The sequence below is a fragment of the Streptomyces sp. NPDC091281 genome (assembly GCF_044757425.1).
Taxonomy (GTDB): Bacteria; Actinomycetota; Actinomycetes; order Streptomycetales; family Streptomycetaceae; genus Streptomyces.
Genome location: NZ_JBIVUY010000022.1, coordinates 1 through 86478, shown reverse-complemented (window position 1 = coordinate 86478; position 86478 = coordinate 1). Strand labels below are relative to the sequence as shown.

67 protein-coding genes and 10 pseudogenes are annotated in these 86478 nt (G+C 72.0%); 35 read left to right on the top strand and 42 right to left on the bottom strand.

The window, feature by feature from the left end:
* Positions 1 to 427: 427 nt before the first annotated feature.
* The 12 genes and pseudogenes from ACIQPQ_RS37240 to ACIQPQ_RS37185 all read right to left on the bottom strand — a co-directional run bounded on the left by ACIQPQ_RS37240 (position 428) and on the right by ACIQPQ_RS37185 (position 18140).
* The gene (locus ACIQPQ_RS37240) at positions 428 to 667 is read right to left on the bottom strand and encodes a hypothetical protein (RefSeq protein ID WP_401313291.1); all 240 of its coding nucleotides are present in this window, start codon (positions 665 to 667) and stop codon (positions 428 to 430) included.
* Positions 668 to 696: 29 nt separating this feature from the next.
* A complete protein-coding gene (locus ACIQPQ_RS37235; protein WP_401313289.1) occupies positions 697 to 1869 on the bottom strand; it encodes an IS3 family transposase in 1173 nt (390 codons plus the stop codon).
* 193 nt (positions 1870 to 2062) lie between these two features.
* Positions 2063 to 2245, bottom strand: a pseudogene (locus tag ACIQPQ_RS37230) (ATP-binding protein); the annotation flags it as partial.
* Between the two features lie 139 nt (positions 2246 to 2384).
* Positions 2385 to 3212 (bottom strand): hypothetical protein, encoded by an 828-nt coding sequence (locus tag ACIQPQ_RS37225; protein WP_401313286.1) that lies wholly within the window; start codon positions 3210 to 3212, stop codon positions 2385 to 2387.
* A 191-nt stretch (positions 3213 to 3403) separates the two neighbouring features.
* Positions 3404 to 4678: a DUF2399 domain-containing protein gene (locus tag ACIQPQ_RS37220; protein WP_401313283.1), complete on the bottom strand. Its 1275-nt coding sequence runs from the start codon at positions 4676 to 4678 to the stop codon at positions 3404 to 3406.
* On the bottom strand, positions 4675 to 8901 hold the full coding sequence (locus ACIQPQ_RS37215; protein WP_401313280.1) for an SbcC/MukB-like Walker B domain-containing protein: 4227 nt from the start codon (positions 8899 to 8901) through the stop codon (positions 4675 to 4677). The genes ACIQPQ_RS37220 and ACIQPQ_RS37215 overlap by 4 nt, the downstream gene beginning before the upstream one ends.
* Positions 8898 to 10253 (bottom strand): DUF2398 family protein, encoded by a 1356-nt coding sequence (locus tag ACIQPQ_RS37210; protein WP_401313277.1) that lies wholly within the window; start codon positions 10251 to 10253, stop codon positions 8898 to 8900. Before ACIQPQ_RS37210 ends, ACIQPQ_RS37215 begins: the two co-directional genes overlap by 4 nt.
* Positions 10250 to 11884 carry a DUF2397 family protein gene (locus ACIQPQ_RS37205; protein ID WP_401313274.1) on the bottom strand — a complete coding sequence of 545 codons (1635 nt, stop codon included), beginning with the start codon at positions 11882 to 11884 and terminating at the stop codon, positions 10250 to 10252. Before ACIQPQ_RS37205 ends, ACIQPQ_RS37210 begins: the two co-directional genes overlap by 4 nt.
* 890 nt (positions 11885 to 12774) lie before the next feature.
* Positions 12775 to 15153 carry a Helicase associated domain protein gene (locus ACIQPQ_RS37200; protein ID WP_401313308.1) on the bottom strand — a complete coding sequence of 793 codons (2379 nt, stop codon included), beginning with the start codon at positions 15151 to 15153 and terminating at the stop codon, positions 12775 to 12777.
* 233 nt (positions 15154 to 15386) lie between these two features.
* Entirely contained in the window at positions 15387 to 15971 is a 585-nt protein-coding gene (locus ACIQPQ_RS37195; protein WP_401313271.1) for a hypothetical protein, read from the bottom strand.
* 47 nt (positions 15972 to 16018) lie between these two features.
* On the bottom strand, positions 16019 to 17020 hold the full coding sequence (locus tag ACIQPQ_RS37190; protein ID WP_401313269.1) for a hypothetical protein: 1002 nt from the start codon (positions 17018 to 17020) through the stop codon (positions 16019 to 16021).
* The gene (locus tag ACIQPQ_RS37185; RefSeq protein ID WP_401313266.1) at positions 17004 to 18140 is read right to left on the bottom strand and encodes a nucleoid-associated protein; all 1137 of its coding nucleotides are present in this window, start codon (positions 18138 to 18140) and stop codon (positions 17004 to 17006) included. Before ACIQPQ_RS37185 ends, ACIQPQ_RS37190 begins: the two co-directional genes overlap by 17 nt.
* Before the next feature lie 779 nt (positions 18141 to 18919).
* Between ACIQPQ_RS37185 and ACIQPQ_RS37180 the strand changes: the two genes are divergently transcribed.
* Positions 18920 to 19486, top strand: a complete 567-nt coding sequence (locus ACIQPQ_RS37180) for a hypothetical protein (RefSeq protein WP_401313263.1) — start codon at positions 18920 to 18922, stop codon at positions 19484 to 19486.
* Here ACIQPQ_RS37180 and ACIQPQ_RS37175 read toward each other — a convergent pair.
* Entirely contained in the window at positions 19404 to 20234 is an 831-nt protein-coding gene (locus ACIQPQ_RS37175) for an IS5 family transposase (protein ID WP_401313260.1), read from the bottom strand. The two genes, ACIQPQ_RS37180 and ACIQPQ_RS37175, sit on opposite strands and share 83 nt — an antisense overlap.
* A 363-nt stretch (positions 20235 to 20597) precedes the next feature.
* On the opposite strand from ACIQPQ_RS37175, the gene ACIQPQ_RS37170 reads away from it, so the two are divergent.
* Positions 20598 to 20816, top strand: coding sequence for a hypothetical protein (locus ACIQPQ_RS37170; RefSeq protein WP_401313257.1), 219 nt, complete (start codon positions 20598 to 20600; stop codon positions 20814 to 20816).
* Positions 20817 to 20966: 150 nt separating this feature from the next.
* Here ACIQPQ_RS37170 and ACIQPQ_RS37165 read toward each other — a convergent pair.
* A pseudogene (locus tag ACIQPQ_RS37165) lies at positions 20967 to 21167 on the bottom strand (transposase); the annotation flags it as partial.
* A gap of 171 nt (positions 21168 to 21338) precedes the next feature.
* On the opposite strand from ACIQPQ_RS37165, the gene ACIQPQ_RS37160 reads away from it, so the two are divergent.
* The 4 genes and pseudogenes from ACIQPQ_RS37160 (at position 21339) to ACIQPQ_RS37145 (ending at position 22969) form a co-directional block, all read left to right on the top strand.
* Positions 21339 to 21629: a transposase gene (locus ACIQPQ_RS37160; RefSeq protein ID WP_401313254.1), complete on the top strand. Its 291-nt coding sequence runs from the start codon at positions 21339 to 21341 to the stop codon at positions 21627 to 21629.
* 20 nt (positions 21630 to 21649) lie between these two features.
* Positions 21650 to 22051: an IS3 family transposase gene (locus ACIQPQ_RS37155; RefSeq protein ID WP_401313251.1), complete on the top strand. Its 402-nt coding sequence runs from the start codon at positions 21650 to 21652 to the stop codon at positions 22049 to 22051.
* A pseudogene (locus ACIQPQ_RS37150) lies at positions 22048 to 22257 on the top strand (DDE-type integrase/transposase/recombinase); the annotation flags it as partial. The gene ACIQPQ_RS37155 and the pseudogene ACIQPQ_RS37150, both read left to right, overlap by 4 nt.
* A 76-nt stretch (positions 22258 to 22333) precedes the next feature.
* Positions 22334 to 22969 carry a hypothetical protein gene (locus ACIQPQ_RS37145; protein ID WP_401313248.1) on the top strand — a complete coding sequence of 212 codons (636 nt, stop codon included), beginning with the start codon at positions 22334 to 22336 and terminating at the stop codon, positions 22967 to 22969.
* 142 nt (positions 22970 to 23111) lie between these two features.
* Here ACIQPQ_RS37145 and tpg read toward each other — a convergent pair whose 3' ends face one another.
* The 6 genes and pseudogenes from tpg to ACIQPQ_RS37115 all read right to left on the bottom strand — a co-directional run.
* Complete coding sequence (gene tpg, locus ACIQPQ_RS37140; RefSeq protein ID WP_401313245.1) at positions 23112 to 23666, bottom strand: telomere-protecting terminal protein Tpg; 555 nt, start codon at positions 23664 to 23666, stop codon at positions 23112 to 23114.
* Between the two features lie 9 nt (positions 23667 to 23675).
* Positions 23676 to 25781 (bottom strand): telomere-associated protein Tap, encoded by a 2106-nt coding sequence (gene tap, locus ACIQPQ_RS37135; RefSeq protein WP_401313242.1) that lies wholly within the window; start codon positions 25779 to 25781, stop codon positions 23676 to 23678.
* Between the two features lie 17 nt (positions 25782 to 25798).
* Positions 25799 to 26185 carry a hypothetical protein gene (locus ACIQPQ_RS37130; RefSeq protein WP_401313239.1) on the bottom strand — a complete coding sequence of 129 codons (387 nt, stop codon included), beginning with the start codon at positions 26183 to 26185 and terminating at the stop codon, positions 25799 to 25801.
* Between the two features lie 234 nt (positions 26186 to 26419).
* A pseudogene (locus ACIQPQ_RS37125) lies at positions 26420 to 26704 on the bottom strand (transposase); the annotation flags it as partial.
* Between the two features lie 24 nt (positions 26705 to 26728).
* Positions 26729 to 26947: pseudogene (locus ACIQPQ_RS37120) on the bottom strand (transposase); the annotation flags it as partial.
* Between the two features lie 828 nt (positions 26948 to 27775).
* Positions 27776 to 28432 (bottom strand): annotated as a pseudogene (locus ACIQPQ_RS37115) (CRISPR-associated endonuclease Cas3''); the annotation flags it as partial.
* 1699 nt (positions 28433 to 30131) lie between these two features.
* On the opposite strand from ACIQPQ_RS37115, the gene ACIQPQ_RS37110 reads away from it, so the two are divergent.
* The 7 genes and pseudogenes from ACIQPQ_RS37110 (at position 30132) to ACIQPQ_RS37080 (ending at position 37911) form a co-directional block, all read left to right on the top strand.
* Entirely contained in the window at positions 30132 to 30506 is a 375-nt protein-coding gene (locus ACIQPQ_RS37110) for a hypothetical protein (protein ID WP_401313236.1), read from the top strand.
* Between the two features lie 12 nt (positions 30507 to 30518).
* A pseudogene (locus ACIQPQ_RS37105) lies at positions 30519 to 30862 on the top strand (DUF6193 family natural product biosynthesis protein); the annotation flags it as partial.
* Positions 30863 to 30962: 100 nt separating this feature from the next.
* Positions 30963 to 31529 (top strand): annotated as a pseudogene (locus ACIQPQ_RS37100) (MFS transporter); the annotation flags it as partial.
* 112 nt (positions 31530 to 31641) lie between these two features.
* Positions 31642 to 32034 (top strand): annotated as a pseudogene (locus tag ACIQPQ_RS37095) (transposase); the annotation flags it as partial.
* A gap of 461 nt (positions 32035 to 32495) precedes the next feature.
* Complete coding sequence (locus tag ACIQPQ_RS37090; protein ID WP_401313233.1) at positions 32496 to 33368, top strand: hypothetical protein; 873 nt, start codon at positions 32496 to 32498, stop codon at positions 33366 to 33368.
* The gene (locus ACIQPQ_RS37085) at positions 33365 to 35674 is read left to right on the top strand and encodes a bifunctional serine/threonine-protein kinase/ABC transporter substrate-binding protein (protein ID WP_401313230.1); all 2310 of its coding nucleotides are present in this window, start codon (positions 33365 to 33367) and stop codon (positions 35672 to 35674) included. Before ACIQPQ_RS37090 ends, ACIQPQ_RS37085 begins: the two co-directional genes overlap by 4 nt.
* Complete coding sequence (locus tag ACIQPQ_RS37080) at positions 35674 to 37911, top strand: bifunctional serine/threonine-protein kinase/ABC transporter substrate-binding protein (RefSeq protein ID WP_401313227.1); 2238 nt, start codon at positions 35674 to 35676, stop codon at positions 37909 to 37911. Before ACIQPQ_RS37085 ends, ACIQPQ_RS37080 begins: the two co-directional genes overlap by 1 nt.
* Before the next feature lie 45 nt (positions 37912 to 37956).
* Here ACIQPQ_RS37080 and ACIQPQ_RS37075 read toward each other — a convergent pair whose 3' ends face one another.
* Positions 37957 to 38919 carry an SDR family NAD(P)-dependent oxidoreductase gene (locus ACIQPQ_RS37075; protein ID WP_401313224.1) on the bottom strand — a complete coding sequence of 321 codons (963 nt, stop codon included), beginning with the start codon at positions 38917 to 38919 and terminating at the stop codon, positions 37957 to 37959.
* Between the two features lie 109 nt (positions 38920 to 39028).
* Here ACIQPQ_RS37075 and ACIQPQ_RS37070 point away from each other — a divergent pair, with 109 nt between their 5' ends.
* From ACIQPQ_RS37070 to ACIQPQ_RS37060, 3 genes and pseudogenes are all read left to right on the top strand, one after another.
* Positions 39029 to 39694: a TetR/AcrR family transcriptional regulator gene (locus tag ACIQPQ_RS37070; protein WP_401313221.1), complete on the top strand. Its 666-nt coding sequence runs from the start codon at positions 39029 to 39031 to the stop codon at positions 39692 to 39694.
* Between the two features lie 72 nt (positions 39695 to 39766).
* Positions 39767 to 40177, top strand: coding sequence for a hypothetical protein (locus ACIQPQ_RS37065; RefSeq protein WP_401313305.1), 411 nt, complete (start codon positions 39767 to 39769; stop codon positions 40175 to 40177).
* A 31-nt stretch (positions 40178 to 40208) separates the two neighbouring features.
* Positions 40209 to 40313 (top strand): annotated as a pseudogene (locus ACIQPQ_RS37060) (aminoglycoside phosphotransferase family protein); the annotation flags it as partial.
* Between the two features lie 128 nt (positions 40314 to 40441).
* Here ACIQPQ_RS37060 and ACIQPQ_RS37055 read toward each other — a convergent pair.
* From ACIQPQ_RS37055 to ACIQPQ_RS37035, 5 genes are all read right to left on the bottom strand, one after another.
* The gene (locus ACIQPQ_RS37055; RefSeq protein ID WP_401313218.1) at positions 40442 to 41053 is read right to left on the bottom strand and encodes a dihydrofolate reductase family protein; all 612 of its coding nucleotides are present in this window, start codon (positions 41051 to 41053) and stop codon (positions 40442 to 40444) included.
* Between the two features lie 213 nt (positions 41054 to 41266).
* Positions 41267 to 41470, bottom strand: a complete 204-nt coding sequence (locus tag ACIQPQ_RS37050) for a hypothetical protein (protein WP_401313215.1) — start codon at positions 41468 to 41470, stop codon at positions 41267 to 41269.
* A 95-nt stretch (positions 41471 to 41565) separates the two neighbouring features.
* Positions 41566 to 42828 carry a DUF6357 family protein gene (locus tag ACIQPQ_RS37045; RefSeq protein WP_401313213.1) on the bottom strand — a complete coding sequence of 421 codons (1263 nt, stop codon included), beginning with the start codon at positions 42826 to 42828 and terminating at the stop codon, positions 41566 to 41568.
* Positions 42829 to 43064: 236 nt separating this feature from the next.
* Positions 43065 to 43301, bottom strand: a complete 237-nt coding sequence (locus ACIQPQ_RS37040; protein WP_401313210.1) for a hypothetical protein — start codon at positions 43299 to 43301, stop codon at positions 43065 to 43067.
* Between the two features lie 302 nt (positions 43302 to 43603).
* Positions 43604 to 44923: a sensor histidine kinase gene (locus ACIQPQ_RS37035; protein WP_401313208.1), complete on the bottom strand. Its 1320-nt coding sequence runs from the start codon at positions 44921 to 44923 to the stop codon at positions 43604 to 43606.
* Between the two features lie 155 nt (positions 44924 to 45078).
* Here ACIQPQ_RS37035 and ACIQPQ_RS37030 point away from each other — a divergent pair, with 155 nt between their 5' ends.
* From ACIQPQ_RS37030 to ACIQPQ_RS37020, 3 genes are all read left to right on the top strand, one after another.
* Positions 45079 to 45768 carry a response regulator gene (locus ACIQPQ_RS37030; protein WP_401313205.1) on the top strand — a complete coding sequence of 230 codons (690 nt, stop codon included), beginning with the start codon at positions 45079 to 45081 and terminating at the stop codon, positions 45766 to 45768.
* A 315-nt stretch (positions 45769 to 46083) separates the two neighbouring features.
* Positions 46084 to 46917 (top strand): ABC transporter ATP-binding protein, encoded by an 834-nt coding sequence (locus ACIQPQ_RS37025; protein WP_401313302.1) that lies wholly within the window; start codon positions 46084 to 46086, stop codon positions 46915 to 46917.
* On the top strand, positions 46914 to 49475 hold the full coding sequence (locus ACIQPQ_RS37020) for an FtsX-like permease family protein (RefSeq protein WP_401313203.1): 2562 nt from the start codon (positions 46914 to 46916) through the stop codon (positions 49473 to 49475). The genes ACIQPQ_RS37025 and ACIQPQ_RS37020 overlap by 4 nt, the downstream gene beginning before the upstream one ends.
* A 209-nt stretch (positions 49476 to 49684) precedes the next feature.
* Here ACIQPQ_RS37020 and ACIQPQ_RS37015 read toward each other — a convergent pair whose 3' ends face one another.
* Positions 49685 to 50347, bottom strand: a complete 663-nt coding sequence (locus tag ACIQPQ_RS37015; protein ID WP_401313200.1) for a TetR/AcrR family transcriptional regulator — start codon at positions 50345 to 50347, stop codon at positions 49685 to 49687.
* 133 nt (positions 50348 to 50480) lie between these two features.
* On the opposite strand from ACIQPQ_RS37015, the gene ACIQPQ_RS37010 reads away from it, so the two are divergent.
* Complete coding sequence (locus ACIQPQ_RS37010) at positions 50481 to 51218, top strand: SDR family NAD(P)-dependent oxidoreductase (RefSeq protein ID WP_401313197.1); 738 nt, start codon at positions 50481 to 50483, stop codon at positions 51216 to 51218.
* Positions 51219 to 51277: 59 nt separating this feature from the next.
* Here ACIQPQ_RS37010 and ACIQPQ_RS37005 read toward each other — a convergent pair whose 3' ends face one another.
* Complete coding sequence (locus ACIQPQ_RS37005; RefSeq protein WP_401313194.1) at positions 51278 to 52246, bottom strand: pyridoxal-phosphate dependent enzyme; 969 nt, start codon at positions 52244 to 52246, stop codon at positions 51278 to 51280.
* 492 nt (positions 52247 to 52738) lie between these two features.
* Here ACIQPQ_RS37005 and ACIQPQ_RS37000 point away from each other — a divergent pair, with 492 nt between their 5' ends.
* Complete coding sequence (locus ACIQPQ_RS37000; RefSeq protein ID WP_401313191.1) at positions 52739 to 53392, top strand: class I SAM-dependent methyltransferase; 654 nt, start codon at positions 52739 to 52741, stop codon at positions 53390 to 53392.
* A gap of 82 nt (positions 53393 to 53474) precedes the next feature.
* Here the strand turns inward: ACIQPQ_RS37000 and ACIQPQ_RS36995 are convergent, their stop codons facing one another.
* Both ACIQPQ_RS36995 and ACIQPQ_RS36990 read right to left on the bottom strand, forming a co-directional pair.
* Entirely contained in the window at positions 53475 to 53792 is a 318-nt protein-coding gene (locus tag ACIQPQ_RS36995; protein ID WP_401313188.1) for a hypothetical protein, read from the bottom strand.
* A gap of 126 nt (positions 53793 to 53918) precedes the next feature.
* On the bottom strand, positions 53919 to 54830 hold the full coding sequence (locus ACIQPQ_RS36990; RefSeq protein WP_401313186.1) for a LysR family transcriptional regulator: 912 nt from the start codon (positions 54828 to 54830) through the stop codon (positions 53919 to 53921).
* Between the two features lie 226 nt (positions 54831 to 55056).
* Between ACIQPQ_RS36990 and ACIQPQ_RS36985 the strand changes: the two genes are divergently transcribed.
* The 3 genes from ACIQPQ_RS36985 (at position 55057) to ACIQPQ_RS36975 (ending at position 57201) form a co-directional block, all read left to right on the top strand.
* Positions 55057 to 55845, top strand: coding sequence for an inositol monophosphatase family protein (locus ACIQPQ_RS36985; RefSeq protein WP_401313299.1), 789 nt, complete (start codon positions 55057 to 55059; stop codon positions 55843 to 55845).
* A 154-nt stretch (positions 55846 to 55999) separates the two neighbouring features.
* On the top strand, positions 56000 to 56596 hold the full coding sequence (locus tag ACIQPQ_RS36980) for an NADPH-dependent F420 reductase (RefSeq protein ID WP_401313297.1): 597 nt from the start codon (positions 56000 to 56002) through the stop codon (positions 56594 to 56596).
* Between the two features lie 125 nt (positions 56597 to 56721).
* Positions 56722 to 57201: an AQJ64_40280 family protein gene (locus ACIQPQ_RS36975; RefSeq protein WP_401313184.1), complete on the top strand. Its 480-nt coding sequence runs from the start codon at positions 56722 to 56724 to the stop codon at positions 57199 to 57201.
* Positions 57202 to 57278: 77 nt separating this feature from the next.
* Here the strand turns inward: ACIQPQ_RS36975 and ACIQPQ_RS36970 are convergent, their stop codons facing one another.
* Entirely contained in the window at positions 57279 to 57938 is a 660-nt protein-coding gene (locus ACIQPQ_RS36970) for an MSMEG_1061 family FMN-dependent PPOX-type flavoprotein (protein ID WP_401313182.1), read from the bottom strand.
* Between the two features lie 141 nt (positions 57939 to 58079).
* Positions 58080 to 59306 (bottom strand): FAD-dependent oxidoreductase, encoded by a 1227-nt coding sequence (locus tag ACIQPQ_RS36965; RefSeq protein WP_401313179.1) that lies wholly within the window; start codon positions 59304 to 59306, stop codon positions 58080 to 58082.
* 116 nt (positions 59307 to 59422) lie between these two features.
* On the opposite strand from ACIQPQ_RS36965, the gene ACIQPQ_RS36960 reads away from it, so the two are divergent.
* Positions 59423 to 60097 carry a TetR/AcrR family transcriptional regulator gene (locus tag ACIQPQ_RS36960; RefSeq protein WP_401313176.1) on the top strand — a complete coding sequence of 225 codons (675 nt, stop codon included), beginning with the start codon at positions 59423 to 59425 and terminating at the stop codon, positions 60095 to 60097.
* Between the two features lie 85 nt (positions 60098 to 60182).
* On the opposite strand, the gene ACIQPQ_RS36955 is transcribed toward ACIQPQ_RS36960, so the two are convergent.
* A complete protein-coding gene (locus ACIQPQ_RS36955) occupies positions 60183 to 60803 on the bottom strand; it encodes a TetR/AcrR family transcriptional regulator (protein ID WP_401313174.1) in 621 nt (206 codons plus the stop codon).
* Between the two features lie 150 nt (positions 60804 to 60953).
* Between ACIQPQ_RS36955 and ACIQPQ_RS36950 the strand changes: the two genes are divergently transcribed.
* Entirely contained in the window at positions 60954 to 61766 is an 813-nt protein-coding gene (locus ACIQPQ_RS36950; protein ID WP_401313171.1) for a siderophore-interacting protein, read from the top strand.
* 13 nt (positions 61767 to 61779) lie between these two features.
* Positions 61780 to 64137 (top strand): 2Fe-2S iron-sulfur cluster-binding protein, encoded by a 2358-nt coding sequence (locus ACIQPQ_RS36945; RefSeq protein ID WP_401313169.1) that lies wholly within the window; start codon positions 61780 to 61782, stop codon positions 64135 to 64137.
* 11 nt (positions 64138 to 64148) lie between these two features.
* On the opposite strand, the gene ACIQPQ_RS36940 is transcribed toward ACIQPQ_RS36945, so the two are convergent.
* Positions 64149 to 65117 carry an amidohydrolase family protein gene (locus ACIQPQ_RS36940; RefSeq protein ID WP_401313294.1) on the bottom strand — a complete coding sequence of 323 codons (969 nt, stop codon included), beginning with the start codon at positions 65115 to 65117 and terminating at the stop codon, positions 64149 to 64151.
* Between the two features lie 279 nt (positions 65118 to 65396).
* Complete coding sequence (locus ACIQPQ_RS36935) at positions 65397 to 66197, bottom strand: hypothetical protein (protein ID WP_401313166.1); 801 nt, start codon at positions 66195 to 66197, stop codon at positions 65397 to 65399.
* A 305-nt stretch (positions 66198 to 66502) separates the two neighbouring features.
* Between ACIQPQ_RS36935 and ACIQPQ_RS36930 the strand changes: the two genes are divergently transcribed.
* The 3 genes from ACIQPQ_RS36930 (at position 66503) to ACIQPQ_RS36920 (ending at position 73157) form a co-directional block, all read left to right on the top strand.
* Positions 66503 to 68125, top strand: a complete 1623-nt coding sequence (locus ACIQPQ_RS36930; RefSeq protein ID WP_401313164.1) for a glycosyltransferase family 2 protein — start codon at positions 66503 to 66505, stop codon at positions 68123 to 68125.
* Positions 68122 to 69183, top strand: coding sequence for a glycoside hydrolase family 26 protein (locus tag ACIQPQ_RS36925; RefSeq protein ID WP_401313162.1), 1062 nt, complete (start codon positions 68122 to 68124; stop codon positions 69181 to 69183). The genes ACIQPQ_RS36930 and ACIQPQ_RS36925 overlap by 4 nt, the downstream gene beginning before the upstream one ends.
* 149 nt (positions 69184 to 69332) lie before the next feature.
* Positions 69333 to 73157 carry a family 16 glycosylhydrolase gene (locus tag ACIQPQ_RS36920; protein ID WP_401313159.1) on the top strand — a complete coding sequence of 1275 codons (3825 nt, stop codon included), beginning with the start codon at positions 69333 to 69335 and terminating at the stop codon, positions 73155 to 73157.
* A 111-nt stretch (positions 73158 to 73268) separates the two neighbouring features.
* Here the strand turns inward: ACIQPQ_RS36920 and ACIQPQ_RS36915 are convergent, their stop codons facing one another.
* A complete protein-coding gene (locus tag ACIQPQ_RS36915; protein ID WP_401313157.1) occupies positions 73269 to 75335 on the bottom strand; it encodes a glycosyltransferase family 4 protein in 2067 nt (688 codons plus the stop codon).
* 207 nt (positions 75336 to 75542) lie between these two features.
* On the opposite strand from ACIQPQ_RS36915, the gene ACIQPQ_RS36910 reads away from it, so the two are divergent.
* Positions 75543 to 76883, top strand: a complete 1341-nt coding sequence (locus ACIQPQ_RS36910) for a glycosyltransferase (protein ID WP_401313154.1) — start codon at positions 75543 to 75545, stop codon at positions 76881 to 76883.
* 74 nt (positions 76884 to 76957) lie between these two features.
* Here ACIQPQ_RS36910 and ACIQPQ_RS36905 read toward each other — a convergent pair whose 3' ends face one another.
* The 4 genes from ACIQPQ_RS36905 to ACIQPQ_RS36890 form a co-directional block, all read right to left on the bottom strand.
* Positions 76958 to 77809, bottom strand: a complete 852-nt coding sequence (locus tag ACIQPQ_RS36905; RefSeq protein WP_401313152.1) for a YqjF family protein — start codon at positions 77807 to 77809, stop codon at positions 76958 to 76960.
* A complete protein-coding gene (locus ACIQPQ_RS36900) occupies positions 77796 to 78476 on the bottom strand; it encodes an SDR family NAD(P)-dependent oxidoreductase (RefSeq protein WP_401313150.1) in 681 nt (226 codons plus the stop codon). Before ACIQPQ_RS36900 ends, ACIQPQ_RS36905 begins: the two co-directional genes overlap by 14 nt.
* Positions 78477 to 78579: 103 nt before the next feature.
* On the bottom strand, positions 78580 to 79581 hold the full coding sequence (locus tag ACIQPQ_RS36895) for an AfsA-related hotdog domain-containing protein (RefSeq protein ID WP_401313147.1): 1002 nt from the start codon (positions 79579 to 79581) through the stop codon (positions 78580 to 78582).
* An 86-nt stretch (positions 79582 to 79667) separates the two neighbouring features.
* Positions 79668 to 80783 carry an alpha/beta hydrolase gene (locus tag ACIQPQ_RS36890; RefSeq protein WP_401313145.1) on the bottom strand — a complete coding sequence of 372 codons (1116 nt, stop codon included), beginning with the start codon at positions 80781 to 80783 and terminating at the stop codon, positions 79668 to 79670.
* Positions 80784 to 80837: 54 nt separating this feature from the next.
* Between ACIQPQ_RS36890 and ACIQPQ_RS36885 the strand changes: the two genes are divergently transcribed.
* The 4 genes from ACIQPQ_RS36885 (at position 80838) to ACIQPQ_RS36870 (ending at position 85751) form a co-directional block, all read left to right on the top strand.
* Positions 80838 to 81485, top strand: coding sequence for a TetR/AcrR family transcriptional regulator (locus tag ACIQPQ_RS36885; RefSeq protein WP_401313143.1), 648 nt, complete (start codon positions 80838 to 80840; stop codon positions 81483 to 81485).
* Positions 81486 to 81570: 85 nt separating this feature from the next.
* On the top strand, positions 81571 to 82791 hold the full coding sequence (locus tag ACIQPQ_RS36880) for a PP2C family protein-serine/threonine phosphatase (RefSeq protein ID WP_401313140.1): 1221 nt from the start codon (positions 81571 to 81573) through the stop codon (positions 82789 to 82791).
* Positions 82792 to 82816: 25 nt separating this feature from the next.
* Entirely contained in the window at positions 82817 to 83830 is a 1014-nt protein-coding gene (locus tag ACIQPQ_RS36875) for a zinc-binding dehydrogenase (protein ID WP_401313137.1), read from the top strand.
* 22 nt (positions 83831 to 83852) lie between these two features.
* Positions 83853 to 85751: a glycoside hydrolase family 15 protein gene (locus ACIQPQ_RS36870; protein WP_401313134.1), complete on the top strand. Its 1899-nt coding sequence runs from the start codon at positions 83853 to 83855 to the stop codon at positions 85749 to 85751.
* Positions 85752 to 85811: 60 nt separating this feature from the next.
* Here ACIQPQ_RS36870 and ACIQPQ_RS36865 read toward each other — a convergent pair whose 3' ends face one another.
* Together ACIQPQ_RS36865 and ACIQPQ_RS36860 are read right to left on the bottom strand one after the other, a co-directional pair.
* On the bottom strand, positions 85812 to 86213 hold the full coding sequence (locus ACIQPQ_RS36865) for a hypothetical protein (RefSeq protein WP_401313132.1): 402 nt from the start codon (positions 86211 to 86213) through the stop codon (positions 85812 to 85814).
* On the bottom strand, positions 86210 to 86478 hold a 269-nt coding region (locus tag ACIQPQ_RS36860; RefSeq protein ID WP_401313129.1), incomplete at its 5' end, for a hypothetical protein. The genes ACIQPQ_RS36860 and ACIQPQ_RS36865, both read right to left, overlap by 4 nt.

The window sequence follows — 86478 nt, the reverse complement described above, 5'->3', positions numbered from 1 at the left end:
CCCGCGGAGCGGGTAAGAGGCTGCTGCGCAGCCTCCCAGCGCAACGCCCCCGCTTCGCGGGGGCGTTGAACCGATCCGCGTTGCGGATCGGGCCTGGCTTCGCCAGGCTAGCTTTCTCTCCGCTTCGCTTCGAAAAAGCCCGCCCCCTGTCATCTTCGCTGACAGGGGGCGGGCAAATCGCTTCGCTCTCTTGCCCGCCGAGCTTCCGGCTCCGCCTCCAGCTCAAAGCCCCGCTCACGCGGGGCTGGCTAGCTACTCAGGCGGTGTGCTGCTTCCTTCGTTGAAAAGTTTCTGTGTTTCCGGTTTTGGGGCGAGTGCCTCCCCCGCTGCCTCAACCAGGGCGCAGCTTTGATCTTCGCGTCACTTCGGACTTCTCGCCGATGCCGCCCGCACGAGCGCTTCGAGATGCCCGGTCTCCAGGCTGCGATCAGGTACGCGGCTGCAGCTTGACCAGACGCACGGGCTCCCCGTCGAGAAGGAGTTCGTCGATCAAGCCGTCGGTGATCTCATCGTGTTCCCCGACCTGGGTCAGGCCGAGGGTGAGGTGGAAGTCACGGAGGGCGGCCCGAATCCGGCTTGGAAGAGTTGCGTAGTCGGGGGTCTCGGCGGGGTCTGCGGCAATGGTCAAGCGCGCCTCGCGCGGTGCATCGATCCCGGTGACGCCCACATTGAACCGTTCCGGGTTCCGTAGAGAGCTCAGATGTTGGGTGTGACCTGGGGTTTCGTGGTGCTGAGGTAGTGGTTTGCTTCGCACTCGATGGGCGGGATGTGCCCTATCTCACCGTGGAGTCGACTGTGGTTGTACCAGTCGATGTACTCGGCGGTGGCGAGCTCGACCTGGGAGAGCGTTCGCCACGGCCGCTGGGGCTTGATCAACTCGGTTTTGTAGAGCCCGATCGTCGATTCCATCAGGGCGTTGTCCAGGGCGTCCCCGACCAAGCCGATGCTCGCCGCGATGCCGGCGGCATCCAGATGGTCGGCCAGCTTGAACGACGTGTACTGCGACCCGGCGTCCGAGTGATGTATCAACTCGCCTCGAACGTGGGGGTGTTCGTCGCGGTCGCGTTGCCACAAGGCCATCTCCAGCGCGTCCAGGACGAGCCGGGTCTCCTTCGTGGTGGCGGCCGACCAGCCGACGATGCGGCGCGAGAAGGTGTCCACGACGAAGGCGACGTAGACGACGCCGGTCCAGGTCGCCACGTGGGTGAAGTCTGCGACCCAGCAGCGGTTCGGTGCGTCGGCGACGAAGTCGCGGTCGACCAGGTCCGGTGCCCTGGGTGCGGTGGGGTCGGGGATCGTGGTGATCACCTTCTTGCCGCGGACGGCGCCGGTGATGCCGAGTTCGCGCATGAGGCGTTCGACGGTGCAGCGGGCCACGAAATGGCCTTGTCGGTTCAGGTGGCGCCAGATCTTTCTGGCACCGTAGACACGGTAGTTGGTGTCGTACGCCTCCTTGATCAGGGGCTTCAGTTCGGTGTCGCGGACGGTGCGGGCCGCGGGGGCGTCCTGGCGTTTGCGGTGTGCGTAGTAGGTGGAGGGCGCGATCTTGCAGTCGTGGTCGGTGAGGACCCGGCAGATCGGCTCGACGCCGCCGAAGCGGCCCTTGTGCTCGTCGATGAACGCTACGAGCGTGTGTGTGGCCGGTCGAGCTCGGCCGCGAAGAAAGACGCTGCTGCCTTCCGGCCGGGCGCCGGCGTCGATCTGGTCCTGCCGCACCCACTTACGCAGCGTCTCGGTCGTGCCGATGCCGAGTTTCGACGCGACGGCCTTCATCGCGGACCACTCGGTGTCGTATTCCGGCCGCACCTCGGCGACCATGCGGACAGCTCGTTTGCGCAGCTCTAGCGGGTACTGGGAAGGACGTGCCATGACTCGATCCTCTCAAATGATCGAGCCCCTACCGAACCCGGAACGGTTCAGATCGGCCTGGGCGAGGTAGTTGTTCCCGGCCCGGCCGACCGGGTCCTCGTGCACGATGTACTGCAACTCCGCCCCCTCCGCCTGCTCGTCTCGGCGAAGATCGTCCCATGGCATCGGCTGGCGAAGCTGATCGGGTGCGCTACTACTGCCTGCCCTTCTGTTCCGCCCTGGTTTTGGAGCGGGCCAGGCGGTAGGACTCGGTGCCGGTCTCGATGAGGGTGGCGTTGAAGGCGAGCCGGTCCACGATCGCCGCGCAGAGCCGTGGATCAGTAAAGGTCCTGCTCCAGCCGGTGAACACCTCGTTGGAGGCGATCGCGATACTGGACCCGCTTGGGAGCCAACCACATCTCCGGCCTCCGCGCACTACGGGCGGCCGGAGCCGTCCATCACCGACCAACTCGACGCTGCGGAGCGGTGACCCGCGCCGATCCGACCAAGGGCCCCGCTGGGCTGTCCCGGCCTGGTCATATCAGCAGGGCACTGCCTCTGCCACGCGTGCCGTGGACGACCCGCTGCCACCGCGGCGAGGCAATCTCTGTCACAAACAGTGTGTCCAGTGCTTCCACTCCCCCGTCTCTGACAAGGTCGGAGACTTCTTCTTCCAGAGGGAAGTCTCCTTGCAGGGCGTCACAGTACAAGCAGCCATTGCTCAGATAGAGCTGGCTGAGCGTGGAGCTCCACCGGGGCTTGATCGAAGCAGCCAGGCGGGTGAATCCCTGCTCGTGCAGCAGTTCCTTGACCCAGGCTCGAGAGGACTCGTCCACGGTTCTCGGTGAGCCCTCAGCGGGGGACGGTCGCTCTGGATGCAAGCCGACGATGCAGGTGGTGGCTTCGCCGCACTTCCAGCACGGGCGAGTCAGGGCCAGCACACGTACCGGAAGCGTCGATGCGCACCCAGCCGGGATCACGTCTGTAATCCACGGATCGGTTCCGAACTGATCCTTTTCATTCCAGCGTTCACACCGGAAGGTAACGTCCTGACAGGTAGGGCACTGGACGCGCCGCTTGCCGTCCTCGCAGGGGACCAGCACTCCGGCGCCGGCCGCGACCGGCACTGAACACTCCACACACAGTCCGGCAAACCGGTTCGTGCCGTCCTGGACCACCTGGCCTGCGGGCCGGGGCGCGTCCAGTTCCGGTTTGCTTGCGTCAGCCGAGTCCAGTTGAGGGGCGTCAGCTGGGCAGTACACCTGCCAGCGGTCGTTGAGTCGGGTGCGGACACCGGCACCCGGCTGTACGTACACGGAGCAGTGGTCGGCCGCGCAGACGGCCCCGTACTTGTTGGAAGCCATCCGGCTCACCTCCTGCTCACCGCGCACGGGCCTGTTCCGCCGGATCGGCGGTCCTCCTTTTAGCTTTTGACCTTGTCACCCTAACCTCAGCAAAACCGCAGGCCACATGGGGGATGTCCGGATGCCCCGGCGGGCTCGTTCACAACACCACTGTGGGCACCACGCTCAGCCTCAGTAGCCACTGCCGGATGTCATGGAGGGCAGGAGTCCGGTGCGCCGGCCGTTATGTCCGCGAGCAGCGCGGGAAGAAGGTCCTCCTCGTAGGCCGGTACGCGGTGTTTGCGCATCGCGGGTACCAAGTGCTCGTCCCAAGGGGCGTCGGCATCCTGCAGGTGCAGAGTGTCGGTGCCCGTGACAGCGGCTGCGAGATAGTCGGCTGTGCTCATCCGCCACGTGATCGCGGCTGGTGCCGCAGCGAGGAGGGCGCGTACGTGGGCGAGGCCGGCCTGGTCGAAGTCGGCTCGGACGGCGACGTTCCAGCCTGCGTCCGACAAGGCTGCGACGGCGTCGCATTCCTGCTGCGAGGGTGTGCCGGCGGTGCAGATCACTCGCGGTGTCGCGGGACTGTCCTGGGTTATGGGGTGGTTGCTGGCTGCGGCCAGCACGGACGGGTTCTCGGTGACGAAGGCCCACCGGTCGGGTCTGCCGGGCGGCTCCCAGTCGATGCGGGCCAGTTCTCGGGGCGGCAGGGTGTAGGTCGCGCCGGGCGGGATCCGCCAGCCGCGGGGGGTGATGCCGGTGATGATGAGTCCGCCGAGCAGGTCGTCGAAGTCCACTCCCAGGCGGGCCCAGCCCGAACGCGCGGGGATGCCGGAGGAGCCGGTCAGGGCCAGCACCAGTGCCGGCAGTGCGCCCGTGTCGAGTGCATGGGGGTTTCCGGGTACCAGGAGGCGTCGGTCGATGCGCTGGCCGGGCGGCGGTAGTTGCGTGACGACCTGCACTGCCTGGCCGAGGAGTGCGGACGGATCCGGTGCGTTGAGCAGGCGGGTGATCCAGCCCTGAGTGCGCAGACGGGTGAAGACGGTATCGGGGCCGATGAGTTCACGGACGTGGCGGGGCAAGTCGGCTGCTGTTCTTTCGAGTCGAGTGCGTATCACGTCGGCTGCGGCGGTCTGCTGGGCGCGGCGGCGGGCGTTTGCTGCCAGTCGTCGGTTCGAGGCGTGGGCTGCGACGGCGCCGGGGGTGAGGCGGGGGCCGCGGGTGGCTACGGCGGCTGTCAGTCGTTCCAGGCTGACGCGGCGGTTTTGGCCCGGTTCCAGCTGTCCGTCGATGAGTCCGGCTGCGGCGGCTCGTTGCGCCGGTTCGGCGGGGAGTGTCACGGTCACGGCGGGTCCGCTGGTGAGGGATTCGTCTCCGCGGCGGTCGGCTGCTGTTGCCAGGGCCTGCCACAGCCAGGTGAGTTCGGGGTTGAGCAGCGGAGCCAGGTCGGCTCCGTCGCATGCTCCGTCGCACAGAGGGCAGTTCATGCCGCTCCCCCGGCCTTGGGTGCGGTATCCGTGTCTCCGGGCAGGGCTTGGGCTGTGCGGATGAGCATGGGGAAGGCGACGACGGTGCCGTCGGTGCCGGCTTCGAGGTCGTGGGCGTCGATGCCGTCCCAGGCGCCGGGTGCTCCGTCCCAGAGGTAGGAGGTGCACAGGATGTCCAGGTCGAGTTCGGCGAGATAGCGGGCGAGGCCTTCGCGGCCTCGTTCGTCTACTTCGGCGGGGACTTCGTCGAGTGGGACCAGGCGCAGGCCGGTGTGGGTGAAGCGGTCGTAGCTGGCGGCGATGGCGGCGAGCATGGGGGCGAGGACGACCAGGCGTCGTTCGCCGCCGGACAGGCCGGTGCGCGAGCCCCACTGGCCGGTGACTGGGCTGCCGTCGGGGCCGGGGCGTTCGACGAGGTAGCGGACTTCGACCCAGTTGCGGATGTCGACGGCGGTGGCGAGGCGTTCTTTCATGGTGGAGCCGTCGGCGGCGGCCAGCAGGGACTGCAGTGCCTGGCCGACTTCTTCCTTCTGCGTATCGGTGCGCAGGGCGTCGCCGACTTTGCAGGACAGTTCGTGCACGGTGCGGGTGGCGGCGTCGAGGTCGCTGCGCAGCTCGATCTGGACCTGTACGCCGACGCCGGAGGATGCCTGAGCTGCCCGCATTTTGCGGTTGACGGTCTTCTTCCAGCCGGTCAGGGCTGCCCATGCGGTGCCGATGGCGGAGGGCAGGCGGCCGATGACGAAGTCGCGCAGTGCTGCCGCTTCTGCGGCGTCGAGTGCGGCTTTGGCGCGGTCGGCGAGGGTGCGGGCGCGTTGGGCTGCGGTGAGGGGGTCGTGGTGGGTTTCGGCGTGGGTGAGGACAAAGGTGTCGAGTTGGTCGATGCCGGCGGGCAGGTCGTCGCGGGCGATGGTCCAGGTCTGGGCGAGTTCGGCGCGGACGGCGTCGTAGCGTTCGCCGAGGGTCTTCTTGGAGGCGGTGGGACGGCGGGCGAGCAGGGCGTCGACGGAGGTGAGGAGGGTGGCGGTGTCCTGGGAGGGGAGGCTGGGGTCGACGCCGAGGGCCTGGGCGAGTGGCGGCCAGGAGAGCAGGGCGGTCAGGTGTGCCCGGGTGGTTTTCTGCAGGGGGAGGGATTCGTTGAGGCGTTCTTGGGCGGCGGTGAGGTTGCTTTCGCAGGTGCTGAGGTGTTTTTCGGCGGCGAGGGTCTGCTCTGTGCCGTGTTTGAGCTGCTGGTGGAGGTCCTTGGTCTGTGCGGTGGCCTGCTCGTAGCGGCGTGCCGCGTCGTCGGCGTCGCCGTGGGACTGGGCTTCGGTGAGTTCTGCCTGGGTTTCGAGCACGGTGATGTGCATGTCCTGGGCGGTGTGCTGGAGTTCGGCGAGGTGCTCGGTGAGGGCGGCTTCGGCGGGCAGGGTCTGCACGATGCGCTGGATGCGGGGCAGCAGCCGGGTGGCCAGCTGGATTGCGCAGCCGTTCAGCTGCTGGACGGATGCCTGGCTCGTGTCGATCAGCTGGGCCAGGCCGGCGGGGTCGGCAGGCAGTCCCAGGCTGCGGGCGCGGGTCTGCCAGGCGGTGCGCAGGCGGGTGTGTTCGGCGGCGGTGTCATCGGCCCGCTGGCGCAGGGTCCGTGCGGTGCGGTGGCGTTCATGGGCTGTCTTCGCGGTGCGGGAACGTTCGGCCTCGGCGGTGGTCAGCTCGTCCCGTGGGGGGAAGCTGCGTCCTTCGGCGCGGAGGGCGTCGCGTTGCTGGCGGCGTTCGTCGGCGAGCCGGCGTTCGTTGGCGGCGCTGGTCTCGAGTTCCTGGGCGGTGGCGTCGAGTTCGTCGGCCCTGGCTTGTGCCCGGGCCAGGCGGGTTCGGGCTCCGATGTGTGAGGCGGCGGGGATCTGGTGGTCGGCGTCGCGCAGGGCGGTGGCGGGGTCGGCGGTGAGGGGGCCTGCGGTGAAGGTGCCGTCGCGGCCGATGACGAGCGCTGGTGCGTCCCGGCGGTCGGCGGCGGTGTCGGCCAGGGCGATGCGCTGCAGGACGGCGTGGGCGATGCCGGCGTGCGGGTGGCCGGGGGCGGTGGTGAGGGCGGCGGTCAGGTTGTGCTCTTGGACGGCCCCTGTGGGGGTGATGTGCCAGGTGTGGGTGGTGACGCCGCCGTTGTGCAGGTGGGCGCCGAGGATTCCGGCGCTGGCGAGGGCCAGCTCCAGCAGGGCCTTGTGGTCGTCGGCGTCGTCGAGGGCGGGGTGCCATTCGAGCAGGCTGCCGAACGCGGTGTCGTCCTCGCCCGGCCCGGCCCAGTCGGGGCGCGGCAGTGGCAGAAGCTGTCCCGAGCGCAGGTGGCGGGCTTCGGTGCGGTGCTGAGCGGCGGTGGCGGCGTGGCTTGCTGCGGTGGCGAGGTGGTGTTGGGCTGCGCTCTCGTGACCGGCTGCGAGGGTTTCGCCGGTGCGGAGGGCTTGGTCGGCCCAGGTGTTGAGTCGGTTGCGGACTGCGGCGGGTTCGGCGTGGATGAGGGAGTCGACGTCGTCGGTGTCCCACACCGTCGGCTCGTCCCCGTCCAGGGTGGCTTCGTCGTGCAGGCCCCGCAGAGTGGGATGTTCGGGTGCCCACCGCATCACCTCGGCGAGGGCCTGGCGGGCTGCCGAGCGGGCCGCCGCGGTGGCGCGGTCGTGGGCCTGGCTGGCTTCGTCGTAGGCGCTCTCGGCGCCTGCTGCCGTGCGGTGTGCGGTCGCGGCTGTTTCTTCGGCCGCCGCGACGGGCTCGTGGTCGCGCAGGACCAGCGTGGCCCGGTCGGCCGTGGAACGGTGTTCGTGGCCTCGGGCCCTCCACGTGGCGGCAAGCTGGTCGAGGCCCTCATGGTCGTGGGTGAGGGTGATACCTGGGCCCGGGTCGGCAATGCGGTCGGCGACCGGACGGGTGACGCGGGCGCGGGGGTGATGGGCGAGCAGGCTCTCCAGGGCCACCGGCGGAGAACCGGCCGTCTCGGCACGGGCCATGGTTTCTGCGAGGTCACCGATGATGTCGTCGAGGGCGTCCTGGCCAGTGCTGGTCTGGGTGCGGGCCTGCTGAGCGGCGGTATGCAGGCTGTCGTAGCTGCTGGATGCGGCGCGTTGTTCGGCGTGGAGCCGTTTACGCAGGTCGACGACGCGCCCGTAGGAGCGGAAGACGTCGCTGATTTCGATGGCACGGACGGCGGCCTGGGCCTTCTGGTGGGCCTCCTCGAGCCGTTGGACGTCTCCTGCGGCCTGGGCGGCTTCGGCGCTGGCCTTTTCCAGCAGGCCGGTGCACTGCTGGACGTGGCGTTTGCGGGTGCTGGCATCGTTGTGGGCGTGGCGTGCGGCGGTGTGGGCGGTGCGGGTGACGTCGACGGCATGCCCGGTCCATACGCGGGCGAACTCCTCAAGGAGGGTGGCGGCGTGCTCGTCGCGTTGGAACGCGTCGCGGGTGGTGTCGGATTCGGCGAGGGCCTCGGCGGTGGCGGTGAGCACGTCCTCGGCCACGCCGGGCAGGGACTGGCGCAGGGCGTCGGCGGCTGCGGCCGGGGAGACGTCGCCCAGCAGGGTGGGATTGCGCACTTCCCGTAGCCGTGAGGCGAGAAGCCTCAGTTCGCCGGAGGTGGTGGACCAGATGCGGGCGGCCAGCTCTTCGATGTAGTCCTCGGGTTCGGCGAAGACCCGTCCGCCGGCGGCCTCGACGGTGTCGGAGAACTCCTCGTGTTCCAGGGCGCTGTTGCGGGGGCCGCGCAGCGCCAGGTCTTTCAGCGGCCGGCCGGGCACGGTGAAGGGGACGACCCTGACGGCGGGGGTGGAGCTGGGCGAGTACTGCAGCCGCACACCGAAACTGACGATGCCGTCGGCTGTGCCGTCCGGCGTGTTCGATGCCGGTTCGCCGGCCGGGGCGGCGAACGTCAGCCACAGATAGCCGTACCGGCGGCCCTTGGCGGGGGCGCCGTCGCTCATCAGGAGTTTCAGCGTGGTGGGGCGTGCCTTGCCGGCGGCGAGCTTGGCTGCGTTCAGATCGAGCAGATAGGGCCACAGGGCTTCCAGCGCGGTGGTCTTGCCGGTTCCGTTGGGGCCGCGCAGCAGCAGCCGGCCCGATGCGGCGGGCAGGTCCAGGTCGCCGTAGCGCCACACGTTCGACAGCCCGGCGCCCACCAGCCGCCAGCGGCCGCCGAAGCGGCCGGTGTTGCCCGACGGTACGGGCGCCGGGGGCAGCGCGAAGTCCAGGTCGAGGATGTCGCTCATGCAGGGTGTTCCTCCGGGTTCTTGCCGGTCTCGATCGTGCTGAACAGGCCCTGCTGCGGGGAGGCCGGGGGGCTCTGTGGTGCCGGTGTGCCGCGGCGTCCACGAGTGCGGGCGGTTTTGGGCTGGGCGGTGCCTTCCTCCGCCCACCGGCCGGCGGTAGGGGCGAACCACCACAAGGAAGCCGTCCTGCCGTCGGCTGAGTGGACGGCGGGGGTCAGCCGGGCCAGGTGGGTGCCGGTGAGCAGGTCGCGGACTTCGTCAGCGAGCAGGACAGGGTCTTGGACATATTCGGTGCTCCAGCCACCGCGGCCGGAGGCGTTGCCGGCGCCGAATGCCGTCAGTGCTTGCACCACCGCTTCCTCGGTCAGACCGCGCCAGCCTGGCCCGGGGGCGTTGTCGGTGCTCCCGTGCAGGGCGGCGTGGTCGAGCAGCAGGAGCGCGGCGTGGGCGATGGTCCCGGGTGCGGGGAAGGGCACCGGGCCGAGTTCGTTCAGGTGGCGGAAGGCCTCGTCGGGCACGACGAATGCGGCGCCCTCCGCGCGGCGTTCCAGCACGAGTCCGAAGGCGTCGGCCAGCGGGCCTCCGTCGTCGCCGCGTACGCGCTGGCTCAGCCACTGTGCCTCTGTGTCGTCCAGCAGCGCGGTGTGCAGGCAGGTGTCGTCCACGAGCGCGCGGCGCATCCGGCGGGCGGCGTCCGGTTCGCGCTGTGCCTGTTCCAGCCATGCGTGCGGGTCGGCGGCCGGGTCGAGGCTGCCGGGGTTGGCGATGACGTAGGCCAGCCGGGTGTGGTGGACGGCCAGGAGTACGGGTGCCTGTTCGTCGTGGAGGTAGCGATCGAGGTCACCGTCGAGGCGTTCGATCACGCCGCGGTCGTCGAGCATGTGCAGGGCGGTCAGGATGGCGCGGCGTTCCGTGATGTCGTGGTGGGCGGGCAGTCCGGCCTCGGCAGCGGCGGCATGGGCCTGGGTGACCAGGTGTCCGACGGCAGTACGCGGCGGCATCGACTCGGCGGCGGCCAGCAGCAGGAAGAACCAGGAGCAGGCGGCGGGGCTCGGTCCTTGGTCGGCCCATGCCTGGGGGCGTGGTGGCGGGCTCTTGCGCAGGCGCACCAGGTCGCGTTCGACGATCAGGACCCATCCCAGCCGGGCGACGGCGGAGCGCAGCGCATGCTCGTTGCGGCGTACTGCGGCGATGAGTTCGTCGTCGCGGCCGCCGATGAGCCAGCAGGTGGCTGCCAGGCGGCGCAGGAGGGCGGCTGTCTCGGCGTCGGCCTCGGGGCGCCATGCTCTGCGCCGCTGTGCGGAAGGAGGGGTTGCCGGGGCCGGTGCGGGGGTGTCTGTGTCTCTGCTCATGCCGCGCCCTCCTGTCGGGCGACGAGGGGAAATGTGTCGGTGTCGGGCGGGCGCGGGCCGGTGTGCGGGGTGATGCGCAGGGTTGCGTGCGGTGAGGGGTCGTCGGTCGGCGTGGTGTCCGCGAGGGCGGCCAGGGCTGCGGCGGTAGGGCGCTGGCCGGGCCGGTGGAAGAGGGGTATGCGGCCGGGCAGGAGCACCCGCCAGGTGGGGGCGTGCAGGATGCCGGTACCGGAGCTGGTGTGGAGGAGTGTGCAGGCGAGGTCGCCGCTTGTGCCGGTGCGGCGGGGTCCGGTCGGGGCGGCGCGGGCGGCGGCCATCAGGGCGGCGAGCGCGGTCCGGGCGGCAGCCTCGTCCAGTTGCTGCCCGGGAAGTGCGGCCAGGACCGCGGCGAGCGCCTTGTGGTGTTCGGCTTGGCGGCGTGCCCGGGCCTCGGCGACCTCGGTCTTGGCCGCGGTGTCGTCGCGTGGTGCGGCGCCTCTGCCGCGTGGCCCGGACCGGCCGGCGGTCCGCAGCAGTGTCGGCACCGGCACCTGAGGTCCGCCCCGCCAGGAGGGGTTGCGGCCCATGTCGTCGTCTTCGTCGGCCTGACCGTAGAGCTTGCGCCAGGCATGGTCGCCAACCGCGGCCTGGAAGATCTGTACCCCGATCTCCGGGGTCAGCACCGCCTGGGCCAGGGCCAGGGCGCGGCTGCGGGTGGAGGCGGTGCCTGCCGAGGAGTGCAGTCGGCGCAGGTTGGCGTGCATGCCCGGCAGCGCCCTCACCAGGCGCAGCGAAAAGCGTGCAGCCCGTCCGGTGCGGGCATCGAACCACGCGCACAGTCCGTTCCAGTCGTCCGCGCGGCCGCCGCGGGAGGCGCTGAGGGCGCCCGCGGCGATGAGGTCGCGGGCCTGGGAGGCATCGACAGCCGCCTGGGCCAGCAGGCCGAACCATGGCCGCAGCACCGCGAGTGCTGCGGCGGCCCGTGCGGAGCCGGAGTCGAGTTCGGCTGCGACGCGGGTGGCATAGTCAACCAGCAGGCCCTTGAGATCGTTGGTGTTTTCTTCATCCAGGTCGAAGCGGTCGGCGAGAGTGATCAGGGCGTCCTCGGCACCGACAAGGGCGGCGTCGAGGTCGTCGTGGCTGGTGAACACGGAGCCCACGGCGTCCAGCACAGTGGCGTCGAGAAGGGCGGTATCGGGCTCGCTCTCGCCCAATGCCGCGGCGAGTCGCTCAAGGTGGGACACGATGCGGCTCAGCGAGGCGATCGGGATTTCCCGCGCGGTGACCGTTCCCGCCAGGACCTGGCGGTAGAAACGCTGGACGCGCCGGCCAGCGGGGCTGGCGGTGTAGCGCCAGTTCCGGGGCAGGATCTCGGCGTATCGGCGTGCGTGGCTGGTGTCCGACCGGAACGAGACCGCGCCCATGCCTTTCAGTGCGCCCAGGCGTGTCTCCACCAGGCGTGTGTCCAGGCGCATTCCGGCAGCCGCCAGTGCCGTCGCGACTTCGGCGGCTGTCAGGTCGGTCACCGACCCCTCCAGCACGTCCATGATCGCGATGTATTCGCTGGACTCCGGCCGCACCAGATATGCCACGACCTTACGCGCGTCGGTCGCGCTGTCCGCTGCTGCGGGTTTCTCTTCTTCCGGCGACACCGTTCCCCCTTCATGACGCCAAGGGCGCTTGTCCCCAAGCTCCTTCGGAAGGTAGACGCCCCCACTGACAATGCCCGTGGAAAACGTACATTCAAGGAGCCTCTGTCACACCGTGTGTGACGTGAATGCATCACTTCTCCGAGGCAGGAGTGATCAAGATTTCCTTGCGGTCAGCTGTCCTGCCTCATCTCACGGATGACGGCTTGAGCTGCGACGACGGTCGCAGTGGCGGGCGTCAGACAGGCCGCGAAACGGAGTATGGGCGGGTGGAGTGGCCGTCCTCTTCTTCAAGGCCAGCGGAAAGAGTTCAGCCATGTTGAGGGGTGAGGCTCCAAGCGATGAGAGTGCCCTGCGTGCTCGCCTTCCGCATTCCAATAATTCGATAAAGCGTTCGACTTTCCGGTGGGTTCGTTACCCGTCCGGCACGGCAGCGCAGTCGTACGCCGGGGTGCCCACATGGAGACGTCCGGGGCTGCCTGAAGACCCTGGCGGCCGAGGGGACTCTTGAAGGGACCCCTCCTGGCGTGTTCTTCACAGCCACCTCGGCCCGTCCTGATGACGCTGGGCCGGAGTCGAAGAGGACTGCCTGAAGATGCGGCTGGTTGTACTGGAGCGCAAGGTGTACGCCGGGACCGCCAGAGAGGACGAGGTGAACGTCAAGCGTGGCACGTACCCGGTGGACGCGGACGGCGTCTGTCTCCTGGTCGACCGGGCCACCGAGGATCCCACTGAGGATAAGGCCACCGCACCGGCAGGTGCGGGCACACCAACCGTGGTGGGCGACCGGACCGTTCCCGCTCTTCAGCACTGGTGCTGCGGTACGGGATTCAAGGTGTCCGTCGGCGCCGAATGTTGCCTGCCCTGGGGGCATATCCGGGCGGCGGACAGCCCTACACAACGACGGCAGGGGCAGCGTCTTCGGCCGTCCAGTCGCCGTCGAAGAGCGCGGCGACCAGCCGGACATGCGCGTCCGGGAGGTGGCCGGCACGGTGCTTGGTGCGGGCTTTGGCGAGCCAGGCGCCGATCTTGACCGTCTCGTCGTCCACGCGGATGGCTTCGCGTGCGGTGGGAGCGCGACCTTCGCGGTGGAGGAAGAGTTCCAGGAGTTGGGCAGTCTGCTCGAAGGTGCGGCGGGTGCGGCGGGCCGGGGTCAGCGGGTTGTTCTCAGGGGTCAGTCCGAGGGATGTCATCAGCTGCTGCTGGCCGGGGCGGAGGGTGGGCCAGGTGGTGAGCTGACGGTGGAGCCAGGAACCGATGTTCACGCCGCCGAGGAGAGTGTCACGGGACAGGGCGGCCGGGTCGGTGCCCTCGGCGAGGTGTGCGCGCAGCAGGTGGTATTTGCGGTGCCAGTCGGCGCCGTGGGGCAGGCGCCAGTCGGGGTCGAGTTGGGTGAGGGCGGCGGCGCGGGTGGGGTCGAGTTGGTTTTTGCCGGCGAGGTGACGCTGTTCGGCGAGCCAGGCCCCGGTGGGTGTGGTGGCGGGGGCGGCGAGGTGGTTGTGGGTGCGCAGGTAGTCGGCGGCTGCGGCGAGGCGTGCACGCCATGCGGCGTCGTGCTTGTCCCAGATCATGTCCAGGGCGTCGAGTTCGGTGATCCAGTCGGCGTCGAGGCGGCCGGTGGTGTGGGCGTCGCGCATGGTGGTGATGAAGGTGCCGAGGACGTAGCCGTAGGAGTCGGTGTAGTCGGCGGGGACGTCAAGGTGATGGTGGATGTCGTGGTAGGCCTGGGCTGCAGCAAGTCCGGCGAGGCGGGAGCGGGAGAGGGCCGTGTCGTGGGGGTTGAAGGAGGTGAAGTCGAGGGCGCGGGCGATGCGCTCGGGGTGAACGGTGAAGTCGAAGTGCCAGCGGTGCTGGATGAGGCCGCTGATCTCTTTGGGCAGGCGGTTGGCCTTGTCGGGGAGACGCTCGAGGATGCGGTGGTCGTGGCTGGCGAGGGCGGTGCTGATGGCCCAGACCGGTTCGTAGGCGGTGCCGAGGATGTCGGTGGGGTCGGTGCCCGGCGGGATGTAGACGGGAACGACGAGGCTGGCGATCTTGCCGCTGACGGACAAACGCAGGGCGCGGCCGAGGGCCTGGACGCAGCGGATGACGCTGCGGGTGGGGTCGGCGAAGACAATCGCGTCGACGCTGGGGATGTCGACGCCTTCGGCGATGACTTTGGCGTTGGCCAGGACAGCCCGTGGTGAGGCCGCGAACCTGGCGAAGGTGTCTGCGCGTTGCGCGGAGGGCATGTCGCCGTGGACGAAGAAGACGTCGGGGCTGATGTCGGGGCACAGGTCGGGGGCCTGGGAACGCAGGCGGCGCAGGGTGTGGGGTAGTTCGCGGGCGAAGCGTTTGGCGTCTTCGACCAGGTTGAAGTAGACCAGGACGCGCCGCTGCTGGTGGGTGGTCATGGCTTTGAGGACAGCCAGGTGCAGGGCAGTGGTTCGCAGTGCCTCGTCGGTGGCGGGCTGTTGATCCGCGGTGGTGCCGGGGGCGGGCAGGTTGAGACGTCTGCGAAGGTCGTCGTCGGTGAGGGTGGGGACGATGATGCGGTAGTCGGCGACCCGGTCGTCGTCGATGGCTTGAGCGAGGGTGTATTCGAAGATCTTCTTGCCGTAGACGGCGGGGTTGTCCATGGAGTTGGCTCGGGCGTCGCTCCCCTCCCCTGCTGCGGGCAGGCGACCACGGGGGCGGGAGAGGTCCGCAGACTCGGCCAGGTCGGGTGCGGCAAAGATGCGCGGGGTGGCGGTCATGTAGAGGCGGCGGTCGGCGCGGATGCGTGTGGCGTCGTGGACCGCGGCCCATTTCTTGTCGGCCCGGCCAGCGATCCGGTGAGCTTCGTCCATGACCGCGAGGTCGAAGGCGGGAACGTGGTGGGAGGTGTGCTGGGTGTTCTCGATCTTGTCGAGGGAGTCGTAGGTGCACACCGCCGTCAGACCGGGCAGCGCGTCAGGTCCCGCGCCGACGGCGGCGAGGAGGGAGGCCAGGAGGCGGTAGTCGGTGACGGAGCCGATGCACGCCTGGACCAGGGCGTCGTGGGCGGCCGCGTCCATGGAGGAAACGATGACGAGAGGCTCTCGGTGACCGTCGCGGCGCAGGGCCAGGGCGGTCTGTGCCGCGAGGTCGAGGGTGGGGACGACGAATAGGAGACGGCGCGCCAGCTGATGAGCGGCTCGGCTGGCTACGAGGGTCTTGCCCGTGCCGGTCGCGGCGACGTACAGGCCGCGGGTGCCGGGCCTGTGGAGATGCTTGAGGATCTTACGGAGAGCCTCTTGCTGGTCCTCGTGCAGAGGTAGAGGTTTGCGCCGCCGCCCGCGCGGTAAGGGCGGATCCAGCCCCAGGCTGTGCAGGTCTTGAGCGGTGAGCGGCTGCGGAACAGCCGCCGGGGCCGGGTCCAAGGGAGTCTCCAGGCGGTGCGTGGCAGGCCGGTGGCAGGAAGCGTCATCCGATTCTGTCAGTCCTCCTCCGCCGTCACGGCTGTCCCTCCCCTACGACGCGGCCGTCCGGGGTGGCGGGCCGATGGTCAGGGTGCCTGGGGCGCGGGTGCCGGGGCTGGGGGCTGGGAGGGCACGGTCTGCGTGACAGTGGACGTGGTCTGCGCGGCCAGTTTGCGGTAGCCGGTGGCAGTGATGGTGTGCCACGACAGGTAGAAGCCGACAGTGGCCAGGACTCCGAGAATGGTGGCCGTGACAAGGAGCAGGGGCCGGTGCTCGACGGAGTATCGTCCCAGTGCGAGGTCGATGGCCAGAGTGAGCAGGATGCTGTTGAGGACCCAGCCGCGGCAGATCCTCAGGCGGGAGCGCGCGTAGTCGGCCCGGGCGGTCAGGGCCGGAATCTCAGCGAGTTTGAGGCGTGCCTGGGCGTAGGCGGTGGAGGAGGGGAAGGACTGGGCGCGCAGCCTGCGGCGTGCGGGGGTGAGGGCGGTGTCTGCAGCCCGGTCGATCAGGATCCCCACAGCGTAGGCGAACGCAAGGGCCGCACCAGCCGCGAGAGGCGTGCTGGCCACGGGAGCCAGCCGACTGCTGTTGTCGGGGCCGGCGATGGCGGCTGCCAGGATGCCCAGTGCGGTGAGAAAGCCGATGCCGACGACGAGGACTTCGACGAACATGGCGGTGGCGGCAACGACCGCGGACGGCTCAGGCTGCGGTGGTCGGGTCACAGATCTATCCCCCAGATTTCTGCCATGTCGTAGAGCATGGTGTCGGCAAACGGACCCTCGTCCCACAGGTCCCGCAGGGTGAAACTGTCGAAATCGAGGCGCTCGAAGATGATGAGGCTTTCCGGCTGCGAGGCCAGGATGAATCGTCCATCCTCGAGGAAGTGGTCGCTGGTCGGGCCGAACTGGACGTAGGCACGGGTCAGTTCTCCGCGTCGCGCTTCGGCGAACTCCGTCAGTCGGTAGTTGTAGTCGTTTATGTCATCAGGGATCGCCCGCTGGAGTACTTCGATGACCTCGTGGGAGAGTTCTCTGTCAAAGGAGTGGTGGGCGAACGTGCGATAGATGCCCTCCGTCCCCGCGAAGAGCTTGTTGCCGCGGGTGAATTCGGGGTGCCGCTCCAGCGCCTCCATCACCCGACCGATCTCTGCCTCATACAGCTCTATCAGGGCAAGTGCACGGTACAGCGGGCGACTGACATCGGAGGGGATCTGCAGGTTGCCGGGCGGCTTGTAGGCGAGGTCGTGGTAGTCGTTGGCCCAGACGTCGACGATGGGGGTGCGGATCTGTATCTCGCACTCGTACGGTTGGCCGTCCGGGTCCGTGAAGCCGCCGATGGCCGGTACCTGGACGTGGAGCCGGGGATACTCGAAGCGTTCCTCACGTCCCGGCAGCATGAGACGGTAGTCCTGGACAACGTCGTCGCTGACGTCGAAGGCTTCTTTGACCAGGGAAAGGGCCGGATCGTACAACTCCGGGTGTCGGACGGTCATCCGCACACCCACCTTGTCGGTGACGTCGTTCCAGGGATCGGTGTAGCCCTTGCGGTGGATCTTTGCGACGTATCGGCCTACGCCTTTGGTGCGCTGAGCGACGACACAGTCGAACCGGGCGCGGGCGGCGCGTCGGCGTATGTGGTCGGCAGTGCACCGGGCGGCCTCTTCGATGCGGGGTTCCTCCGCACGGTAGCGGTGGAAGGCCTCATTAACCGTCAGCGTCACGGCTGTCTTCCAGGGCGTCGGCGTCTGTCGTCTGCGGAGCCGGAGTCTTCTTCCTGCTGCGTCCTCCAGGCGGCGCCCATCCCTGGGTGTTGGTGACTTCGCCTGTCACGGTGGCCATGGTCCGTCCGTCGTCCAGGGTTTCGAAGGTGACGGTCTCTTCGATGACGTCCAGGGGGGCAACAAGGAAGGCACCGCTAGCGAAATCGACCCGGATCTTCTGCAGGCGCGGGTCGATCTGTTGGGTGTCCTTGACGAAGGTCCGGTCGGGGATGCCGTTCTCGGAGAGGTGAGTGAGGAACTCCCTCCTGTGATCCCCTTTCAGGTGCAGGTCGGTGAACGTTCGAGGGGTGATGGTGCCCGGCGCGCTGTTGAGTTCGGAGAGAATCGCCATGGTGTAGTCGATGCGGGCTTGAGCGTCCTCGGGCTCACTCAGGCGGCTGTTCACCCACTTGAGTGCCACATCGTGGAACCTCCCGGTCACCTCGGCCGGGTCTTCCGTGAATGTGCAGCCCAGGAATGTGCGCAGGAAGAACCCTGAGATGCGTTGCTGGCTGCGCTGCCGGTCGGCCGCCCATCCCTGCAGCAGGTCCGCCTCGACGCCATCGGCGGTGAAGAGGGCCAGTTTGAACACGTTGGCCTTCTGGGTGAGCAGGAGGTCGGCGTAGAACTGGACGTCAAAGGTCCGCTTTCCCTCTTCCCCGACACGTCGGGCCTGTATTCCGCTCTCCGGCTCCAGCTTGATCAGAAGCAGGCCGCGCTGCCGGGCGAGCTTGACCTGAGCGACCACCAGCAGCCCGCTGGAGGCCGAGCCCGTCTGTGCGTCCTGAAGATGCCGGGCCAGTTGACAGGAGGTCTCTACAAAGTCTTCCTCTCCCGTCATGAAGCCCCGCGCCCAGTCCGGGAGAGGGGACTTGAGCTCAGGATCCTCTGTCACTGACAGGGCATGACCTTTCAGGATCCCGATCAGGCGTTTTTCCAGCGCGCTTTGGACTTTGTCCGTCAGCTGGCTGGCCTCGTCGCTGAGTTCGACCGTGTAGTCCCCGGAGTCCTTCTTCGTCCGCGTGGGTACCGAATGCACGATGGCCTGCTCGATGACGAGTTCACCAAAATTCGTACGCATCTCTACCTCGGTGTGTGGCCCCGTGCCCCGTCGGGGGCACCGGGGAAGGCCGTAGATGCAGCCCCCGGACGGGTCGCTGCGGAGAAGAGGCGCCCGTTGAGGGCATCCCCGTACGGGAGCGCCGTGCACGGCAGGCTCCCCCCGGCCGCGTTGCTCACGCTCTGTCATGAGGGAGCGTAGTGGCTGATAACACCTCGTGTCCCCCAAGTCGCATTCACGTGGCCTGTTTTGTGTGTGGTGCTTGAGTTGTTCCGACAGGAACGTGCGTGGACAGGACGGCGTGAGAACCGGGCCGACAGTTGTACGACAAGGGGTGGAAAGGCCGCCGTGGGCTGGCCTGTTGTGGCTCGCGCACGAGGTGCACCGGGCTGTTTGTCCCTGGGGATGCGTCAGCTGCCGGCCAAGGACCCGGTGCTCTCGAAACGCGGCCGAAAGTCAGCCACATGCAACCCTACGATGCACCGTGACGGTCGGTGTTGCTCCGGGAGGAATGCATGTGTGCCGCCCATTCCGCTCTGCGGCAGCGCAGTTCGATGCTACGGCCACGGATGAATATGACGGTGTGTCGCTGCCGGCCGCATCGACTGTGCCAGCAACGTCGAGGCAGCCCTCAGTTCGTCATCGCCGCCCGCGCGGCTGCGCCTGACAGTCGGGGCATCAGTGCGTTGTGGCAAAGGGAGTCCCTGTTCGATGAGCAGGGACTTCTTCGTGTCCGGGGCATGATCGCGGAGGGGTAGGGGCAGGCAGCCGACGGCTTGTTGTGGATCGAGGAGGGTGCGATGCCGTCGGTGCTGGGGTTGATGGAACAGCGTGAGGCGCGGGCGGGGCAGGATCTGGAGTCCTGGACAGAGGTCCTGGAGCAGGCTCAGGCGGAGGTGGATGCCGCGCGGGAGCGGGTCGAGCGGGCCCGGGTGGGGAGTGAGGAGCTCGTGTCGGTGCTGGCCGGGGAGAGCCCGGTCAATACGCCGGTCTCCGTGCGGTCTGGTGGTGCGATGGCTGCCTCCGTGGGACAGAGCGGCCCCGGCGCGGGGCATGGCGAGAGGCCGCAGGTGTGGCGGTCGGGCATGGGCGAGGAGGTGCTCAGCGGCCTGTACCGGGAGGTGTTCGCCGCGGTGGTGGCCGCTTCGGGGCCGGTGAACGGGGTGGAGCTGACGCGGGCGGTGGGCCGGGAGGCGGAGATCAAGAACGAGGTGGAGAAGATCCGGCACCGTGCCTACGTGCTGGAGAGGCGGGGCTGGCTGGTGCGGGCGAAGGACGGGCGGTTCATGCCCGCGCCTTCAGCAGTCGGCCGGGGCGCTTCTCCGGCCAGCGCGGAGCGTCCCCGGCCAGGCGCCTCGACAGCCTGATCACGGCGGCCCACCACACCATCTGGGCGTGGTGGTCGGGGCGGCGTTCGTGGTCGCGGTTGAGGCGGCGTGAGCGGGAGAGCCAGCTCAGAGTGCGCTCCACCACCCACCTGCGGGCCAGTACGACAAATCCGCGTTGTCCGTCCAAGCGGCGCACGACCTCGACGCGCACCCCGTGACGGGCGAACGCCTCGGCCAGTGCGGGGCCCTGGTAGGCGCTGTCGACCCACACCAGCTTCAGCAGCCGGCCCGGCTGGGCCGGATACGTCTCCAGCAGTGCGGGGGCGGCCTTGGAGCCGTGCACATCGGCCGTGGTCACGGTCACCTCCAGGAGCAGGCCCTCGGTATCGGTCAGGATGTGGCGCTTGCGCCCGTCACGTGACTTGCCGCCGTCGTATCCGCGACTGTCCTCGCCGACGGTCTCGGAGGCGTCCACCGACTGACTGTCGATGATTCCCGCGCTGGGCTCGGTGTTGCGGCCTGCGCGTTCCCTCGCCGTGCGGCGCAGGCGTTCGTGCAGTTCACGCACGTAGTCGCAGGCCCGCCAGCGGCAGAAGAAGTCGTAGACCGCCCGCCAGTACGGGAAGTCGACCGGCATGGCCATCCACTTCACGCCGTTGTCGACCAGGTAGCGCACAGCGTCAAGTATCTCGCGGTGGCAGTACGCTTCCGGCCGTCCGCCCCGCTTGAGCAGCCAGGCCGATACCGGCATCGCGGAGCGGACCTCGGCCCACTCCGCATCCGTCATGTCACTCGGATAGCACCGAGCCCGCCATACCGGAGCGATCGAACCGAACCTGTGCACGTAGCAGTCACACCCAGGGGTGACCGTGGTGGACGCGAGCACAGCAGGGATGGTCAACTCGTCAGACAACGGGTCTCCTTGCTCGTGACCGGCCTCAACAACCACGTCACTACCAAGGGGCCCGTTTCTTCATGCCCACAACCACATGGGCATCCCTGTCCGAGCGATCACCCGCACCGCAGGCTTCGAACGAGATCCGGTTTGCCACAACGCACTCAGTCACCCGCTGCGGCAGGCTGTCGCCCGCGCCGAGCCCGTCGGCCCTGACACGACTACGGAGCCGATCCGGATACGGAGGCCCAGTCCATGGCGCGTCTCCTCGACGTGCCCGCCGAAGTCACCGACCGTCTGGAACTGGGAGTACGCGTGCCTCAGGAACGCATCGACCGACACGCTCTGAGGGACGCCGACTGGTGGGCGCTGCTTCGCGGCCCACTGCCCCTGGCCGAGCACCAGCAGGTCCGACTCGCCCGCGCCCTGCGTGAGCCCCACCTCCAAGAGGCCCTCGAACGCCTGCCGTTGTAGTGCGGAGCCATCCACCCCGGCCAAGGGCTGTCGCGCTTGCCCTCAGCTGCGGGCGGGGCGTACTGCTGGACCAGGCAGAGGTGTTCGGCCCCGTCGCTTTGACACCAACAGCCTGGCGTCTCCTCGCCGACTGGCAGTGGACCGCGAGCAGGAGGACGTCCAGGAGATGTCCACCGCCCAGCGGACCTCGTCGGCCGACTCCAGGATCTCTTCCCGCGAGGCCAGGATCGTCGATTCGTCGTTGTCGATCCTCTTCGACCAGAGGGTTGCCCCGGTCTCATCGACCACCGCCGAGTGATGGCCCTTGCCCGTACCGATGCCGCACCGTACGCAGCCAGACTGCTTGCTCACTTGACCCTCCTCGTTTCGCACAGCATGCCGTCGGTCCGAGGGCCACCCCGATGTCATCTCGGTCATCAGCGATCACACAAGGCGCGCGCACCTCAACCAGCAGCCGGGGAGCCCTCGAGGTGAGGTTCCCCTCGTAGCGTGGAGCCGTGACAGCAGGGGAAGTTGAGTGTCATGGCGGAGAAGCGTCGGAAGTTCACGGCGGAGTTTCGTGAGGGGGCGGTACGCATCGTGACGGAGACCGGGAAGCCGGTCCCCGAGGTCGCGGAGGACCTGGGGATCAACGAGACGACCCTGGCGAGCTGGGTCTCGCGGGCGAAGCGGGCGGAGAAGGCCACGCCGGAGGACCAGGACGCGCTGATCGCCCGGCTGACAGCGGAGAACGCGGCGCTGAAGAAGGAGAACAAGGAGTTGGGGATGGAGCGCGATGTCCTCAAACGCTGCATGGTCCTGTGGGTGAAGTAGCTGCGGCGGACCCGGCCGCCGTGGCCAGGGTGATCAGCGACCACAGGACCGGGCACAACATCCCGCACACCGTCTCGTGCCGCGCCCTGGGCGTGAGCGAGTCGTGGTTTTACAAGTGGCGCGGTCGGCGGCCCACCGGGCGTGAACTGCGCAGGCAACAACTTGCCGACGAGATCAGGGAGATCTTCACCGAGTCCGGCGGCACCTACGGATCACCGAAGATCTTCATCCTGCTGGTCCGCAAGGGCTGGCGCATCTCGGTGAACACCGTCGCGAAGCTGATGGCCGAACTCGGCCTCGTCGCCCGGGTGGTGAAACGCCGAAACGGGCTGACCAGGCGGGCAAGCGGCCGGCCGCACCCGACTTCGTCCAGCGGGACTTCACCGCCGAGGAGCCTGATCTTGTCTGGGCGGGCGACATGACGGAGATCGTCACCGAGGAGGGAAAGCTCTACCTCGCCACGGTCATCGACTTGTTCTCCCGGCGCCTGCTCGGCTACGCGATGGGCGACCGTCACGACGCGGACCTGGTCGTGGCCGCGCTGAATATGGCCGCGGCCACCCGCGGCGGTGACGTCCGTGGCGTGATCTTCCATTCGGACCGCGGCAGCGAGTACACGTCCCGGAAGTTCGCCCGCGCCTGCCGCAGGCTGGGAGTGACGCGGTCCATGGGCCGGCGCCGTACACCGAGGAAAGGCCAGCACCATGTCCGAGAGCACAGCTGTCGCCACGGGACTGACATCCCAGTACATCACCCAGGTGACCGGCGACCTCAAGCACAATCTCAAGGAACAGGAACGCATCGGGGCGGAAATAGCCACCCTGCAGGAGCAGCTGACCGCCCTGCAACAGGACCACACTGTGCTGGTGAACATGCAGCAGGCACTCGGTATCACGGAGTCACCGGCCGAGCCTGCAGCGACCCTCGCGAGCGCGACCGTGTCCTCCCCCCGAAAGGGTGCCGACGCCAGCCCTCGCGGCAGGCAAAGGGCAAAGAAGACCGCCGCCGCACAGGCAGACCCGACGGCCAAGAAGGTCACGCCCAAGGCGGTGGCCGCCACGAAGACGGCCCAGACCACCTTGGTGGAACTCATCCGCCGCCACCTTACCGAGCAGAGCGAACCGCGCTCCGCTACGGAAATTTCCACCGTGCTCGGCCAGGCCCATCCCGAACGCGACATCAAGACCAAGGTCGTACGGATCACCCTCGAAGGACTCGTGGCCAAGAGTCAGGCTCAACGGAGCAAGCAGGGCACCTCGGTTTACTACAGCGCCCCTGACGCGCCGGAACCGACCACTGTGCCCCAAGCCGAGGAACAGCCCGCCGACACGGACCGCTGAAGCCTTGAGGCAGCAACCGCACCGACACTCCCCTCCGCATGTTGAAGCACCCGGCAGCCACTGGTGACAAGAGACCTGCCTCGGTGACAGTTTTCACGCTTCGGCTCAACAGATGCCACCTGACTTCCGCCGGGCACGGGAATCAGAAATCGAGCTCGACGTAGTCGATGTCGGTGAAGGCCACATGCAGACCGGCGGCGCGACGCCCGCGTTCTTTGAAGTAGATCTCCTGCAGGCCTTCGGCGGCGATCTGTTGGAGTTGCTGGTCGGTGGCGCCGACGGTGTGGGCATCGAGGAGGCGGGAGGCGTAGTCGGGGGGCAGGTGCTGGGTGATCAGGCGGATGCGTGCGTCGTCGGTGGTGCCGGGGGCGGCGGTGTAGCCGAACCGGGCACGGGTCTCGATCGTGATGCCGCCGGTGGTGACCGCATGCTGTCTGGCTTTCGCGCGTACGCGGGGCTGCCAGCGTCGGCGGACTGCGTCCGTGAGGCGGGCAGCTAGTTCCGGACGGGGCTGTTTGATCTGGCCTTTCACGTAGCGCTCGACGGTGCGCTGGGAGACGCCCAGCATGTCGGCTGCGGCCCGGGTGCCCTTGGCGGTTCTGACGAGGAAACGCATCTGGGCCTGGGGGGACTTGGGCAGGGGGCGGGTGAGGGTATTGGCGGTGGCTTTGTCGAGGCTGTCGCGGAAGATGCCCATGTGCGGTTCCTACTCCCCGCCCGCGGCGGCGTCGGTGCCCTTGATGTGCCGGGCGGGGTTGTGGCCTTCGTCGAGCATCTTCACCGCCCACATCAGTGACTGGGTGCCTTCGTGCTTGACCATGCCGGGGCTCACCCCGAGGCGGAAACCGCCGGGCAGCGGCTTGCCCTCGGGGGTGCGGGGCAGGAAGTCCAGCGGGGTGGGGCCCTCGGAGAGGTAGACGGCGCAGTCGGACAGCACCGCGATCGGAAACAGGCCGGTGGCGGCGAGTCTGGACATCTTGCGGTGCATGTTGACGCGGGCGGCGGCGATGACGGCGGCACGGATGTCGGGCCGCCAGGTGGGGCGTTCCAGAGCGGGCCAGCGCTCGCCGGGCCGGTAGCCGGCGCCCTGGGGGCGTTCGCGGAGCTTGCCGATGCCGCCCTTGACGGTTGCCTTGATCGCGGAGAGGACGGCGGCCTGCGCGGGATCGGTGTCCTTGTGGTGTTCCATGGCGGCCAGGAAGTCCGCCTCGTTCATGCCTGCGCTGACGCCGAGGCGTTCCATGGTGGCCAGGTAGGCATCGCGCAGCCGGGTGTACCAGCCGTCCAGGTAGGAACCGGATTCGGGGCGCAGCCAGGCCTCGATCGGGCGAATGTCGTGGCCGAGTTCGGCGGCGTAGGCGACGGTGGGGGTCGCGTACCAGGCCGGCCCTTCGGGCCGCAGGCCGTGTGGGGTGAAGGGGTTGGGCAGGCGGGTGTCGAGGTCGATGTGGGAGAGGTCGACGAGCCAACTGCCGGGCGTTTTCTTGTCGAAGCGGGGGTGGTTGACATGGGCGGGGGCGCCGAGGCCGACGGTGAGCCGGTTGACGGCGGCGGCGAAGGCCATGTTGACGTCGATGCCCACCGCGAACGGCTTTGCGCATTCGTCGTCGGTGAGCTGTTCCGGGTCGCGGATCCACTCGAAGGCTTCTTCGTCGAGGACTTCGGCGGGGGTGCGCTGGTGACCGCGCGGGGAGCGGGCGGTGACGACGGGGTGCTCGTCGGGTGCTTCCGGCGGTGCGGGGTCGACCGCCTGGGTGAGGGCGCCGGGGTTCGGTCCGGACATCCAGGTGTCGGTGGCCGGGTCTTTGACGGGGCGGGTGGGCGGGCGCAGTACGGTCATCAGTTCCAGACCGCATACGGCCGCGGAGCCGCGCGGGGTGATCACGCGGGTGGCGTAGTCACCGAGGACCTGGGCCAGTTCGGGGGCCGGGAGTTGGCCGGCACTCCCCCAGGTGCGGGTGTCGAGAGCCTCCCAGGGCAGTACGGCGAGCTGGACGCACTGACGTCGGCCGCCCTCGGCGGGCCGGTAGACGCGGGCCCAAGGGCCGAATCCGCGGCGTGTCAGCTTCCACTTGGCGCGGGCGAGTTCACGCACCACCGGGTGGTTGTCGGCCAGGCGCAGCGCGCGGCGGTCCTCCAGAGCGGCGGGCAGGCCGAAGCGGGCGGCGGCCCGGGCGGTGAGGACGATCAGCGGATCGGAGTCCTTGCCGTGGCGGTGCAGTCGCTCGGCACCGAGTCCGGACTCCTTCAGTGCCCAGTCGGCCAGTTGCGGGATGGTGGTCGCGGGGCACTCCAGCAGCACTCCGCCTGGGCAGTACGCGGTGCCGTCTGCGTCCAGCACCGCGAGCGGCCCGTTCGGGAATCGTGAGTCGGAGGCTGGCGCGGCTTCCGTCGGCCTGGCCGGGCGCGGCGCAACCGGCGTGGGGGTGTGTGGCGTGTCGTGCGCCGCGGGTGCCGTGGGTGAAGCTGTCGCAGCGCCCACTACGGTCTGGACCGACGGCACAGGGAGGGGCTCTGCCGGGATCGCGGGCCTGCCGGGAGGCGGGACGGGGGCGGGATGGCGCTGAGCAAGACCTTCGAGCAGCCTGCGGTAGGCCTCGCGGCGTTCCTCTTTCGGCTCGGCCCGTCCGGCCTCCCACGCCTCGATGCTCGGCATGCGTACACCGAGAGCCTGAGCGAGGGCCGCCCTGGTCAGCCCGGCCGCTTCACGCAGCCTCACCCGCTCGGCCGGGAGAGGCAGCACGGTGCCGTCGTCGACGGCGGCAAGCAGCGAGTCGACGGCTGCGAACAGTTCCTCGGACTGGTCCGTCATCTGTGCTCCTCCTCCCTCTACCTGACGCCCTGGCGGATCTCTTCGAGGCGGGTCATCAGCCGCTGATAGCGCTGCGAAGCGGCCTGAGAGGAGTTGAGCCCCTGATGCTGGGCGATCTGTCGCCAGTCCATGTCTCGGCGCCTAGCCTCGATGACCACCTGGGATTCCAGCCGGTCCAGCTGATGGCGCATGTCCTCGAACAAGCCGAGTGCCGCACCCACATCATCCGGGGTCACGTCCACCGTTTGGCCGCCACTCTGCTGGTGATCGGCCGCAGCCATCATCAACCGCCCCAGCAGTGCGGCGTCCTGTTCCAGGCTGCGCGCCGGGCCCCAGCGGGCGGTGGGGTCCTCCGCGAGTGCGGACAACCGCCGGCGGGCCCCGTCGCGAGCATCACGTGTCATACGGCCAGCCTACCACAATGATTCAACGAAACAACATGTTGTTGTTCAGTTGCCCGTTTCGCGATGCCGTCAGAGTGCGAGCTTCCTGTCGCGTGGGGGACGATGGACACATGCCCGTCCAAGAGGAGGCGCCGGGTGCGCCTCTGCTGCAGATCCCTCGCCACATCCGGGCCGTCGGCCCGGGCTGGCACGCTGTACTGCTCCGCCTGCACGAGCAGTTGGGCGCCGTCTGTCCGTCTGGACGATCGTGCGAGGCCAGACGGTCTCCACGGCCTCGGGCAGGCCCTTGAGCCCGTCGCAGACGAGCATGATCACGTCATCCAGGCAGCGGTTCTTCAGCTCGGTGAACACGTACAGCCAGTACTTCGCACCCTCGCCGCCGTCGCCGGCCCAGATGCCGAGGATGTCGCGGGTGCCGTCCACGGTCACCGCCATCACCACGTAGACCGGACGGTTCGCGACCTGCCCGTCGCGGATGTTGACGTTGATGGCGTCCACGAACAGGACCGGATAGACGCGGCGGTTTCCAGTGATCGTTGCGAGTCATCCGGATTGCAGGCCTATGCCCCAGTTTTGCATGGCCTCGGCCGGGGTCCGGTCGCCGAGGACCATTCGGGGCCGGTCGTTGAGCTGACGGGTGACGTCCCTCAGCTTGCGAATGTCGTGGAGCGAGAGGTCGGAACCCTTGGGAAAGTACTGCCGCAGCAGGCCGTTGGTGTTCTCGGTGGTCCCGCGCTGCCAGGGCGAGTGCGGGTCGCAGAAGCCCAGGGCGCCGAGCCAGTGCAGCAGCCGGGACAGTGTCTGCCGCATGAACGGGGGCAGGGCGTGGACTTCGTCGACGATGACGGTCCGCCCGCACAGGGCCAGCATGCGCAGGGCGCTGAAGCGGACAGGCAGGGCGGCCATGAGGGCCTGGTCGTGGGTGGCGACGGTGAACTGGGCCAGCAGGGCCCTGTCCCAGCCGCGCAGCCAGCCGTCGGGCACCGTCACGCGTTCTTCGGGCCGCTCCCCCGCAGCCGGCCTGCCCCCGTCGTCGTCGCCGTCGTCGCTGTCGCTGTCGCTGTCGCTGTCGCTGTCGGGCCAGTAGGCGTCGCTGGTGGAGGGTTCGTGGGCGGCCAGGCGGTGGTCGGCGTAGGCGGTGTTGTCGTAGCTGTGGCTGTGGACCAGGGAGACCGGGGCGTGCTCGGGTTGGTGGGCCGCGACGTAGGCCTCGAGGAGGTCGTAGGCGGCGTCGGTGGTGGCCATGGTCGGCAGAAGCCACAGGATGCCGGCCGTGTCCCCGCAGGCGTTGAAGATCCGTGCTGCTTCCAGCGCGGTGACGCTCTTTCCGCCGCCGGTGGCGTCGGTGACCACCAGGATGCCGGGCCCCTTCTCCCCCACCGCGGCAGTGAGTTGCCCGATCACCGAGGCCTGCAGGGCGTTCGGCCGCTCCAGGCCGCCGTGGGCCTGGGTGAACGGCACCTGCGGCAGGGTGATGCGGGCCAGCCCGGACTCCTCGACCACAGCGGGGGCGTCCCGGACGGCCTGGGTGAAGTGCTCGCCGGCGCCGAAGGCGGGCGCCTGGGCCTTGGGCAGCCAGTAGTGGCGCTGGCTGGCCAGCCGGTCCGCGATGATGCCGATTCCGGTGATCAGCACGGCCGCCGGCACCGACACGTCCGCGGGCAGCGCTGTGGCGCCGGTCAGATGGCGCAGCAGGGCGAAGTAGCGGCGGCGCAGATCCTGCCAGGTCGGCCCGCCCAGGGCGAGGTTGACCCGGGAGGCTTTGGCTGCGCCGTCGATGTCGACCTGCAGGAACCGGCCGTGGTGGCCTCCCAGGATCTGGGCGACGAGCACTCCAGGGCTGTCGGAGGTGTCCGCCGGGTAGCCGGCCTCGGCCAGCACGTGCAGCACACTGTGCATGGACGCCCGTTCGTGCGGCATACGCTGCCAGTCACGGATGTCCGCGCGCAGGGTGTCGCTGACCCGGGCCCAGGGATACGCCTCCTGTTCCTGGAACGCCGACAACTTGCCCAGATCGTGCAGGCCGGCGATGAACATCACCAGACAGCGGGCCTCGGCCAGGGTGAGCCCCAGTCCGGCGGCGATCAGCCGACGCTGACCGCGGGTCAGGTACCGGTCCCAGACCACACCCGCGAGCGCCGCGACATCCAGCAGATGAAACAGCAGCGGATACACCGCCCACGCGCCACGGTCGAACTTGCCCCACGGCGTCAGATCGATCCCGCCACGCCGGGCATCCTCCCGCACCCCCACCGAATGCTCCCGCTCCGCTCTACGTCAACCCGTCCCGTAACCAAGGGAGTTGCGCCTATCCTGCCGCATGCAGAGCATCACCCCCGGCACGCGTCCCTGGGAGGGCAAGGGTGTAGCCTGCGATTCAGGTCTCACCGGTTTCCTCATCTTGTGAGGGTGCGCCCCTGCTGGTCATCACGGGCCGCTCAGGGCCCTGTTTCCCCACACGCGTGGGGATCAGCCGTACAGCAGGGCGGCCAGCTGGGCGATACGTGGCCCTCCCCACAAGGGTAGGGGTGTGCCTTTCTGGATCATGATGACGACGAGGCAGACGCCCTCCCCACACGCGTGGGGGTCGTTCCCACGACGTCGCTCTCAAGACCATCCCGGTGAGGTCTCCCCCGCACTGGTGGGGGTCTGGCGACCTTTCCCCGGTCGACAACGATCGTCTTTGGGTTGCTCCCCACACACGCGAGGGCTTCTCTCAGGCCTGGGATGCCGACCATGTGCAGCCGTCTTCCCAACACATGTGGGGGTCGTTCGTTCTCGTACATGCGTCGAGCCTTGATTCGGTCGCCCTCCCCACACACGTGGGGGTCTGTCCAGCACGCGGGGAAAGACGGGATACCAGCGGGGTGCCTCCCCACGTGCGTGGGGGTCAGCCTTCGGTGGTGAGAGTCTTTGCGGTGGCGGCAGGCTTCTCCTCCCGTACGGACGCCCAGCCGGGCTGTGGAGCGAGTCTCCCCGCATGCGTGCGACCAGGGACGTGAACGCGCGTCTTCCCCACACTCGTGGGGGTTCATCGTTCCGGGGCTGGGCGCGCCTGACCGCCCAAAGGAATCCTCCCCACGCCCATGGGGGCCTGTCCTGGCATGGCGTCGGGGCCCGGGAGTTCGTTGAGTCTTCTTCCCCACGCGCGTGGGAGTCCGTCGAGCGGGCAGTGGACATCCGCTGGGTAGCTGTCGTGCTCCCCAGACATGCGGGGTCGTTCCGTCTCAGCCAGTACACCGAGGGTGGCGTGCGCTTCTTCCCCACACAGCTGGGGGTCTGTCCACGGTGCTGGCGGTGACATCGATACCCGCGTGGCCCTCCCCACACGCGTGGGGGTCTGCCTCCCGTCGTCGAACAGATTTTCCTGGGCCAGCGGTCTCTTCCCTACGTACCTGGGGGTCTGTCTGACCAGCTGAACAAGAGCGCGTTAAGTCTCGGTTCTTCCCCACGCACGTGGGGGTCTGTCTCCCGCAACCTACGGTGTGCGGACCGGCGGATGGTCTTCCCCACGCACGTGGGGGTTTCTCCCAGGTCTGGGATGCCGACCACATGCAGACCCCGCCTTCCCTACACATGTAGGGGTCCGTCCACGGTGACGCCTCCCCGGTCGTCCAGCCGCGCCACCTTCGCCACGCGCGTGGCGGTCAAGCAATGATGCAGGTGTTCCGGCCCCTCACCCGTGTCGAGTCGATCCTCAGGCATCGCCTACAGCTCTCACCCCACAAGACCTAATAAAACAGCAGGTCAGACGACTGGCCCCTACGGCCTTCTCAATTCAGCGCGCCGGGGATTCTCACACCATGTCACCAAGACTTCTCACTCGACGTCACCACCTCTCCGTCCAGAACAGCAAAGACACGTGACACCCAAACGAGAACTGTCAGTGACACCGAAGTGAGAAGTCGCAGGGAGAATCGTGACACATGGTACCGACACGGATGACTTGGCCAGCATCTACCCCGAACTCGGCCGGAACGAAACGCTCCAGAGCATCCTGCAGACGGCCGTTCACCAGGCTGGACACGGGCTGGACGTACTCCCCGAACGCGCGCCAGGCTGGTGGCGGTCCGGAGCCCGCGTAGACGGTGACAGCCGGACGACCAACGTTCTCCTCGGCATCGCAGAGCGCGCCTTCATCGTGAACTTCTGGGAACGCGGCGTCATGTTGGCCAAGGGCACAACGACCAGCTTGGACGCTGTCGTATCGGCCATCGGTGCTTGGCAGTCCGGCGCCGCCTTGGCACGTCTGAAGTCCGCCTGCCCGTTCGTCGACTACAGTCCGCTCGCCGAAGCCCACGAGCGCGGTGACGAAGTCTAAGCCCAATGGACGAACTATCGGCACACCACAGCACGGCACGTGGACCATGGACTCATCGAGGCTGCATACCCCCAGCCACAGCTGCGAGCCCTGTTCCCCTTCCACAGCCACCGGACGCTGAACTTCAGCCGCTGCACCGGGTTCCCCTACACCCGCGACGTTCCAGTGATTACTCCGTGGACGAGAAGTACCGCGTCACCTGGTGGAAGACCCGCTCACTGCACGGGCCAGCGGACATCGGAGAGACTGACAACCCGCGTGACGCTGTGGCCTTGGTCCTCATCCACCTTCCCACCCACTGCGGGCCAGCAGTCGCCGGCACTGCCAATGATCTTGACAAATCAGATTCCACATAACGATCCAGCTGACGTGGCCCTCGACGACGCCTGAGCTCCACGGCAGTGCCAGGGCCGCAGTGACCGCGGCGAATTCTCGTTCGAGAACGTTGACCAAAGTGTGGAGGCCTGGCAGGTCGTCGGCGCGGACCGCCTTCTTGATTCATTGCGGAAACTGGTCGCCCTGGAGCTGAGTGAGTATCCTTCCGAACACGCGGACCTGCCCAGTGAGGACATCCAGTTCGGGGCAGCCAGCAAGGAGGCCTTTGAGCTTCAGGCGCTCGCTCTCCGGCAGGGTGTCGGGGTGAATCAGGATCCAGCCGGTCACCGTGCGCGGAGACGGGCGGCCGGTGCCGTCGGCGGCTACGTCCTCGTCTACGGACTGCCGCTCGTCACGGGCGGCAGGCTCGGCGACCTCTACGGCGTACGGCGCCTGTTCCTCACCGGCACCGCCGTCTTCCCGCTCGGCTCGCTCGCGGCCGGACTCGCCCCCGGCCCCGTCACGCTCGTGGCTTTCCGCGCCGTCCAGGCAGCCGGTGCCGCCTTCTTCTACCCGCAGGTCCTCGCCGTCCTGCAGACCGTGTTCACCGGCCACGCCAGAGCCAGGGCCTTCGCCGTCTTCGGAGCGACCATCGGCCTCGCCTCGATCCCCGGGCAGGTCCTGGGCGGCATCCTCGTCCACCTGGACCTGTTCGGCCTCGGACGGCGCAGCGTGTTCCTGGTCAACGTCCCCGTCGGCCTGGCCGCCCTTGACCAGCGGAGACTGCTGGCCGGGCTGATCGAAGAACTCCTGGATGCCCCCTCTTTCGAAGGTCCTGACGTCGATGCCAGGAGTCGGCGTCAGGACCGGAGCCCGCATCCTGATCGAGGTCGGCGACGGCAGCACCTTCCCGACCGCCAGCCACCTCGCCGCCTACGCAGGATTCGCCCCTGCCACCCGGAGCTCGGGCTCCTCGATCCGCGGCGAACAGCCCTCCCGACGCGGAAACAAGCAGCTCAAACGGTCCTTCTTCCTTTCCGCGTTCGCGGCCCTGGGTGACCCGGCATCACGTGCCTACTACGACAAGAAGATCGGCCAGGGCAAACACCACACTCAGGCCCTGCTCTGCCTCGCCCGGCGCCGGGCCGACGTCCTGTTCGCGATGCTCCGCGACGGAACCTTCTACGAACCCCGGCCGGCTTCAGCCGGCTGATCCTCAGCGACCTCGCCGCACACGGGGCAATCCCGCTCGTCAACCGATTCCATCACGACCGGATGACCGCAGAAGTCGCACGGCCGCATGCCCTCGCCCGCCGACTCTTGAACAGGCACGTCCTCACTCATGACAGCCACACTGCCAAGCGACCACCTTGACCAAAGACGTACGGGCCCCCAGGGGCCGCCAACGCACAGCACGGGTGAGTACGGAGGCTGCAGAGGGACTCCTCAACTGTGGTCCGACACGACCACGCGATCTCCCCGGCCGGCACACGGACCGGGAGCGCCGCGGACAACCCGGCCGCCCTCACCGGGTGGCCACGGGTGAGCAACCCCAGACACACCCCCCCACCCGCACAACCACCCGCCCCGTTCCCGCAACCGCCCCTCCAGCCCTCGCCTGCGCCGATACGATCACCCCGTGCGGGACGGGGCCCGTGGCCGAGGGGGCGGGGGATGACGGACGACAACGTCGTTGTGTGCGCGCGTACTTCACCGTGGCGGACGGCTGCGGTGGCCGTCGCGGCGGGCCTGGCGCTTGCTGGGTGCAGTCCGGGCGGCGGCGGGTCCGCCCGGCCGGACACCTCCGTGCCGCACACCTCCGCGCCGGGGACGTCCGGCGCCCGGTCCGGCTCCCCCGCAGCCTCCGCGTCCGCGTCCGTCGCGGGCAACGACGGGGCCCCGCCGACGCCGTTACGGCCCGACCCGGCCAAGGTACCCAGGACGAAGAGCCGGGCCGAAGCGCTGGCGCGGACCGTCGCGCTGGAGCCCCAGGACTGGGGCGCGCAGTTCCGGGCACAGCAGCCGGCCACGAGCCCCCCGCACACCGTCGCCGAACTCGACGGGCAGTGCCGCTGGCAGCGCCGTGAACTGCCCGCGGGTGTCCTGGCCTCCCTGTCCCGCTACAGCGAGATCCCCGCCACCGGCGCCAAGGGCGCGGTCGAGGTCAGCGCGGCCGTCACCGTGCACACCAGCGTCCGCGAAGCCGACGAACGGATCGCCGCCACCCTGGAGGAGCCGCTGCGCTGCCGGGAACAGCAGGTCCGCAGTGACGAACGGATCACCGAACTGATCTCGACCGCCACCCCCTACGGCCAGGGCAACAACACTTACGCCGACGACCAGGTCGTGGAGACGGGCGCCTATCTCACCGGGAACGGCAAACAGACCTACTACTGGTTCGTCACCCGCCTCCACACCCTCACCCTGGCCGTGTCGGTGAAGGGTGCGGCAGGCTACCCGGACAGCGAGCTGGGCACCTTCGCGTCACGCGCCAACGTAACGATGCTCAACCGTGTGCAGTTCGAACTCGGGGGCCAGAACCGATGAAACCGCTGCGTCCCTCGGATCCCGCACGGATCGCCGGACACCGCCTCCTCGGACGGCTCGGCGCCGGAGGCATGGGCGTGGTGTACCTGGCGCGCACGCCGGGCGGCGCGCTGGTCGCCCTCAAGGTCCTGCTCGCCGAGTACGCCGAGGAACCCGGCTTCAAGGAACGGTTCCGCCGTGAGGTGGACGCCGCCCGGCGGGTCGACAGTCCCTGCGTGGTACCGCTCACCGACGCCGACCCCGACGCCGACACCCCGTGGCTCGCCACGGCATTCGTCCCCGGCCCCTCCCTCGCCGAGGCAGTGACCGCGTACGGGCCCCTCCCCGAGCACGGCGTATGCCTCCTCGGGGCACGGCTGGCCGAGGCACTGGCCGCGGTGCACCGGGCCGGACTGGTCCACAGGGACCTCAAGCCCGGCAACGTCCTCACCGCCCACGACGGGCCCCGGCTCATCGACTTCGGGATCGCCCGCGCACCGCACGACCAGACCCTCACCACCACGGGCACGATCGTCGGCACACCCGGATACCTCTCCCCCGAACAGGCCCAGGGCCACACCGGACACCACATCGGCCCGCCGAGCGACATGTTCTCCCTCGGCTGCGTACTGGCATTCGCCGCGACCGGCCGACCACCCTTCGGCACCGGCACGATCGACGCCCTGCTCTACCGCACCGTCCACGACCCCGCCGACCTCGAAGGCATACCGACCCCCCTCCTCCGCATACTGCACCACTGCCTCGACAAAGACCCCGCCCGACGTCCCGACGCCCGCACCCTCACACACAGGCTCACCGACACGACGGCCGACACCGAACCCGGCGCCGACACCGCAGCCGGTGCCTCCCGGCACACCGACCCGCCCGACCCCGTACCACCCGCAACACCCGCAGGCCACAAGGCCGTTGGAGGGGACGAGGCCGTCGGATGGCTGCCCGAGCCGGTGACCCGGCTCATCGCCGTCCGGTCCGCCGCCGCCCTCGCACTGCCCGACATCGAACACACGCTGGTGCCGACCGGCACACCCGCCAGGGCCGGGCAGGCCGAACCCGGCACGGACGGGACCGGCGCGACAACCGGCACCCACAGGCCCCGCCCGCCGGGGCGGCGCAGGTTCCTGCTGGGCGTCGGCGGCGCGGCGGTCCTCGCCGTCGGCGGAGGCGGAGCCTGGTGGGCCACCGCCCGGGACAGCTGGTCAGGGAACGACGACGGGCCCGCGGACCTCCGGCGCCCGACGCACACCCTCGCGCTGCACGCCGACCTCAGCGGACCGCACAAAGCGACGGGACGGGCGCAGGAACGCGGGCTGCGGCTCGCCGTCGCCCAGTCCAACGCGCGCCGCGACGCCCCGTTCACCGTGAAGGTCAGGGCCGTCGACGACACTGGAGATCCGGCACTGTCGGCCCGGGTCGCGAAGGAGCTCGCCGACGATCCGGCCGTCCTCGCCGTGGTCGGCCCGACCACCGACGAGACCGGACAGACCGCGCTGGCGGCGTACGACGCCGCGCTGGTACCGGTCGTCGGCGTGTCCCCCGGCACGACCGCGCTCTCCGTCCAGGGCTTCCGGTCGTTCCTGCACGCACGCCTCCCCGACGCCGTGCTGCCCGTCTACGTCAGCGCCTACCTGCGCGGTGACAGCCGCTCCCGCAAGATCGGCATCGTCGTCGACCGCCCGTCCGGCACCTACGGCACCAACCTCGCCAGCTCCCTCAGCAACGCACTCAACAGCATCCCCTTCCCCTCCGTACCGGAAGTGGTCAGCGCGATGCGCCACGACTTCGGCAGCGCGGTCGACACCGTACTCACCGCCGGTGCCGACTCCGTGTTCTTCGCCGGACTGCCGGACCGGGCAGCCCTGATCGCCCGGACGCTGCGCGAGCGCGCCTTCGTCGGCCCCCGGGTCTCGGGCCCGGCCCTCCTCGACGAACGGTTCCTCACCGCCGCCCGGGAGAACGCGGAGGGCTGGGTGATCGTCGCGCCGGTCATCGACGCCACCCGCAAACCCGAAGCACGCGCCTTCGCCGCCGCCTACCGCGAGCGCTTCGACGAAGCGCCGCCCCGGTACGCGGCGGAGGCCTACGACGTCACCGGCATGCTCCTCACAGCCCTCGCCGGACTGCCCGCCGGCCGCCGCACCCGGCAGAACCTCCTCACCGCGGTCCGCGACGGGACCTACCAGGGCATCACCAGGACCTACGCCTTCCAGAAGAACGGCATCATCGTCCTCGACTCCACCGGCGGCTTCCTCTGGCACGTCGAACACGGCACCTTCGTCTACGACGGCCCCGCGCCGATCACCGCCTGATGGAACCGCTGCGCGCAGGCGACCCCTCCCGGATCGGCCCCTACCGCCTCCTGCGCCGGCTCGGCGCCGGCGGCATGGGCGTCGTCTTCCTCGCCCGCGCACCGGGCGGAGCCGTCGCCGCCGTCAAGACGGTCCGCCCCGCGTCCGCCGAGGAAAACGGATTCCGGGCACGGTTCCGCCGCGAGATCGACAGCGCCCGGCAGGTCGACAGCAGGTGGGTCGTCCCGCTGCTGGACGCGGACGCCGACGCCGACACACCCTGGCTGGCGACCACCTACGTGCCGGGGCCCTCGCTCGCCGAAGCCATGGACATCTCCGGACCGCTGCCACCCGCAACCGTACGGGTCCTCGGCGCCCTCCTCGCCGACGCACTCGACGCGGTCCACAGCGCGGGACTCGTACACCGCGACGTCAAACCGGGCAACATCCTCCTCGCACCCGACGGACCCCGCCTCATCGACTTCGGCATCGCCCGGACCACCGACGCCACCGCCCTCACCACCAGCGGTGCCGTCGTCGGCTCCCCGGGGTTCCTCTCACCGGAGCAGGCGCGGGCACAGGGCGGCCGGATCGGGCCGCCGACCGACGTGTTCTCCCTCGGCTGCGTACTCGCATACGCCGCCACCGCAGTCCTGCCCTACGGCACCGGCTCGCCTGCCAGGGTCCTCATGCGCACGGTCTACGAGGAACCCGATCCGGCGGCACTGCCCGAGGACCTGGAACCGGTGCTGCGGGCCTGCCTCGACAAGGCCCCGGACAGCCGAGCGACCCTCACGCAACTCCGCACCGCTCTCGGAAGAGCACCCGGCGCCTTCGCACCCCCCGACTGGCTCCCCGCACCCCTCACCCGGCTCATCAACGACCGGTCCGCCGCCGTACTCACTCTCGGTGACATCGAACCCACCCAGGTGTCCGCGCCCGCACCGCGCAACGCCACCGACAGGGCGGACACAGCGGACAGGGCGTCGGCCGACGCGGTGACACAGACGGACGACGCCGTCGACCGGCCCGGCCCGCACACAACCCGCCGCCGCGGCTTCCTGCGTCTCGGCTCGGCGGTGGGGCTCCTGGCGGCCGCAGGCGGGGCCTGGTGGTGGAGCACCCGGCCGGAGCCCGGCCCCTCCACCCCGTCCGGGAAGGGCCGTCCGCGCCCCGACCTCGTCGTGGCGTTCCACGGCGACCTGACCGGCCCGGACAAGGAGTGCGGCCAGGCACAGCTCGACGGCGCCCGGCTCGCCGTCGAGCGGCTCAACGCGCGGGACGAGCACCCGTTCCGGCTGAGCCTGCGCCCCTACGACGACGGCGGCGACGCCCGGCGCGCCGAGGCCCTGGCCGTCCGCCTCACGAAGGACGCGCGGGTGCTCGCGGTGCTCGGCCCCACCACGGACGCCTGTTTCCGGGCCAGTGAGAGGGCGTACACCGAGGCGGCGATGCCCGTGGTGTCCGTCTCAGTGGGCGTCGACACCCTCACCTCGACGTTCGGCGACAACGTCTTCCACTCCCATGCGGCGCTGCGCGTCACGTACGGGCTCCTCGCCCTCCCTTGCGTCCGTTACCTGAGCAACCACAGAGACGCCCGCCGGGTCTTCCTCGTCGACGACCGGGCACAGGGCGACTTCGCCTGGACCGTCTGCGACCAGAGCGAGAAGGCGCTCCGGCAGAACGGCCGCAACCCCACGACCACCCATGTGGGGCCCGGGAAGATCGACTACGCGGTGCTCGCCGCCGAGGTGCGCTCCACCCGTGCGGACGCCGTCGTCTTCACTGGTGACGCCTCCCGGACGGCCGGATTCGCGACGGCGCTGAGCGCCGCCGGGTTCACCGGGACGCGGATGGCCACGGAACGCGCCCTGGACCAGCGCTTCCTGCACTCGGCGGGCGCCGCCGCACAGGGCTGGGTCTTCGCCACGGGATTCACCGACCCGAACGCCCGCGCCGCCACGCGGGCGTTCGCGGCGTCCTACCGGAGCCGCTTCGGCGCCTTGCCCGGCTGGTACGCGGCGGAGGCCCACGACGCCGTGATGTTCCTGGCCGCGGCCTGCGACAAGGACGGCGCGGCGCTGGGGGAACGGGGCGCGATCGCCCGCCGGATGCCGGAGATCACGTACGCCGGTATCACCCGCACCGTCAAGTACGAGCAGGGGTACGGCTACAACCACGACGCGCTGTTCGAGTTCGAGGCCGTCGACGGCGCGTTCCGGTATCTGGGGCACTACCGGGACGCCGCCGTGTCGTGACGCCGGGGACCACGGTGTGCCCCCGGTGTCCGCTGTCCGCGCGGGCTACCTCGTGGCGGGCCGGGGGGTGCCGGCCGAGGCGGACGCAGACGTGTCGTGGTGGGGCCGGGGGACGGGGAACGTGACGCCGGTGAGGTCCTCGGAGACCGTCCACAGGCGCTGCTGGACGGCCACGTCGTAGGAGTCCGGGCTGGAGGTGACCAGCCGGGGGTGGCCCTTGATCTCGTTGCGGCCGCCGGGACCGTAGTACTGGCCGCCGAGCGTGGCGGGGTCGGCGGCGGCGCGCAGGGTCGGCAGGGCGCCCATCGCCGCCGGCTGGGTGATCAGCGGCGCGAGCCCGGTGAGCGCGAGGCGCAGGGGCGCGGGCGCGTTGCGGGCGAGTTCGGTGCTGGACATGCCGGGGTGCGCGGCGACCGCGACGGTGGTGCCGTGCGGGGCGAGCCGGCGCTGCAGCTCATACGTGAACATCAGGTTGGCCAGCTTGGACTGGCCGTAGGCGCCGACCCGGCTGTAGGACCGCTCGCTCTGCAGGTCATCGAAGTGGATCGCGGCGCGGATGCGGTGGCCGGTGCTGCTGACCGTCACCACACGGGAGCCGGGCACGGGCAGCATCAGGTCCAGCAGCAGCCCGGTGAACGCGAAGTGACCGAGGTGGTTGGTGCCGAACTGCGACTCGAAGCCGTCGGCGGTGGTCCGCCGCGGCGTGTACATCACGCCCGCGTTGTTGATCAGCAGGTCGAGGCGGTCGAACCGGGACCGCAGCGCGGCCGCGGCGGTCCGCACGGAGGCCAGGGAGGTCAGGTCCAGCGGCTGCACGGTCACGTCACCCGTCATGCTGGCCGCGGCCCGCTCGCCCTTCTCCACGTCGCGCACGGCGAGCACCACGGACGCCCCGCGCTCGGCGAGCGCCTTGGCGGTCTCGTACCCCAGTCCGGTGTTGGCCCCGGTCACCACCGCCACCCGCCCGCGCTGGTCCGGAATGTTCGCCGTCGTCCACTTCTCGCCCATGTGAGGCTCCCAGATCTTTAACGTACCGAAGGTATGTTGCACCACCGACGTTAAAGTACCTTCGGTACGCTGTCAACGTACCGAAGGTATCCAATCTAGAGTGGTCCTCGTGACTTTCCAGCGGGCGCGAACCGAGGAGCAGCGGGAGATCCGCCGCCGGGCGATCCTCGACACGGCGTCGGCGATGCTCGACGAGATGCCCGTGGCCGCGGTGACCCTGAACGAGCTGAGCCGCCGGGTGGGCCTGGCGAAACCGAACGTGCTGCGCTATTTCGAGTCGCGGGAGGCGGTGCTGCTGGAACTGCTGGACCGCTTCCTGCGGGAATGGCTGGCGGAACTGGCGGAGGAACTGGCCGCGGGCGTCGACGGCGACCTTCCGATGGCCGAGCGCGCGGCGGCGGTGGCCGAGATCCTCGGTCGCTCACTGTCCCGGCGGACGGTGCTGTGCGAACTGTTCGGCGCCCAGGGCAGCGTCCTGGAACACAACGTCTCCGTCGAGGTCGTGGCCCGCTACAAGCGCGCCTCCCTCGACCACCTCACCACCATGAGCACCCTGATCGGGACCTGCCTGCCGGAACTGGGCGACAACGCGACGCTGTTCAGCCTCCAGACCATGGTCATGGCGGGTGCGCTGTCGGCGTACAGCACTCCCCCGCCCAGCCTCAAAGCCGCCTACGAGGCCGAACCCGACCTCGCCCGCTTCCACCTGGATCTCGAGGACTACTTGAAGCAGGCGCTGACCGCGACCCTCCTCGGAACACTCCCCCGGCCCTGAGCGAGGCTGCACGAGAGACACATCGGCGATGCCGGGACCGGCCAGCCTCCCCTGTCAACGCCCTCCGTCATGATGTCCCGCGTGGACACTGAGACATTGACAGGCATCTGGCAGCGGTTGCTCGCCGACCCGCGCAAGTCGTGGGTGCTGTTCGAACACGGCACTTGTGTCGTGTTGACCGCTCCGGAAGGGGACCTCGCCGAGCAGGCGACCGACCTCCTCAGGGAGTTCGGTCCCGCGCATGCCGGATCTTCGGCCGGAGACTTCGGGGTCATCGACCCCAAGGGCGTCGCGGGATGGGTCGTCACGGGGCATCATCACGACGTGCTCACCTACGTCGGTCCCGATGAACCCCAGGATGGATCGCACCTCGCCGTCGGGTTGTTCGGGCGCGCCAAACGCCACCAGGACGGCACCCAGCTGCACGCCGTCCACGTCGAGGACAAACGGCCTCTCCGTCCACCAACGCGAACTGCCGACTGACTTGGCAACTCGACTCCCGGACGACACCGCCGACGCCGTCTCCGGTATCGCCTATGGGGCGGCCCACGGCGATCCGGAGTTGGTGGAGCGCGGGCTGCGGACCCTGGCCCGGCCGCGCGCCACACAGCGCTCCTGATTCTCCGCCCGGCTGTCAGCCCGCTGCCGGTGCATCGGCCAGGCCACCAGGCACGGAGGACCCCGCAGGGTCCGCCGTGCCTGGTGGAGGGGTCCGGAGTTAACGCGGGACGAAGGTCCCGGGGTTGGTCAGCCCGCCGTGCGGCGGCGGTAGCGGATGTGGGTGGTCAGCGGGGAGTGGAGCACTTCGACGGGGTCGAAGTCGAAGGTCTCGACGCCGTCGAAGAGGCGCTCGCCGCTGCCGAGGAGGACGGGGGCGATGTCGAGGGTGAGTTCGTCGATCACTCCGGCGGTGAGTGCCTGCCGCACCGTGGAGGCGCCGCCGGCGATGTCCACTCCCCTGCCGTCGGCGGCCTCCAGTGCCTGCGCGTAGGCGGCGTCGAAGCCTTCGCTGACGAAGTGGAAGGTGGTGCCGCCCTTCATCTCGATCGGCTCGTGGGCGTAGTGGGTGAGCACGAAGACCGGGGCGTGGTAGGGCGGTTCGGAGCCCCACCAGCCGTCCCACGGCTCGTTCCACTCGCCTCGGATCGGTCCGAACATGTTGCGGCCCATGACGTAGGCGCCGCGAGGCCGCATCAGCCAGCCGTTGGCTGTCCTGTCGGCCTCGGTCGCACGCGGGTCGCCGATGTGCCAGCCGTGCAGCTCCTGGCCGCGCTTGCCCAGCGGATGGTCCCGGCTCTGCTCGGGTCCCGCGACGTAGCCGTCGAGAGAGATCGACATGTGGCAGGTGGTATCGGACATCAGCAATTCTCATTTCTCCGGATGCGGCAGATGTGGCAGATGCGGGGAGGGGGCGGGTGGCTGTCGGATCGCACGGCACATGTATGGACCGACGGAGACGGCCGAACTCATCGGTACACCGTCACGTCTGTGCGAGGGACCTGCCACGCGGACGGGCGGGGCACTTGTCTCGTGCGCGGGCTGGCCCGTATGCCGCCTCCTGCAAGCGGCCCCTCACGAAGCGGCGTTCGCTGCCCTGGACGTGATCAGCTCCGCCAGGCGCAGCCCCTGGGCATCGGCCAGGACCACGGTGACGGCTCCGGGTGTTTCCTCAACTGTGCGGACGCGGATGCGGTGGATCGTGCGCAGGTCGGTGGCGAGTGTTCGCGGGTCAGCTTCCAGCAGGTTCGCCAGGGCTGCGGCGGCGGTCGAGTCCATCCGTAGTCGGACGGCTCTCTGGGGGGCCTGGTCCACGATTCCGGGCAGGCCTGCCTCTCCGAGGGCCCAACGCAGCCTGATCACAGGTTCGTTGGTCATGGTGCCTGCTGGGCTTTCCTCGCTCGGCGGGCGCGTTCGAAGGCGGCTGCGTCCGGTATCCAGGGGCCGTACGGGTCTAGTGCGGCGCAGCCGCCCCGGGTGAAGGCGTGCACCAGGGTTCGGTAGGCGTCGAGGCCGTCGACCAGGCAGTATTCGACCCGGTATTCCGGGGCCGCGCCGCCCCTGCCCTTGCGCAGCGTGGTGATTCGGGCCGCGGAGTCGGCGTAGAAGTGGAGTTGGATGCCCTCGCCTCTCTCCTCGTCCTCGATGGTGAACACCTCGTTGTCCGTGGTGGATCGGTCGGCGACGAAGATCCAGAACTCGGTGGGGGCGGTGCGGGGGCCGTCGTGTTGCCATTTCTTCTCGGCGCCCTTGTCGTCGGTGAGGGTCAGGGCTGTCTTTGCTTCGTTGCTTTCGTGGGCGGCGACGGTCTTCTTGGCGTCTTCCTCGGGGGTGTTTCTGGAGCGAGTCGCGGTCTCTGTGCACATCAGGAAGGTCACCGTACGGATCGCGTCGTCGGCGAGTGCGGGATGCGCGTTGCGGACGGCTGTGTCGACGGCTGTCGCCACCCGTTGCCAGGCCTGCTTGTCGCGGACGCGGTTTCCCTGTCGCGGGTCCAGGCCGATCCGCATTCCTGCGCAGGCCCGCTCCGCGGTGGCGATCACCGCCATCACCTGCGGCAGCAGTGCGGGGGCGACGGCGTCGGGGAGGCGGCGGGGGACGGTCGCGGCGTGCGCGTACTGGCCCGTGTAGCGCAGAAGCGCGGCGTCGAGCGGGCCGAGGGTCTCGCCGCGGGCGGCGCGGCGACGGTCGGCCCGGTGATCCTGGGCTCGCTTCTCGTTCGGCGTCTCGGTCGCCGCGCGCATCGCCGCGTGGACCTGGCCGCGCTCCAGCAGAGTGAGGTCGGCGCCGTGGGCGACGAGGCGGCTCCTGTCCCAACGGATGCGGCGGAAGAGCGCGTCGACGTCCGCGGGCGGGGCGAGGAGGATCGGGTCCAGGAGGGCGGTGGCGGCGTTCTCGTCGAGCGGGTTCCGGGTTCCGGCGGCGTCGCAGAGCGGGAGGACCGCGCTCCACAGCAGCAGGTGCCTGGGCAGGTCCTCCCGGATCACCGCGAGGTGGGCCTCCCCTACGGGGAAGGTGAACGTACGGGGGTCGTGGTTGGCGTCGGCCCCTGCGCCGAGCATCAGTCTCAGCTCGCCGTCCTCGCGGATGACGACCGGTATCCAGCCGCTGCCACGCGTGAACACGATGTCTCTCACGGGCTCAGGGCCTCCTCGGAACGGCACCGGACGGACTCCCCGGCAGCCTAGGGCCCGTCTGACCATTCCCGTCTGACGCCGCGTGGCCGCCCGGAGGGCGGCCACGGGAATCGTCAGACAGGCTCTGGCGCAGTCGGTGGGGACGGAGCCGCTGGCCGTGCCATGGGTGAACAGTTGCGGCCGCCGGACGCGCGTCGTCACCTCGTCGGATCAGACGGCCGTCGACGGCCGGTCCGTCACCAGCGGCTGATGCCGCGGTACAGGAACGTCGAGGCGCTGTCCGACTGGCCCGGTCCGAAGTATTCGTAGCGGCCCGTGCAGTCGCCGTTCTCCCAGACGGCGACCGCCCACTGCTGGCTGTTGTTGAAGAACGACTGTCCCGTGACGTAGCTCCCCCAACGGCACTCGCCCACACCCGGGAGTTCCATCTCCGTCCGGCCGCCCTCGAAGAACAGGGCGTCCCACATGCACATCTTTTCCCATCCACAGACGGGAACCGCCTGCTGCCGGCCCGGGGCGGTGGCCGTGGCGGCGGAAGCGGGGACTGTCGCCACGGCGGTGAACAGGGCGGCCGTCGCGGCGGAGAGAAGGAGTTTTGCGCGCATGAGCACCTCGCATCTGCAAAGAAGGATCTCCTGCCTCCTTGGGATGTCCCGCACGTCCCGGCCCCACACGCGGCGGGCCCGTACGTCAGCCGAAGAGGTGGCGTGCCCGAACGTGTGGCGCGCCCCGGGCCGAGCGCGATCGCGCGCCGCGCGGACCTGCCCCGCCCCGCTCAGGCAGCCCCCTTCACCGGTATCCGCGCCTCCACCCGCCACCCCGCCCCCACCCGTGGGCCCGCCGTGAAGGTGCCGCCCGCGACCTCGACGCGTTCGCGCATGCCCACCAGGCCGTGGCCGCCGGTGGGGCGGTCGGGGCGGGGGGCGGGGAAGTGGCCGGCGCCGTCGTCGACGGCGGTGATCGACAGGGTGCCCGCGTCCTCGCGGACCGTGATGGAGGTGCGGGCGCCCGGGCCCACGTGGCGCAGAACGTTCGTGAGGCACTCCTGCACGATGCGGAAGGCGGTCAGCTCCTGCGCGGGCGTGAGGGTGCCGTCGGGCACGTCCACCAGGACGTCGAGGGCGAGGCCGGCTGTACGGGCGCGGTCCGCCGCGACGCGGATCTCGTCCAGGGTGACGCGGCGGCGGTCCTCCTCGTCGCCCGTGGCGGGCTCCGGGTCGGTGCCGCGCAGGACGCGCACGATGCGGTGCATGTCGCCGAGCGCGTCCCGGCCCGTGTCGGCGATGGCCGCCAGCGCCTCCTGCGCCCGCTCCGGCGACGCCTTCAGGACGTATCCCGCGCCGTCCGCCTGGAGGATCATCACCGCCAGACTGTGGGCGACGACGTCGTGCAACTCGCGGGCGATCGCGGCGCGTTCCTCGGCGGCGGCGATCCGGGTGAGGTGGCCCCGTTCCCGTTCGGCCTGTTCGGCGCGGGCCGCCTGGCTCTCGGCGTACAGGCGCCGTACGCGCAGGGCGAAGGCAGTGAACCACACCGTCAGGGTGATCGCCCACAGCATCATCAGGTCGGTGGCCGACGCGACGAAGGCGCCGACGTCCGTGCCCGGTACGCCGACCATGCCCGCGCCCGTCGCCAGGAGCACCACGGCTCCCGCCGCGTAGGGCATCCACGCCGACCGGCCGTGGTGGATCACCGACATCATCGCGATCAGGATCGCGCAGTCGTACGCGGCCGGTGCCGCCGTCAGCGGCCACTCGGGGACGTCGTGGAGGATGAACTGGACCATCGCGAGGGCCAGTTCGGCCGTCAGTACGGTGCCCGGCCGACTGCGGCGGGCCAGGAGGCAGAGCGCCATCGCGCCCCCGACGGCCACGTCGTACGGGCCTGCGTACTGGTACACGGCCGCCACGACCAGCAACGCCAGGGCGACGTCGAGGGCCAGCGCCGCGGGGCGCCCGTACGCGCCGAGGACCTCCGCCCACGCCGGTACGGGAGTGCGGGTGCGTCCGTCGACGCTCCTGTCCGGGCTGCCGCCCGCGCGCACGGTCCGTAGTGGCGTCGTCTCGTGCGATCGTGCCTGTCGTAGGCCGTTCACGGCGTCCTCCCCCTCCCGCTCGGTCCCGTCACCGCGTCGAGGACTCCGCGCGGGGTCGCTCCACCGTACCGACTGCCCGGCGACCGGCGCGGGGTAGGCTTCCGGTCGCGGGCGGCCGCCACCCACGGTCTCCTCCCCCACCCCGAGGACGAGTGATGAGCCAGGCGGGCACGAGGCAGGCGGGCACGCCGATCCGGGTGGTCGTCGTCGACGACCAGCCGCTGATCCGGGCCGGATTCTCGATGGTGCTGGCCTCGCAGGACGACATCGAGGTGGTGGCGGAGGCGGAGAACGGCGCCGAGGCGCTCGACCGGCTGGAGAGCGTCCCGGCCGACGTCGTCGTCATGGACATCCGGATGCCCGTCCTCGACGGCATCGAGGCGACCCGGCGGCTGCTGCTGCGCGACGATCCGCCGCGCGTCCTCGCACTCACCACCTTCGACAACGACGAAGACGCCTTCGCCGCCCTCCAGGCCGGTGCCAGCGGTTTTCTGCTGAAGAACGCGCCCGCCGCGGACGTCGTGGACGCCATCCGTGTCCTCGCCTCGGGCGAGTCGGTGGTGTCCTCGCGGATCACCCGCCGCCTGCTGGACCGTTTCGCGGACCGGCTCGGGCCCGTGCCCGACCTCGACGAACGGGTGGCCGACCTCACCGCCCGCGAACGGGACGTGCTCGGGCTGGTCGCCCAGGGGCTGTCCAACGCCGAGATCGCCGAGCGTCTGTTCGTGGCGGAGGCCACCGTCAAGACTCATCTGGGCAATGTCCTGGCCAAGCTGCATCTGCGGGACCGGGCCCAGGCCGTCGTGTTCGCCTACGAGTCGGGTCTGGTGCGGCCCGCCCGCTGACCCTCCGTCATCTCCCCTAGCGATAGGCGAAGTCCGACGGGGCGGTGCGGGTGCCTGCGCGCTCCCCGGGCGCGGGTCCGCTGCCGGGTCTGCGACCCAGGGGGCAGAGGCGTTTCCGCCCGGAGGGGCAGGGCGGCTGTGATCCGTTTCCGATCGCCGGCCGATGTGCCGGGGGCCGTCCTTTCCGAGACTTCTCGTGGCCGCCGAGCGGTGGTCGTGGAGCGAGGAGAGAACGTGCCGTACTACGCCACCCCCGACCCGAGTCCGCCCCCGGCCGACGCCGCGCGGGAGGTCGTGATCAGCGCCGTCGACGTCGTGAAGCGGTACCGCCAGGGCACCGCCGACGTGGCGGCCCTCGACGGTGTCGGCGTCGACATCCGGCGCGGGCGGTTCACGGCCGTCGTGGGTGCCTCCGGGTCGGGCAAGTCGACGCTGATGCACTGCCTCGCCGGGCTCGACACGGTCACCTCGGGGCGAATCGTCGTGGACGGCGTCGAGATCACGGCCCTCTCGGACCGGGCGCTGACCCGGCTGCGCCGGGAGCGGATCGGCTTCGTCTTCCAGGCGTTCAACCTGCTGCCGCAGCTGTCGGCCCTCGACAACATCACCCTGCCCCTCGTGATGGCCGGGCGGCGGCCCGACGCCGGTCACGTCGAGCACCTGGCCGACGTCCTCGGCCTCGACGGACGGCTCTCCCACCGGCCCGCTGAACTGTCCGGCGGGCAGCAGCAGCGCGTCGCCATCGCGCGGGCGCTGGTCTCGCGGCCCGCGGTGGTCGTCGCCGACGAGCCCACCGGCAATCTCGACTCGCGTGCGGCCGCCGAGGTCCTCGGTCTGCTGCGCCGGTCCGTGGACGAGATGGGCCAGTCGGTGGTCATGGTCACCCACGATCCTCGGGCGGCCGCGGTGGCGGACCGCGTGGTGACCCTCGCCGACGGCCGGATCGTCGACGACCGCGACGCCGAGGTGGGTGCGGCGGAGGGCTACGGGAGCGTCGCGCCGCCGGTCGGCTCCGCGGCGTCGGGTGGCTCCGCGGCGTCGGGTGGTGGCCGGGTGGCGGCGGGCGACTCCGGTCTGCTGGGCGGTCGTGGTCGTCCGGGGGCCGGGGGGTTCTCGGGCGGCGCGCGCCGGGGCGAGGGGGACGCGTGAAGACGTCGTGGCGCGGGACCGTGCTCGGTTCGCAGATCGCCGAGTTCCTGCGGCGGCCCGGCCGTTCGGCCGCGACGGCGCTGTCGCTGACGATCGCGGCGGCCGTCGTCTTCGGGACCGTCGTGGTGCAGCAGATCATCGGCGCGACCACCGCCGAGAACTTCCGGGGCACCGCGGCGGCGACGTCCCTGGTGGTGACGGCCCCCGACGGATCGGACGGGGTCGTGGACGGCTCCGTGGCGGAGCTCGGGCGGCTGCCGGGCGTCGCCGAGGCCGTCGGGCAGGTCCGCAACGGCATGCCGCTCGGCGGGAGCGCTGTCGAGCGGTGGCTGCGGCTGTCCTCCGACCCGGGCGCGGGCCCGCTCTCCCAGGTGCGTGTCCGCGAGGGGGTCTTCCCGGCCGGGCGGGGCGGGGTGGCGGTCGGTGAGGAGGCGGCGCGCCGGTACCGGATCGCCGTGGGCTCGACGCTCGTCCTGCTGCGGCCGGACGCCGGCGACGCCGAGCGCACCGAGGAGGTCCGCGTCCGGGTGAGCGGCGTGGTGCGCGGGGAGGCGACCGACGACCGGGAGCCGACCGCGTACGCGTCCGGAGCCGAGTTGCTGCGGCTGCTGGGCGTGCGCGGCTACGAGCGGGTCGACGTGCGCGCCGACGCGGGGACGGACCTGGCGGCGCTCGCCGACCGTGTCCGGGCGGCGCTGCCGGGGGCGGAGGTCCGCGACGCCGACGACGTACGCGCCGAGGAGACGCGCCAGGCGGTGGCCGCGGCGAGCGACTCCCTCGACCTGGTCTCCGTATTCCTCGTCGTCGCGGTGGGCGCGGCCGCTCTCGTGGCCGCCTCCACGTTCCGTATCGTCTTCGCGCAGCGGCAGGAGCAGCTCGCGCTGCTGCGCGCCGTCGGCGCCGAACCGCGACGGCTGCGGTGGGCGCTGGTCGTCGAGGGGGCGGCCGTCGGACTGGTCGCGGGCCTGGCGGGTGTCCTGGCCGCGTGGGGCGCGGGTCTGCTCACGCCGCCGGTCGCGGCCCGCTTGGGCCACACCCTGTACCTCCCCGGCCGTTTCTCGCTGACCGGGGCCGCGCTGACCGTGCTCGGCACGTCGGTGCTGGCGGTCCTGGCCGTCCTGGCGCCCGCGCTGACGGCGTCGCGGGTCTCCCCGCTCCAGGCGCTGCGCGCGGCCGCGCTGAGCGGGGACGGCGCCGCGCTGGGTCGCGGCCGGGCGGTCGCGGGGGTGGTGTGCGCGCTGGGGGCGGCGGTGATCGCGTGGCAGCGGGTGCGGGGGCTGCCCCGGCCCGGCGACGTCGGCTACGACGGGTTCGCCGCGCTCGAACTGGTGGTGGTGTCCGCCGTTCTGGCCTTCCTCGCGCTGGTGGCGTTCGGGCCGCTGCTGGTAAGGCCGCTGCTGGCGGTGGTGGCGGTCGCGCTGCGCCGGGCGGGCGCCGCGAGCCGACTGGCCGCGGCGGGCGTCGGGGGCGCGCCGCGCCGGGCGGCCGGGGTGTCGGTCGTGGTCGCCCTCGGAGTCAGTCTGCTGGGCAGCGCGCTCATCGGACTCGCCTCGCTGGACACCTACGAGCGCGACCGGCAGGCCGTCGCCAGCCCGTTCGCGTTCTCGGTGAGCGGACGGGACGACGGCCCCCTGCCCGCGGCGCTGGTGGCCGGGCTGCGCGGGGAGCGTGCCCTGACGGACGTGACGGGTGTCCGGACGGCCGAGGCCGTCGACGGGCCCCGGTCCGTCTCCGTCACGGACCTCGACCTGCGCACCCTGCGGCAGGGCGTGCGGCTCGCGCCGGTCTCCGGTTCGCTCGACCGCGTCGGGCCCGGCCGGGTCGTGGTGGCCGCCGAGCACGCCCGCACACTCGGGGTGGAAGCGGGTGACGCCGTGACCCTGCGCGTCGGCGGGCAGACGCTGCGGCTCACCGTGGCGGCGGTGCTGCGGGGCGAAGGGCCTTACGGGGCGGACCTGTTCGTCACTCCGGCCGACCTCACCCGGGCGGGTGTCGCCGCCGCCCCCACCATGATCGTCGCCAACGTCGCGGACGACTCGTCCGACGGGTACGCGCGGGCCGAGCGGGCGGTCACTTCGGTGGTCGAGGACCGTACGCGGGGCGCCGAGCGGGCCGTCGTCCAGTCGGCGCGCGAGAGCGGCGGCGGTACGGAGGATCTTGAGGCGGTCGGTGTCACCGTCAACCTGATGCTGTGTCTGACACTGGCCATCGCGGTCGTCGGCGTCTCGGTCACGGCGAGCCTCACCGTCGTGGAACGACGGCGCGAGTTCGGGCTGCTGCGTGCCCTGGGGCTGTCGAGCGGCGGCGTACGCCGGATGGTGACGCTGGAGTCGGCGCTGCACGGCGCGCTGGGCGGGGCGCTCGGCCTGCTCCTCGGGCTGCCGTACGGCTGGCTGGCGGTCCGTGTGGTGCAGCCCGAAGCCCCCTTCAGCGTCCCGTGGGGCGGGTTGGCTGCGGTCCTCGCCGGGCTCCTGCTGCTGACGGCGGCCTCGGCGGCGCTGCCCGCGCTGCGGGCCTCCCGGACACCTCCCGTGGCGGCGATCACGCAGGCGGCTTGAGGGGCCGCCGGGCGGGGGGGCGGAACGGGGTGGGGTGGGGACAGGTCCGGGAGGCCGTCTCCACCCCGGCCCGCCGTGTGCAGGGACCGCTCGCTTCGGTCGTCCGTCCAGGACAGGGCGGGTCGGAGGCGGGGACGGTGGGCGGTGTGCGGTGGGCGGTGGGCGGTACGAGGATCGCGCCGGGGGGACCAGGGGGCCTGTTCGGTGGATCAACGGTCGGCGGGAGGGTCCGGGGCGGCGGCGGGTGAGCCGGGTCCGCTCGTAGGGGTGGCCGGTCGGTCGGGTCGGGGCAGGAGCGCCAGCGCGGTGTCCGCGATGTCGCGGACCTTCTGGGGGGTCAGTCCGGCCTTGCCTACTGCCTCGACCCCGCGGACCACGGCCAGGAGGAGGGCCGCGAGCCGCTCCGCGTCGGCGGTGGCGTCGATGTCGCCGTGCCGCTGGGCGGCGCTGATCTCCGTGCGCAGCAGGTCCAGCAGGGCCGCCATGGTCTCGGCGGAGCGCCCGGCGACGGCCGGGTCGCAGTGGGCGAGTTCCGCCGCGCCCTTGGCCAGGAAGCAGCCGCGGTGCTCGGTGTCGGCGGCGGTGTTGTCCGCCATGAGGTGCACGTACACGGAGAGGCGCGTGAAGGCCTCCGCGTCCGGGCCGCCCGCCAGCCGGTCCTCGGCCACGTCGACGACGGTGGTGCACCAGTCGCCGAACACCCGGTGGAAGAGCTTGGTCTTGTCGCCGAACGCGCCGTACAGGCTGCCCTTGCCGAGGCCGGTCGCGCGGGCGATGTCGTCCATCCGGGTGCCCGCGTAGCCGGTGTCCCAGAACTGGTTCCGGGCCTGTTCCAGAACGTGGCGTTCGTCGAAGGCGCGTGGTCTCGGCATGGGGTGAGCGTAGCCGTTCTTGACTCGATCGTCCATTACTGGCTACGTTCTGGACGATCCATTCCAGAACTGTTCCGGGGCCGTCCCGGGACCGAAGGGGTTCGCCATGTCAGGTGTGTCAGGTGTGTCAGGCGTGTCAGGTGTGTTGCAGGAGAAGGTGGCCGTGATCACCGGGGCGACCAGCGGGATCGGGCTGGCCGTCGCCCGCCGCTTCGTCGAGGAGGGGGCGCGGGTCTTCGTGACCGGCCGGGACCCCGAGCGTCTCGCAGCGGCGGTATGGGAGCTGGGTCCGGCGGCCACCGGCGTACGGTCCGACGTGTCGGTCCTCGCCGATCTGGACGCGCTCTACGCGCGGGTGCGCGAGGAGGCCGGGCGCATCGACGTGCTGGTGGCCAACGCGGGGATCGCGGCGGACGCGGCCCTGGGCGGCCACACCGAGGCGAACGTCGACCTGACCCTCGCGGTCAACGTCAAGGGAACGCTGTTCACCGTGCAGAAGGCGCTGCCCCTGCTGGTGGAGAACGCCTCCGTGCTCGTCATCGGTTCGAGCAACAGCATGCGTCCGAACGAGCAGTTGGAGGTGTACAGCGCGTCGAAGGCCGCGCTGAGCAACCTCGTGCACAACTGGGCGCGGCAGTCGCGGGAGCGCCGGTTCCGGGTCAACGTGCTCAGCCCGGGGCCGACGCGGACTCCTGGTCTGCTGGGTGTCGCGGGGGCGGAGGCCGACCGGTTCGCCGAAGCCGTCGTGCCGCTGGGGCGGCTGGCCGACGTCGGGGAGATCGCCGAGGCCGCCCTCTTCCTGGCCTCGGACGCGGCGTCGTTCGTCACCGGCGCGGAACTCTTCGCGGACGGGGGATATACGCGCGCCTGACCGGGCGGGGGGGGTGCTCCGCGCCCGGGTCGCCGCGGGGGCGCGGTCCGGGCGTGGTGTCAGGGGTAGGTCCGCAGGGTCCGGCCGATGCGACGGGTCGCTTCGGCATGGCCGAACAGTCCCGGCAGGCCGCCGCTGTGCAGCAGGACCGTCGGCTCGCCGGGCCGGATGTCGCCGTCGCGCACCGCCGCCGTCAGTCCGGCGGCGGCGCGTGCGGTGTAGACGGGGTCGAGGACGATGCCCTCGGTGCGCGCCACCGTGGTGAGGGCCGCCAGCGCGGGCTCGTGCAGGACGCCGTACGCCTCTCCCACCTGGTCGCGTCGGCAGCGCAGTGCACCGGCTGTCACGTTCCTGCCGGTGAGCTGCGTCGCGAAGGCGGCGACGACGGGGGCCGGGTCGGGGAGGGCGCCGACGTCGACGCCGAGGACCCGTTCGGGTCCCAGGGCGGCGACCAGGCCGGCCATGGTGCCGCCGGACCCCAGCGCGGTCACGACGTGCCGGACGTCGGGCCGCTGGGCGAGGATCTCCTCGCCCGCCTCCCGGTAGCCGCGGGCCCCCAGGGCGCTGGACCCGCCGAACGGCACCAGGTACGGCGTGGCGCCCCGGCCGCGCAGTTCGGCGCAGGTCTCCTCGGCCCGGCCGACCAGTTCGGCGGGTGCGGCGTCCCCGGCCCATACGATCCGGGCGTCGAGGACGGCGTCCAGGAGGAGGTTTCCGTCGGCCCGGTCCGGGTGGCCGGTGCCGGGCATGACCAGCACCACGTCCAGGTCGGCCCGTGCGGCCGCGGCGGCGGTGAGCCGGGCGTGGTTGCTCTGCGGACCGCCCAGGGTGACCAGGGTGTCCGCGCCGCACCGGAGGGCGTCGGCGACCAGCCACTCCAGTTTGCGGACCTTGTTGCCCCCGCCGCCGAGGCCGGTCAGGTCGTCCCGCTTGATCCACAGGTCGTCCGGGCCCAGGCCGATCCTCGCCGCCAGCCGGGGAGCCGCCTCCATCGGCGTGGGCCACGCCGACAACGTCACCTTCTCCACCACTCACTCCCTCGCCCGTCCGCGCCCGCCGCGCTCCGGACGAAGTCGTCCACCACGACGGACGCCCACCGTCTCATACGCCCGCCCGGCAGGCGGTCCGGGGACGGGGGCGTCCAGGGCGGGGGAGACAGGTTCACGTCCACCGGTCCCCACTCCGCTCGACACGTCCGAGGCGGTGAGCCGGTGCCAGGCCGCCGGTCGAACGTTCCGGCCGACGGATCGGCCCCGCCTCACGCTCCGTCTCTCGGCTCCCGCACCGCCACTCGGCTCTCGCCCGCTCACGTTCACCTCTGGACGTCTCCGGCGCGGCTTTGCCGGACCCGCAAGTTTTCTGGCCGGGGTGGGGATCGGCGGCGAGGATCTTCGGTGCGGGGGTTCGGGCCGGGGATGTGGTCGGGCGGGCTTCCGTGGCCGGGGCGGCGGCGGGCGCGTGGGGGTGTGCGGCCGGTCGTCCGGTCATCCTGTCTGCGGAGCGTGAAAGGACGGTGCCTCATGGGCACGGAGAAGACCGAAGCGGCCGACAAGGTCGCCACGATGTTCGAGCCCGAGGGATGGGACGAGCGGTACGCGGGGCAGGGCGCGGTGTGGCGGGGCACGCCCAATCCGCAACTGGTCTCCGTCGCCGAGGAGTTGGCTCCCGGGCGGGCGCTGGACGTGGGGTGCGGTGAGGGCGGGGACGTGGTCTGGCTGGCCCTTCGCGGGTGGACGGTGACCGGCGCCGACTTCTCCGCCGCCGGTCTCGCCCGCGCCGCCCGGCACGCCGAGGAGGCGGGCGTCGCCGAGCGGACCTCGTGGTGGCGTACCGACGCACGCAGCTTCGCCACGGACGGGCGGGAGTTCGACCTCGTGACAACCCACTACCTGCACCCGTCCGACGGGGCCATGGTGCGCGTCGTACGGGAACTCGCCGGTGCGGTGGCTCCCGGCGGGCTGCTGCTCGTGGTCGGGCACTCCCCCGCCGCTCACCACACCCCGCTCACCGAGGCACACCTGCGCGCGATGTTCCTCGCGGAGGAACTGCTGCCGGGACTGCCCGACGGGTTCGAGGTCCTCGCCGCGCAGCAGCGGCCCCGCACGCTCGTACGGGACGGCGAGACGTTCGAGGTGGAGGACTCGGTGCTGCTCGCACGCCGTTCGGCCGCCTAGGGACGGCCGCTGTCCGGGCGCCGTGGGCCCGCGCATGTTTCGGGGCAACGGTCAGTTCCCGCCGTCAACCGCTGTTCGGGAATTACGACTCCGCGTCGAGTTCTGCGAGGCCTTCCTCCCAGCCTCTTCGCCGTTCGTCCTCGTCCTGTTCCCACCAGGGGGTGCCGCGCTCCCCCAGCGCGGTCTTCGCCGTGTGCACGCGGTCCCGCGCCGCCCGCTCGGCGGCCTGGTCGCCCTCGGACATCGCCGAACGGACCGCGCGCCGCGCCAACATCAGGTGTCGGCGCAGCAGAGCGGCGACGTCCGGCGGGAGTGAGGGATCGGTGGCGCGCCACCGACGGCCCTTGATCACGACATGGTGGCCGTCGGGGGTTGTGGGTGGGGGGCCTTGTTCCGGCATGCCTCACGATCCTTCAGGACCCGTGCGCGCCGCGCATCCCGACGCCGCGCGGGGCGGGGACCGTGCGAGCGGATCGTTCCTCCCGCCCGAGGAGCGTCGGCCTGACCGGGCGGCAGGGCGGAGCCCCTACGTCTGCGGCGCCCCGTCCGCGGTGAGCGCGGTGCGGGCCAGGTCGCGCAGCCAGGCGTGGGCGCGGTCGGTGTCGTAGCGCTGGTGCCACGACAGGTGGATCGACGCCGTGGGGAGGTCCAGCGGCAGGGGCAGAACCACGAGGCCGAGGTCGGCGACCGCCGCGCGGGTGGTGGCCTCCGGGGCGCTGACCAGGAGGTCGGAGCCGCGCACGAACTGCCACGCCACCGCCTCCGTGGGCGCGGTCGCCACCACCCGGCGGGTCAGGCCGCGGGCCGCGAGGGCGTCGTCGAGGGCGTTGGCGAGGTTGCCGCGGCGCGAGACGGTGACGTGGTCGGCCGCCGCGTACCGCTCCGCCGTGAGGGTCCCCTCGGCGGCCAGGGGATGGCCCTGCCGCGCGACGACCACGAGGGGGCTGCCGCCGACCTGCTCGGACCGGACGTCGGGCGCGGTCGGGCGGTCGGCGTTGGCCTCCAGGTCGACCTCGCCGCGCCGCAGTGCCGGGGTGTCGACGCTCGACTCGGCGACGAAGCGCAGCCGCACGCCCGGCGCGTCACGGCGGACCGCCGCGAGGAGCGCGGGACCGCTCAGGGCGACCAGGGACTCGTGCCAGCGGAGGGTGAAGGTGCGCTCCAACGTCGCCAGGTCGAGGGCGCGGCTCGGCGCGAGCACGCCGTGGACCTGGTGCAGCAGCGTGTGCACCTGCTCCCGGACGGCGAGCGCGTAGGGGGTCGGCGTCATCGTGCGTCCCGTCCGCACGAGGATCTGGTCGCCGGTCGTCCGCCGGATGCGGCTCAGGCTGCGGCTCATCGCGGGCGGGGTGACGTGCAGGCGCTCGGCGGCCCCGGCGACGCTGCCCTCCTCCAGCAACGCGTCGAGGGCCGTCAGCAGGTTCAGATCCAGTTGCATGGGAGTCATGTTAGGCGTGCCTGACATGCAGTTGTGGTTAACGAATGTGCTCTATAGCGTCGAGGACGAAGCAGCCGCGGAACGCTCCGGGAGCGGGACCGCGCGGCGGGCCCGCAGACCGGCCCGCCGACTTCGCCTCACCCCTTCCTCCTCAGACGGGAGCACCACCATGTCCGCAACCAGCAGCACCGCCATCACCACCGCCACCGCCCCCAGCCCCGCGATCATGGCTGCCTACGCCGAGGTGCTAGACGGGACCGTGGCCGCCGTCCGTGACGCCGGGGCCGTCCTGCGTGCGCGTTTCGGCGAGGTGGTCCGTCACGGGACCCGCGAGGAGCTGATGGGTGCGCTCGCCGCCAACGACGAGGCGGCCCTCGCGGTCCTGCGGCCCCGGCTGACGGAGCTGCGCCCCGGCGCGGGCTGGGTGGAGGACGAGCTGGACGGCGGGGAGCTGCCGTCCGGCGAGTGGTGGGTCGTCGATCCGGCCGAGGGCAACGTCAACCACCTGCACGCCCTCCCGGAGTGGGCGGTGACCGCCACCCTCGTCCGCGACAACCTGCCGGTCCTGACCGTGGTCCACGTGCCGCTGACCGGTGAGACCTACACGGCGCTGAGCGGCGGGGGCGCCCACCTCGACGGCCGCCCGCTGGCGGTGTCCGCGACCGCGGAGCTGGGGCTCGGCATCGTCGCCACCAGCCAGGCCCGTCCCGACGAGGACGAGGCCGTCGTACGGCGGGTCGGCGCGTCGATCGCCGCGATGCTCGGTGACGCGCTCGTCGTGCGGACGGCCGTGCCCGCGACGCTGCACCTGGTGAACGTGGCGGCCGGGCGGATCGACGCGTTCTGGCAGTTCGCCGGGGCCCGTGCGGATCTGCTGCCCGGGGCACTCCTCGTCACCGAGGCCGGAGGTCGGATCTCCGACGCCGAGGGGCGTCCCTGGACCCCGGCAAGCGAGAGCTTCCTGGCCGCCTCGCCGGGCCTGCACGCGGAGGCCGTGACCACGCTCTCCCGCTGACGGCTCGCACTCTGCGCCCCACCCGCCTGCCTCGTCCCGCCTCCCCTGTCCCGTCCCGAACCTCCGGAAAGGCCCGATCGCCATGACCTCCGCCACGAACAGCTCCACGAACGACCCCACGGACGGCGCCGCTAACGGCCCCACGGACAGCGCCGTGACCACCATCGCGGTTCTCGGAAGGGGCCGCGTCGGCGGCGGTCTCGCCTCGGCCTTCGTCCGGGCGGGGTACGAGGTGACGACCGCGGGCCGGGAGCCAGGCGCCGCCGCGTCCGCCGTCCGGGCGGCGGACGTCGTCGTCAACGCCACACCCGGCGCGGGCTCGCTGGAGCGGCTCACGGCGCTGCGCGCGGAACTCGACGGGAAGGTCCTGATCGATGTCTCCAACGCCACCACCGACGGCCCGGACGGGCTCCCCGCCGATCTCCTCCACCCCGGCTCCAGCCTCGCCGAACAACTCCAGGAGGCGCTGCCCGGGACGCGGGTCGTGAAGACCCTCAACACCATGCTCTTCCCGGTGATGACCGCGCCCGCGTCCCTCGCCCAGGCTCCCGTGGCCTTCCTGTCGGGCGACGACGCGCAGGCCAAGAAGACGGTCGCCGGCCTGCTGGCCGATCTCGGCTGGCGCCGGGAGTGGATCACCGACCTCGGCGGGGTCCGTACCGCCCGCGCCACGGAGGCAGCGGTCCTGTTCGTCCCGCACGTGATCCGGTCCGGCGGGTTCCGGCCCTTCGCCGTCTCGATCGTCAGCTGAGGCCCGCTCAACCTCCGCCGCCGCCACGCGGTCCTTCCCGGTACGGTCCCCGGAGCGGACCCCGCGTCGGCGGGACGGGCCGGGGCACAGGCGCGGGGCCAGGGTGTGTGAGGAGAGTGAGGGCCATGCCGGACGCCAGAGACACCGAGGACGCCGGGGACACCCGGAACACCGGGGTCACCACGATCACTTGGGTCGACGTGCGCGACGGGCTGCCGTCGAGCGGTGCTCCGGTGGCGGCGGCCATCACGGGCCGGTATCCGGCGGACGACGACGCCGGGAGCGGTGCGGACGCGGGTGAGGCGTTCTGGCTGGTGCGGCCGATGTACTTCACGACGCTCCACTGGAGCGACGACGGGGTCGAACACCGGAACTGCTTCGTCGACTCCGACGGCGTCGTCCGGTTGCCCCACGGCGTCGTCCGACTGCCGCACGCCGGTGACGACCGTAGCGACGGTGGTGTCGATCGTCCCGGCGGTGCCGAGACCGTGACGCACTGGGCCGCGCTGCCCACGCTGCCGGGCGGGACGACGCACGGGGTGCTCGGAGCGGACGTCGGTCCGGCGCTGCGAGCGGCGTGGGGGAATCGGCCGCCGTCCGCCTGACGTGGGAGCGGGCCGCCAACGGGCCTCGCGCGCAACGCGGTTCAGGCGGGCGGGACCCGAAAAGCCGGCCCGCGGGGTCACTCGTAGCGGTACTTGAGCGACTCGGCCTCCACCCGCTCGATGTCGGCGATCGTCAGTTCCGGCATGCGCAGTTGGGCGAGGGTCACCTCGGCGGAGGTCGGCTGGGCGTCCGCCGCGAGCCACTGGTCCGGCTTCCACGCGCCGCTGCGCAGCAGCGACTTGGGGCAGTGCGGGTAGACCTCCTCGATGCCCACCACCAGGGCGCTGGCGGGCGGCTTGCCCACGGCGGTCAACTGCGACAGCAGGTCCGGGCGGGTGGAGACACAGGCCCGGCCGTTGACCCTGAGGGTTGTGGTGCGGCCCGGCACGACGAACAGCAGTCCGGCCCGCCCGGTGGCGATGACGTTCTGAAGGGTGTCGAGCCGCTTGTTCCCGGTCGCGTCCGGGATCGCCACCGTCCGCGCGTCCAGGACGGCGACGAACCCGGCGGGACCGCCGCGCGGGGAGACGTCGCAGTTGCCCTCGGCGTCCACGCTGGCGATCAGGACCAGCGACGAGCAGGCGATCAACTGACGGGTCTGGTCGGTGAGTTCGGTCATCTGCTTGCGCAGTGCCGCAGCGCCGGGGAGTTCGTAGGCCCGGCGCAGTGCCTCCAGGTCGGACACGGCGTCGAAGCGGAGCGAGTCGAAGGCGCTGGCGGCGGGAGTGGGCGTCATGCCCCGACCCTAGCCGGGGGGCCTCACGTCGATCCCGTGAGTTTTCCGGGGCGTCCGCGCGATCCGGTGACAGCGGCGGTGACGTCCGCGGAGCGACGGCCACGGTGGTCATCTCCCTGACCTCGGGGGCCGTTCCGGGGCTCACTGCTCCTGGGCGCCTCCTTCGAAGAAGTCGATGAGTCCGTAGGGTGCGCGTTCGCCGATGACCAGGTCGATGATCTCGTGGGCGTCGGCGTAGAAGGAGGCGCTGCGCGGGAAGAGGGCCTCCTCGTAGACGGTGAGCGCCTTCTCGATGTCGTCGGGGTGGGCGGCGATCGCCTTGGCGAGTTCCGCGCCGTCGTACATGGCGAGGTTCGCGCCGTCGCCGGACGGCGGCATGAGGTGCGCGGCGTCCCCGAGGAGCGTCACACCGGGTACGCGGTCCCAGCGGTGTCCGTCGGGGAGCGTGTGGATCATGCGCGCGACGGGGGCGGTCTCGCCGTCGGTGATCAGCGCGAGCAGTTCGGGGGCCCATCCGTCGAACTCGGCGGCGATCCGGGCGGTCCCGGAGGCGCCCCCGTCGGCGTCGGCACCGGCTCGGGCCGCGGGGTCCGCTCCGCCGCCGGGAAGGCCGAGCCCGGCGATCCACTCGGCGGAGCGCGTCAGCTGCACGTACGTGTGGAGGACACCGCCCGCCTCGCGGTGGGCGACGATGCCCTTGCCCGGGGCGAGCGCGTACATCGCGCCGGGGCCGACCAGGCGCGCCGTGGCGGGGTGCCGCGCGTCCACGTCGTGGAGGTAGGTCTCGACGAACGTCGTGCCGGTGTACACCGGCCGCGCGTCGGAGAGGAGGGGCCGTACGCGGGACCAGGCGCCGTCGGCGCCGACGAGGAGGGCGCTGACGACGGTGGACCCGTCGGCGAAGGACACCTCGTGCCGCCCGTCGCCGAGGGCGCGGACGCCGGTGACCTTGGCGCCCCAGCAGACGGTGCCCTCGGGAAGGGAGTCGAGCAGGATGCGGCGGAGGTCGCCGCGGAGCACCTCCGGGCGGGTCGCCCCGTCGTCGCCGGGGACGTCGAGCAGCAGTTCGCCGTCCTTGCCGAGTATCCGGGCGGCGTCGGCGCCCTCGTGGATGATCTCGCGGAACGCCTCGATGAGACCCGCGTCGGCGAGTGCGCGCTGCCCGTCCCCCGGATGGATGTCGAGCTGGCCGCCCTGGGTGCGGGCCGCCGGGGAGGCGTCGGCCTCGTAGACCGTCGCGGGGATGCCGTGGACGTGCAGGACGCGGGCCAGGGTGAGGCCGCCGAGTCCGCCGCCGACGATCGTGACGGGTGTCGTGGGAGTGGCGGATGACGTGAGCGCCGTAGGTGTCGTGGATGTCGTGGTCATGGCGTTTCCTTTCGGTCCTTTCGGGGGTGAGCGCATCGGGGGGAACACCGTCGATGGAACGGCGTTCCACTGTCTCCAGGTTGGAACACCGTTCCATTCATGTCAAACTGGTGCGCATGGCGACCAGGACGCACCGAGTCGACCGACGCACCGAGGCGCTTTCGAAGCAGCGCATCGTCGGGGCCGCGATCGAGATCCTCGACGAGGGCGGGGAGGGCGCCCTGACCTTCCGGGCGCTGGCGGCGCGCCTGGCCACGGGGAGCGGGGCGATCTACCACCACGTCGCCGACAAGGACGCCCTGCTCGCGGCCGCGGTCGACGAGGTCGTCGCGCGCGTCACGGCCCGGTCGGCGGGCGGCGAGGACCCGCGGGAGGCCGTGCGGGCGGTCGCGCTCGGGGTGTTCGACGCCATCGACGCCCGCCCGTGGGTGGGCACCCAGCTCTCGCGCGAGCCGTGGCAGGACGCGATGCTACGGGTCCTGGAAGGGTTCGGCGGCCCGCTGGGGGCGCTCGGCGTTCCCGAGCACGCCCAGTTCGACTGCGCGACCGCGCTGCTCAGCTACGTGCTCGGCCTCGCCGGACAGTACGCGGCGGGCGCGCGCCTGCTGCCGCCCGGCACGGACCGGTCGGCGTTCCTGTCGACCGTCGCCGACCGGTGGGCAGGGCTCGCGCCCGAGGAGTATCCGTTCGTGCGGCGCATGGCGGACCGGCTGCCCGACCACGACGACCGGGCACAGTTCCTCACCGGGATCGACCTCCTCCTCACGGGGATCGCCGCCATCCCCTCCTGACGCCGCTCGATCGCGCGGAGACCACTACCGTCAACGGCTTCCGACTTCCGACTTCCGACTTCCGGGCGGATGCTGACGCCTCCTCCTACTGGTCCCCGCGCAGATAGCGGGTGATCATGGCGACCAGTTCGTTCTCCAGGCGGTCGACCGGTGTCGGCCGCGGGTCCGCCATGGCCTTGTGCGTGTTCATCTCGACGGTCACGACGATGAGTTCGACGGCCATGTCTAGGTCGCCCACCCGGACGTCGGGGTGGCGGGCGAGCACGTCGCGCACCTGGGCGACGCGGGCCGTGCCGTGCCGGTCGATCGCCTCGATCAGCTCGCTGGAGAACGAGGCCTCCTCGATCATGATGCGCAGCAGTTGCGGGTCGTCGCGGTGGTGGTCGATCGCGTCCCGGACCAGGGAGCGCACCGTCGCCTCCAGGCTGCCGGGGGCCAGGTCGAGTTCCGCGGCTCCCGCCCAGGCGCCGCGGTCGATGTGCCGGATCAGCAGCTCGGCCAGGATGGCGTCCTTGTTCGGGAAGTACTGGTAGAGGGAGCCGATCGACATCCGGGCGTGCTCGGCGATGCGGTTGGTGGTGCCCGCGGCGTAGCCGTGCTCGGCGAAAACGTGAGCAGCGGCGGTGAGGATGCGCTCGCGGGTGAGTTCGGCGCGCACCTGACGGGGCTTGCGACGTGGGGTGAGACGGCGGTCGGCGGACGTCATCCGGGGGTCCCTCCGGGGCGGGGAAAGCGAGTAGCCAAAGAGCTGAGCTTTTGCTCAGAATACTGCCATGAGCTGCGAGAACAAGACGGCGTCACATACGTCTGGGGTCCGGCCGTGAGTGCCGTGACGCGCCGCTCCGGGACGCGGAGCATGATCACGCTGGAGGTGCGCCGACGCGAGTTGGTCTCGCCGGGGTTCGCGTGCGTGACCCTCGGCGGACCGGGGGTGCGGGATCTGACGGCGGTGGGCGGTGACCAGGCGGTCCGTCTGTTCTTCCCCAGGGAGGGGCAGAGCGGGCTGCGGATGCCGACCGCCTCGTCCGAGGCGTGGATGGTCCAGGTGATGCTGATGTCCCGGGCGAGTCGGCCGTGGGTGCGCAACATGACGGTCCGCAGGGCGCGGCCCGCCGCGCGGGAGATCGACATCGAGTTCGCCCTGCACGACGGCTCCCCCATGACGGCCTGGGTGCGCGGGGTCCGGCCGGGCGACGAGGCGGGGATCTTCGACCTGGGGTGCCGCTACCGGCTGCCCGCCCATGCGCGCGGCCGGTTGCTGGTCGGTGACGAGAGCGCCCTCCCGGCGGTGCTGTCGATCCTGGAGCACGACCGGCAGCCGCCGCCCACCGAGGTCCATCTGGAGGTGGCGACCCGCGCCGACGTCCGGCCCGTGCCCGCGCCAGCGAACGTACGCGTCCACTGGCACGTCCGCGACGAGACGCCCCCGCCCCGGCAGGACGACCGCACCGGCACCCAGGAGTCGCCGGGACCCCCGCGCCCCGGCGCCCTCGTCCTCGAAGCGGTCCGGGGCGCCGAACTCCCCGAGGGACCGCTGTACGCGTGGGTGGCGGGCGAGTCCCGGCTGGCCACCGGCGTCCGGCGGCATCTGGTCGACGCGCGCGGCGTGCCCGGCCGGGACGTCTGCTTCACCGGCTACTGGCGCCTGGGCCGCTCGGCCCCGGGCTGAGAGGAAACCCACCATGAGCGCGGAGCACCACCACACCGGACAGCCGTCCGGGACCGAGCCGCACGCGACGGAACCATCCGGGGCCGCGCCGGGCGGGACGAGCCGGTCGACCGATCAGCAGACTGAGCGGGCGACGAACCAGCAGACTGAGCGGGCGACAGGCCAGCCCACGCACTGGGCGACGACCCGGCCGACGCACCCGCCGACGCACCGACCGACGAGCCGGTTGACGAGCGTCGCCGAGGTGGAGGCCGTCGTCGGCCGACCCGCCGCGATGGTCGTCCGCAAGCAGATCCGAGCGCTGGACGACGGCTGCCGCGAGGTGCTTGCGTACAGTCCGCTCGCCGCCTTCGGGTACCGCGACGCGCAGGGGACGGCGCGGACCACGTTCGTCGGTGGGGCGCCCGGTTTCGCGCAGCTGCACTCGCCGACCCGGATCTCCTTCGCCGTGCCCGGCCCGGCCGCCGCGCCCGGCCCCGTGTCGCTGTTCTTCCTGATGCCCGGCGTGGGTGAGGTCCTGCGCGTCAACGGCACGGCGACGAAGGGCGGCAGGGGCGGCCGGACGTCGGTGGACGTGGCGGAGGCGTACGTCCACTGCGCGCAGGCCGTGATCCGCTCCCGCTTGTGGGAGCCGCCCGCCCCCGCCCCGGCGGAGGGTACGGGACCGGTGCCGGGTGAGGGCCCGCTCGGCGCGCCGGCCGTCGGCGCCTTCCTCGCCGCCGCGCCGTTCCTCGCCCTGTCCACCTGGGACGCCGACGGAGGCAGTGACACCAGCCCGCGCGGGGAGGCGCGGTCGGTGGTGCGCGTCCTGGACGGTCGTACGCTCGCCCTGGCGGACCGCAAGGGCAACCGGCGCGCCGACAGCCTGCACAACCTGCTCCAGGACGACCGGGTGTCGTTCGCGGCGCTCGTACCCGGCCGCAGCGGTGTGCTGCACGTCCGCGGACACGCGGTGATCACCGACGACCCGGCGCTCCGGGAGACCCTGGCGCTGCGCGGGACGCCGCCGCACCTGGCGCTGCTCATCGACGTCGAGCACGCCGAGGTGACGGGCAGCCCCGCCGTCGCGGACGCCCGTCCGTGGGCGCCCGGTGGCCGTCCCGGCGCGGGCGAGGCGCCGGACATGATGGCGCTCGGCAGCGCCCATCTGACGGCCGACACGGACGACTCCGGCCGGGTGTCGGGGCGCCTCCTCAAGCTCCTCGGCGCGATTCCCGGCCTGAGCCGCCTCATGCGGAAGGGGATCGACGCCGCGTACGTCCGCGCGCTGCGCAAGGAGGGCTACGACGACGTCCGCGCGCCCGTCGCCGCCGCGTCCACCGGCCCGGTCGCCGCACCGGAGCCGCTGCGGCCGGTGCGGGTCGCCGCGACGCGCCGGGAGACGCCGACCGCCACCACGCTCGTGCTGGAGGACGCCACGGGGGCGCCCGAGGGGTTCGCCTTCCGTCCGGGCCAGTTCTTCACGCTGGTCGCGGAGGTGGAGGGCCGTACGCTGCGGCGCGCCTACTCGGCGTCCTCGGTGCCCGGCGCCTCCCGGCTGGAGGTCACCGTCAAGCACGTGCCGGGCGGGCGCTTCTCGGCGCACGTCCAAGAGGGCGGCCTGCGGACCGGGGACCTGCTCGCGCTGCGCGGCCCCTCCGGCACCTTCCACCTCCCGGAGGGGCCGCCGGAGGACCTCGTGCTCGTCGCGGCGGGGAGCGGGATCACCCCGTTGATGAGCATGATCCGCACCCGCCTGTCCGACCCGGACGGCCGCGACCGCCTCTGGCTGCTGCACGGCAGCCGACGCGCCGAGGAGACCGTCTACGGCGACGAACTGGCCCGCCTGCGGCGGGAGCACCCGGACCGGTTCGCCGTCACCCCGCATCTGAGTGCGCGCGACGGCCGTCTCGACGCCGCTCGCGTACGCGCCTGGGTCACGGGCCTTCCCGCGTCCGGCGGCGCCCACCACTTCGTGTGCGGGCCGGCGCCGCTGATGGATCTGGTCGGGGAGGTCCTGGACGGGCTGGGGGTGCCGCAGGAGCGCAGGCACCGGGAGCGGTTCACGCCCGGCGCCGACGTGCCCGCCGGGGCGGGGACGCCGTGGGAGATGAGCGTCGAGGAGGACGGGCAGTCCGTCGGGACGGCTGTCGTCGAGCCCGGACAGACCCTCCTCGACGCCGGGCTCGCCGCCGGGCTGCCGATGCCGTACTCCTGCACGGTCGGCGCCTGCGGCGAGTGCGTCGTGCGGCTGCGCGGCGGCCGGGTCACCGAGGCCGGGACAGCGGGTCTCTCACCGGAGCAGAGGGCGGCCGGGTGCGTGCTGACCTGTGTCGGCAGCCCCCTGTCCGAGGTGACCCTCGACCTCGCGGTCCCGCCCGACGCCCGGTGAACGCGCGCCGGTCAGGAGCGGCCCCCGGTGCGCCCGGCGCGTTCGCGCAGGCGCGGGAAGAGGCGGTGGGCGGTGCCGGAGAACAGGGCGCGCTTGTCGGCCGCCCCGAGCAGGGGCGTCGCGGCGAGGGCCTTCGTCTGGGCGGTCGCCACGACGGCGTTGGTGAACGGGTGGTCGCTGCCGTACAGCAGTCGGTCGGAGCTCACGAGGTCGAGGAGGGCGGGCAGGGCGCGCGGGAGGGCGAAGCCCGCGGTGTCGTAGTGCAGGCCGCGAAGGGCGCCGAGGACGTCGACGGGCGGGCCGCCGGAGGCGAGGGCGAAGGCGGCGACCCGGTCGGCGACGACGGGGAGCGTGGCGCCGCAGTGCGGGACGATGAACCGGATGGCGGGATGGCGGGTGAGCACCCCGCCGAGGACGAGCTGGGTGACCGCCCGGGTGGAGTCGAACAGGAACTCCAGCATCGGGCGGGGGTGGCCGAGGGCGGTGTCCTGCCAGCAGACCGGTGACGTCGGGTGCAGGTGGACGACCGCACGGCGGCGGTGCAGTTCGGCCATCAGCGGTTCGAACGCCGGGTCGCCGAGGTAGGTGCCCCGGTAGTGCGTCTCCAGGGCGATGCCGTCGGCGCCGAGCCGGTCCAGGGCGAACACGGCCTCCGCGACGGCCGCGTCGACGTCCGGCAGCGGCACGGAGGCGAGGAGTCCGAAGCGGTCGGGCCGGGCGCGGACGAGGGCGGCGCCCTCCTCGTTGGCCGTACGGGCGAGATCGCGGTTCGCTGCCGCGTCCCCCAGGGACACACCGGGCGAGGACACGGACAGCAGGGCCGTGCGCGTGCCGTTGGCGTCCATGAACCGCAGGGCCTGCTCGGCGCTCCAGTCCGGGATGGACGGCATGCCGTCGGGGTGGCTGTGCCCGGCGGCGATCAGGGCGGACCGGTAGGCGGGCGTGACGTAGTGGGCGTGCACGTCGACCGCGCCGCTCACCTCGTACGGGCGGTGGGGGGCGTCGGCGGCGGCTGTCGACGCGGCCGTGCCGGTGGCGAGGACGCCCGCGGCGGCGGTGCCGAGGCGCAGGGCGCTGCGGCGGGTGGTGGGAAGCATGGCGACTCCAGGGCTGGTCCGGCGACCCGACGCCGGTGATCAGGCGATCGTAAGTGATGTTTTCATCAACTTGAAGGGCCGGGGCAGCCCGGGAACGATCCGCAGGACCTCCGGGCCGCGCGGTGGACGCGGCCCGGAGGTGTCGTACGCCGGAGGCGCGCCCTACCTGAGGGCCACCGTGTCGCCCGCGGACACCACGCGCGCCGTGGTGGTGGTGCCGGGGAAGTACCAGCGCCAGCTGCCCGCCGAGGTGACGGTCACCTTGGTGGTGAGCCGGCCCGATCCGCCCGTCCTCACGGCCTTGACCGTGCTGTAGTGGGCGGCGCCCACCTTGCGGAACTGGAGTTTGACGGTCTGTCCGGCGAAGCCCCGGTGGGTCCGGGTCTCCCAGTCGGCCCGCGCCAGTTTTCCGGTGACGGTGACCTTGGCGCCCCGCGCGACCCGTGCGGGGGCGACGGCCGTGGTCAGGGTGGCCGCCCGCTTCACGCGGTAGGTCGCGACGCCGTCGGCGATCCGGTAGTCCCGGTCGTTGGCGGCGGCCGTGACGTTCACCGTCCAGAGTCCGGCGACCCGGTTGGTGTCGATGTCGTCGCTCGCCGCGATCCACCGCGCGTCGGCCGACATGGTCGCCGTGCACACGGACGTGGTCGAGGACTTCTTGCTGCAGGTGGTGCCGGTCCAGCCGAAGAATCCGTAGAGGTTCGACCGGTTGAAGGTGCTGACGTGGGTCAGCTTCTTCACCCCCGAGTCGTCCTTGACGGTGACGGCGATCGGGAAGGTGACCCTGCCCGAGACGCCGACGGTGACGTCGGCGCCGCCGTTGACCTTCGTCGACACCACCCGGATGTCGCCGCGGCCCTCGGCGTGGGCGCCGGTCGCCGTCAGCAGGAGCAGGGCCGCCGTCCCGGCCGCCGCGGTCACCGCCCGGCCGGTTCTTCTCCCTGCGCGTGTCGCGCTGTTCATGGTCCTCCCCTGGGAGCCGACCGCGTTGCCGGTCGGACGCGCCGAGGGTACCGGCGGATCATGAACGCCCCTCGGCCGGTCCCGTGGTCTGTGCGGTGGCCAGGTCGTGGGTTCAACGTGTGATTCCGCCGTGGCGCTCGGGTGACTTCGCCGTGGCGGGCGGCAGGAGCGCGGGCGGGCGGGCCAGATACCTGCGACGGAACGCGCCGGGCCGCCGCCGGACGGGCACGGGCCGGGTACGACGACTCCTCACTTCTTCCGTGCCGCCCGACCGGCGCCCGGAGCCGACGGTCCGGGAGGACTGCATGGACGCCATCGAGACCGGTCCGCCGGTGACCCCGGCCGCCCTCGCGCGGCCCGGCGTCCCGCCCGCCGCCTCCCCGCCGTCACCGCCGGGCGGACCGCGCGGCGTGCTGCCCGTCCCGCCGACGGACGAGGAGAAGTACGGCTATGTGGCGCGGCGGTTGCCGGTCCTCGTGGTCGGATCGCTCGCCGGGGTCGCCTGCCTGGTGGTCAGTCAGGCGGGCATGCTGCGCTCCAGCCCGCTGCTGCTGTGGCTGTTCGGCCCGCTGCTGGCGTTCACCCTGGTCTACTACCTGATCTCCCTGCGCGTCACGGTCGCCCCGCGCGGCTTCGACCTCGGCGCGCACCGGGCGCTGGTCGCCGCGTGGCGGCCGGAGCGGTATCCGGACGTCGACGTGCTGCTGCCGGTGTGCGGGGAACCGGCCGCGGTGCTGCGCAACACCTGGACCCATGTGCGGGCGCTCGCCGACCGCTATCCGGGCGCGTGCCGCCCGTTCGTCCTGGACGACGCGGCCGACCCCGGACTCCGCCGTATGGCCGGGGAGTTCGGGTTCCGCTACGGCAGCCGCGACAACCGGGGCTGGTTCAAGAAGGCGGGCAACCTGCACCACGGGTTCGAGCGGACCTCCGGCCCCTATCTGCTCGTCCTGGACGCCGACTTCGCGCCCCGCGCGGACCTGCTGCACGAGCTGCTGCCCCACCTGGAGGCGGACCACCGGCTGGCGATCGTCCAGTCCCCGCAGTTCTTCCGGGTGCTGCCGGGCCAGACCTGGGTCGAACGGGGCGCGGGGGCCGTGCAGGAGCTGTTCTACCGGGTGGTCCAGGTGTCGCGGCAGCGGCTCGACGGGGCGATCTGCGTGGGCAGTTGCGCCGTCTACCGGCGGGCGGCGCTCGCCGAGAACGGCGGTACGACCCTCGTCGAGCACTCCGAGGACGTCCACACCGGGTTCGATCTGCGGCGGCTGGGCTGGGACCTGCGGTACGTGCCGCTCGCCCTGTCGACGGGGATGTGCCCGGACGATCCGGGGGCGTTCTTCCACCAGCAGTACCGGTGGTGCTCGGGTTCGCTCGGCCTGCTGCGCAGCGCGAAGTTCTGGCGGACTCCGATGCGGATCGCGACCCGTCTGTGCTATCTGTCCGGGTTCCTGCACTACCTGCACACCGCGCTGTTCACGTTCGTCGCGCCGCTGGTGCCGATCACCCTGCTGTGCGCGTTCCCCGGCACTCTGCGCGCCGAGAACGTCTGGATGGTGCTGCCCGCGGTGGTGTACGCGCTCGTGGTGTTCCCGCTCTGGCACCGGGCGCCGTACCGGCTGGAGGCGTGGGCGGTCCGCATGATGTACGGCTGGGCGCACGCGTTCGCCGTGTGGGACGCGGTGCGCGGGCGGTCGATGGGCTGGCGGGCGACAGGGTCCCCGCACGCGCGGTGGCAGGGCGGCCGGGTGCGGCGGTCCGGGCTGCCGGTGTGGGGCGGGGTCACGGCGGCGGTGTGGCTCGCCGCGGCCGTCTGGCGCTGCGTGGAACGCGATCCCGCCGATTACGTCCTGCTGCTGCTCACCGGCGGTTTCTACGCGGCGGTCGTCGCCCGCGTGCTGCTGCGGCCCCGGATCGGGGTGGCCGCGTGAGCCCCGTCCGCCCGGTGCGTGCCGCGCGCACCACGCGTGCCGTCCGTCGCGGCGCCCTCCTCGCCGCGCTCGCCCTGTGCGCGGCCACCGCGACCGCCGCCGCGCCCACTCCCCCGCCGACGCCGACCGCCCCCGCCACCGGGGCCCCCGCCGCGGACGGCCTCCCCGAAGCGCTCCGCCCGCTCGTGCGCCCCGCGAAGAAGTACCTGGGTGTCTCCCGTGACGGCGCACCGCACTCCATGGCGCCGGTCGACGACTTCGGGCGTCTCGTGGGCAAGGCGCCCAACCTCGTCGTGTACTACGCCGGTTGGGGTGACGGCTTCGACGCGTCGGGGGTGCGCAACGCGTGGCGGCAGGGCGCGCTGACCGCCGTGTCCTGGGAGCCGCACGGCACCACGCCCGCCGCGATCGCCGCGGGCACCACCGACGCCTACGTGCGGGCGTACGCGCGGGCGGTGCGCACGCTGGACCTGCCGATCGCGCTCAGCTTCGCCGACGAGATGAACGGCGACTGGGAGCAGTGGGGCACGACCGTCGCCACACCCGCCGAGTACGTGGCGGCGTGGCGGCACCTGCGCGCGGTGTTCCGGGAGGAGGGCGCGGACAAGGTGATCTGGACATGGTCGCCGAACATCGTCGACCCGGCGGGACGGCGGGTGGTGCCGCTGCGGCCGTACTACCCCGGCGACGACCAGGTCGACTGGGTGGGTCTGATCGGCTACTTCACCGACTGGGACCCGCACACGTTCCGCGGGCTCTTCGGTCCGACGCTCGACGAGATCCGTGCTTTCGCCGACGAGCCCGTGGTGCTGCTGGAGACCGGGGCCATGCCGGGGGCGCGCCGCGCGGAGCATGTGCGGGCGCTGTGCGAGGGGGTCGCCGCCGACGCCGACGTGGTGGCGGTCAGCTGGTTCGACCACGACGCCCGCTACGACTGGCGCCTGACGACGGATCAGGCGGGCGTGGCCGAGTTCCGCTCCTGCGTCGCCGACGCGCGCTATGGGTTCGACGTGCGCACCCCACTCCCCTCCACACGGCATGCACGGAATGCCCGATGATGACCTGTGCAGCGAGCATGTAAATCATTGGTTGCATGAGTATTGCGAATCGTGGATGCGATCGCCACTATGTGACCACCTTGCTCGTTGTCTTGAAAGGTCCCCTAGTGGCACTCATAGATCCCCCTGCCAGACGCACGCGTCTGCGCATGGCCGTGGCCGGAGTCGTCTCGGTCGTCGGCCTGCTGGCCACGGCCGTGCCCGCCGCCTCGGCGCCCGTCTCCGCCGTCCCGGAATCGGCGCGCACCGCGCCTCTCGCCGCCGAGGCGGCATCGCCGACCTGCACCGCCTCCTCGCCCGACCAGACCTATCCGCTGCCCTGCCAGCAGCGCGTGTTCCACGACGGGTTCGACGGGGACTCGCTGGACACCGACAAGTGGAACGTCCGCAAGACGGCCTGGTCGAACGACTCGAACGTGTCCGTGTCCGGTGGCAACCTGCTCGTGGACATGAAGCGCGTCAGCGACTCCACGGGCCGGGACGGCTTCCGCGGTGGCGGGATCTCGTCCAAGGAGAAGTTCGGGTACGGCTACTACGAGATCAAGGCGACCATCCCCGAGCTGACGCCGGGCTGGCACCCCGCGTTCTGGACGCAGATCTGGGACGGCGCCGAGGGCCGCCCGGTCTACGGCCGCCCCTTCACCGAACTCGACATCTTCGAGACGCAGTCGGTGGACGCCACCACGGACCCGGCGCACCCCAAGGGCTACACCAAGCTCGACGGCGGTGTGATCACCTGGAACAACAGCCTCAGCGGCAACGACGGTTCGGACAAGCACTACCCGCGCTACTCGTGGGCCGAGGGCAACGACAACAAGCAGCCGTGGACGGAGGAGCACCGCTACGGCCTGGACTACAGCGCGGACTACCTGACGTTCGTCCTCGACGGCCGGCCGGTGAAGCGGGTCCGCAACCCGATCACCAACTCCCGCCCGTTCCCCTACGGTCAGCAGGCGCCGACGGCCGCCGTGCCGGGCGCGGCCTACAACTCCCCGATGTCGATCTGGGTGACGGCCATCCTCACCACGGCGACCTACGTCGCGGAGGAGGGCAAGCCCGTCGGCCACAGCTACGGCACGTTCGAGGTCGACGACGTCTCCTACTACGCGCCGGACGGCGAGGTTCCGCCGCTGTACTCGGACGAGCCGCTGAAGGACACGATCGAGAGCGTCACCGAGACGTTCGACGACGGCGACGAGGGCTGGTGGAAGAACGCGGGGTCGACCTGGTCGGTCGTCCCGCAGGGCGACGGGCAGGTGCTGCGCAACACCACCGCCGGCCGTGAGGCCGTCGCCCTGACCGGGCGCCCGCTGGGCTACCCGGCGCACCAGAACGTGGCGCATCCCGACGCCTGGCGCAACGTCAGCGTCAAGGCGCGGCTGACGCTGGACTCCGCGACCGGCGGCGGTGCCGGTGTGGTGGCCCGCGCGCAGAACGCGAAGAACGGCTACGCGCTGCGGCTGGAGCCGAAGAAGCAGCGGGTCCGCCTGGTGAAGGAGGTCGACGGGGTGACCACCGTGCTGGCCACCCGGTCGCTGCCGGTCACCGCGGGCACCGCCTACGACCTGGAGCTGGTGGCCGACGGCAGCACGCTCACCGGTTTCGTGGACGGCGTCCAGAAGGTGACGGCGCAGGACTCGGCGCTCGTGAAGGGCAAGGCGGGCGTCATCGGGCAGAAGCAGCCGTTCAGCGTGTCGCAGGTCGACGTCGCCGAACGCACCGGCTACTCCCCCTCCTTCGACACGTGGTGGCAGTCGACGCCGAGCTGGGTCACGCCCACCACCGCCGACAGCGTCCGGCTGCTGCGCAACACCGCCGGGACCGGCGACGCGGTCGCGGTGTTCGGCCGTCCGACGACCTTCGGGCCGCTGGTGGACGAGCCCAACGCCCGCGGCTGGGACGACGTCGAGGTGGAGGGCCGCGTCACCCTGGAGCCCGGCTCGGCCTCCGGCGGCGACGCCGGTCTGGTCGCCCGCTACCAGGACGCCGCGAACCACTACTACCTGCGGCTCCAGCCGGGCCAGGACCAGGTCTCCCTGGTGCGCAAGGCGGGCGGCACGAGCACCGTCCTCGCGTCGAGCCCACTGGACCTCGCCACCGGCACCGCGTACGACCTGCGCCTCGTCGTCAAGGGCGACACCGTCTCCGGATACGTGGGCGGCGTCCTGAAGGTCACCGGCACGGACACCTCCTTCACCACCGGCCGGGCCGGGGTGAAGGGCCACGACCAGCTGTTCACCGTCTCCCAGGTCCGCGCGGTGCGGACCGACGCGACGCAGGTCCCCGCGTTCGCCGACTGGACGAAGCGGCGCGGCCTGTGGACCGCGTCGGGAGACACCTTCACCAGCACCTTCAACGCCGCCAACCGTGAGGCGATCGCCACGGCCGCCCGGCCCGCGTCCGGCTCGCAGCCGACCGCCTGGAACGACGTCACCGTGGAGGGCCGGGTCACCCTCACCTCGGCGACCGGTGAGGGCGCGGGTCTCATCGCCCGCTACTCGGACGCCGACCACTACTACTACCTGAAGCTCCTGCGGACCAGCGCGACCACCAAGAAGATCCAGGTCGTCAAGACCACCGTCCCGCCGGGCTCGACCGACGGCAAGGCCAAGGCCACCGTCATCGCCTCCAAGGACGTCGACATCCAGCCCGACACGCCCATCGACCTGAAGTTCACCGTCCAGGGCGGCAACCTCCTCGGCTACGTCGACGGCGTCGCCCAGGTCAGCGTCCGCGACTCGACCCCGCTCCCCGCGGGCGACATCGGCGCCCGCGCCTACAACCAGCCCTTCACCCTCACCGACGTGAAGGCCTACGACAGCGAACTCACCGCCCCCGTCTACGACACGTGGGAGATGGACGCCCAGGCCCCGGCCTGGTGGAACACCACCCAGAACGGACAGACCCTCAAGAACACCACCACCGCGCAGGACACCCTCGCCGTCGTCGGACGGCCCGCGAAGGACACCCCGAAGGCCGACGACCCCTACACCCAGGACTGGAGCAGCTTCACCGCCGAGGCCGACGTCACCCTCGACGGGACGAGCGGCGGCGGCGCGGCCCTCGTCGGCCGCTACCAGGACGACAAGAACCTCTACTACCTGACGCTCGCCCCGAACCAGGGCGACCAGACGGGCGCCCTGAAGCTGGAGAAGATCCGCAACGGCAAGCGGGAGACCCTCGCCACCCAGCCGCTGTCGGTGACCTACGGCACGCCCTACCAGCTGAAGCTGGCCATCGAGGGCGTCGACCTCAGCGGCAGCGCCTCCACCGGCGGCGGCGCGCCGGTCACGCTCCAGGCCCGCGACTCCGACGTCAGCTCCGGCAGGGTGGGCGTGCGCGGCTTCCAGCAGGCGTTCAGCGTCTCGAACGTGCGGATCAGCCCGACGTACCGGCTGACCGACACCTTCGACGGGGCGTCGGACTGGACCGAGACCCCGGCGGCGTCCTGGAAGGTGATCAGCAAGGGCAGCGGCTACGCCTACCGCTCCACCGCGGCCTCCGGTGACGCGACCGCCTTCATCGGCAAGCCGTACGCCCCCGCCAAGTCCGAGGCGGTGCCGTTCCCGGTGCAGGAGCAGAACGAACTGCCCTACGCACCGGAGTGGACCAACTTCAAGGTCGAGGCGGACGTGACGCTCGACTCGGCCGGGCAGGGCGCCGGGGTCACCGGCCGCACCAAGGACGCGAACAACCTCTACGCCCTGCGGCTGCGCCCGGACACCGGCCAGGTGGTCCTGGTGCGGAAGCTGAACGGGGTCACCACCGTCCTGGCCGCCGCGCCGCAGACGGTCGCCGTGGGCACGAAGTACGCGCTGAAGCTGGTCGTCGAGGACAACACCCTCACCGGGTACGTCGACGGCGTGCGCAAGGTCACGGCGGACGACTTCGCGTTCGGTGTCGGCCGGGTGGGCCTGACCGGCACCGACCAGCCGTTCACCACCTCCCGGCTGAAGGTCACCGCTCTCGGCTGACCGCCCCGGCGGCCCCGCCGCCCCTCGGTCCCGGCCTCCTGTCGCAGCCCGCGGCAGGAGGCCGGGCCGCGTCCGGGGCACCGCGCCGGAACCAGGAGAGCCGCCGCGCGGTCAGTCCACGGGGCGGGCGGGGGCCGCCGCGGCACGGATTCCGGCGTACTCGTCGGCGAGGGCCCGCGCCATCTCCGCCACCGAGAAGCGGGCCGTCACCGTCTCCCGGCCCGCGCGGGCGAGACGGGCGCGTCCGGGTTCCGGGACGGAGAGCAGGCGGCGCAGGCCCCGGGCGAGGGCGGGCAGGGACGCGGTGTCGAGGAGGAGGCCGTTGCCGCCGTCGCTGAGGTAGTGCGGGACGCCGCCGTTGCGGGGACCGGCCGCGGGCAGTCCGGCCTCCATCGCCTCGATGACGGCGAGCCCGAACTCCTCCTTCGCGCTGGGGCAGACGTACCAGGCCCGCGTCCCGCGCGCCGGGTCGGCGAGGGCGCGCTCCAGGCGGCGGACCCGGTCGTTGGGCAGGGCGGGCAGCAGGGCCAGGCGGCGGGCGGCCTCGGGGCGGTCGGCGAGCAGGGCGCGGACGGTGGCCCGCAGGTGCTGTTCGGCGGCCGTGGGGCGGGTGTCGCCGCCGCCGACGAGGACGAGCGTGGACACGCGCCACAGTCCGGCGGCGAGCCAGGCGCGGACGAGGAGGTCCTGCTGTTTGACGGGGTGCAGGCGGCCCACGCACAGCAGGAGGGGCAGCGCCCGCTCCTCGGGAGCGAGGGCGTCCGGGCGGTCGCCGCCGCCGAACAGCGCGTCGAGGAGGGCCGTGCGCTGCCGCTCCTCGTCGGCGTGCGGGACGTAGGGGGCGATGCCCTCGGGCGGGGCGGCGGGGCCGTCGTCGCCGTAGCGGGCGGCGAGGGCGGGGAAGTGGCGGAGCAGGTCGCGGGTGCCGCCGGGGCCCGGGATGCCGACGACGGTGTCGGCGCGGTCGACGAGCCGGTCGGCGAGGAAGACGCGGTGCAGGTCCTCGCGCAGCGCCTCACCGCCGTCCCGGCGGGCGGCGAGCCTGCGGTGCGGGTCGGGGGTGGCGGTGAAGGCGAGCCCGGCGCCGAGGCGGTCGGCGGCCTGGGCGAGGGCGAGACTTCCGTCGTCGGCGTAGCGGACGTGGACGACGTCCACCGGCCGGGGCAGGGAGCCGAGCAGGCGGATCGCCCACCAGGCGAGCGCCGGACGGTGGGCGTGCATCTCGTCCTGGTGGAGCACGCCGGGCGTGTCGACGGGGAGGCGCAGCACCCAGTGCCCGGGGGCGCGCTCACGCACGAGCGGTGCGCCGTCGGTCAGGTCGTCGTGTCCGGCGGCGACGACGGTGATCACCCCGGCGACGCCCGCCGTGGCGGCGAGCCCGTCGCCGAGTCCGCCGAGCAGGACCGACAGGCCGCCGCTCAGGCCCTGTCCGGGTGTGTCGAGTCCGCCGAGGAGCATCGACTGGGCGACGAGGAGGCCGTCGCCCGTGAGCGGGACGTCCGCCAGGGGCGGCGGCGGGCTGAGCAGGAGGCGTTCGTAGGGGTCGCGGGCGGTGGCGGGGTCCGGGAGGTGGCGGGGCCCGTCGGGGAGTCCGCGCAGGTGGCGCCAGAGGGCGTGGCGTTCGGGCCGGTCGGCGCGCGCGGCCCGGTCCGCCGCCTCGGCCGCGTCGAGGGGGCGCAGCCCGGCGGCCTCGGCGAGATCGACGAGGAAGGCGCGGGGCCGCGCCCGGAGGAGGCCGCGGAGGGTCTCCTCGGCGTAGTCGGCGCCGTGGCGGCGGACGGTCTCGGGCCACATCTCGGCGAGGACGGCGGTCAGCCGGGGGCCGCCGTCGGCGTGGGCGAGGAGGGCGTCGGGGGTCAGCGGGACGCCGAGGCGGCAGGCCTGGCGCAGGGAGGCGGTGGTGGCGTCCTCGCGGGCGAGACCGGGTCCCTGGTGCGCCGGGGCCGTCCGCGGGCACGGCCCGTACTCGGCCTCCAGCAGGCGGGCCAGGTCCTCCCCCGCCGGATCGCAGCCCGCCGGGTCACCGCCGGGGTGCCGGGACGGTGGGCGGCCGGTCGACCGTGCGCGGGACGCCGTGTAGAAGGCGGTGCGCGCGGCGACCAGCGGATCGGGGTCCGGCGACGACGCGACGGCCGGTTCCGGGGTCGGCCGGGCGGGGACGCGTACGGGGACGGCCACGTGGTCTTCCTCTCCTGCGGGGCGGCTGCGAGAAGAGTTCGCCCACCGCACGGCGCCCGGATGCACCCCGAGCCCCACACCCCCCGGCGCCGCCACCGCGGCCACCGGAGGCGCCACCGTCATCACCGCCGCCCCGCCGCCCCGTCGGCACGCCGCCGGACGCGGAATCCGCGCATCCGTGCCCCGGTCCGGCGCGGAAGTCCTCACATGCCGCGCATCGTCGTCGTCAGTCCGCCGTTCTTCTCGCACGCCCAGCCGCTGTCGGTGCTGGGCGCGACGCTGCGCGCGGGGGGCGCGGACGTGCGGTTCGCGTGCGCGCCCGCCTTCCGGGAGACGGCCGTGCGCGCGGGCCTGGAGTTCGAGCCGCTGACGGTGACCGGCAACGCGAACACGGGCGTCGCGGAGGCCACCGCGCAGGCGGCGGCGGAGGCGGCCCGGCTGCGCGCCTTCCTCGACGCCACCCGCGCGGGGGCCGTCCCGGCGCTCCTCGCACAGGCCCGGCACCGCCGCTCGGACATGCTCGCCGACCCCGACGGGGTGTACGACGCGCTGCGCGACCTGGAGGAACGGCTGCGGCCGGACTGGTACGTCGTCGACCAGCTCAGCTACCCGGTGACGCTCGCCCTGCACTGCCTCGGGGTGCCGTACGCGACGTACTGCCCGGGGCATCCGACGTACGTGCTGTCCGGCGGGGACGCCCTCTTCGGCGTGCCGTACGACTGGCCGGTGGCGGTGCGGCCGGAGCCGCGGGAGACGACCGCGCTGCGGGCGGTGGCGCGGGAGAACGACCGGGCGTTCACGGAGCTGTTCGCCGGGTTCGCGCGGAGGCGGGCGCCGTCCGCGCCGCCGCCGGGGCGGGCGTTCGCGCTGACCTCGCCGCACGCCGTGGTGTACGCGTATCCGCCGCTGCCCTGGCTGCCCGAGCGGCCGCCGGGCCCGCGTCATCTGTTCGCCGGGCACATGGCGGGCCCGCCTCCCGTGCCGGACGCCGCGTGGGCGGCACGGCTGGCGGGGCTGCGGGCGCGGGCGGAGCGGATCGTGCTGGTGGCGCTCGGGACGTTCCTGTCGGCGCGGGACGACGTGCTGCGCACGGTGGTGTCCGGGCTGCTGGGCGGGGCGGGCGACACGGCCGTGGTCGTCGCGGCGGGCGAACGGGCCGCCGCGCTCGGGGACCTGGCCGGGGAGCGGTGCGTCGTCGCCCGGACGGTGCCGCAGCAGGCGCTGCTCCCGCACGTGGACGCGATGGTCCACCACGGCGGCAACAACTCCTTCACCGAGTGCCTCCGCGCCGGGGTGCCCGCGCTCGTCCTGCCGTTCTCCAGCGACCAGTTCGCGGTGGCGCGGGACGCCGAGCGCGCGGGCCTGGGCCTCGTCCGGGACCCCAACGCCCTCACCGCCGCGGAACTCCCGGCCGCGCTCGACGGCCTGGACGCGACCGTCCGGCCGCACGTGTCGGTGTTCGCCCGCGAACTGCGCGGGCGCGGCCCGGAGTGGGCGGCCGCGCGCCTCCTGGAGACGATGACCGCGCGGGTCACCCACGACAGGTGAGGGCCAGGCGCACGACCCGAGGCGGGCGACGGCAGCGCACGAGGCGGATGACGGTCGTGCGGCCGGGGTTCCGGCTACGGCACGGAGGGCCTGGCGGCAGGGTGGTGGCGTACGGGCGGCAGCGCGGTCGGGGTACCGAAGCGCACCGGCACGCCGGGCGCGTACAGGACGCTGGCCGGTTCCTGGCGGGGTGGGGTCAGTCCGGCCGCGCCGACCAGGGAGGCGTCCCAGTCGAGCAGGGTGCAGGGGCGGAACGTCCAGGCGGGGTGGGTGTTGGGCAGGTAGTACGAGCGGCCCGCCACCGAGCCGTGCAGTCCCCAGCGGCTGGTCAGGAACGCGTCCAGCGGGCCCGGCACCGCCACGCCGTCGTGCACGTCGGCCCAGGCGTGCGCGGCGGGCCGCTCGCCCCGGCGGCCCGCGCGGGCCCGGGTCCGGTAGACCAGGCGGTCGCCGAACCAGCGGCGGGAGGTGCGGGCCCAGCGGTAGGGCAGCCCGAAGGCGACGCGGGCGGCGAGGACGGGCAGCAGGCGGTCGCAGTCGAGCGAGCGGAACACGACACCGCGCCGTCCGAGGGCGTCGCGGCTGTAGAGGCGGACGTTGACCTCGTCGAACGTGCCGAGGTAGGGCAGGGGCGGGGTGCTCCCGAAGGCGAGGTCCTCCATCCGGAAGAAGACCAGGCCGACGTAGGTGCGGCCGTTGTGCAGGTCGGGGACGACGCCGGACGGGAGCAGCCGGGCCACCTCGAAGGGGTCCGCCTCCCAGTGCAGGAACAGCAGGTCGCGCCAGTACTGCCGGAACAGGACGTGGTTCAGGGGGCGCGGGGCGAGCGGGGTCAGGGACTCGACGGCGCGGGCACCGCGGGTGCCGTGCCGGGCGGCGTGCGGGTCGCGGGCGTCCGGCGGGCGCGGGGGCTCAGGCGGAGGCACGGCGGGGTCCGGGGGCGGGGGCGAGAAGGGCCTCCATCAGCAGGTCGACGGCCTCCTCGACGGTCCGGCCCGGCGGCAGGGCGGGCGCGCGGCCGGTGACGGCCCGGTCGGCGAAGCCCGTCTCCGTGTGGGGCAGCCGTACGTCGAGGACGGCCGGACCGGACCGCCGCCGCTCGCGGCGCAGTGCGGTGAGCCAGCCCGCGAGGGCGGCCTTCGACGCCGTGTAGTCGGCCATGCCGGCCGGGGCGGCGTCCACGACGACGCCGGTCACCGCGGCGAGGGCGCCCTCGGGCGGGACGACGGGCAGCGCGGCCCGCAGGAACGCCATCGGCGCCAGGGCGTTCACGGTGAACAGGTGCTCGGCGATGTCGTCGCCGACCTCCTGCGCCGGGCCGAACCCGGCGACGCCGACGCAGACGACGACCGCGTCGAGGCCGTCCAGCCGTTCGGCGGCCCAGGGGACGGTGGCGGCGCAGGACTCCAGGTCGTAGGCGTCGAAGCGGCGGGTCGGCGGGCCGCCGGTTTCGGCGGAGACCCGTGCCAGGGCGGCCGGGTCCCGTCCGGCCAGCGCGAGCCGGGCGCCCTCGGTGTGCAGCCGTCGGGCCAGGGCCGCGCCGATGACGCCGCTCGCGCCCGGCAGCAGGATGCGCGCGCCTTCCGCCTTCACTGATCCTCCGGGTGCTTGTGGGCTGTGGTGCTCGGGGTGGCTGTGCTGTCTCCGGTGTTTCCGGTGGCTGTCGTGGGGCGTCGTCCGGTGGCGGGCACGGGCGTCAGCTCCGGGTGAGGACGACCGTGCCGTCGGCGAGGACGGTGCCGCCGGACAGGACGACGAAGCGGGTGCAGTCGCGTCCCGCGGCGACCTCGACGGCGGCTCCCCGGACGGGCACGGGCGCGTGCAGGCGCAGGGCGAGCCCCGCGACGGCCGGGGCGGTCGCCCCGCAGGAGAGCAGGACGGCCTGCCGTCCGGCCTCCAGCACGGCGGGGGCGGGCAGGACGGCGGGGGCGCCGGGCAGCAGAACGGGGTGGGCACGGTCGCGGGGGACGATCACCAGGCGTCCCTGGGCGGCGCGGGCGAGCAGGACGTCCGGCTCGGCGGCGGCGCCGACGGCGGCCGCGGGGGGATGCAGCAGGCCGGGCGGCGCGGCCGGGGGCGCCGAGGGCGCCAGGGTGGTGGTGGACGGGGAGAACAGCAGGCTGCACGTGGCGAACACGGTGCCCGCGTGGGCGTACTCGGCGGTGAGCCGGAAGGCGGGGGCGCCCGCGTCGGTGCGGAGGTCGCTCAGGGTGACCCGCGCGGCGACGTCGGTGGCGGTGCCGGTCTCGGTGGGACGGCTGCGTACGTCGGTGCCGAGGCTGATCGCGGCGGGCTCCGGCAGGGGCCCGCCGACCGGGCCCAGATGGCGGGCGCGGACGGCCGCGGCGAGCTGGCGGGTGGTCTCCACCATGAGGAGGGGGTGGTGGGTCACGGCGAGGGCGCGTTCGTTGAGGGGGTGCCAGCGCGGCCACTGGCAGCGCGCCGCGAAGGAGCGTGCGCCGAGCCGGGTCACGGAGACGACCAGGGCCGCCGCCATCGAGTCCACGCCCAGGTCCCGCCAGGCGGGAGCGGGGTCGGCGGCCGGCGCGGCGAGGGCCTCGGGGCGGGCGTCCGTCCGTACGGCCTCCCGGCCGCCCTGTGCATCCCTTCCGTCGCCGTACTCCCTCGCGTCCTGGGTCCCGTGCCGGGACTCCGTACCCGTCCGCACCGCTGCCGTCCGCACCGCCGTGGTGAACATCCGCGCCTCCGCTGCTGGGTCACCGAACGATTCGTCCCGAATCGGCCGGGCGGATGCAGCGGGACGCCGGACGGCGCGGCGCGGGGTCAGGACGGGACGAGGACCCTTCGGCGCGAGGGCACCCGCAGGGCGTTCTCGACGAACGCGGAGCCGCCCGTGCGGGCCCGCATCCAGCCCCAGGTGCCGACGAGGACGGGGCGGAAGAACTCGGCGGCGCAGTGGGTGGCGTCGCGGACGATCCACACAGAGGTGTCCGGCGGGCCCGCCAGCGCGGCCGTGTCGTCGTAGGGCACGTACTGGTCGCGGTCCCCGTTGATCGCGAGCAGGGGGGCGCGGTCGCCGTCCAGGAGTCCCTGGCGGCGCAGGGAGTACCCGTCGAGGAGTTCGGCCGCGGTGCGCTCGTCCGGGAGCCGGTCGAGGCCCATGGCGTTCCCGGCGATGCCCGCCATGCCGTACGGGAAGTCGAGCGGGTTGGCGTGCTCGCCCGCGGCGCCGGTCGGGCCGCCGATGGCGACCGCGCCGTCGACGAGCCGCCGGGCGGCCAGCTTGACCGACCAGTGGCCGCCGAAGCTGAGGCCGAAGGAGAGCACCGGTTCGCCGGGGTGCTCGGCGCGGAGCACCCGGATGAGGGCGGCGAGCTGGACGTCGGCGTCCGGGGACAGCGGCAGCGGGTTCTCCCCGGTGCCGGCCATGTCGACGGCGACGACCTTGAGGCCGGTGACCTTCGCGGTGGCGAGTGCCATGCGGTGGATCTCGATCTTCCAGGTGTCGACCCCGCCGGACATGAGGAGGACGCCGGGGCGGCGTCGGCCGCGCCGGGCGAACTCGTGGACCATCAGATCGCCGACGGCGCCGCCGACCGGCAACTCGACGGCGCGGCGCCGGAATTCGACGGGGAAGCGGGCGGACGCCTGGAGGTAGCAGCGCAGTTGTTCCTTGTGGGCGGCGACGCGTTCGTCGGTCGCGAGGGAGGGGAAGCGGGCGGCTCCCCACAGCTGCGCGGCGAGCAGGAGCCGGTCGGACCGCTCGGCCTCCTGGGCGAGCCGGCCCCACTCCGTCACCCAGGTGCCGGGGCCGGTGCCCCACATCGTGGAGATCGCCGCGCGCGCCCTCGCCACCAGCGACTCCGGGATGCCCCACGCGGCGAACTGCCTGCCGCGTTCGTCGAACAGGGCCGCCGTACTCACATCAAAAGTGAACATACACTCTAGTTTGTAGGCGTCCGCACGGCCGGACAACTCGCATCTGGAGGCACCATGCCCTTCCCGCGCAAACGGCCCCGCCAGCAGCGGTCCCGCGAGACCGTCGCCGCCATCCTGGAGGGCGCGGCTCAGGTTTTCGAGCGCGAGGGCTACGAGCGGACGACCACCAATCGGGTCGCCGAGCGGGCCGGGGTGTCGATCGGGACGCTCTACCAGTACTTCCCGAACAAGGACGCGCTGCTCTGGGCCCTGGGCGAGGAGCACGTGACGGAGCTGGCCCGGTCCGTGGAGGAGGTGTTCGCGCAGGCGGGCGCGCTGGATCTGCCGCTGGACGAGACGGTGGGGCGCCTCCTGGAGGCGTTCGTCGCATCGCACGCACACCGCCCGCTGCTGCACCGCGTGCTGTACGACCGGGCGCCGCGCCCTGGCGACACGGCGGCCCGGCTGCGCGCGGCCCAGCACGGCATGGGCGCGGCGATGGCGGCGCACCTCGGGCGGCTCGGGCTGGCCGATCGGGCGCTGGCCGGGTTCCTCGGGCAGGCGTTCGTTCAGGGGCTCGAAGCCCAGGCACACGGCCTGCTGCTGGGTGCCCCGGCGGGGGAGGAACAGGCACGGCGGCTGCGGCAGCTGCGGGAGTTGTGGACGCGGGCGCTCACCGTGGACGGGCTAGACACGGACCTCACGCCCGCAGGCACGGATTGACAGTCACCCGCAGCTCCTTAAAATGAACTGAAACCTCATCTTACTTTGGAGGGTGTCATGGCGAACCGCGGGCAGGACGGACACCATGCTCACCCGTAGCCCGTCCCCGCCCTCCCCGCCGTCCACGGCCTCCGCTCCGCCGTCGTCCGAGCGGCGGACGGCGGGGGTGCGGCGGCAGTTCCCGCCGGGTGTGGTCCTGCTGGCGGGGGTGCTGCCCGTCGCGTTCATCGTGGCGGACGCGCTGGTGGCCGTCGTGGCGGGGCCGGGGCTGCGCTGGGCGTCCATGCTGGCGGCGGCGCCCGCCCTGGCCGCCGCCCGGTACCGTCCCGGCGGCGTCCTCGCCACCGGCGCGGTCTGCCTGGGGCTGTGCGTCGCGCTCGGCACCCGGCCCGACTCGCCGAGCGGGCCGGACCAGGCCGCGGTACTGGTGGCGTTGCTGCTGGTCACGGCGGTGAGCGCGGGGTTGAGTCTGCTGCGGTTGCGGCGGGAGCGGGAACTCGTCGCCGTGCGCTCCGTCGCCGAGGCCGCCCAGCACGCCATCAACCCCCCGCCGCCCGATCGCGTCGGCCCGCTCCGTACGGCCGCGCACTACACGGCCGCCGCGGCCGAGGCCACCATCGGCGGCGACGCCTACGCCGCCCTCGACACCCCCCACGGGCCGCGCGCCCTCATCGCCGACGTCCGCGGCAAGGGCCTCCCCGCCATCAGCACCGCGGCGCTCGTCCTCGCCGTCTTCCGTGAAGCCGCCCACGACGAACCCGACCTCACCACCGTCGCCGGGCGCCTCGACACGAGCCTCCGACGCCACCTCACCCACCCCGACGACTTCGTCACCGCCACCCTCGTCGCCCTCCCCCACCACACCCCCGGAACGCTGGAGATCGTCAACCTCGGCCACCCCCCGCCCCTCCACGTCGACCACCGCACGCACGCCGTCACCGCCCTGGACCCGCCCCGTCCCGCACCGCCCCTGGGCCTCCTCGACCTCACGCCCAGTGCACCCGTCCCCCACACCGCCCCCTTCCGGACCGGGGACCGGCTCCTCCTCTACACCGACGGCATCACCGAGGCCCGCGACCCCGACGGCCGCTTCTTCCCCCTCGCCCGTCACCTCGCCGAGAGCCTCCACCCCGACCCCCGCACCACTCTCACGACCCTCCACCGGCACCACCTGCTCCACACCCGCCACCCCCACGACGACAGCGCGCTGCTGCTTCTCCAGCACACCGGACCGGACCCGGCCGACACGGACGGCGTCAGCCGTCGCGCCGCCGTGGGCCCGGAGCCGGAGCGGCGCCGGGCCTGACCTGACCGAGCGACCGGAGGTCGCCATGAAAGCTCTAGTGATCACCGGCCCCGGCAGGGCGGAAGTCCAGGAGGTGAGCCCGCCCGAGGCCGGTCGGGGCGAGTGCGTCGTGGAGGTGCACCGGGTGGGGCTGTGCGGCACGGACGCGGAACTGTTCGCGGGGAGCATGCCGTATCTGCGTTCCGGCGAGGCGGCGTACCCGCTGCGCATCGGCCACGAGTGGGCGGGCGTGGTCCGTGCCGTCGGCCCCGGTACGGACGCCTGCTGGCTGGGCCGCCGGGTCACCGGGGACACCATGCTGGGCTGCCGGAGCTGCGCCCTGTGCGCCGTCGGGCGCCAGCACCTGTGCGCGGACCGGCACGAGGTGGGCATCCGGGGCGGGCGGGCCGGTGCGCTCGCCGAGCGGATGACCGTACCGGCCTGGTCGCTGCACCCGCTGCCCGACGAGGTGGACTGGACGCAGGGCGCGCTGGTGGAACCCGGCGGGAACGCGCTGCGCGCGGTGCGGGCGGCCCGGCCCGCGCCGGGCCAGACGGTGCTCGTCATGGGGCCGGGCACGATCGGCGTGCTGACGGCGCTCCTGGTGCGGGCGGGCGGCGCCACCGTGCACCTCCTCGGCAAGGACGAGGACGACCTGCGGTTCGCCCGCTCGCTCGGCTTCGCCCACGCCTGGACGGAACAGACCCTGCCCGACGAACGGTTCGACGTGGTCGTCGACGCCTCCAACGCCCCCCACCTGCCCGCCGAGGCCCTGCGTCTGGTCCAGCCCGGCGGCACGGTCGTGTACGTGGGCATCGCCGGACGGGCCAGCCTCATCGACACTCGGTCCGTCGTGACCGCCGACCTCACGGTGGCCGGGGTGCTCAGCGCCTCGGGGGGCCTCGACGGAACCATCACGGCGTACGCGTCCGGCGCGATCGATCCGCGGCCCCTGGTGGGCACGTCGGTCCCCCTCGACCAGGTGCCCGACGTCCTCGCGGGCCGCGTCGGGCGCACCGCGACGGCAGGCCCCAAAGTGCACGTCACACCGCTGAGCTGAACTCGAGACGAAGGTGAGCCCCATGCACGCCCCCACGACCGGCACCCCGAGCGGCCAGGGCCGTCCCCACGGCGCCGCCGCGCCGCCCGGAGGCCACGCCCCGTATCCGCCGATCGCCGAGCACGGCATGGTCGGTGACCTCCAGACCTGCGCGCTGATCTCCTCGGCGGGCACCGTCGACTGGTTCTGCGCGCCGCGCTTCGACTCCCCCAGCGTGTTCGCCGCGCTGCTGGACCACGAGCGCGGCGGCCACTTCACCGTCGCCGCCCGCGCCACGGGCGAGTCGTCGGTGAAACAGCTGTACCTGGCCGACACCGCCATCCTGCTGACCCGGTTCCTCACCGAGGACGGCATCGGCGAGGTCATCGACCTGATGCCCGTCTCCCGGCCGCAGGAGCCGACGGACCGGCACGTGCTGATGCGGCTGGTGCGCACCGTCCGCGGCCGGGTCCGCTACACGGCGGAGTGCCGCCCCCGGTTCGACTACGGCCGCACGGGCCACACCCTGTCCGGCGGGCCCGGCACGATGACCTTCCGCAGCGAGGTCGCCGACGCCCACCTCCAGACGGTGGGACCGGTTCGACTGGAGGCCGACGGCGCCGACGCGGTGGGCGGGTTCGTGCTCGCGCAGGGCGAGACCGCCGGGTTCGTCCTCACGACGTGCGCACCGGGCGGCGAGGAGCCCGCGCCCGTGTCGGCCGAGGCCGCCGAGGAGACCATGCGGGCCACCGCCGCCCACTGGCGGGCCTGGGTCGCCGCCTGCACCTACCGCGGCCGGTGGCAGGAGGCCGTCCACCGCTCCGCGATCACCCTCAAGCTCCTCACCTACGCCCCCACCGGCGCGCCCGTCGCGGCGGCCACCGCGGGGCTGCCGGAGGAGATCGGCGGCGAACGCAACTGGGACTACCGCTACACCTGGATACGGGACGCCGCGCTGTCCGTGCGCGCCCTCACCGACATCGGGTTCACCGAGGAGGCGCACGCGTTCCGCCGCTGGCTGCTGGAGCGGCTGGCCGAGGGCGCCGGGCCGGAAGGCGAACCCCTCCAGATCATGTACCGGGTGGACGGCGATCCCTCGCTGGAGGAGGTGGAGCTGAAGCACTGGGAGGGCTACCGCGGCTCCCGCCCGGTCCGTGTCGGCAACGCCGCCGCCGACCACCTCCAGCTGGACATCTACGGGGAGGCCGCCTTCGCGCTGGCCGAGACCGCGGACGGCCTGGACGGCTCCGGCCACGCGGAGTGGAAGGCCTTCGCCGGGGTGCTGGACTGGCTGGCCGACGCGTGGGACCGGCCCGACGAGGGCATCTGGGAGACCCGCGGCGGACGGCAGGACTACACCTTCAGCCGGGTCATGTGCTGGGTGGCGTTCGACCGGGGCGTCCGCATGGCGACGGCGCACGCCCGCCCGGCGGACGTCCCGCGCTGGACGGCGGCCCGCGACGCGATCCTGGAGCAGGTCATGGAGCGCGGCCGGTGCCCGTCCCGCCGCAGTTTCGTGCAGCGCTACGGCGACGACACGGTCGACGCGTCGCTGCTGCTGATGCCGCTGGTCGGCTTCGTCGCCGCCCGCGACCGCGACTGGCTCGGCACGCTCGACGCCATCACCGAGGAACTGGTCACCGACAGCCTGGTGCTGCGCTACGACCCCCACTCCTCGCCCGACGGCCTGGCGGGCCTGGAGGGCACGTTCAGCCTCTGCACCTTCCTCTACGTCGACGCCCTGGCCCGCGCCGGACGCCTGGAGGACGCGCGGTACGCCTTCGACAAGATGCAGACGTACGCCAACCACGTCGGCCTCTTCGCCGAGGAGATCGGCACGATGGGTGAGCAACTGGGCAACTTCCCCCAGGCGTTCACCCACCTCGCCCTGATCATCGCCGCCGTCACCCTGGACCGGGAACTGGGCGCCGCCGGTCGGTGACCTCCCTCGTCCGCCAGGACTTCTCGGGGGTGGACCGGAGAGGCGGGCCGGTGTTCCGAGTCAGTCCGCCGTCCGGTCCGGGGTGAGCACGCGGAGGGCCGTGGCGGCGTCACGGCGGGTCATGCGGAAGGTGAACTCCGTGCCGTCCGGGGCGCTGTAGACGACGGTGACCGCCCGTCGGAAGCGAAGCCGGTGTACGGCGACCCGGCCGCCGGGCGGCAGCGGCACCGGGGTACGGAGTCGGCCGGTCCAGCGGGCGCGGCCGGCCGGGTCGATGCGGAGGGCCCCGAACAGCAGCAGCGTCCGGTCGGTGCCGCTGCGGCGGGCGCCGCGGCACGGGAGGACGTGGCTGCCGTCCTTGGGCAGGCCCCAGCCGGTGACGCGGCGCAGCACGCGGACCCCGGCCAGCAGCACGCCGACGACCTTGACGCCGGTGAAGAGGATGATCAGCAGTTCCGTCATCGCACGGCCTCCCGTCCGGCCGGGGCGCCGGTGCCGGTGCCCTCTCCGGGCTGCGGGCCTGCCTCGGCCGGGCGGATAGTGACCGACTCCAGGAGGAGCTGGGCGACGTCGACGACCTGGATCGACTCCTTGGCCTTGCCGCCCGTGGCGGAGCCGCTGTCGGACGATGCCTTCTTGCCGTTGACGGAGTCGGTGAGCATGACGAGGCAGAAGGGGCAGGCGGTGGAGACGATGTCGGGGTCGAGGGCGAGGGCCTCGTCGACGC

What these genes read in the sequence shown, in the direction of transcription:
- ACIQPQ_RS37235 (WP_401313289.1), bottom strand. Translation starts at nt 1,869, where the DNA reads ATGGCACGTCCTTCCCAGTACCCGCTAGAGCTGCGCAAACGAGCTGTC.
- ACIQPQ_RS37225 (WP_401313286.1), bottom strand. Translation starts at nt 3,212, where the DNA reads ATGGCTTCCAACAAGTACGGGGCCGTCTGCGCGGCCGACCACTGCTCC.
- ACIQPQ_RS37220 (WP_401313283.1), bottom strand. Translation starts at nt 4,678, where the DNA reads ATGAACTGCCCTCTGTGCGACGGAGCATGCGACGGAGCCGACCTGGCT.
- ACIQPQ_RS37215 (WP_401313280.1), bottom strand. Translation starts at nt 8,901, where the DNA reads ATGAGCGACATCCTCGACCTGGACTTCGCGCTGCCCCCGGCGCCCGTA.
- ACIQPQ_RS37210 (WP_401313277.1), bottom strand. Translation starts at nt 10,253, where the DNA reads ATGAGCAGAGACACAGACACCCCCGCACCGGCCCCGGCAACCCCTCCT.
- ACIQPQ_RS37195 (WP_401313271.1), bottom strand. Translation starts at nt 15,971, where the DNA reads ATGTTCGTCGAAGTCCTCGTCGTCGGCATCGGCTTTCTCACCGCACTG.
- ACIQPQ_RS37185 (WP_401313266.1), bottom strand. Translation starts at nt 18,140, where the DNA reads ATGCGTACGAATTTTGGTGAACTCGTCATCGAGCAGGCCATCGTGCAT.
- ACIQPQ_RS37180 (WP_401313263.1), top strand. Translation starts at nt 18,920, where the DNA reads ATGCCGTCGGTGCTGGGGTTGATGGAACAGCGTGAGGCGCGGGCGGGG.
- ACIQPQ_RS37175 (WP_401313260.1), bottom strand. Translation starts at nt 20,234, where the DNA reads ATGACGGATGCGGAGTGGGCCGAGGTCCGCTCCGCGATGCCGGTATCG.
- ACIQPQ_RS37170 (WP_401313257.1), top strand. Translation starts at nt 20,598, where the DNA reads ATGGCGCGTCTCCTCGACGTGCCCGCCGAAGTCACCGACCGTCTGGAA.
- ACIQPQ_RS37160 (WP_401313254.1), top strand. Translation starts at nt 21,339, where the DNA reads ATGGCGGAGAAGCGTCGGAAGTTCACGGCGGAGTTTCGTGAGGGGGCG.
- ACIQPQ_RS37145 (WP_401313248.1), top strand. Translation starts at nt 22,334, where the DNA reads ATGTCCGAGAGCACAGCTGTCGCCACGGGACTGACATCCCAGTACATC.
- tpg (WP_401313245.1), bottom strand. Translation starts at nt 23,666, where the DNA reads ATGGGCATCTTCCGCGACAGCCTCGACAAAGCCACCGCCAATACCCTC.
- tap (WP_401313242.1), bottom strand. Translation starts at nt 25,781, where the DNA reads ATGACGGACCAGTCCGAGGAACTGTTCGCAGCCGTCGACTCGCTGCTT.
- ACIQPQ_RS37130 (WP_401313239.1), bottom strand. Translation starts at nt 26,185, where the DNA reads ATGACACGTGATGCTCGCGACGGGGCCCGCCGGCGGTTGTCCGCACTC.
- ACIQPQ_RS37090 (WP_401313233.1), top strand. Translation starts at nt 32,496, where the DNA reads ATGACGGACGACAACGTCGTTGTGTGCGCGCGTACTTCACCGTGGCGG.
- ACIQPQ_RS37085 (WP_401313230.1), top strand. Translation starts at nt 33,365, where the DNA reads ATGAAACCGCTGCGTCCCTCGGATCCCGCACGGATCGCCGGACACCGC.
- ACIQPQ_RS37080 (WP_401313227.1), top strand. Translation starts at nt 35,674, where the DNA reads ATGGAACCGCTGCGCGCAGGCGACCCCTCCCGGATCGGCCCCTACCGC.
- ACIQPQ_RS37075 (WP_401313224.1), bottom strand. Translation starts at nt 38,919, where the DNA reads ATGGGCGAGAAGTGGACGACGGCGAACATTCCGGACCAGCGCGGGCGG.
- ACIQPQ_RS37065 (WP_401313305.1), top strand. Translation starts at nt 39,767, where the DNA reads ATGTCCCGCGTGGACACTGAGACATTGACAGGCATCTGGCAGCGGTTG.
- ACIQPQ_RS37055 (WP_401313218.1), bottom strand. Translation starts at nt 41,053, where the DNA reads ATGTCCGATACCACCTGCCACATGTCGATCTCTCTCGACGGCTACGTC.
- ACIQPQ_RS37050 (WP_401313215.1), bottom strand. Translation starts at nt 41,470, where the DNA reads ATGGACTCGACCGCCGCCGCAGCCCTGGCGAACCTGCTGGAAGCTGAC.
- ACIQPQ_RS37040 (WP_401313210.1), bottom strand. Translation starts at nt 43,301, where the DNA reads ATGTGCATGTGGGACGCCCTGTTCTTCGAGGGCGGCCGGACGGAGATG.
- ACIQPQ_RS37030 (WP_401313205.1), top strand. Translation starts at nt 45,079, where the DNA reads ATGAGCCAGGCGGGCACGAGGCAGGCGGGCACGCCGATCCGGGTGGTC.
- ACIQPQ_RS37015 (WP_401313200.1), bottom strand. Translation starts at nt 50,347, where the DNA reads ATGCCGAGACCACGCGCCTTCGACGAACGCCACGTTCTGGAACAGGCC.
- ACIQPQ_RS37000 (WP_401313191.1), top strand. Translation starts at nt 52,739, where the DNA reads ATGGGCACGGAGAAGACCGAAGCGGCCGACAAGGTCGCCACGATGTTC.
- ACIQPQ_RS36995 (WP_401313188.1), bottom strand. Translation starts at nt 53,792, where the DNA reads ATGCCGGAACAAGGCCCCCCACCCACAACCCCCGACGGCCACCATGTC.
- ACIQPQ_RS36990 (WP_401313186.1), bottom strand. Translation starts at nt 54,830, where the DNA reads ATGCAACTGGATCTGAACCTGCTGACGGCCCTCGACGCGTTGCTGGAG.
- ACIQPQ_RS36985 (WP_401313299.1), top strand. Translation starts at nt 55,057, where the DNA reads ATGGCTGCCTACGCCGAGGTGCTAGACGGGACCGTGGCCGCCGTCCGT.
- ACIQPQ_RS36975 (WP_401313184.1), top strand. Translation starts at nt 56,722, where the DNA reads ATGCCGGACGCCAGAGACACCGAGGACGCCGGGGACACCCGGAACACC.
- ACIQPQ_RS36970 (WP_401313182.1), bottom strand. Translation starts at nt 57,938, where the DNA reads ATGACGCCCACTCCCGCCGCCAGCGCCTTCGACTCGCTCCGCTTCGAC.
- ACIQPQ_RS36965 (WP_401313179.1), bottom strand. Translation starts at nt 59,306, where the DNA reads ATGACCACGACATCCACGACACCTACGGCGCTCACGTCATCCGCCACT.
- ACIQPQ_RS36960 (WP_401313176.1), top strand. Translation starts at nt 59,423, where the DNA reads ATGGCGACCAGGACGCACCGAGTCGACCGACGCACCGAGGCGCTTTCG.
- ACIQPQ_RS36955 (WP_401313174.1), bottom strand. Translation starts at nt 60,803, where the DNA reads ATGACGTCCGCCGACCGCCGTCTCACCCCACGTCGCAAGCCCCGTCAG.
- ACIQPQ_RS36950 (WP_401313171.1), top strand. Translation starts at nt 60,954, where the DNA reads ATGATCACGCTGGAGGTGCGCCGACGCGAGTTGGTCTCGCCGGGGTTC.
- ACIQPQ_RS36945 (WP_401313169.1), top strand. Translation starts at nt 61,780, where the DNA reads ATGAGCGCGGAGCACCACCACACCGGACAGCCGTCCGGGACCGAGCCG.
- ACIQPQ_RS36935 (WP_401313166.1), bottom strand. Translation starts at nt 66,197, where the DNA reads ATGAACAGCGCGACACGCGCAGGGAGAAGAACCGGCCGGGCGGTGACC.
- ACIQPQ_RS36930 (WP_401313164.1), top strand. Translation starts at nt 66,503, where the DNA reads ATGGACGCCATCGAGACCGGTCCGCCGGTGACCCCGGCCGCCCTCGCG.
- ACIQPQ_RS36920 (WP_401313159.1), top strand. Translation starts at nt 69,333, where the DNA reads ATGGCCGTGGCCGGAGTCGTCTCGGTCGTCGGCCTGCTGGCCACGGCC.
- ACIQPQ_RS36910 (WP_401313154.1), top strand. Translation starts at nt 75,543, where the DNA reads ATGCCGCGCATCGTCGTCGTCAGTCCGCCGTTCTTCTCGCACGCCCAG.
- ACIQPQ_RS36895 (WP_401313147.1), bottom strand. Translation starts at nt 79,581, where the DNA reads ATGTTCACCACGGCGGTGCGGACGGCAGCGGTGCGGACGGGTACGGAG.
- ACIQPQ_RS36890 (WP_401313145.1), bottom strand. Translation starts at nt 80,783, where the DNA reads ATGTTCACTTTTGATGTGAGTACGGCGGCCCTGTTCGACGAACGCGGC.
- ACIQPQ_RS36885 (WP_401313143.1), top strand. Translation starts at nt 80,838, where the DNA reads ATGCCCTTCCCGCGCAAACGGCCCCGCCAGCAGCGGTCCCGCGAGACC.
- ACIQPQ_RS36880 (WP_401313140.1), top strand. Translation starts at nt 81,571, where the DNA reads ATGCTCACCCGTAGCCCGTCCCCGCCCTCCCCGCCGTCCACGGCCTCC.
- ACIQPQ_RS36875 (WP_401313137.1), top strand. Translation starts at nt 82,817, where the DNA reads ATGAAAGCTCTAGTGATCACCGGCCCCGGCAGGGCGGAAGTCCAGGAG.
- ACIQPQ_RS36870 (WP_401313134.1), top strand. Translation starts at nt 83,853, where the DNA reads ATGCACGCCCCCACGACCGGCACCCCGAGCGGCCAGGGCCGTCCCCAC.
- ACIQPQ_RS36865 (WP_401313132.1), bottom strand. Translation starts at nt 86,213, where the DNA reads ATGACGGAACTGCTGATCATCCTCTTCACCGGCGTCAAGGTCGTCGGC.